Annotated in this window: 85 protein-coding genes, 1 tRNA gene and 2 riboswitches (1 of these 88 cut by a window edge); of the genes, 53 read left to right on the forward strand and 33 right to left on the reverse strand. The window is 61.8% G+C overall.

Going from position 1 to position 115,343, the window contains the following annotated elements; translation table 11 throughout:
• Positions 1-2: 2 nt before the first annotated feature.
• Positions 3-440 (forward strand): nucleoside deaminase, encoded by a 438-nt coding sequence (locus KP003_RS05580; RefSeq protein WP_216791004.1) that lies wholly within the window; start codon positions 3-5, stop codon positions 438-440.
• A 94-nt stretch (positions 441-534) separates the two neighbouring features.
• On the opposite strand, the gene KP003_RS05585 is transcribed toward KP003_RS05580, so the two are convergent.
• Positions 535-3,375 carry a PAS domain S-box protein gene (locus tag KP003_RS05585; RefSeq protein WP_217300462.1) on the reverse strand — a complete coding sequence of 947 codons (2,841 nt, stop codon included), beginning with the start codon at positions 3,373-3,375 and terminating at the stop codon, positions 535-537.
• Between the two features lie 562 nt (positions 3,376-3,937).
• Here KP003_RS05585 and KP003_RS05590 point away from each other — a divergent pair.
• The 7 genes from KP003_RS05590 (at position 3,938) to KP003_RS05620 (ending at position 11,755) form a co-directional block, all read left to right on the forward strand.
• Positions 3,938-5,527, forward strand: a complete 1,590-nt coding sequence (locus KP003_RS05590; RefSeq protein WP_216791008.1) for a carboxypeptidase regulatory-like domain-containing protein — start codon at positions 3,938-3,940, stop codon at positions 5,525-5,527.
• Positions 5,528-5,661: 134 nt separating this feature from the next.
• On the forward strand, positions 5,662-6,882 hold the full coding sequence (locus KP003_RS05595) for a tetratricopeptide repeat protein (protein ID WP_216791010.1): 1,221 nt from the start codon (positions 5,662-5,664) through the stop codon (positions 6,880-6,882).
• 325 nt (positions 6,883-7,207) lie between these two features.
• Positions 7,208-8,584: a sigma-54 interaction domain-containing protein gene (locus KP003_RS05600; protein ID WP_216500742.1), complete on the forward strand. Its 1,377-nt coding sequence runs from the start codon at positions 7,208-7,210 to the stop codon at positions 8,582-8,584.
• 182 nt (positions 8,585-8,766) lie between these two features.
• Positions 8,767-10,218, forward strand: a complete 1,452-nt coding sequence (locus tag KP003_RS05605) for an ammonia-forming cytochrome c nitrite reductase subunit c552 (RefSeq protein WP_217300463.1) — start codon at positions 8,767-8,769, stop codon at positions 10,216-10,218.
• Between the two features lie 71 nt (positions 10,219-10,289).
• Positions 10,290-10,856 carry an HPP family protein gene (locus KP003_RS05610; protein WP_216500744.1) on the forward strand — a complete coding sequence of 189 codons (567 nt, stop codon included), beginning with the start codon at positions 10,290-10,292 and terminating at the stop codon, positions 10,854-10,856.
• Between the two features lie 108 nt (positions 10,857-10,964).
• On the forward strand, positions 10,965-11,351 hold the full coding sequence (locus KP003_RS05615; RefSeq protein ID WP_217300464.1) for a DUF6982 domain-containing protein: 387 nt from the start codon (positions 10,965-10,967) through the stop codon (positions 11,349-11,351).
• Positions 11,352-11,356: 5 nt separating this feature from the next.
• Complete coding sequence (locus KP003_RS05620; protein ID WP_217300465.1) at positions 11,357-11,755, forward strand: HIT family protein; 399 nt, start codon at positions 11,357-11,359, stop codon at positions 11,753-11,755.
• Here KP003_RS05620 and KP003_RS05625 read toward each other — a convergent pair.
• Entirely contained in the window at positions 11,752-13,980 is a 2,229-nt protein-coding gene (locus tag KP003_RS05625; RefSeq protein ID WP_217300466.1) for a thioredoxin domain-containing protein, read from the reverse strand. The genes KP003_RS05620 and KP003_RS05625 overlap by 4 nt on opposite strands.
• 202 nt (positions 13,981-14,182) lie before the next feature.
• Here KP003_RS05625 and KP003_RS05630 point away from each other — a divergent pair, with 202 nt between their 5' ends.
• Both KP003_RS05630 and KP003_RS05635 read left to right on the forward strand, forming a co-directional pair.
• On the forward strand, positions 14,183-14,686 hold the full coding sequence (locus KP003_RS05630) for a MarR family winged helix-turn-helix transcriptional regulator (protein ID WP_217300467.1): 504 nt from the start codon (positions 14,183-14,185) through the stop codon (positions 14,684-14,686).
• Positions 14,687-14,701: 15 nt separating this feature from the next.
• Complete coding sequence (locus KP003_RS05635; RefSeq protein ID WP_217300468.1) at positions 14,702-15,970, forward strand: MFS transporter; 1,269 nt, start codon at positions 14,702-14,704, stop codon at positions 15,968-15,970.
• A 24-nt stretch (positions 15,971-15,994) separates the two neighbouring features.
• Here the strand turns inward: KP003_RS05635 and KP003_RS05640 are convergent, their stop codons facing one another.
• Positions 15,995-16,552 (reverse strand): ferritin, encoded by a 558-nt coding sequence (locus KP003_RS05640; RefSeq protein WP_217300469.1) that lies wholly within the window; start codon positions 16,550-16,552, stop codon positions 15,995-15,997.
• 245 nt (positions 16,553-16,797) lie between these two features.
• Here KP003_RS05640 and ylqF point away from each other — a divergent pair, with 245 nt between their 5' ends.
• The 4 genes from ylqF to KP003_RS05660 all read left to right on the forward strand — a co-directional run bounded on the left by ylqF (position 16,798) and on the right by KP003_RS05660 (position 22,685).
• Complete coding sequence (ylqF, locus tag KP003_RS05645; RefSeq protein WP_217300470.1) at positions 16,798-17,712, forward strand: ribosome biogenesis GTPase YlqF; 915 nt, start codon at positions 16,798-16,800, stop codon at positions 17,710-17,712.
• Between the two features lie 4 nt (positions 17,713-17,716).
• Positions 17,717-19,525 (forward strand): transporter substrate-binding domain-containing protein, encoded by a 1,809-nt coding sequence (locus KP003_RS05650; protein ID WP_239027618.1) that lies wholly within the window; start codon positions 17,717-17,719, stop codon positions 19,523-19,525.
• Positions 19,522-20,937, forward strand: a complete 1,416-nt coding sequence (locus KP003_RS05655; RefSeq protein WP_216791020.1) for a sigma-54-dependent transcriptional regulator — start codon at positions 19,522-19,524, stop codon at positions 20,935-20,937. The genes KP003_RS05650 and KP003_RS05655 overlap by 4 nt, the downstream gene beginning before the upstream one ends.
• A gap of 416 nt (positions 20,938-21,353) precedes the next feature.
• The gene (locus KP003_RS05660) at positions 21,354-22,685 is read left to right on the forward strand and encodes an anaerobic C4-dicarboxylate transporter (RefSeq protein WP_216791022.1); all 1,332 of its coding nucleotides are present in this window, start codon (positions 21,354-21,356) and stop codon (positions 22,683-22,685) included.
• A 258-nt stretch (positions 22,686-22,943) separates the two neighbouring features.
• Here KP003_RS05660 and KP003_RS05665 read toward each other — a convergent pair whose 3' ends face one another.
• A complete protein-coding gene (locus tag KP003_RS05665; RefSeq protein WP_216791024.1) occupies positions 22,944-23,816 on the reverse strand; it encodes a bifunctional 5,10-methylenetetrahydrofolate dehydrogenase/5,10-methenyltetrahydrofolate cyclohydrolase in 873 nt (290 codons plus the stop codon).
• Positions 23,817-24,199: 383 nt separating this feature from the next.
• Here KP003_RS05665 and KP003_RS05670 point away from each other — a divergent pair, with 383 nt between their 5' ends.
• The 7 genes from KP003_RS05670 to KP003_RS05700 all read left to right on the forward strand — a co-directional run bounded on the left by KP003_RS05670 (position 24,200) and on the right by KP003_RS05700 (position 30,949).
• Positions 24,200-24,745, forward strand: a complete 546-nt coding sequence (locus tag KP003_RS05670) for a helix-turn-helix domain-containing protein (protein WP_183348805.1) — start codon at positions 24,200-24,202, stop codon at positions 24,743-24,745.
• 20 nt (positions 24,746-24,765) lie between these two features.
• The gene (locus tag KP003_RS05675; protein WP_216791026.1) at positions 24,766-25,962 is read left to right on the forward strand and encodes a saccharopine dehydrogenase family protein; all 1,197 of its coding nucleotides are present in this window, start codon (positions 24,766-24,768) and stop codon (positions 25,960-25,962) included.
• A 24-nt stretch (positions 25,963-25,986) separates the two neighbouring features.
• Positions 25,987-27,117, forward strand: a complete 1,131-nt coding sequence (gene nspC / locus KP003_RS05680; RefSeq protein WP_236027090.1) for a carboxynorspermidine decarboxylase — start codon at positions 25,987-25,989, stop codon at positions 27,115-27,117.
• A gap of 42 nt (positions 27,118-27,159) precedes the next feature.
• Positions 27,160-29,067: a biosynthetic arginine decarboxylase gene (speA, locus tag KP003_RS05685; RefSeq protein WP_216500637.1), complete on the forward strand. Its 1,908-nt coding sequence runs from the start codon at positions 27,160-27,162 to the stop codon at positions 29,065-29,067.
• A gap of 236 nt (positions 29,068-29,303) precedes the next feature.
• Entirely contained in the window at positions 29,304-29,498 is a 195-nt protein-coding gene (locus tag KP003_RS05690; protein ID WP_216500638.1) for a GSU3473 family protein, read from the forward strand.
• Between the two features lie 242 nt (positions 29,499-29,740).
• Positions 29,741-30,349 carry a YceI family protein gene (locus KP003_RS05695; protein ID WP_216500639.1) on the forward strand — a complete coding sequence of 203 codons (609 nt, stop codon included), beginning with the start codon at positions 29,741-29,743 and terminating at the stop codon, positions 30,347-30,349.
• A 372-nt stretch (positions 30,350-30,721) separates the two neighbouring features.
• The gene (locus tag KP003_RS05700; RefSeq protein WP_216500640.1) at positions 30,722-30,949 is read left to right on the forward strand and encodes a hypothetical protein; all 228 of its coding nucleotides are present in this window, start codon (positions 30,722-30,724) and stop codon (positions 30,947-30,949) included.
• An 80-nt stretch (positions 30,950-31,029) separates the two neighbouring features.
• Here the strand turns inward: KP003_RS05700 and ldhH are convergent, their stop codons facing one another.
• The gene (gene ldhH, locus KP003_RS05705) at positions 31,030-33,165 is read right to left on the reverse strand and encodes an L-lactate dehydrogenase (quinone) large subunit LdhH (protein WP_216791027.1); all 2,136 of its coding nucleotides are present in this window, start codon (positions 33,163-33,165) and stop codon (positions 31,030-31,032) included.
• Positions 33,162-33,713 carry a LutC/YkgG family protein gene (locus tag KP003_RS05710; protein ID WP_216500642.1) on the reverse strand — a complete coding sequence of 184 codons (552 nt, stop codon included), beginning with the start codon at positions 33,711-33,713 and terminating at the stop codon, positions 33,162-33,164. The genes ldhH and KP003_RS05710 overlap by 4 nt, the downstream gene beginning before the upstream one ends.
• Before the next feature lie 443 nt (positions 33,714-34,156).
• Between KP003_RS05710 and KP003_RS05715 the strand changes: the two genes are divergently transcribed.
• The 15 genes from KP003_RS05715 (at position 34,157) to KP003_RS05785 (ending at position 51,794) form a co-directional block, all read left to right on the forward strand.
• The gene (locus KP003_RS05715) at positions 34,157-36,106 is read left to right on the forward strand and encodes an L-lactate permease (protein WP_216500643.1); all 1,950 of its coding nucleotides are present in this window, start codon (positions 34,157-34,159) and stop codon (positions 36,104-36,106) included.
• 146 nt (positions 36,107-36,252) lie between these two features.
• Complete coding sequence (locus KP003_RS05720; RefSeq protein ID WP_216791028.1) at positions 36,253-36,618, forward strand: CidA/LrgA family protein; 366 nt, start codon at positions 36,253-36,255, stop codon at positions 36,616-36,618.
• Positions 36,615-37,304 carry an LrgB family protein gene (locus KP003_RS05725; RefSeq protein ID WP_216791030.1) on the forward strand — a complete coding sequence of 230 codons (690 nt, stop codon included), beginning with the start codon at positions 36,615-36,617 and terminating at the stop codon, positions 37,302-37,304. The genes KP003_RS05720 and KP003_RS05725 overlap by 4 nt, the downstream gene beginning before the upstream one ends.
• Positions 37,305-37,356: 52 nt before the next feature.
• Entirely contained in the window at positions 37,357-38,730 is a 1,374-nt protein-coding gene (locus tag KP003_RS05730; RefSeq protein ID WP_216791031.1) for an FAD-binding oxidoreductase, read from the forward strand.
• Between the two features lie 102 nt (positions 38,731-38,832).
• The gene (locus KP003_RS05735; protein WP_216791033.1) at positions 38,833-40,074 is read left to right on the forward strand and encodes a (Fe-S)-binding protein; all 1,242 of its coding nucleotides are present in this window, start codon (positions 38,833-38,835) and stop codon (positions 40,072-40,074) included.
• Positions 40,075-40,193: 119 nt separating this feature from the next.
• Positions 40,194-40,916, forward strand: coding sequence for a FadR/GntR family transcriptional regulator (locus tag KP003_RS05740; RefSeq protein ID WP_216500648.1), 723 nt, complete (start codon positions 40,194-40,196; stop codon positions 40,914-40,916).
• A gap of 208 nt (positions 40,917-41,124) precedes the next feature.
• Entirely contained in the window at positions 41,125-42,909 is a 1,785-nt protein-coding gene (gene aspS, locus KP003_RS05745; RefSeq protein ID WP_216791035.1) for an aspartate--tRNA ligase, read from the forward strand.
• Between the two features lie 12 nt (positions 42,910-42,921).
• A complete protein-coding gene (locus KP003_RS05750) occupies positions 42,922-43,611 on the forward strand; it encodes a LysM peptidoglycan-binding domain-containing protein (protein WP_216791036.1) in 690 nt (229 codons plus the stop codon).
• A 522-nt stretch (positions 43,612-44,133) separates the two neighbouring features.
• Positions 44,134-46,362, forward strand: coding sequence for an NADP-dependent isocitrate dehydrogenase (locus KP003_RS05755; protein ID WP_216500651.1), 2,229 nt, complete (start codon positions 44,134-44,136; stop codon positions 46,360-46,362).
• A 65-nt stretch (positions 46,363-46,427) separates the two neighbouring features.
• Positions 46,428-47,381 (forward strand): malate dehydrogenase, encoded by a 954-nt coding sequence (gene mdh, locus KP003_RS05760; protein WP_216500652.1) that lies wholly within the window; start codon positions 46,428-46,430, stop codon positions 47,379-47,381.
• 175 nt (positions 47,382-47,556) lie between these two features.
• Positions 47,557-47,748: a 4Fe-4S binding protein gene (locus tag KP003_RS05765; RefSeq protein WP_129126504.1), complete on the forward strand. Its 192-nt coding sequence runs from the start codon at positions 47,557-47,559 to the stop codon at positions 47,746-47,748.
• 21 nt (positions 47,749-47,769) lie between these two features.
• Positions 47,770-48,903, forward strand: coding sequence for a 2-oxoacid:acceptor oxidoreductase subunit alpha (locus tag KP003_RS05770; protein ID WP_216500653.1), 1,134 nt, complete (start codon positions 47,770-47,772; stop codon positions 48,901-48,903).
• A gap of 1 nt (position 48,904) precedes the next feature.
• Positions 48,905-49,717, forward strand: coding sequence for a 2-oxoacid:ferredoxin oxidoreductase subunit beta (locus KP003_RS05775; protein ID WP_216500654.1), 813 nt, complete (start codon positions 48,905-48,907; stop codon positions 49,715-49,717).
• A gap of 19 nt (positions 49,718-49,736) precedes the next feature.
• Complete coding sequence (locus KP003_RS05780) at positions 49,737-50,285, forward strand: 2-oxoacid:acceptor oxidoreductase family protein (protein ID WP_216500655.1); 549 nt, start codon at positions 49,737-49,739, stop codon at positions 50,283-50,285.
• 285 nt (positions 50,286-50,570) lie between these two features.
• Positions 50,571-51,794, forward strand: a complete 1,224-nt coding sequence (locus tag KP003_RS05785) for an HD-GYP domain-containing protein (protein WP_217300471.1) — start codon at positions 50,571-50,573, stop codon at positions 51,792-51,794.
• Positions 51,795-51,913: 119 nt separating this feature from the next.
• On the opposite strand, the gene KP003_RS05790 is transcribed toward KP003_RS05785, so the two are convergent.
• On the reverse strand, positions 51,914-53,110 hold the full coding sequence (locus KP003_RS05790; RefSeq protein WP_239027657.1) for an HD domain-containing protein: 1,197 nt from the start codon (positions 53,108-53,110) through the stop codon (positions 51,914-51,916).
• 197 nt (positions 53,111-53,307) lie between these two features.
• A complete protein-coding gene (rlmD, locus tag KP003_RS05795; protein ID WP_217300473.1) occupies positions 53,308-54,645 on the reverse strand; it encodes a 23S rRNA (uracil(1939)-C(5))-methyltransferase RlmD in 1,338 nt (445 codons plus the stop codon).
• A gap of 513 nt (positions 54,646-55,158) precedes the next feature.
• Between rlmD and KP003_RS05800 the strand changes: the two genes are divergently transcribed.
• Complete coding sequence (locus KP003_RS05800) at positions 55,159-55,683, forward strand: YbhB/YbcL family Raf kinase inhibitor-like protein (protein WP_217300474.1); 525 nt, start codon at positions 55,159-55,161, stop codon at positions 55,681-55,683.
• A gap of 4 nt (positions 55,684-55,687) precedes the next feature.
• Here the strand turns inward: KP003_RS05800 and KP003_RS05805 are convergent, their stop codons facing one another.
• The gene (locus tag KP003_RS05805) at positions 55,688-57,499 is read right to left on the reverse strand and encodes an amidohydrolase (protein WP_217300475.1); all 1,812 of its coding nucleotides are present in this window, start codon (positions 57,497-57,499) and stop codon (positions 55,688-55,690) included.
• A 265-nt stretch (positions 57,500-57,764) separates the two neighbouring features.
• A complete protein-coding gene (locus tag KP003_RS05810) occupies positions 57,765-58,418 on the reverse strand; it encodes a hydrolase (protein WP_216500661.1) in 654 nt (217 codons plus the stop codon).
• A gap of 158 nt (positions 58,419-58,576) precedes the next feature.
• Between KP003_RS05810 and ispG the strand changes: the two genes are divergently transcribed.
• The 5 genes from ispG (at position 58,577) to KP003_RS05835 (ending at position 63,314) form a co-directional block, all read left to right on the forward strand.
• Positions 58,577-59,623 carry a flavodoxin-dependent (E)-4-hydroxy-3-methylbut-2-enyl-diphosphate synthase gene (gene ispG / locus KP003_RS05815; protein WP_217300476.1) on the forward strand — a complete coding sequence of 349 codons (1,047 nt, stop codon included), beginning with the start codon at positions 58,577-58,579 and terminating at the stop codon, positions 59,621-59,623.
• Positions 59,624-59,782: 159 nt separating this feature from the next.
• Positions 59,783-61,504 (forward strand): proline--tRNA ligase, encoded by a 1,722-nt coding sequence (locus KP003_RS05820; RefSeq protein ID WP_216500663.1) that lies wholly within the window; start codon positions 59,783-59,785, stop codon positions 61,502-61,504.
• A 23-nt stretch (positions 61,505-61,527) separates the two neighbouring features.
• Positions 61,528-62,250, forward strand: coding sequence for an orotidine-5'-phosphate decarboxylase (gene pyrF, locus KP003_RS05825; protein ID WP_216500664.1), 723 nt, complete (start codon positions 61,528-61,530; stop codon positions 62,248-62,250).
• Positions 62,251-62,391: 141 nt separating this feature from the next.
• Complete coding sequence (gene rlmB / locus KP003_RS05830) at positions 62,392-63,138, forward strand: 23S rRNA (guanosine(2251)-2'-O)-methyltransferase RlmB (protein ID WP_216791054.1); 747 nt, start codon at positions 62,392-62,394, stop codon at positions 63,136-63,138.
• Between the two features lie 99 nt (positions 63,139-63,237).
• A tRNA-Met gene (locus KP003_RS05835) sits at positions 63,238-63,314 on the forward strand.
• A 69-nt stretch (positions 63,315-63,383) separates the two neighbouring features.
• Here the strand turns inward: KP003_RS05835 and KP003_RS05840 are convergent.
• Complete coding sequence (locus KP003_RS05840) at positions 63,384-63,890, reverse strand: response regulator (protein WP_216791056.1); 507 nt, start codon at positions 63,888-63,890, stop codon at positions 63,384-63,386.
• Positions 63,891-64,161: 271 nt separating this feature from the next.
• On the opposite strand from KP003_RS05840, the gene KP003_RS05845 reads away from it, so the two are divergent.
• Positions 64,162-64,647: a TMEM175 family protein gene (locus tag KP003_RS05845; RefSeq protein WP_216791058.1), complete on the forward strand. Its 486-nt coding sequence runs from the start codon at positions 64,162-64,164 to the stop codon at positions 64,645-64,647.
• A 15-nt stretch (positions 64,648-64,662) separates the two neighbouring features.
• On the opposite strand, the gene KP003_RS05850 is transcribed toward KP003_RS05845, so the two are convergent.
• The 11 genes from KP003_RS05850 to KP003_RS05900 all read right to left on the reverse strand — a co-directional run bounded on the left by KP003_RS05850 (position 64,663) and on the right by KP003_RS05900 (position 84,026).
• Positions 64,663-66,168, reverse strand: coding sequence for a B12-binding domain-containing radical SAM protein (locus KP003_RS05850; RefSeq protein WP_217300477.1), 1,506 nt, complete (start codon positions 66,166-66,168; stop codon positions 64,663-64,665).
• 442 nt (positions 66,169-66,610) lie between these two features.
• Positions 66,611-69,154, reverse strand: coding sequence for a magnesium-translocating P-type ATPase (mgtA, locus tag KP003_RS05855; protein WP_216791061.1), 2,544 nt, complete (start codon positions 69,152-69,154; stop codon positions 66,611-66,613).
• Between the two features lie 231 nt (positions 69,155-69,385).
• Positions 69,386-70,675, reverse strand: coding sequence for a dicarboxylate/amino acid:cation symporter (locus KP003_RS05860; protein ID WP_216498592.1), 1,290 nt, complete (start codon positions 70,673-70,675; stop codon positions 69,386-69,388).
• Between the two features lie 377 nt (positions 70,676-71,052).
• Positions 71,053-72,474, reverse strand: coding sequence for a sigma-54-dependent transcriptional regulator (locus tag KP003_RS05865; protein WP_217300478.1), 1,422 nt, complete (start codon positions 72,472-72,474; stop codon positions 71,053-71,055).
• Positions 72,475-72,476: 2 nt separating this feature from the next.
• A complete protein-coding gene (locus KP003_RS05870) occupies positions 72,477-74,165 on the reverse strand; it encodes a transporter substrate-binding domain-containing protein (protein WP_216791065.1) in 1,689 nt (562 codons plus the stop codon).
• A gap of 161 nt (positions 74,166-74,326) precedes the next feature.
• Positions 74,327-74,752 (reverse strand): fasciclin domain-containing protein, encoded by a 426-nt coding sequence (locus tag KP003_RS05875; protein ID WP_216498595.1) that lies wholly within the window; start codon positions 74,750-74,752, stop codon positions 74,327-74,329.
• Positions 74,753-75,072: 320 nt separating this feature from the next.
• On the reverse strand, positions 75,073-77,265 hold the full coding sequence (gene katG, locus KP003_RS05880) for a catalase/peroxidase HPI (RefSeq protein ID WP_217300479.1): 2,193 nt from the start codon (positions 77,263-77,265) through the stop codon (positions 75,073-75,075).
• Between the two features lie 200 nt (positions 77,266-77,465).
• Complete coding sequence (locus tag KP003_RS05885; protein WP_217300480.1) at positions 77,466-79,448, reverse strand: alpha-amylase family glycosyl hydrolase; 1,983 nt, start codon at positions 79,446-79,448, stop codon at positions 77,466-77,468.
• A gap of 57 nt (positions 79,449-79,505) precedes the next feature.
• Positions 79,506-81,986: a DUF8189 domain-containing protein gene (locus KP003_RS05890; protein ID WP_217300481.1), complete on the reverse strand. Its 2,481-nt coding sequence runs from the start codon at positions 81,984-81,986 to the stop codon at positions 79,506-79,508.
• A 373-nt stretch (positions 81,987-82,359) separates the two neighbouring features.
• Positions 82,360-82,731 carry a pyridoxamine 5'-phosphate oxidase family protein gene (locus KP003_RS05895; RefSeq protein WP_216498599.1) on the reverse strand — a complete coding sequence of 124 codons (372 nt, stop codon included), beginning with the start codon at positions 82,729-82,731 and terminating at the stop codon, positions 82,360-82,362.
• A 458-nt stretch (positions 82,732-83,189) separates the two neighbouring features.
• The gene (locus KP003_RS05900; protein ID WP_216498600.1) at positions 83,190-84,026 is read right to left on the reverse strand and encodes a CheR family methyltransferase; all 837 of its coding nucleotides are present in this window, start codon (positions 84,024-84,026) and stop codon (positions 83,190-83,192) included.
• Positions 84,027-84,516: 490 nt separating this feature from the next.
• Positions 84,517-84,596, forward strand: a riboswitch (cyclic di-GMP riboswitch).
• A 247-nt stretch (positions 84,597-84,843) separates the two neighbouring features.
• A riboswitch (cyclic di-GMP riboswitch) is annotated at positions 84,844-84,921 on the forward strand.
• A 159-nt stretch (positions 84,922-85,080) separates the two neighbouring features.
• On the opposite strand from KP003_RS05900, the gene KP003_RS05905 reads away from it, so the two are divergent.
• Complete coding sequence (locus KP003_RS05905) at positions 85,081-88,503, forward strand: LamG-like jellyroll fold domain-containing protein (protein ID WP_217300482.1); 3,423 nt, start codon at positions 85,081-85,083, stop codon at positions 88,501-88,503.
• Between the two features lie 288 nt (positions 88,504-88,791).
• Here the strand turns inward: KP003_RS05905 and KP003_RS05910 are convergent, their stop codons facing one another.
• Entirely contained in the window at positions 88,792-90,273 is a 1,482-nt protein-coding gene (locus tag KP003_RS05910; RefSeq protein ID WP_216791077.1) for a glutamate synthase subunit beta, read from the reverse strand.
• Between the two features lie 150 nt (positions 90,274-90,423).
• Positions 90,424-95,004, reverse strand: a complete 4,581-nt coding sequence (gltB, locus tag KP003_RS05915; protein WP_216498603.1) for a glutamate synthase large subunit — start codon at positions 95,002-95,004, stop codon at positions 90,424-90,426.
• A gap of 560 nt (positions 95,005-95,564) precedes the next feature.
• On the opposite strand from gltB, the gene KP003_RS05920 reads away from it, so the two are divergent.
• Together KP003_RS05920 and KP003_RS05925 are read left to right on the forward strand one after the other, a co-directional pair.
• Positions 95,565-96,743, forward strand: coding sequence for a methyl-accepting chemotaxis protein (locus KP003_RS05920; protein WP_216498604.1), 1,179 nt, complete (start codon positions 95,565-95,567; stop codon positions 96,741-96,743).
• A gap of 161 nt (positions 96,744-96,904) precedes the next feature.
• Positions 96,905-97,162: a hypothetical protein gene (locus tag KP003_RS05925; protein ID WP_216791079.1), complete on the forward strand. Its 258-nt coding sequence runs from the start codon at positions 96,905-96,907 to the stop codon at positions 97,160-97,162.
• 88 nt (positions 97,163-97,250) lie between these two features.
• On the opposite strand, the gene KP003_RS05930 is transcribed toward KP003_RS05925, so the two are convergent.
• A complete protein-coding gene (locus KP003_RS05930) occupies positions 97,251-97,466 on the reverse strand; it encodes a CsbD family protein (protein ID WP_216498606.1) in 216 nt (71 codons plus the stop codon).
• A 475-nt stretch (positions 97,467-97,941) separates the two neighbouring features.
• Between KP003_RS05930 and KP003_RS05935 the strand changes: the two genes are divergently transcribed.
• A complete protein-coding gene (locus tag KP003_RS05935; RefSeq protein WP_216791080.1) occupies positions 97,942-100,548 on the forward strand; it encodes a hybrid sensor histidine kinase/response regulator in 2,607 nt (868 codons plus the stop codon).
• A 152-nt stretch (positions 100,549-100,700) separates the two neighbouring features.
• Positions 100,701-103,181: a putative bifunctional diguanylate cyclase/phosphodiesterase gene (locus tag KP003_RS05940; protein ID WP_216791082.1), complete on the forward strand. Its 2,481-nt coding sequence runs from the start codon at positions 100,701-100,703 to the stop codon at positions 103,179-103,181.
• 127 nt (positions 103,182-103,308) lie between these two features.
• Here KP003_RS05940 and KP003_RS05945 read toward each other — a convergent pair whose 3' ends face one another.
• Together KP003_RS05945 and KP003_RS05950 are read right to left on the reverse strand one after the other, a co-directional pair.
• Positions 103,309-104,568 (reverse strand): diaminopimelate decarboxylase, encoded by a 1,260-nt coding sequence (locus tag KP003_RS05945; RefSeq protein WP_216498610.1) that lies wholly within the window; start codon positions 104,566-104,568, stop codon positions 103,309-103,311.
• Positions 104,569-104,614: 46 nt separating this feature from the next.
• The gene (locus KP003_RS05950; RefSeq protein WP_216498611.1) at positions 104,615-105,085 is read right to left on the reverse strand and encodes an Lrp/AsnC family transcriptional regulator; all 471 of its coding nucleotides are present in this window, start codon (positions 105,083-105,085) and stop codon (positions 104,615-104,617) included.
• A gap of 183 nt (positions 105,086-105,268) precedes the next feature.
• On the opposite strand from KP003_RS05950, the gene KP003_RS05955 reads away from it, so the two are divergent.
• Positions 105,269-105,730 carry a cupin domain-containing protein gene (locus KP003_RS05955; RefSeq protein WP_216791084.1) on the forward strand — a complete coding sequence of 154 codons (462 nt, stop codon included), beginning with the start codon at positions 105,269-105,271 and terminating at the stop codon, positions 105,728-105,730.
• A 76-nt stretch (positions 105,731-105,806) separates the two neighbouring features.
• Here the strand turns inward: KP003_RS05955 and KP003_RS05960 are convergent, their stop codons facing one another.
• Entirely contained in the window at positions 105,807-106,721 is a 915-nt protein-coding gene (locus KP003_RS05960; RefSeq protein ID WP_216791085.1) for a lysophospholipid acyltransferase family protein, read from the reverse strand.
• A 47-nt stretch (positions 106,722-106,768) separates the two neighbouring features.
• Positions 106,769-106,921: a hypothetical protein gene (locus tag KP003_RS05965; protein ID WP_216498614.1), complete on the reverse strand. Its 153-nt coding sequence runs from the start codon at positions 106,919-106,921 to the stop codon at positions 106,769-106,771.
• Positions 106,922-107,277: 356 nt separating this feature from the next.
• Between KP003_RS05965 and KP003_RS05970 the strand changes: the two genes are divergently transcribed.
• Both KP003_RS05970 and KP003_RS05975 read left to right on the forward strand, forming a co-directional pair.
• A complete protein-coding gene (locus tag KP003_RS05970) occupies positions 107,278-107,478 on the forward strand; it encodes a cold-shock protein (RefSeq protein ID WP_199397015.1) in 201 nt (66 codons plus the stop codon).
• 309 nt (positions 107,479-107,787) lie between these two features.
• The gene (locus tag KP003_RS05975) at positions 107,788-108,105 is read left to right on the forward strand and encodes a DUF3553 domain-containing protein (protein ID WP_216498615.1); all 318 of its coding nucleotides are present in this window, start codon (positions 107,788-107,790) and stop codon (positions 108,103-108,105) included.
• 117 nt (positions 108,106-108,222) lie between these two features.
• On the opposite strand, the gene metE is transcribed toward KP003_RS05975, so the two are convergent.
• Positions 108,223-110,529, reverse strand: a complete 2,307-nt coding sequence (gene metE / locus KP003_RS05980) for a 5-methyltetrahydropteroyltriglutamate--homocysteine S-methyltransferase (protein ID WP_216791087.1) — start codon at positions 110,527-110,529, stop codon at positions 108,223-108,225.
• A 290-nt stretch (positions 110,530-110,819) separates the two neighbouring features.
• On the opposite strand from metE, the gene KP003_RS05985 reads away from it, so the two are divergent.
• Positions 110,820-112,214, forward strand: a complete 1,395-nt coding sequence (locus KP003_RS05985) for a tetrathionate reductase family octaheme c-type cytochrome (RefSeq protein ID WP_216498617.1) — start codon at positions 110,820-110,822, stop codon at positions 112,212-112,214.
• 87 nt (positions 112,215-112,301) lie between these two features.
• On the opposite strand, the gene KP003_RS05990 is transcribed toward KP003_RS05985, so the two are convergent.
• Positions 112,302-112,760: a YkgJ family cysteine cluster protein gene (locus KP003_RS05990; protein WP_236026850.1), complete on the reverse strand. Its 459-nt coding sequence runs from the start codon at positions 112,758-112,760 to the stop codon at positions 112,302-112,304.
• A 462-nt stretch (positions 112,761-113,222) separates the two neighbouring features.
• Here KP003_RS05990 and KP003_RS05995 point away from each other — a divergent pair, with 462 nt between their 5' ends.
• Complete coding sequence (locus KP003_RS05995) at positions 113,223-114,677, forward strand: SPOR domain-containing protein (protein ID WP_217300483.1); 1,455 nt, start codon at positions 113,223-113,225, stop codon at positions 114,675-114,677.
• Between the two features lie 168 nt (positions 114,678-114,845).
• On the opposite strand, the gene KP003_RS06000 is transcribed toward KP003_RS05995, so the two are convergent.
• Both KP003_RS06000 and KP003_RS06005 read right to left on the reverse strand, forming a co-directional pair.
• Entirely contained in the window at positions 114,846-115,226 is a 381-nt protein-coding gene (locus tag KP003_RS06000) for an SseB family protein (RefSeq protein ID WP_239027619.1), read from the reverse strand.
• Between the two features lie 103 nt (positions 115,227-115,329).
• A protein-coding gene (locus KP003_RS06005) for a DnaJ family domain-containing protein (protein WP_216498621.1) crosses the window boundary here: on the reverse strand, positions 115,330-115,343 show its 3' end. The gene runs 355 nt beyond the window's last position; the window shows 14 of its 369 coding nt (coding positions 356-369); its start codon lies beyond the right edge, outside the window; it ends in the stop codon at positions 115,330-115,332.

The raw sequence follows: 115,343 nt of genomic DNA on the forward strand, positions 1-115,343 counted from the left end.
TTATGGACAGATTCATGCTGGCAGCAATTGAGGAAGCCAGGCAGGGGCTGGGCGAAGGGGGCATTCCAATCGGTTCGGTATTGGTGCATGACGGTAAAATTCTGGGAAGAGGCCACAACCGGCGGGTGCAAAAAGGGAGCGCGATCTTACACGGCGAGATGGATGCCCTGGAAAACGCCGGACGACTGCCGGCCAGCGTCTACCGGGAGTCGGTGCTGTACACGACCCTGTCGCCATGCCCCATGTGCAGTGGCGCAATCCTGCTGTACGGCATCCCTCGAGTCGTCATCGGTGAAAATCAAACGTTCATGGGCGAGGAGAACCTGCTACACTCCCGCGGCGTGCAAATAGAAGTGCTGCAGAGTGAGGAATGTATCGATCTGATGCGCAGGTTTATCGCAGAAAAACCACAGCTTTGGAATGAGGACATCGGGGTGTGAGAACAAGTGGTCCCGCTGTTTTTTATTGAGCCTTCGTGGCGGTCCTGTACCTGAATGATTCGGGTGATTCGGAAATCGACCAACATGCGGGGCGCTAGCGATTTAGCAGCGAGATCAGTATCTGTCCGAGGTCGTTAATCCTGTAGGGCTTTGCCACTGCCGCGCTGAAACCGTAGGCCTGGTAATCCGCCATGATGGGGTCGTTGGAATATCCGCTTGATACGATCAGGTTGGCAGCGGCATCGACGGCAAGAATCTGCTGTGCAGCGTCCTTTCCTCCCATGCCGCCGGGTATGGTCAGATCCATGATAACCGCGGTGAAAGCAGATCCCGATTGCAGGGCCTGTTTGTACAAGGTTATGGCCTCCGCGCCGTCACTGCAGGTCGTCACCTGGTAACCCAACTCAGAAAGCATCCTTTCTGCGAATGCCCGGATCATCGCCTCGTCATCCATGACCAGAATCGACCCGCCGTTATGCTGCTCGGCACGACTCTTCGCAGCGGTCTCGGCGTTGTGGGACGAGTAGGTCTCTCCGATGGATGGCAGGTGGATGGTGAAGGTGGTTCCCTGGGCGACCACGGATTCGACCCCGATGTGTCCGCCATGCCTGGCTATGATGGAGTAGGCGGAAGCCAGTCCCAACCCGTTGCCGGCCGATTTCGTGGTGAAGTACGGGTCGAAGACCTTTGCCATCACATCTTCCGGCATGCCGCACCCCTGATCGGTGATGGACAGCCGGACGTAGCTTCCGGGAGGAAGCGAAAGGGTGTTAGATCCGGCAATGGTCTCGTTTTGGGCGCTGATTGTCAGCGTACCGCCCCCGGGCATGGCCTGCGAGGCGTTGATGAGAATGTTGTGCAAGACCTGGCTCAGTTGACCTTCATCCGCGTCTATCGCATGGGTCGTATCCGGGATATCGATGAACCCCTTGACGTTTGATCCACTCAGTACGAGTTCGACCGATTCGTTGACGATGTGTTGCAGTGAAATAATCTTCCTGATCGGTTCGCCGCCGCGGGCAAAGGTCAGCAACTGATGGGCGAGTTCGGTGGCCCTCAGCGACGCTTTTTCCGCCTCCTCCAGAGGCTTGCACGCTTTATGGGAGGGGTCCAGAAACATCTGCGCAAAGGAAATGTTACCCATGACGCCGGTCAGGATGTTGTTGAAGTCGTGGGCGATCCCGCCGGCAAGCAGGCCGAGCGACTCCAGCTTCTCGATCTTTAGCTGCTCCTGCTGGTGCTTCTTGTGTTCCGTCACGTCGCGAAAGGACCAGAAACGGCCAACAATCTCGTCGCCTATCTCCAGGGGCTGGCTGTAACGGTCGAAAAAACGCCCATCGGCTAGCGCGAGCAAGTCCTGGCTGGAAGCGTCCGGGTGCTCGTAGAGTTCCATGACTTTGGCCAGGAACCGGTCCGGCTGGGACATCTGGGCAGTAATGTGGGCGAGCACGGGGTCTTTGACGCCGGTAACCAGCAGTTCTTCCGGCACCTTCCAAAGTTCGGCGAACTTCTTGTTCCAACGCGCGATCTCGCCATTTCGGTTCACGACCAGGATACCCTCGGCGGTAGATTCGAGGGAGGCGTCGGTTAAGGAGATGGCGTAGGAGAGGAGATCCTCCGCCTTCTTGCGCTCGGTCAAATCGACATCGAGGCAGAAAAATTCCGGGGGGCGCCCCACGGGGCTCAGCAGGGCGTGGCTGGAAAGAACCGGCACCAGAGAGCCGTCCTTGCGCTTGAGGAGTAACTCGCCGGGCGGGATCGGCTTGCAGCTTTCGTACATCTGGCTGATTGCTTCTCTGACGCCATCCTTCATTTCAGCCGGAATTATGAGATCCAGGAGGTTCGCGCCCAACGCCTCCCGGGCACTGTAGCCATAGAGGATCTCCGAAGCCCGGTTCCAGAAGAGCACCGTACCGTCAAGCGCGTACCCCTGGACTGCCACATTGGGTATGTTCTCCATCAGCGAGCGGAAACGCTCCTCGCTCTCGATCAGCGCCTTTTCCGCCTGTTTTCGTTCGGTTATGTCCAGTGCGACACCCGTGGTCCCTACTGTCCGCCCCACCTCATCAAAAAGAGGGGTCTTACAGGTGAAGTGCCACCTGGTACCGTCGGTGGTTGGTATCAGCTCTTCAAGATGTTTTTTCACCCCCGAAACACACACGTCGCGGTCATCGGAGAGGAACTTCTGGGCCATTTCCCGGGGGAACAACTCCAGGTCGGTCTTGCCGATGCATTCTTCGACCGGTCGACCGCATGCCCGGGCGTACGGCTCGTTGATCATCTCCAGGCGGCTTTCAGTATCCTTGAGCCACGCCATCATCGGCAGGTTGTCCAAAATGGCGCGCTGTCGCAACAGCAGTCTCTCGTTGGCTATTTGAGACTGCTTGTGCTCCTCGATTTCCCTGGCCAGGTCTTCATTGGCCTGTTTCAGCTTGGTGTTCGCCTCGGAAAGCTGGCCGGTCCGCTCCGCGACGACTGCTTCCAGGTGCCGGTTGCGGTCCTCCAGGTCTTTGAGCGGATAGATCTCCCCCTCGTCGGCTACGCCAAAAGAGACCGAAATGCTGCTGTGGCAGATTTTCCATCCCGTGCATTCTTTGCGGAAAATAAGCACCAGGCGGGCTATTTTTTTGGAAAGGATATGTTCTTCGATGGGTAAGTGGATAACGAAGGTGCTGCTGGTAACGGCAATGGTCTCGGCCAACAGCTGGATGGAGAGGTCTTTCAGGTCGATGTTGATTGGATCTTTGACCTGGGCGAAATCCTGGCGGGTGACCGCGATCCAGGCATCCCTATCCTTGACAAGATAATCGCCGCTGCCGGTAATACCGGAGAAATCATCACTGAAATAGGTGGTGAGCAGGTCGTCGCGGGTCGAATACATCCGGATGTAATGGTCAAACAACCCGCGAATTTCCTGGTAATCGGATGTATCCATAAGCACGTGACCTATTTAAGTGAGTTGCTGTCATGGGATGCTTAGTCGGAATTGTGTCTGCAGCATTTTAGCACCTGCCCGTCCGTATGCAAATTCTCTTAGACGATTGGTTCAACACGGCTCCTACTGTTTCTGTTTTTCCCAGTAACTTTCGCAATAGCCGTGGCTTACTTCCATCTCCTCAGCTTGAAGTCCCTCCCCAATCAGGAAAGCATTTTCAGTCGCATCTGTTCCAGTCCCGCTCCGGAGCCCCGGTCAGCTCTTCGACTGTTTCGGAGAACAGGTTGTGATCTGTGACCATCGTGGGCAGCCTCCTTAGGCAGCGCGGCATGGTACCAGGTTGTCTTAGTGGGGGAATGCTTGCCGCAGAGCCTGCCGTTACGGTGGGAGATCCTTCCTGATTTTGCAGCTGAGTCCGGCACCGGGGAAGCCGCAATAGGAAATATTACATTGATCGAAATTAACTGTACGTGTTAATGTGCCGGACGGAAAGCATCTTCGAATGAAGTATCCAGGATACTGGAACTTCCAAAATGATCATGTGGCACCATCTGGAGGTTAGGTGAAGTTTCTTGTTTATTTGCTCTGCTTTCTCTGCCTTTCGGGGTGCGGTGGTTCAACCAGCAGCAAGAGTGTCGAAAACAGCTCTCCTTCAGTGTCAGGCAAAGTTAGTACTTCAGGCGGTACTGCTGTGGCCGGTGCCGTCGTCATGCTGACTGGTTCATCATCCTCAACGACCACCACCGATTCAAACGGCATATACAGGTTCACCGCCGTAAATAACGGCACCTACCAGGTGACAGCAGCAAAGACGGGTTACTTCTTTACTCCGTCCGTTCATTCGGTAACGGTCGGCACTGCTGATGTCATCGAGAGGAACTTTACCGCAGCGGACAGCAACACCGGGCCGGCAACCCTTGGTTCATGGACATGGGTGTCCGGAGACAGCACCGTAAATCGAGTCGGAACCTATGGCGCCAAAGGTGTCGCAAGCCCGCTCAATTGCCCCGGGGCAAGAGGTGGGGCCATGTCGTGGAGCGACAAAAGCGGCAACCTCTGGCTCTTTGGTGGCTACGGCATCGATTCCACCGGGACGACGGGGCACCTGAATGACCTGTGGAAGTTCGACGGCGCTAACTGGACCTGGGTCGCGGGCGGGAACCTGTCAAACCGTTCCGGCGCCTACGGGACAAAAGGTGTGCCGGCAGGGTCCAACGAGCCTGGAGCAAGGGACTGCGGTTCCACCTGGACCGATGCCGGCGGCAACCTCTGGCTTTTCGGGGGCATCGGCAAGGACGCGAACGGAGTGCAAGGCTACCTGGGGGACCTTTGGAAATTCGACGGCACAGCCTGGACGTGGGTCTCCGGTGACACGACGGCTGACGGCGGCGCGGTGTACGGCCTCAAGGGATTCCCATCCGCCACCAACAAACCTGGCGCGAGGGAGGCTGCCGTGGCTTGGGTCGATCGCCTCGGTCGTCTCTGGCTCTTCGGAGGTTCGGGCAAAGATGCCGCCGGAGTCCTGGGGCATTTGAACGAATTGTGGTGTTTCGACGGCGCTGCCTGGACCTGGGTTTCCGGAACGACCATAGCCAACGATCTGTCTGACTACGGAACGCTGGGCCTTGCATCGCCGTCCAACGCTCCGTGGGGCAGGGACATCACCAAAACCTGGGTCGATCCGCAGGGTGACGCCTGGTTTTTCGGGGGGTGTACCAATCACGGACTCCTGAGCGATCTCTGGAAATTCGACGGCGGCAACTGGACCTGGGTGTCCGGCAGCAATGTCTTCAACTCGGTCGGCATATATGGCAATGCTGCCACCGCGAGACCCGGGGCGAGATCCGGCTCCATTTTCTGGATGGACAGCAACGGTTGCCTCTGGCTCTACGGAGGCTTCGGTGTGGACGGCGGTTACAACGGGGAGATGAACGACCTCTGGAAGTTCGACGGTGTCGGCTGGAAACTCATTGCCGGCAATGGTACTTCAAACCAGTCCCCCGTGTATGGCACAAAAGGAAGTCCCTCGGCAGCTAACACTCCGGCCAGGATCTTCGGCTCGGCGTCATGGGTCGTCAACGGCACGGTTTGGGCCTTCGGCGGTTACGTCCCCGGTGGCATGACCAACGTGCTGTGGAAGTACGCGCCCTAGTCATTTCGTCGCACGTGCGGCGCGAGCGGGTGACAGAAACAGTCTCGAATAACTTCAGAATCCTATTACAATTGCGGCGCGAGAATTCTCCCGGGCGGACGCCGCGAAACGGGCGCGCCAAAAGGATCACGATCATGGGCATATTCGGCAAGATGTTCGGTAAAGACTCTGCGCAGGGCAGGGGGACTGCACCGGTCAAGGAGATCAACTTCATTACGGCGCTGTCGATGCACGTGCGCGGCGAGCTGGAGCCGGCGCTCTCCGCCTACGCCGGCATGGCGGAAAGGGACCCGAACGACTTCCTGGCCCTGTTTTTCGCCGCCGCCATCAAGGCCGAGACCGGCAAGCTGGAGGAGGCGGTGCAGGGACTGCGGGAAATGAGCGGCCGGATCTCGGAGTCTGGTGACAGCATCTCCCGGGTCGTCGTGTCCGAACTGGCAAACCTGCTCGCGGACGACTCCGCGACGGTGAAACGCCCTGCGGTCACCGAGCTGGTGGCCGCCTTCGGGGACCTGCTCAAGAAGGAAGGACAGATCCGCGAGGGCGCGGTTTGCTTTGAGGTAGCGGCCGGACTTGCCCCCGACAACGCTCACGTGTTGCACAAGCTGGGGGACACCCTGCACGACCTGCGCATTTACGACTATGCCGAGTCCGTGCTGCTGGGGGCGCTCAAACACGCACCGTATCACTTCGGCGCCCTCTACACCTACGCAGTGCTCTTGCAGGACCTCGGGCGCAACGACGAGGCCATCGCTCAGTACGAAAAGGCGGTCAAGCTGGTCCCTACCCACGTCGGGTGCCAGAACAACTACGGAGCGGCGCTTTTGCGTGCCAACCGGCTGGACGAAGCTCTGCAGCACTGCAGCACGGCCCTGGAGCTGGACCCCAAGGCGCCGCTGGTAAAGATCAACCTGGGCTACATTTACCTGCTCAAGAAGGACTTCACCGCCGCCCGCAAGAGTTTCAGCGGCGCCATCGAACTGAACGATCAGCTCGCGCCGGCCTATTTCGGACTGGCTTCGGCGGAACAGGCCCTGGAGAGCAACCCGGAGACGATTCGCGAGCTCTACCAGAAGGCGATCGAGGCGAATCCTGCGATAGCCGAGGTCCATCACGCCCTGGCAAACCTACTGGCAAGCAAGAACGACCCGCAGGCGCTCGCCCACTACGCCAACGCCCTGCAACTCAACAGCTCGCTGCCCAACCTGCGCCGTGACTACGGCTACGCCTGTCTTCAACAAGGGAAGCGGGATGAGGCGCTGGAGCAGTTGAAGTTGGCGGTAATGCTGAACCCGGAAGATACCATCGCGTGCGATCTGCTTGCCCAGGCGCAGGGGGCGCAAAGCGAAGCCTAGCTCACCGGGGCGAGAATCCGGCTTTTTATGTGATGATATTTGAAGGAGGTGCGTGATGTACCAATGGAGCACAACCAGAAACTGCGCCTCGCTGATAGTCAAGATGTCTGACCGGGACACGGTCATCAAAGAGCGTACCCCCGCCATAAGCAAGTAATCGACCCAATGGGGGACCTTCCCGGGTCCCTCGTTCCCCTCTCTCTCGGCTCCGCAGCGCCGCTGTACAAAAAATCCTTCCTCAGCTTTGAACTTTTTGATCTCAGTCAAGGCGCTCCGTCCATAAACGCCTAACATCGACGTTACCAATCGGTAACAAGGGGGCGTGATGACGACAACTGAGAGTGAACCCGGCAATGCGGTCTACCGTGCCATTCTTACCAGTATGGGCGAGGGGATCATCTTCGCCGACCACACCAACAAGATCGTCTGTGTCAATGCCGCCGCTGAACAGATCCGCGGCATCGACGCCGCCAACTACCTGGGGCGCGACCTCCTGGCGATCCACTCGCCTCCGGCCCGGCCCCGCATCGGCGCCATCCTCGAAAGCCTGAAAGGCGGCACCCTCGCCTTCCACACGCGTCCTCTCGAGGTCAAGGGACGCATCTTCGAGAACAGCTACTACCCCATCAAGGACGCCCTGGACCGCTTCGTCGGCACCCTCATGGTGAGCAGGGACATCACCGAGCGGGAACACCTAAAGGAAGAGAACTCGGTGTTGCGCGACCAGCTGTTAAGCGAATCCTCCTTCGGCGGCATGATCGGCCGCAGCCCCGCCATGCAACCGGTCTTCCAGATGATCCGCTCCACGGCCCCGCTCGACTCCACTATCCTGATCACCGGAGAAAGCGGCACCGGGAAGGAACTGGTAGCGCGCGAGCTGCACGGCAAGAGCCGGCGCAGCGGCTCCCCCCTCATCAAGATCAACTGCGCCGCCCTCCCGGAAAACCTGCTCGAGTCCGAGCTTTTCGGTTTCGAAAAGGGGGCCTTTACCGGTGCCTTCAAGGAGCGCAAAGGGAAATTCGAACAGGCCCACCGCGGCACCCTGTTCCTGGACGAGATCGGTGAACTTCCACTTTCCGCGCAGGCGAAGCTGTTGCGCGTCTTGCAGGAGAAGACGGTGGAGCGCATCGGCGGGAACCGGGAGATCCAGGTCGACGTGCGCATCGTGGCCGCCACCAACCGCGACCTGCGCCACGACGTCGCGGCGGGGCAGTTCCGGGAGGATCTGTTCTACCGCTTGAACGTGATCCCGATCGAGCTTCCTCCTTTGCGGGAGCGTCTTGAGGACATCCTGCCCCTGGTCACCGTTTTCCTCTCCCGCTTCGCCACTGACATGGGGCGCCCGGAGCTGAGGCTTTCCCGGGAGGCGAAGGAGGCGCTTTTGAGCCACCGCTACCCCGGCAACGTCAGGGAACTCAAGAACGCCATGGAGCGCGCCACCGCGCTTTGCAGCGGCGACACCCTCACCATCGACGACCTTCCTGCCGAGTTCCGACAGGGCAGCTTTGCAGCGCAAGCGGAGGAGTCAGAGCCGCCGCACCGTCCTGCGCAGGGCTCACTCCTTTCCACCAAGCTTGACGACAAGGAGGAGGAGCTGATCCGGCAGGCGCTGGCTGTTTCCGGCAACCGGCGCGCCGAGGCCGCACGCCTTTTGGGGATCTCCCGCAAGACACTCTGGAAGAAGATGAAACGTTACCGGTAGGTAACGTCGCGTTACCCAAGCACCACCCTTTCTCCTCCCGCATCATCCTCAAAAGAACGGGATTCTCATGATTTGCGGTTGACCGTCGCCGTGGCACGCTCCCTGCTGAAGGTTGTGTCAGATCGTCACCCGTGCCGGCGGCTGCTGCGCAAGGCGGGAAATCAGACTGGAGGAGAATGTTGATGAAGATGCTGCGAGGATGTGTCGCCATGGCAGTGGCGGGGTTGGCGCTGGTGGGATCCGGCTGCTCCCCGAAGAAGATCGAGCTGAGCGAGGTGCGCCCGGCCATTGCGGACGGGACGGTTGACCCGGCCGAGTGGGGTAAGCTCTACCCCAAGCAGTACCAGCTCTGGAAGCAGACCTCGGAGCCGACGCCGGCCGGGAAGAGCCGGTACAAGAGGGGGTGGGACGTCGGGGAGGCGAACCCCGACAAGATCGACGAGTACCCCTTCCTCGGGCTCCTCTACAACGGCTGGGCTTTCGGGACCGAATACAAGGAGCCCCGCGGCCACTTCTACATGGTGCAGGACCAGCTCGATGTCGATCCGGGGCGTTACAAGGCCGGCGGCTCCTGCCTGACCTGCAAGACCCCCTACGCTCCGACCCTGCAAAGGCAGCTCGGCAGGGATTACTTCGCCAAACCCTACCAGGAAATTCGCGGCAAGATCCCCAAAGCGGATCAGACCCTCGGCGTCGCCTGCATCGACTGTCACGACAACCGCGATCTCTCGCTCAAGATCTCGCGCGGCTTCACCCTGGGCAAGGGGCTGGAAAAGCTGGGCGTCGACCAGTCCAAGCTGACCCGGCAGGATCTGAGGACCCTCGCCTGCGCCCAGTGTCACGTCACCTACAGCATCCCCAAGGATGCCGACATGAAATCCACCGACGTCTTCTTCCCCTGGGACGGGAGCAAGTGGGGCGGCATCACCATCGAGAACATCATCAAGAAGCTGCGCAGCAACAAGCCGAGCGGTGAGTGGACCCAGAGCGTCACCGGCTTCAAGCTCGCCTTCATCAGGCACCCGGAATTCGAGCTCTTCTCCAACAACAGCGTGCACTGGCAGGCCGGCGTCACCTGTGCGGATTGCCACATGCCGGCCACCGACGTCGCCGGGCAGAAGGTGTCAGACCACCGCATCATGAGCCCGCTCAAGAACGACCTGAAGGCGTGCAAGCAGTGTCATGACGACTCCCCCGAGCAGATGCGCGCGAAGATCTTCGCCATCCAGGACCGCGTCATGTCGCAGTTCATCCGCTCCGGCTACGCCACCGCCACGGATGCCAAGCTCTTCGAGATGGCCCACAAGGCACGGGCCTTCGGGAAAGAACTCGACCAGGGGCTCTACGCAAAGGCCAAGGACCATTACGAGGAGGCTTTCTACCGCGTGGTCTTCATCGGGGCAGAAAACTCGGTCGGCTTCCACAACCCGGACGAGGCGCAGCGGGTCCTGGGCGATGCCCTGAACCACGCCGCCGCTGCGGAACGGCTGCTGCGCGAGATGCTGACCAAGGCTGGGGTGGACGTGCCTGCCAAGGTCGACCTGGAGTTGGCGAAATACCTCAACAACCGCGGCGTGAAGAAACTGATGTTCAAGCCTGAGGACGAGATAAAGGACCCGCTGGCGGGCAAATAGCATTGCGATTCGGGGGGGCGGCGCCTGGGTGTGCCGCCCCCTTTTCCATTCGAACCGGAGGACATAATCTGATGAAACGACGCCTTTCCGTAGTGATGCGGAGAAAGGTTGCCATACGCAAGAGGCTGGCGCGGGTGTCGCGGAGGTGCCGTGCCCCTCTGCGCGGTACCCGCGCACCCATGACCCTCTACTACGCGGCCTGGAGCTTTCTGAGCGCGACGGCCGGGCTCCTTGCCATCAGCGAGGTGACCATCCTGCTGGGCCACCCTCTGCTGATCGGTTCTCTCGGTGCTTCTGCTGTGCTCCTGTTCGGGGCTACGGAGTCTCCCCTGGCGCAGCCGCGCAACCTGGTGGGGGGGCACCTCGTGTCCGCCCTGGTTGCGGTGGTCGTGGTCGCGCTCTTCGGCTCGACGCCGCTATCCATGGCGTTTGCCGTCGCCACCTCCATCTTCCTCATGAATCTGACCCACACCACGCATCCACCGGGGGGGGCGACCGCCCTGATCGGCGTGCAGGGGGGGGCGGGGCTTGGGTTCGTGCTGCTCCCGGTTCTGACCGGGACGCTCATTCTTCTCACGGTCGCCTGCTTCACCAACAACGTCGTCTATCACCGCTCGTATCCGCGCCATTGGCTGTGATGCAAGCAAAACCACTTCAAATTATTCGTCGTTTATGGTAGTAGGGGAATGCTTTTGTGTTTGACGGGAAACCGGCACCTGTATCTATTACCAAGTGAGAGGTTGCGCGTGATAGCTAAGATTGTGGTTCGTTATGCCGACGGCAAGGTCGTTAAGGGTACCACCGAGGACCTCGCCGCCAACAAGGGGCTGTTTCACCTGACCGAGGCGGACACGGGGAAGCGCTACGAGGTGAACGTCGAGCTTTTGAAGGCGATCTTCTTCGTGAAGAACTTCCAGGGAAATTCGGAGTACCAGGAACGGCTGGACGTGGAGAGGGTGGGGCTGGGTAAGAAAATCAAGGTTTCCTTCAAAGACGGCGAGACCCTGGTCGGCTACACCCAGGGGTTTTCGCCGGCGCGCGCGACCTTCATCGTTTTCCCCTGCGATCCTGAAAGCAACAACGAAAAGGTCTTCGTGGTAACTGCCGCGGCGGGCAAGGTGGAATTCGTATAGACGCCATGAGCACCGAAGCCACCTGCCCCTTCTGCCGGCCCGATCCTGGCAAGGTCCTGCTGGAAAACGAGCTTGCCTTCGCCTTCTACGACGGCTTCCCCGTCACCTTGGGGCACACCCTCGTGGTCCCCAAGCGGCACGTCGCCTCCTTCTTCGACATCAGCTCCGAGGAACAGGCTGCGCTCTTAGACCTGGTGGGGAAGGTCCGGGAACTGCTCCTGGAGCAGCACGCCCCCGACGCTTTCAACATAGGCATCAACGATGGGGTGGCGGCTGGGCAGACCGTGCTGCACCTGCACATCCACCTGATCCCCCGCTATGCCGGCGACACCGAGGACCCCCGCGGCGGGGTACGCTGGATCATGCCGGTCAAGGCACCCTACTGGAAAAGGGATGAGCGTTAGCCCGTCCCGGTGAGCTGCCGGTAGAACTCCTCCGGGTCGCTGGTCGGGCGGCGGCAGCTCCTGTTCTCGCACAGGTATGCCATCGCTCGGTCAGCTTCCGCATGCTTCCCTTCCAAAAGCGGGATTAACCTCGCCGCCTGTTCCAGTTCCTCTCCCTCGCACACCACCACCAGTACCCGGTTCGGGACGAACACCCGACGCAACCCCTCAAGGAACGGTTCGGCCGCCTCCGGCCTGCCGGCCGGCGCCACGATCACCACCTCTTTGGGGATCTGCTGCTGGTAATCGACGGCAAGGAGCATCTCGGAGAGTGCGATAGGGGACCTGGCGAGCTGCGCCGCGAAGGCGGAGAGGGCGCGCTCGGCCTGTTCCAACAGGCACCGGTCGCCGGTGAGGCTGTTCAGACGCAGCAGGTTCATCACCATCACCGAGTTTCCCGATGGGAGGACGCCGTCGTAGGCGGGCTTTTCCCGCGAGATCAGCTGCTCGTGGTACGGTCCGGTCATGAAGAAGCCGCCCAGTTCGCGGTCCTCGAACTGTTCCAGGGCAGCCGCGCAGAGTTCGGCCGACCGCTCCAGCCAGCGCACCTTGCCGCTCGCCTCGAAAAGGTCGATGAGTCCCGCGATCATGAAGGCGTAGTCGTCCAGGAATCCCTCCCCCCTGGCCACCCCCTCCTGGTAGCTGTGGCGCAGCCTCCCCTCTTGAATCATGTTCTGCAGCATGAACGCCGCCGCCTCGGCCGCGACCTGGACCAGGTCGGGGTTGGCCAGGATGAGCCCGGCACGGGCGAAAGCCGAGATGGCGAGGCCGTTCCAGGATGCCAGGATCTTCTCGTCCCGCAATGGCAGCGGCCTCTTGGCGCGGGCCCGGTACAGGAGCTCGCGGCAGTCGGACAGCATGAGCTCGAGCTCCTGCTCGGAGCGCTTCAACTCGGACGCCAGTTCAGCCACGCTTCGGTCGCGGTGTAGGATGCTGCGCCCCTCGAAGTTCCCTCCTCGCGTCACGCCGTAGCAGGCCGCGACCAGTTTCCCCCGTTCCTCTCCCAGCGCTTCGGTCAGCTCCTCCGGGGTCCAGGTGAAGAAGACCCCTTCCTCTCGGTGACCCTCAGGGCTCAGGCTGTCCGCGTCGGTCGCGCTGTAGAAGCCCCCCCCCGGCGCCTGCATGTCGCGTTGCAGGTACCGCAGGATCTCACGCGCCACTTTGGCAAACTCCGCGCGCCCGGTGGCCTGGAACCCCTCCAGGTAGCTCATCGTGAGCAGGGCGTTGTCGTAGAGCATCTTCTCGAAGTGAGGTACCAGCCAAGCGGTGTCGGTCGCGTACCGGTGGAAGCCGCCCCCGGCCTGGTCGTAGATCCCACCGGCCGCCATGCGCTGCAGGGTGAGCTCTGCCATGGAGAGCAGCTGGCGGTCGCCGCCACGCAGGTGCTGGCGCAGCAGAAGGCGCAGCGGCAGGGAACTGGGGAACTTGGGTGCGCCGACCAGCCCGCCGTTTCTGTCGTCGAACCTGTCCCGGTACAGCCTCACCGCCTGGTCCAGGGAGACCTCCTGCCAGGAATCCTCTCCCACGGTCGGCGCCAGCATGGTGCGGATCGCCTCGGTGAGTTGCACCCCCGCGCGGCTGACCCGCTCCGGCGCGGCGAGGAAGCTTTCCCTGATCCGCTGCAGCAGGGACATGAAACCGAGACCGCCCGGGTAGTCGCTGGGAGGGAAATAGGTGCCGCCGTAGAAGGGCTTTCGATCCGGGGCGACGAACACGTTGAGCGGCCATCCCCCCTGCATCCCCATGGCGTGCACCGCGGTCATGTAGACCGTGTCCACGTCCGGCCGCTCCTCGCGGTCCACCTTGATGGCGATGAAGTTGCGGTTCAGGAACTCGGCGATGGTCTCGTCCTCGAAGGACTGCTCCTCCATGACATGGCACCAGTGACAGGTGGCATAACCGATACTGACCAGGACCGGCCGGTTCAGCCGTCGCGCCAGTTCGAAGGCCTCGTCCCCCCAGGGGAACCAGTTCACCGGGTTGTGGGCGTGCTGCAACAGGTACGGGCTCGTCTCGAGGAAGAGCCGGTTGGTGTACCTGGCCCATCCCCCCGGGAGCATGTGCCGGGTGCGCGGCCGGTACGAGAAACCCCGGCCCTGGCGGAGTTTTTCCATCTCTTCGAGCGGAGGGGAGGGGACCCCCTCGGTTCCCGGGAGCGGCTGGTAGTGATCGGTGAGGTCGGACATGATCGTTCTCCGTCTTGGGCGGCTGGCGGCGCCGCCATGGCGCTGCTGAAGCTCTCGTGAAGGCGTTGGGGCTGAGGCGCGAAAGGTTTAACTTTACCATCTTTTGTTCCGGCGGCGACGCCTCCCGCATCGACGTGCGAAGAAAGCTTGACTGCATACCCCTCGATGTTATATGCGTGTATATGCACGCATTGGAGGCGTCATGGATGCAATGAAAGAGGAAGCTTTGAGAAGAGTGAAAAAGAGTCCGACCGATCAGCCGAGCGTCTGCAGTTGCGTCAACCTGCGTCGCGCCTCGCGCGCCATTACGAGGGTGTACGACGACGCGTTGCAGCCGGCCGGGCTCAAGGTGACCCAGTACTCGGTGCTGGCGAACCTGTCCCGGGCCGGAGCGGTCAGCGTCAGTACCCTGGCCAGGATGCTCAGGCTGGACCGGACCACGCTGGTGCGCAACCTGAAGGCCCTGGAGCGGGCGGGCCTGGTCGAGGAGGCTCCCTCGTCCGACCCGCGGGAGCGGGGGGTGAGCCTGAGCGAGGCGGGGCGGGGAGCGGTGACGCAGGCGCGGCCGCGCTGGCAGCAGGCACAGCAATTGATCGAGGAGCGGCTGGGCGCCGACGGCGTGCGGCAGCTCGGGGCGTTGGCGCTGGCCCTGGAAGAGCTGATGGGGCAGGACGCTTCGGTTGAGGAGTCAGCCGAGTCCGAATAGGGGAGGGGAGAACGGATGGCAACGTCGAGAAAATTCCACTACGCCTGGCTCATCATGGCCGTGACCTTCCTGACCCTGCTCACGACGGCCGGAATCAGGTCCACCCCCGGGATACTTATCGTCCCGCTGGAGCACGAGTTCGGCTGGTCCCGCGCCACCATCTCGCTGGCGGTCTCGGTAAACCTCCTCCTGTACGGCCTGATGGGGCCCTTCGCCGCGGCCTTCTTCGACAAGATCGGCGTGCGCCGGACCATGGCGATCGCGCTTTTCCTGCTGGCCGTCGGGGTAAGCTCCACCACCTTGATGACCCGCCCCTGGCACATGGTGCTGATCTGGGGCGTGGTGGTAGGGTGCGGGGCCGGCATGACCGCCTACAGCCTGAGTGCCACCGTGGTGAGCAGGTGGTTCAACAAGTCCCAGGGGACCGTCATGGGAGTGCTGACGGCGAGCGCCGCCACCGGGCAACTGCTCTTCCTGCCGCTGCTGGCCCAACTGTCGCACCACCACGGCTGGCGCAGCGCGGCGTTCGCCACCGCCGGGGCCGCCCTCGTGGTATTTCCGCTGGTCATCTTCATCATGCGCAACCACCCGCACGAGGTGGGAACCTCGCGCTACGGCTCCGCTGGGGACGAGCCGGCTCCGCCCGCTTCGGGGGAAAATCCCTTCCGCGTCGCCCTGTCGGGGCTGCAGCGCGGCGTCCGCAGCACCGACTTCTGGCTCCTGGCCGGCAGCTTCTTCATCTGCGGCGCCAGCACCAACGGCCTGATCGGCACCCACCTGGTCCCCGCCTGCGTGGACCACGGCATCCCCGAGGTGAGGGCGGCGGGGCTGCTCGCCTTCATGGGTATCCTCGACCTCTTCGGCACCACCCTGTCGGGATGGCTCTCGGACCGCTACAACAGCCGCTACCTCCTCTGCTGGTACTACGGCCTGCGCGGGCTGTCGCTTCTGGGGCTCCCCTTCGCGCTCTCGGGGCCGCAGTGGAGCCTCTCCGCCTTCGCCATCTTCTACGGGCTGGACTGGATCGCCACCGTCCCCCCCACCGTGCGCCTCACCGCCGATGCGTTTGGCAGGGAGAACGTCGGGGTGATGTTCGGCTGGATCTTCGCCAGCCACCAGGTGGGAGCCGCGCTGGCCGCGACCTTCGCGGGCACGGTGCGCACCTACCTCGGGGACTACATGATCGCCTTCCTGCTCTCGGGGATGATCTGCCTATTGGCGGCGGGACTGGTGCTGAGGATCAACAAGGGGAGGCTGCCCGGGATGGCGCCCGAGGCAGCCTGAGGTCGGCTGGGATAGTCTCGAGCATCAGCCGATGCGGGACTGTCTGCCGCAGTCCTGCATGGCGAAGAAAAGCTGCGAATGGGGGTTGGGGGGACGGTGGGGGAGTTCGCCCCGCTGGTGGCTGCGCCGCGGCGGACGGGATGAGGCAGGAACCTCGCTGCGACCCCCTCCCTTGAGGTATTCGGCGGTGATCAGCTTGAACTCCCTGCGGGCGGCAGCCAGTGCGGCCTCGAAGAACCTGCATAGTGAAGGCTCCTTGAAAGAGCGGCAAAAGGTCGCGTAAAGGTCGATGCTGAAACGTTTGTCGAGCAGCGCCTGGTGCAGGTGGCTGAAGGGCGCGGTCGTCCTTTCCCCGCTAGAGGCGGCGCGCGCCAGGGCTCCCCACGCATCGGAGTCCGCCGTCTCTGGCTGGGACAATTGTTGTAGTAGGGCATCGATGTACCGCGATCGTTCCTGCGCCAGACGCTCGAAGAAACTCCTGTGCACCACTTCTCCAGCCATGGCTCCCCTTCGATACAGCATCTCGCTGTTTCTCTCCCTGCTCACCGTAAACCTGATCGCCTCCGCCAGTAGCTCTTTCATCGCTCGTTCTCCTGCTGCGGCTGTTTCCGCCGCCGGCAAACCTGCTCCTTTCCAAAGATATGAATTTTTTAACATTGGCAATGCTAGCCTCGCTGGCAACCTGAGTCAATCGGGTTAATATTAATAGCCGAGGCCAACGATACACATGAGAAGGCAAGGCGGCGGAAGCGGTGTGGCATTTTAAGCGGCAACTGTGCTATGGTGTCGCCTCGTGACGTGATTTCAGTACTGCCAAGGAAATATAGATGACGATTAGATGGTACCCCGGCCACATGAGCAAGGCGCTCGAACAGATCTCGGAGCTGGTCCGCAAGATCGACCTGATCATCGAGGTGCTCGATGCGCGCCTCCCGTATTCCAGCTCGAACCACCTGCTGGAGCAGGTACGCCGGAACAAGCCCTGCATCAAGGTGCTGAACAAGAACGATCTTGCCGACCCGGCCGTAACCCGCGCCTGGGTGCAGCATTTTCAGAAGAGCGCGGGCGTGCGCGCCCTGCCGCTGGTCGCGAAGAACATTCCCGAGACAAAGAGCCTGGTGAAGCTTTGCAAGCAGCTGGTGCCGCAACGCGGCAACCCGGGCTACCCGATCCGCACCATGGTGGTGGGGATCCCCAACGTGGGCAAGTCGACGCTGATCAACACCCTGGCTGGGAGAAGTATCGCCAAGGTGGGAGACCGCCCCGCGGTGACCATGCGCCCGCAGCAGATCCCGCTCAACAACGGGATCCTCATCTTCGACACCCCGGGGCTTCTGTGGCCCGCCATGGATGACCAGGGTGGCGCGTACCGGCTGGCGACCAGCGGCGCCATCGGTGCCAACGCCCTCGACTACACCAACGTCGGGGTTTTCGCCGCCGCCTACATGATGCGCCGTTACCCGGAGCTCCTGAAGGAGCGCTACAAGCTGGCCGAACTCCCGGATACCCCCCACGAGGTGGTCGAGGCGGTGGGGCGCTGCCTTGGCTGCATCATGAGCGGCGGCGTGGTCGACGTGCATCGCGCGGCCGAGACCTTCCTGCGCGAGCTGCGTGCCGGGAAGGCGGGGCGGATCAGCTTCGAGGAGCCCGGAACCCCGGATGACGTCGAGGCGGAACTGCTCCGTTTCGCGGGCATCGAGGTCAGGGAGCAGCACCAACAGGCACCGACCGTGCCGGAATGAGACCATGGAAGAACGTCCGCTTCGGACCAGCCGCATACGCGCGAAACTAACGCAACTTTTCCCCGCAGGTTGGCGGGAGAGGGGCTCCCTTCTCCTCGCCCTTTTCACCTTCTGTTTTCTCGCCGCTCCTTCTGCACTCCTGGCAGCCGGTGATGTTGCTGCCGCCCAGACCCGCACCGTCGTGGTCGGCGGCGACCGGGACTACCCCCCCTACGAGTTCATCGACCGCTCCGGCCAGCCCGCCGGCTACAACGTCGACCTGACCCGCGCCATAGCCGAGGTCATGGGGATGAAGGTGGAGTTCCGCCTGGGAAGCTGGGCGGAGATGCGCGACGCGCTCCAGTCCGGGCGCGTCGACGTGCTGCAGGGGATGTCCTACTCAGCGGAGCGCTCGGACGAGGTCGACTTCTCCGTGCCGCACGCCGTGGTGAACCACGCCATCTTCGGCCGGAAAGACAACCCCTCGGTCAACTCCCTTGAGGAGCTCAAGGGGAAGAGTGTCGCCGTGCATCGCGGCGGCATCATGCACGACTACCTGATCAGGCAGGGGCTGGGGGAGAAGCTCACCCTGACCGACACCCCCGCCGATGCCCTGCGCCTGGTTGCCTCCGGTAAGATCGAGTACGCGGTGGTGGCCATCGTTCCGGGCATGTACATGATCCGAGAACTGAAGCTCACCAACCTGGTTCCGGTGGTGCGCAACGTGGCAACCCACCGCTACTGTTACGCGGTCGACAAGGGAAACGCCGAGCTGTTGTCGCGCTTCAACGAGGGGCTCGCCATCCTCAAGAAGACCGGCCAGTACGAGGTGATCCACAACAAATGGCTGGGGGTGGTGGACACCGCTCCCATCGACTGGTGGACCATTGTGAAGTACGCGGCGGTGGTCGTGGTGCCGCTCGTGTTTCTTTTGGGAGGCTTTGCCCTCTGGTCGCGCACGCTGCATCGTCAGGTGGCCCTGCGCACGGCGGACCTGACCCGGGAGATAGCGGAGCGTCGCCAGGTCGAGGAGGAGCTCCGGCTGAACCAGCAGCAACTGGTGCAGGCGGACAAGATGGCCGCCCTGGGGGTACTCGTTTCCGGCGTGGCGCACGAGATCAACAACCCGACCGGGATCATCCTCCTGGAGGCACCGATCCTGAAACGCTTCCACACCGACGCCACCAAGATACTGGAGCGCTACTTCGAAGAAAACGGCGACTTTACCTGCGGCGGGCTCCCTTACTCCCGCATGCGCCAGGAGGTGCCCAAGTCGCTGGCGAAGATCCAGGACGCCGGCAAGCGCATCAAGAGGATCGTGGACGACCTGAAGGATTTCGCGCGGCAGGACACCACCAGCGGCAACGACGTCATCGACCTCAACACCGCGGCCCAGGCGGCGGTCAGGCTGGTGGAGCCGACCATCCGCAAGGCGACCCGCAACTTCAGCGTCGGCTATCGCAAGGGGCTGCCGCGGGTGCGCGGCAACCGGCAGCGCATCGAGCAGGTGCTGGTCAACCTGATCCTGAACGCGTGCCAGGCGCTCCCCGACCAGGAGCACGGCATCGAGCTCATTACCTGGCACGATGCCTTCCGCGACAACGTGGTGGTGAGACTGCGCGACGAGGGGACCGGCATTGCACCGGAGCACCTCTCCCGCCTGACCGACCCCTTTTTCACCACCAAGCAGGACCAGGGCGGGACCGGGCTCGGGCTGTCGGTGTCGGCAGGCATCGTCAAGGAGCACGGCGGCACCCTGGAGTTTCAATCCGACGGCAGTGGCACAACGGTCACCCTGACCCTGCCCGCCTATCACAAGGAGGTTGACGCGTGACCGAGACTCTCTATCCCGATTTCGGCGTTCTATTAGTCGATGACGAACCCGACTGGCTCGGTTCCCTGACCCTCACCCTGGAGACCGCCGGGGGGGTCAACAACATCACCACCTGCAGCGACAGCCGCCAGGTCCTCTCCATACTGGAGGAAAAACGGATCGGGCTGGTCATGCTCGATCTCACCATGCCGCATCTCTCGGGTGAGGAGGTGCTGGCCCAGATCGCCGAGCGCTACCCGGACATCGCCGTCATCATCCTGAGCGGCCTGAACCAGCTGGAGACTGCGGTGCGCTGCATGCGCCTTGGCGCCTTCGACTACTGCGTCAAGACCGACGAGGAGGAACGCATCGTCGGGAGCGTCTCACGGGCGATACGGATGGTGGAGATGCGCAGCGAGTTCCAGGAGGTTTCCAGCCGCCTGATCTCGCGCGAGCTGTCGCACCCCGAGGCCTTTTCCGCCATCGTCACCGGGGACCGTGGCATGCTGGACGTCTTCGCGTATATCGAGGCGGTCGCCAAGAGTCCCCAACCGCTTCTGATCACCGGGGAGAGCGGGGTAGGGAAGGAGCTGATCGCCCAGGCCGTGCACCGGCTGAGCGGCTGCCGCGGCAAGCTGGTCACGGTCAACGTGGCGGGGCTGGACGACACCGTTTTCGCCGACACCCTGTTCGGGCACGTGCGCGGCGCCTACACCGGCGCCGACCAGGCTCGGCGGGGCATGGTGGAGGAGGCCAGCGACGGGACCCTCTTTCTGGACGAAATCGGGGATCTCAGCATCCCTTCGCAGGTGAAACTCCTTCGTCTGCTGCAGGAACGCGAATATTATCCGCTGGGATGCGACCTGCCCAAGCGCCTCAAGGCGCGCATCATCGTGGCCACGCACCAGAACCTTGCGGCGAAGGAAGGAGAAGGGAAGTTCCGCCGCGACCTGTACTACCGCCTGCGCACGCACCGGGTGCAGATCCCCGCGCTCAGGGAGCGGCGCGGCGACATCCCGCTCCTTTTGGACCACTTTCTATGCGAGGCCGCCGAGGCCCTTGGCAAGAAGAAGCCGACGCCTCCCAAGGGGCTGGCGCAGTTTCTCTCCACCTACAGCTTCCCGGGGAACGTCAGGGAACTGAAGGCGATGGTCTTCGACGCGGTCAGCGTGCACCGCGACCGGATGCTCTCCATGGACAGCTTCGTGAAGGCCGTCGAGTCGGCCCAGGCTGAGGCGGGTCCTTCCATCGCCGCTCCCCCGCGACAGAATCCTTTCAGCGACTTCGAAGAACTCCCCACCTTCAGCGATGCCGCCGCTTTCCTGGTCCAGGAGGCGCTGGCCCGCGCCAACGGCAACCAGACCCTCGCCGCCAGGCTGCTGGGGATATCCCAGCCCGCCCTCAGCAAGCGGTTGAAGATGATGCACTCTTAGCGCTTTCCACCCTCCCGCCCTCCCCCCTCCGGGGGGAGGGGCTGTGTCCGTTAACCAGCTGCGGCGGAACACTTTTTTGTGTTCCAATCGCAAGCTCCTGCCTCTGCATGACCTCCAGACGGACCGCTCTCATGAACAGCGATAACCTGCGGTTATAATGATAACTCAGCGTTATATCAGGAGTTATCTAGCTGAAATCACGTGTATTTAAAGGGCGATGATCCTGGCGCCATAGCCTCAGGTTATGGCCTTTCATTCGGCGCCTCTGCGCTTGTGTGGTTATTTGTCATGTAAAAACAGCTAGTTAATAAAAAATGCGATCCTGGCATCAAGTCTGCTCTACCACGGTTAGATAACGAACGCGAGGCCAATGAGGGCCTCGCCCAAGCTAACCAAAAGCAGCATAGGAGGTTGTCATGGCAGCGATGTTCTGGATCCAATTCATACTCGTACTCGGCGCGGTGCTGATAGGCATCCGCAAAGGCGGCGTAGCCCTCGGGCTCATCGGCGGCCTTGGCGTGTCGGTGCTGGTGCTCGGTTTCCGCAGTGCCCCTTCCGAGCCCCCCATCGCCGTCATGCTTATCATCCTTGCCGTGGTGACCGCTTCGGCGACACTCCAGGTGGCGGGCGGCCTCGACTACCTGGTGCAGTTGACCGAGAAGCTGCTGCGCGCCCATCCCAAGTACGTCACCATCCTGGCCCCGCTTTCGACCTTCTTCCTGACGGTCTGTTGCGGCACCGGCCACGCCGTCTACGCCCTCTTGCCGGTCATCTCGGACGTCGCCATCAAGACGAAGATCCGCCCTGAGCGCCCCATGGCCATATCCAGCGTCGCCTCCCAGATGGGGATCACGGCAAGTCCGGTGGCGGCTGCGGTCACCTTCTTCCTCGGCTTCGCCTCCAAGGCCGGGCACCCCGTGACGCTGATCGACATCATCTCGGTCACCATGCCCGCCGGCATCATCGGCGTGCTGGCCGCCGCAGCCTGGAGCTTCAACCGTGGCCTCGACCTCGACAAGGACACCGAATTCCAGGCCCGTCTGCAGGATCCCGAATTCCGTAAGGGGCTCGATGCCGATGTGACCACGCTGGACAAGAAGATCTCCACCGTCGCCAAGTTTTCCGTCGCGCTCTTCTTCGCCGGTGTCGGCACCATCATACTGATGGCCAGCTTCCCCTGGCTCCTTCCGCTGGCCGCCGACAAGAAGCCGGTCCCGATGACCACCGTGGTTCAGTTCGTCATGCTCGCCTACGGCGCTTTCATCCTCTTCGCCGCCAAGGTAAAGGCGAAGGACATCGCCCATTCCAGCGTCTTCATCGCCGGCATGATCGCGGTAGTCTCCATCTTCGGCATCGCGTGGATGAGCGATACTTTCATCAGCGCCAACAAGAAGTACCTGGTCGACAACATCGGCATCATGGTCAAGATGGCACCCTGGACCTTCGCCATAGCAACCTTTTGCATCTCCGCCTTCGTGAAGAGTCAGGCCGCGACCCTTGCCATCACGCTTCCCCTGGGCCTTGCCCTCGGCCTCCCCATCCCGCTGCTGCTGGGGCTGATGCCGGCCAGCTACGCCTACTTCTTCTTCGCCTTCTACCCGAGCGACCTGGCCGCCATTAACATGGACCGCACCGGCACCACCAGGATCGGCAAGTACCTCCTGAACCACAGCTTCATGATCCCGGGGCTGATCGGCGTGGGGGTCTCCACCGTGGTCGCCTACACCATCTCGCAGTTCATTCTCTAGAAGCCATTTAACAGGGATAACAGGGATAACAGGGATAACAGCAAGATAAGAAGAACCTGAATGGTAACGAAAAGGGTCCCGGCGGAAATGCCGGGACCCTTTTTTTTGATTGACGGCTCTCAAATTCCCTCTCCCCCCGGGAGAGGGACGGGGTGAGGGCATCGCCACGAAGCGACATTGCAGCCGCAAGTGACTCCCTCACCCGGCCTTTGGCCACCCTCTCCCGGAAGGAGAGGGAAGGGGGGACGTGGGGGAGGGTTAAGCCAGCTCGAAGTTGTTCTGGTAGGCGGCCAGCGTGTTGATCATCAGCGCGGCCACGGTCATGCGGCCGACGCCGCCCGGAACCGGGGTGATCCACTCGCACTTGGGGGCGACCGCGTCGAAAGCCACGTCGCCGACGATCTTGCCGCTTTCCAGGCGGTTGATGCCGACGTCGATCAGGGTGACGCCGTCCCTCACCATGTCAGGGGTTATGAACCCGGGGATCCCGACGGCGACGATGACGATGTCGGCTCGGCGGGTTTCCTCGAGCAGCAGCTCGCGCGGCGTTTCGATGTGGGTGAGCGTAACCGTGGCGTTTCCGATGTCGAAGTCGTTGGAGAGCATGATGGAGATGGGCTTGCCGACGATGTTGGAACGCCCGATGACGACGCAGTGCCTCCCTGCTACCGGCACCTGGTAGAACTGCAGCAGCTTGCAGATGCCGTAGGCGGTCGCCGGACGGAACGCCTTCTGCCCCAGGGCCATCCGCCCGAAGTTGGTGGGGTGGAAACCGTCGATGTCCTTCTCCGGCGAGATCGCGTTGATGACACGCTGGGCGTTGATCTGCTTGGGGAGCGGCAGCTGCACGATGACGCCGTCGGTAGAATTGTCCTCATTGATCTCTGCGATCAAGGCGAGAAGCTCCTTCTCCGAGACCGTTTCGGGGAGGCGGATCAGGTTGCTGTCGAAGCCCGAAAGCGAGCATGTGGTGATCTTCGATTTTACGTAGGACTCGCTGGGGGCATGGTTGCCGACGAGGATCACGGTCATGTGCGGTTTCCTGAGACCCGCATCTACGTGGCGCGCAACCTGCTTGGCGATCCCTGCAATCAGGCTGTCGGCGCATTTCTTGCCATCTAATAGGTTCATGCTGGTTCCTCTGTCTGAAGTTTGCCTCGGCGCAGGAGAGAGGAGGGTGTGCCGATCAACGAGTAGTAGCATAAAAAAAGTCACGGCTCAACAGCTAGTTAGCGTGAACCGGTATACGCTAAGGTGGCTTCGGTGGCTGGGGCGGGAGATCATGTCCGGGCTTTTCAGCGCAGGCTGTCGAGCTGTCAGTATACGGCTTAATCTGCCCCCGCTATGCCGTAAACCGGCGCCATTTCAGGCGCTTGCCTGATTTGTAAAATTAATGAACTTTAAATGTTAAACAGGAAGTATACCATTACTAAACTTTTTGTTGACAAAATCCGGGCAACGCAATACATTGCCAAAATACAAAAGGTTTACTGTTACTAAACCGGGGAGGACACTTGAAAATCGGTGAGAGGTTGAAGAGGCTCAGGATGGCCAATTCGCTGACTCAGGAAGAGCTGGCCAGCCGCGCCGATCTGACCAAGGGCTTCATTTCGCAGCTGGAGAACGATGCGACGTCACCGTCCATCGCGACGCTGAAGGACATCGTCGACGTCCTCGGCATCAGCATGCAGGAGTTCTTCAGCGAGGAAGTCGACCAGGACATCGTCTTCGGTAAAGATGCCCGGGTGCAGGCGACGGACGACGGCGACAACGTCAAGGTGGAACTCCTGGTGCCGGGCGCGCAGAACCGTGAGATGGACCCGGTGCTGGTGACGCTCGATCCCGGCGGCGAGATGGACGAACAGCCCATCCACGAGGGCGAGGAGTTCGGTTTCGTCATCTCCGGGAAGGTGCAGTTACGGTTGGATGACAAGCTGTACACGGTGGACAAGGGGGAATGCTTCTACTTCTCCTCGGACCGCAAACATGCAGTCAAGAATGTAGGAAAGAGCGCGGCGAAGCTGCTCTGGGTTGTGACACCCCCAACGTTTTACTATTGATAAGAAGGAGAGCTAGTCAAATGAGCAAAGTATTGATTATCGGGGCAGGCGGCGTAGGCGGGGTTGTTACCCATAAGTGTGCCCAGGCAACCGGCGTGATCACCGCCATTACCCTCGCTTCCCGCACCGAATCCAAGTGCCGCGCCATCGCGGACCAGATAGAGTTCCCGATCGGTACCGCCCAGGTGGACGCCGACAACGTGCCGGAGCTGATCGAGCTGATCAAGCGCGAGCAGCCCAAGCTCGTCATCAACGTGGCGCTGCCGTACCAGGACCTGACCATCATGGACGCCTGCCTGGCCACCGGCGTGGACTACCTGGATACCGCCAACTACGAGCCGCTGGACACCGCAAAGTTCGAATACAGCTGGCAGTGGGCCTACCAGGACCGCTTCAAGGAGAAGGGGCTCATGGCCCTGCTCGGCTCCGGCTTCGACCCGGGCGTCACCAACGTCTACACCGCCCTCGCGGCCAAGAAGTACCTGGACGAGGTGCACGAGATCGACATCATCGACGCCAACGCGGGCAACCACGGCCAGCCCTTCGCCACCAACTTCAACCCGGAGATCAACATCCGCGAGGTGACCGCTGCCTGCCGTCACTGGGAGAACGGCGACTGGGTCGAGACCTCGCCGCTGGCAACCAAGCGCGTCTTCGACTTCCCGGACGGTATCGGCCCGATGAACATCTACCGCATGTACCACGAGGAGATGGAGTCGCTGGTGAAGCATATCCCGACCATCAAGAAGGCGCAGTTCTGGATGACTTTCTCGGATAACTACTTGAAGCACCTCGAAGTGCTGCAGAACGTAGGCATGACCCGCATCGACGAAGTGGAGTTCAACGGCCAGAAGATCGTTCCGCTGCAGTTCCTGAAGGCGGTACTGCCTGATCCCGGCAGCCTCGGTCCGCTCACCAAGGGGCGCACCTGCATCGGCGTCATCGCCCGCGGCATCAAGGACGGCAAGCGCAAGCAGGTCTACATCTACAACATCTGCGACCACGAGGCGTGCTACCGCGAGGTGAAGAGCCAGGCCATCAGCTACACCACCGGCGTGCCCGCGGTCGTGGGCGCCGTCATGATGCTTACCGGCAAGTGGCGCGGCGAAGGCGTGTTCAACATGGAGCAGTTCGATCCGGAGCCGTTCATCGAGAAACTGGGCCCCATGGGCCTCCCCACCGTGGTAGTCGACGGTGGCGACTGGGCGGAACTGTAAGTGACCAGACTGCACGTGCAAGAGATGACGCGGCTCGCCCCGTCCCCGGCCTTCGTGGTCGACCTGGGGCGGCTGCGCCACAATTTGGCCATACTTGACGAGGTGCAAAAGCGCAGCGGCGCCAAGATCCTTTTGGCACTGAAGGCGTTCTCCATGTGGAGCGTCTTCCCGATCATCGCGCAGACGCTGCACGGGATCTGCGCCAGCTCCCCCTGGGAGGCGCGCCTTGGTCGCGAGGAATTCGGCGGCGAGGTGCACAGCTTCTCCGCGGCCTTCAAGGAAAACGACGTGGCGGAGCTCCTCACCACCTCGAACCACCTGGTGTTTAACTCCTTCAACCAGTTGGAGCGCTTCCGCCCCATGTGGGAGAAGTACGCCGGCCGCGTCTCCATCGGCCTCCGGGTGAATCCGGGGCACTCCGAGGGGCACACGCCGATCTACGACCCCGCGGCCCCCAAGTCGCGCCTGGGCATCCTGCGCTCCGAGTTCGAGGGCAAATCGCTCGCCGGCGTGGAGGGACTGCACTTCCACACCCTGTGCGAGCAGCTTTTCGAGCCCCTGGAGCGGACCTCCAAGGTGTTCGAGGAGACGTTCGGAGAGTTCCTGCCCCAGATGAAATGGCTGAACCTTGGGGGAGGGCACCACATCACCCGCGAGGGGTACGACATCGACGCCCTGGTCGAGCTGGTGCGCTACTACCGGGAGAAGTACGACCTCGAGGTCTACCTGGAGCCGGGCGAGGCGATCGCCATCGGCACCGGCATCCTGGTCTCCGAGGTGCTCGACGTGGTGCACAACGAGGCGGACATCGCCATCCTGGACGTCTCGGCCACCTGCCACATGCCCGACATCCTGGAGATGCCCTACCGTCCCGAGATCCAGGACGGTTTCCTCCCGGGGGAGAAGGGGCACGACTACCGGCTGGGCGGCCCCTCCTGCCTTGCGGGCGACGTCATCGGCGACTGGTCCTTCGACCATGAGCTGGTGCCGGGGGAGAAACTGGCGTTTCTGGACATGTCGCACTACACCATGGTCAAGACGACCACCTTCAACGGCATCCAGTTGCCGCACATCTGTACCTACGAACCCGAGACCGGTGAACTGCGCGTCGTGCGCAGCTTCGGCTATGAAGATTTCAAGAACCGTTTGTCGTGATGACTGTCAACATCCCACTTTGCTGAACATGGTGAACTGAAAATGGCTAAATGGACCATCAACGATTCCTCCAAGATCTACAACATCGATAACTGGGGCGCCGAACTCTTCTCGGTCAACAAGAAGGGTAACGTCTGCGTGCACCCGACCCCCAATTCAAAATACTCGATAGATCTCAAGGTGCTGGTCGACGACCTGATCAAGAGAAAGATCAAGCCGCCGATCCTTCTGCGTTTCATGAACATCCTGGAGGGGCGTATCGCCTCGATCAGCCGCGTCTTCAAGAACGCGATTCACGACAACAACTACCCGGCCAAGTACCAGACCTTCTACCCGATCAAGGTGAACCAGCAGCGCCAGGTGGTCGAGGCTATCGCCAACTTCGGCAAGAAGTACAACATCGGCCTCGAGGTCGGCTCCAAGCCCGAGCTGGTGGCGGCCATCTCCATGGTGACCGGCAGCAACCTCCCCATCATCTGCAACGGCTACAAGGACACCGAGTTCATCGAAACCGTGCTCTTCGCAACCCGCGTCGGCTACGACATCACCATCGTGGTGGAGAAGCTCTTCGAACTTGAGAAGATCGTCGAGGTGGCCAAGCGCACCGGGATTACCCCGAAACTCGGCATCCGCGTGAAGCTCTCCTCCAAGGGGATCGGCAAGTGGTCCACCTCCGGGGGCGAGGACGCCAAGTTCGGCCTGCGCATCTCGGAGATCATCGCCGCCATCGACATGCTCCGCGAAAACGGCATGCTGAACACGGTGAAGCTGCTGCACTTCCACGTGGGGAGCCAGATCACCAAGATCGATAAGATCAAGAACGCCCTGATCGAGGGGACCAGGATCTATGCCGAGATGAGGAAGCTCGGCGTCGACCTCGAGTTCCTGGACATCGGCGGCGGCCTCGGCGTCGACTACGACGGCTCCAAGTCGAGTTACTTCTCCAGCGTCAACTACTCGCTCGAGGAGTACGCCAACGACGTCATCTACCAGGTGAAGAACATCTGCGACGACGCCGGCGTCCCGTGCCCGAACATCATCTCCGAGTCCGGCCGCGCCACGGTCGCGCATTACTCGGTACTGATCACCGACGTCTTGAACAACAACACCCAGACGCTCATGCCGGACTTCGAGTTCATCCTCACCGAGACGGAGAAGCTCTCCCCGACGGTCAAGAAGCTCGTGGACATCTACAAGAGCATCGACAAGCACTCCCTGCGCGAGGACTACCACGACACCATCCAGCTGATCCAGGAGTCGGTGAGCCTCTTCAACCTGGGCTACCTGAACATGGCCGAGCGCGCCAACGCGGAGTGGATCTACTCGAAGATCATCAGGAAGATCAACTCCATCGTGGATAAGATGAAGCCGATCCCGGACGAGCTGCAGAACTTCCAGCTGAGCCTCCGGCAGACCTACTTCGCCAACTTCTCGCTGTTCCAGTCAATCCCGGACTCCTGGGCCATCGACCAGCTCTTCCCTATCGTCCCGATCCAGCGCCTGGACGAGAAGCCGGACGTGCTGGCCTCCATCGCCGACATCACCTGCGACTCCGACGGCGAGATCACCAGCTTCGTGGGGGAGAACGGCAGGACCAAGGCGCTGCCGCTGCACAAGATCAAGGGGGACGAGCAGTACTACATCGGCTTCTTCCTGATCGGCGCCTACCAGGAGATCCTGGGCGACATGCACAACCTCTTCGGCGACACCAACGCGGTGCACATAACCTTCAACAAGAAGACCAACTACAAGATCGATACGGTGATCACCGGCGATGCCACCTGGGAGAGCCTGAAGTACGTGCAGTACGACGCCCAGGAGATACTGAAGCGCGTCAGGAACAACCTGGAGAAGGATGTCTCGCTGCAGAAGGTGTCCATCGAGGAGAGCAGCCACTTCCTGGAGCTGCTGGACAAGACGCTGCAGTCCTACACCTACCTCGGCGAGTAACCTCACTCTTTTTTAAAGTTCTTTTTTTTGCTGTCGATACAGTACAGGGGAAAGCCAAGCGGTTTTCCCCTGTTGCTGTTTCAGCAATGCCGTTTGTCTTGTACGTTGGTTTCGAAAAGCGGCTTATAATTTGGACTTTCTCAGTAGCCTGTGTTAAACTTTGCTGCCGATAGGGTCAGGTAGCGCCTCGTTTCAAAGAAACATCGCGGCATCCATCTCGAGGTGTGGAGGACGTAATGCTTATTCAGGTGAGCTACGACGACAACAAGTATGACTACGTCAAAGACTTCATGCTGGACAAACTGATCCAGTCCGGCACGATCTCCAGTTTCAGGCGCAGGTCGGGCTGGGTCCGTGTCGGTGTCGATCCGGTTCGCACCCCGCGTCGCGAGCCGTACAACGGTGTCGAGAGAAGGGGCGCCAACGCCTGATCCGACCCTGGCCTCCTGCTCCGGCGGGAGGTTTACCGCCGCCTGACCACACCATCTTCACCGGTTCCCCTCACCGCATCCTTCCGAACCCCCTCCTACTCCTGACGCGGCTGCCGCCGTCTTCCGAGCACGCAAAGCGCCATTCTTATTGTCGACAAACAGGACCCTAATGGTATCATTGTCGTGTTGCGTGACATCACAGCGTCGTCTGGCTTCGCCAAGCGACACAGAGGAGGGTAACGATGATCAGATTAACAGCGGCCCGGGTCGCCGGTTTGTTCACGGCAGCGTTTTTGTTTGCAGCACCTGTGCTCGCCTCGGCTGCCACCTGGAACATAGACCCCGATCACAGCAGCATAGGTTTCAAGGTCCGGCACCTGATGGTCTCCAACGTCAAGGGAGTATTCGGGAAGGTTTCGGGTGTGGTCAACATCGATGACCGCGACCTCACCAGGTCCTCGGTCACGGCGACCATCGATACGACATCCATCGATACCGGTGTCGCCAAGCGAGATGCCCATCTCAAAAGTCCGGACTTTCTGGATGTGGCCAAGTATCCAACCATGACCTTCGTCTCCACGGGGCTGACCAGGGGGAGCGGCGGCAGCTTCAAAGTCCTGGGCAACCTCACCCTGCACGGGGTGACCAGGCCGGTGGTACTCGACGTGGAGGGGCTTTCACCCGAGGTCAAGGACCCGATGGGGACCATCCGGCGCGGCGCCGCGGCCAGCACTGCCATCAACAGGAAGGATTTCGGTCTGACCTGGAACAAGATGCTGGAAGCGGGCGGTGTCGCGGTCGGCGACGAGGTAACGATCAGCATCGAGGTCGAGATGACCAAGGCCAGATGATCACCGAGTGTCTTTGAGCTGGAACAGGGGGGGCGTTCTCCAGGTGGAGGACGCCCTCTTCGTTTGAAAGGTTGAACAGCTCCCCGGCGGCCGCATGTGGCGGTTATACACCCCCTGAAGAAGCGATAATTCCTGTATTATCAGATTGTTGTCTTTGAGGGGGAAGGCGCGGGGCTGGAAACGGGGTGCCGGGGTGTATGAAAAAAACATACTATCGTGACGGCCCTTCGTTGCGACCTGTATGGTCCATCTTTAAAAACAGCTTTTATTTCAGGTTGTTGCGCGGTAATTGGGGTGCTGGTCGATATCTGGCACGCTTGATGCTCTTCATGAGTCCAGCAGGCTAACGACCGATCCTAAAAGGAGGATGTCATGAAAGCGAGAGCACCTATTACCTCGATCATCGCAACAGTCGCATCGGCAACATCGGCTTTTGCAGCCAACGGTGCGCAGGCGGACGAGCCTGGCATCCTTGTCTGGGCTTTCATGGGCTTTGCCGCCGTCATCGTGGCGGGACAGATGGTTCCCGCGGCCATGCTGGTCATCGGCGCGGTGAAGGCGCTGTTGAGCAAACCGGAGGCTGCCAAGTTGAAGGCGTAACAAGGATGGTGTAGTCCGCTGTAACGAGAAAAGCCGCTCTTTCGAGCGGCTTTTCCATTTTCACCTGTGTGCGCCGAACGTTACCCCTTGAGCCGGTCGGCGAGCAGTTCGGCCGTGTGCTTCACCCGTACCGGGGCGCCGTCCTGGTCAAACCCGCCGCTGATCTGCAGCACGCAGCCGGGGCAGTCCATCGCCACGAGGGAGGCGCCGGTATCCTTGATGTTCTTCAGTTTTCTCTTCAGGATGGGAGCCGAGATCTCGGGGAGCTTCATGGAGTAGGATCCCCCCATGCCGCAGCACATGTCACACTCGAACATCTCCTCCAGCTCATACCCCGCCTGCTGCAGCAGTTCGCGCGGCTGTTCCGACACCTTCAGCGTCCTCTTCAGGTGGCAGGAGTCGTGGTAGGTGATCTTGCCCAACTGTTCCCCTTCCTGGAAGCTCAGGCGACCCTCGTCCACCAGGCGCTTCACCAGCGTCGAGAGGTCGACGGTCTTCTCCGCCAGTTTCCTCGCCTTGTCCAGCCACTCGGTCCGCCCGACCGCCTCGAGCGTCTTGGCGAATTCGTGGGCGAGCGCAACGGTACAGGTTGGGCAGGCGGACACCACGTACTGTGCGTCCTGTTGCAAGAGTGCCTCGATGTTGTCGGCTGCGTTCTGGGCGGCCACCTCGTAGGCGCCGCTGTAGAGGGCAGGCGCACCGCAGCAGGTCTGCTCCTCGGGGAAGGCCACCTCGATCCCCGCCTTGTTGAGCAGCTTCACGAGGGCGACCCCTGTTTCGGGGTAGGCGAAGTCGATCAGGCACCCGGCGTAGAAGACCGCCTTTTCCTTCCCCTTGGGCTGCTCGATCCCCGCGTAGATGTCGCGGAAAGGCTTATCGGCTATGGCCGGGAGGCTGCGCCCGTCGGTGAGATCAGAAAGAAAGAGCGGCAGGTGGCGGATGAACTTCCCTGAGGTGAACGGCTTGCCGGCGACCGAGGCGGCGCGGAGCATGCCGTGGAAGAGCTTCCTGTTGTTCACCACGCTGAAGATGGCCTTCTGCACCAGCGGCTGCCCCTTTTCCAGCACCAGACGGCGCCGGATCTCCATGATCATCTCGGGGATGTCCAGCTTGCCGGGGCAGACCTGGGTGCAGTTGCCGCACTGGATGCACAGACCCTGGATATCCTCGGACTTCTTCAGCTCGTCGAACCAGGCGGTGAGGATGGTGCCGATGCCGCCGGTGTAGACCTTCCCGAAGACGTGCCCCCCCACCAGGCGGAAGATGGGACAGACGTTCAGGCAGGAGCCGCAGCGGATGCACTGCAGGGCCTGCTTGAACTTCGGGTCCTTGGCCATCTCGCTGCGCTGGTTGTCCATCAGGATGATGTGCAGCTCCTTCATGGAGCCGTCGTCGTTGGGGGTAGGGCCCGTGATGATGGAGACGTAGCTGGTGAGGAGCTGCGCGGTGGCGCTCCTGGGGAGCGCGTCCAGGATGGGGACCACGGTCTCGAACTTCTCCACCAGTTTCTCGACGCCGATCAGTGCCACGTGGACGCGGGGGAGGGTGGTCACGAGGCGCGCGTTACCCTCATTGGTCACCAGCACGATGCTGCCGGTTTCGGCGACGGCGATGTTGGCCCCGGAGATCCCCATGTCGGCGGCCAGGAACTTGGGGCGCAGCTCGTTTCTGGCCACCTTCACCAGGCGCGGGATGTCGGTGTCGAGGCGCTCGTTCACTTCCTTGCTGAAGATGTCGGCGACCTCCTCCTTGGTCATGTGGATGGCGGGCATCACCATGTGGGACGGGGTCTGGCCGGCGAGCTGGATGATCCATTCCCCGAGGTCGGTCTCCGCAACCGAGATCCCTTCCTTCAGCAGGGCCTGGTTCAGGTGGATCTCCTCGGTGGCCATCGACTTCGACTTCACCACGTTGTTCACGCCGTTGTCGCGCGCCACCTTGAGGATGTACTGTTTCACCTCTTCGGGGTCGCGGGTGCGGAACACCTTGGCCCCGAGGGCCTCGGCATTCTTTCGGAAGGTCTCCGCCACCTCGTCCAGATGGCAGGCCGCGGCGGACTTCGCCTCGGCGATGCGGCCGCGCAGCTCCTCGAAGTCGATCCCCTCGTAGGCCTTGGTGCGGTTCACCTTGTAGGCTTCGGAGAACTTGCCGAGCGCGCCGGTAAGGTTGGCGTCGTTCAGCGCCCGGTTGATGGATGCCTTGAATTCCTGTTTCATTTCTTCTCCCCTCCCAGCTCGTCAACGAACAGTACGATCAGCCGCTCCGGCCCGTGCACGCCGATGGTCAGTACGCGCTCGATGTCGGCGGTGCGGCTGGGGCCGGTGATGAAGGCAATGTAGCGGCTGTTCTTGGGGGTGATCCGGGTGAAGAGGGCGCCCTTGTCGGCCACGATGTTGCCTGAAGGTACGAGCGCGATGTGGATCGCGGTAAGTGCCGAGGCGAGGCGCTGGTCCGGCGCAGCCTGGTCCTGCACCAGGGAGCCGGTGTCGGCCACCGCGAAGGACATGTCGCTGATGCCGACCTTGGCCTGTGCCGCGCGCTCCCTGGTCACCTCAAAGCCGAGCCCCGGAACCCCGGCGAGAGGCCCCTGGCCTACCGCATCCAGAAACGGCCCCTTGGCCCAGACCGCGTAGCTGCCGGGACGTTCGCAGACCCCTTCCTGCTTCAAGAAGGAGAGGACGAATTCTACAGCGTCACTGCAGGTGGCGACGCGATGCACTTCCGCCCCGACCCCGACTGCCCTGGCCTTGAATTGCTCGTACATGCTGTTCTTCCTCCATCGTTTGGGTCTTTACCGCTGCGCACATTGCGGCCCGTTTTGCATCGGCCGTTTTTGACGAGGGTAAAGCTGTTTTAAATTCCCCGGAACCTGCTGCTCATTCCTCTCATACGTTCGTTCGGCGAGTGGCAGGCAGGGTATATGATAAAAGAGATATTACCATATGGCCAAATAATCCTAGTCGAAAAACTCGCATGAGTAAAGCTATTTATATAGCGTATGCAAAATAACTTGACACCGTTTTGAAAAGGTGGTTAATTGGCCTTACCAAAATGTATAACTTGGTTTGATTGCCCAGTTCTCCGATGTGCCAGCAGTGGGCGTCAGTTAAGTGCAGGTTCGGTCCGAGCCTTTCATTCAATTCATTGTAGATAGTCATTTCTTTTGCCGCCCATACCAGCATCACGAACCAAAGGAGAACTACAGTCATGCCATGGATTCAGAGCTACACCCCCGTTGCGGGAAGCCTCGCGATGTCCGCGCTGGTTGCCGCCATCCCCCTCGTCGTCATCTTCGTCTGTCTGGCCGTGTTCAAGATGAAGGCCCACAAGGCAGGTCCCCTGGCCGTCGCCTCCGCCCTCGCGATCGCCATCTTCGTATGGCAGATGCCGGCGAAACTGGCCGGACTCGCCACCCTGCACGGCGCCGCATTCGGTCTCTTCCCCGTCTTCTACATCGTGGTCACCACCATCCTCCTCTACAACATCACGGTCAAGGGTGGGCAGTTCGAGATCATCCGCGCCTCGCTGGCGGGACTGACCGGTGACCGCCGCCTGCAGGCACTATTGATCGCATTCTGTTTCGGTGCCTTCATCGAGGGGGCCGCGGGCTTCGGCACCCCGGTCGCGATCGCGGGCGCTACCCTGGTCGGCCTCGGTTTTCGTCCCTTCTACGCGGCAGGCGTCTGTCTGATCGCCAACACCGCTCCGGTGGCCTTCGGCGCGATCGGCATCCCCGTCGTAGCCCTCGCCGGTGTCATGGGGTACGACGACGCCGGGCTCATGAAGCTCTCCACCATGGTGGGGCGCCAGCTCCCCTTCATCTCCATCTTCATCCCGTTCTACGTCATCATGATCATGGCAGGCTGGAAAAAGACCATCGAGGTGCTGCCGGCGATCGTCGTCTGCGGCGTCACCTTCGCCCTGGCCCAGTGGGGCACCGCGAGCTACCTCGGTCCTTACCTCCCCGATGTGACCGCTTCGCTGCTCACCCTGGCCGCCCTGGTCACACTGCTCAAGTTCTGGCAGCCGGCGACGGTCTGGACTTTCGACCACGAGCCGGAGTTCAGCGGCAAGGAGAGCCACGACTACACCGGAGCCGAAGTGTTCCGTGCCTGGGCTCCCTACCTCGTTCTCACCATCATGGTCCTCGTTTGGGGCATTCCTTCCGTGAAGACCTCTCTCGACAAGAGCAAGCTCGTGATTCCCGTCGCCGGCTTGGATAACGCCATCGTGAAGAAAGTTTCCAAGCCCGAAGACGGCGCCAAGAAGGTCGCCGCGGTCAAGGCCGAAGCGGCCAAACAGGCCGCGCTTCTCTCCCCGGCGGATCCCAAGCAGGGGACCCTGGCCGCCGGCCTCACCGAACTGCAGGCGCTCGAGGATAAGGTGCTGGTTGTCGAGCAGAGCCTCCCGGCCGGCAAGCCGGTGGTCACCGCCGAGCGGCTGGCCGCCTACGACGCGGTAGACAAGAAGCAGAAGGATCTGCAAAAGATCCAGAAGGAACTGGTGGAAGCGAAGGCCGTGGACAAGGCGCAGTTCAAGGCGCTGGACAAGGCCCTCACCGACCAGCTCCCGGCCAAGGTGCCCGCCAAGTTCACCTTCAACTTCATGTCCGCAGCCGGCACCGCCATCCTGATCGCGGCCATCATCTCCGCTCTCATCTGCGGCGTGGGCGTCGGCCAGTTCTTCCAGGTGCTGGGTAAGACCCTGTACGACATGCGCTGGCCCGCGGTCACCGTCGCCTCCGTGGTCGGTCTCGCCTTCGTCATGAACGCATCGGGCATGACCACCAGCATGGGGATATCCTTCACCAAGGCGGGCGCCATGTTCCCGTTCCTCTCCCCGTTCCTGGGCATGCTGGGCGTTTTCCTGACCGGTTCCGACACCTCCAGTAACGTCCTCTTCGGCGGCCTGCAGAAGGTGACCGCGGAGCAGCTCGGCATGAACCCGCTCCTGACCGGTGCCGCCAACACAAGCGGCGGCGTCATGGGCAAGATGATCTCCCCGCAATCCATCGCCGTAGCTTGCGCCGCCACCGGCCTCGTCGGCGAGGAAGGGAACCTGTTCCGCTTCACCTTAAAGCACGCCCTGTTCCTCACCACCATGATGGGCATCATCGTGGCGCTGCAGGCCTACGTCTTCCCCTGGATGATCCCCTGACAGACGGCAGCAATCCCCGGGAGGGTGCACCTCCCGGGGATATTCCTGCGCACAGGGGGGCGGCTGGAACCGGTCCTTGCACGTGCAACTCCCCGCTTCCGATTCCCGGCGCCGGGACCACCTGAAAACCGCGAAGGGCCCATGGCATGGCGACAAACCTCATCAAGATAACCTGGCAGACCGTACTCCTTTGGCTGGTGTTTCGCCTGGGGGGGTACCTGGTTGGCGTCCTGCATCTCTCCCTCCCCGGCAACGTGGCCGGGATGCTGCTTATGTTCGCCCTGCTGGCGAGCGGCCTGGTAAAACCCGCCTTGATCGAGGCGGCGAGCGGTTTTCTTCTTAAGCACTTCGCCTTCTTCTTCATCCCGATCTCGGTGGGGCTCATGTCCTTCGGTCCCCTGGTGCGCCAAAGCGGTCTGGCGCTGCTGGCCATCCTGCTGGTGAGCGCGCTGGCAGGCGCCGCGGTGACAGGGGTGTCGGTGCAAATGCTGCAACGCAGGAGGGAGCCGTGAACCTGCCCCTCTTCACCCTTTTCGTGCTGCTCACCCTGGGGACCTACCTGGCCACCCGCTGGCTCTTCCTCACCTACCGGAACCCGCTGTTGAACCCGGTCTTTCTGAGCACGGTGGCCATCATCGCGCTGCTGCAGGCGACCGGACTCACGCTGGAGGATTACCGACCCGCGAAGGACGCCATGACCTTCCTGCTGGGGCCGGCCACGGTGGCGCTGGCGCTGCCGCTCTACCACAACCGCCAGGTGCTGAAGAAGTACGCGCTTCCGGTCCTCTCCGGTGTCGCCGCCGGCTCCCTTACCACCATGGCGGCGGCGCTCGTTGGCGGACGGTTGCTGCACCTCGATGACGGCGTGCTCCTCTCGCTGGGACCCAAGTCGGTAACGGTGCCGATCGCGGTGGAAATCTCCCGCCTCACCGGAGGCGACGCGAGTCTCACCGCCGCCTTCGTGGTGGCCACCGGGATGATCGGTTCCATCGCGGGGCCCCTCCTGCTCACCCTGTGCCGGGTGCAGAGCCCGGTTGCGCGCGGGCTTGCCCTGGGGACCGTGTCGCACGGGCAGGGGACCGCGGTGGCGCTGCTGGAAAACGAGACCGCCGGCGCCATGGGCGGGGTCGCCATGGCCATCGCGGCGGTGTTCACCGCGCTGGTGGCCCCTTACTATCTGCCTCTTTTCCTGCGCTAGCGGCGACAGCGGCTAACGGTTCAACCTCACATGAAAGAAAGGAAGAAACGCCATGGAACATAGCTTCATAAAGGCCCTCAGCGAGATAGTGGGGGCGCAGTACACCCTTTCGGATCCGGAATCCCTCGCCTGCTACGGCTACGACTCGACCCCCGAGCTGCAGAGCCGCCCCGGGGTGGTCGTGCTTCCGGGTACTTCCGAGGAGATAGCCAAGGTGATGGCACTTTGTGACGGCGCCGGCGTGCGTGTCACCCCGCGTGGCTCAGGGACGAACCTCTCGGGCGGGTCCATCTCCTTCGACTCCGGCGTCGTGCTGCAGACCAGCAGGATGAACCGGATCCTCGAGATCGACGAGGAAAACCTCACCGCCACCGTCGAGACCGGCGTGATCACCTCCACCCTGCACCGTGAGGTTGAGGCGAAGGGGCTCTTCTATCCTCCCGACCCCGGCAGCATGAACATCTCCACCATGGGGGGGAACGTCGCCGAGAACTCCGGGGGGTTGAGGGGGCTCAAGTACGGGGTCACCGACGACTACGTCATGGGGCTGAAGACCATCCTCGCCGACGGCGAGGTGCTGAAGACCGGCGGCAAGGTGGTCAAGGACGTGGCGGGGTACAACCTGAACCAGCTCCTCGTCTCCTCGGAAGGGACCCTCGGCGTCTTCTCCGAGATCACCGTGAAGCTGATCCCGAAGCCGCAGACCAAGAAGACCATGCTGGTGCATTTCCCGCAACTCGAGCAGGCAGCGCTCACCGTCTCGCACATCACCGCGGCGCGCATCATCCCGGCCACCCTGGAGTTCCTGGACCGCACCACCATCAAGTGCGTCGAGGAGTACGCCCACGTCGGGCTCCCCCTTGACGTGGACGCCGTGCTCCTCATCGAGGTGGACGGGCACCCCGCCCAGGTCGAGGAGGATGCCGCCGGCATCCGCGACATCTGCGAGCGGCACCACTGCTCCTTCTTCCAGACCGCGGCCACCCCCGAGGAGGCGCTGAAGCTCGCCACCGCGCGCCGCGTCGCGCTCTCCGCCCTGGCCCGGGTCCGTCCCACCACCATCCTTGAGGACGCCACCGTGCCGAGGAGCTGCATCGCCCCCATGGTGAAGCTGATCCAGGACACGGCGAAGAAGTACGACCTCCTGATCGGCACCTTCGGTCATGCCGGCGACGGCAACCTGCACCCCACCTGTCTCACCGACGAGAGAAACCCCGACGAGATCGCCCGCGCCCACAGGGCCTTCGGGGAGATCTTCGAGGCGACCATCGCCATGGGGGGGACCATCACCGGCGAGCACGGCGTGGGCGTGGCCAAGAAGAAGTATCTCCCCAAGCTGGTCGGAGAATCCGGTCTCAAGGTGATGCGCGGCATCAAGGGGGCCTTCGACCCCCGGGGCATCCTCAATCCGGGGAAAATATTTTAAACAGGTTGAGGTTAAGGTTGAGGTTGAGCAAAGACCTTCGGGCCTACCGCCTTCGGCATTGCCTCTCCTTGACCTCAACCTCAACCTTAACCCGAGGTTCTCATGGATTACGTCAAACTGATCAACTGCATGCGCTGCGGCATGTGTCTGCCGCACTGCCCGACCTACAAGGAGTCCTTCCTGGAAACCGCCTCGCCGCGCGGCCGTGTGGCGCTGGTGCGCAAGTTCCAGGAGGGGGAACTGGTGGAGAGCGAGAAATTCCTGGAATACGTCTCCCTCTGCCTGGACTGCCAGGCCTGCGCCTCCGCCTGCCCCTGCGGCGTCAACGCGGGGGAGCTGGTGGCCGAGTTCCGCTGCGAGAGAAAGCAGGAAACGGGACTCTCCGTCATGGAGGATATGGTCCTGAGAAAGCTGGTGCCGCACCCGGACCGCCTGGAGGCGGCGACGGCGCCGCTTAGGGTTTACCAGCGCACCGGGCTGCAGAAGGTGGTCCGTTCGCTGGGGCTTTTGAAGGTGTTCCCTGCGGCGCTGGGGAGGATGGAGGGGCTGCTGCCGAAGCTCCCCGATGCCCCGCTGCGCCAGACCATCAGCGAGGTCACCCCGGCCGTCGGCGAGCAGAAGGGGACGGTGGGCTTTTTTCTCGGGTGCGTCATGAGCCTCATCTTCAGCGAGGCGAGCCTCGCCACCGTCGAACTCCTCACCTCCCTGGGGTACAAGGTCGTCACGCCGAAGGAGCAGAAGTGCTGCGGCGCCCCCAACATGCTCGGGCACGACCTGGTCGGGCTCCAGGAGGCGGCGCGCTTCAACACCGACCTGTTCCAGTCCCACGAGCTCGACTTCGTGGTGACCGACTGCGGCGGCTGCGGCGCCGAACTGAAGAAGTACGGCCACCACCTGGACGGCGAAGCTGCCGCCACCGCCTTCAGCACCAAGGTGCGTGACATCTCCGAGATTCTGGCCACCGAGGCCGGGGCGCTGAAAGAGAAGCTGAAGCCCCTGCCGCTCAAGGTGACCTACCACGACCCGTGCCACATCGCCCACTGCCAGGGGATCCGCAGCCAGCCCCGCGCCCTGATCAACCTGATCCCCGGCATCGACTTCCGAGAGCTCCCCGAGGCGGATGCCTGCTGCGGGTCGGCCGGCACCTACAACATCGAGAAGCCGGAGATGTCGGACCGGGTGCTGTCGCGCAAGGTGCAGAACATCCAGAAGACCGGAGCCGACTACCTAATCACCAGCAACCCCGGCTGCCTTTTGCAGTTGAAAAAGGCGCTCGCCGAGGCCACCCCGCCGGTCAAGGTGATCCACCTGACCGAGCTGTTGCAGATGAGCCTCAACGGTTGAAAGGGAGGGGCACGGCCGGCCGGGAAAAGGTCGGCATGTGCGCCAAAATGACGCTGTCGGCTCGGCCAGAGCCTAAAAATTTTGTTGCCTTAGCCACTCTAATGTAGTATCGGTGCCTCATGAAATTTACGCCGATTAAACCCAAAAAGGTGTCGACGCAGATCGCGGAGCAGATCCGCAGCTCGATTTTGGCGGGCGAATTCAACCCGGGCGAAAAGCTCCCTCCAGAGCGCGAGTTGGCCGAGCTGTTCGGCGTTTCCCGCCCCTCGGTGCGCGAAGCGCTCAACATCCTCACCTCGTCCGGACTCGTTGAGACCTACCAGGGGGGAGGGACGCTGGTCCGCTCCCTGGTCGAGAACTCGGCCGCCATGCCGCTCACCGAGTTGATCCGCATCGACGGCGACCGGGCCCTCGACGTCATCGAGGTCCGCAAGGGGATGGAGTCCTGGACCGCGTGGTACGCGGCCACCCGCGCGCTACCCGAGGATATCCGGCGTATCGAGGCGGTGATCGAGGGGATGAGGAAGAACCTCGAGGATTTGAAGCACTCCGAGGACTTCGACGCCCACTTCCACATGCTGGTGGCCCGCGCCACCCACAACGTGGTCTGGTCGCACATGATGCAGAGCATCTTCGAGGCGATGCAGGAGTTCCAGCGCGACGTCTGGCGCGCGGTCTATCTCACCGAGGAGGACCAGCAGCTGCTCTTCAACCACCACCTGAAGGTCTACGAGATGATCCGCGACCGCAACCCCGACGGCGCCCGCGACGCCATGCTGGAGCACCTGGACTTCGCGCAGAAGCGCTGCTCCGCCTATGTTTCCATGCGCGGCTCCGAGTAGAATAGGCAGCCAAAGTCACCCAAAGGCCCGGTAGATCACTCTGCCGGGCCTTTTCTGCCTCCGGGGGACGCCTCGCCCGGCCTGTGTCGCGGACTGGTTCCCTCCCGTCCTGCCGCGGAAGGGGGGAGCTTTTTGGTTGAAGCAAAATTTGTTTTTCGGTATAGTTACGCGATTTATTTCCCTGCAGATAAAACCAAGGAGGGTTTACATGATAGATTTTCTGGGCGATTGGAAGAGAACCAGTTATTGCGGCGAGTTGAGGGCCGAGCACATCGGTCAGGATGTGGTCCTGATGGGGTGGGTCTCCAAGCGGCGCGACCATGGCGGGCTCATCTTCGTTGACCTGCGCGACAGGGACGGCATCGCCCAGGTGGTTTTCGACCCGGAGAGAAACGCCGACGCGCACGCAAAGGCCGAGAGCGCTAGAAACGAGTTCGTCCTTGCCATCAAGGGGACCGTCGCGGCCCGCCCGGAAGGGACCGTGAACCCGAAGATGAAGACCGGTGAGATCGAGGTGCTGGTCAAGGAGTGCAAGCTCCTGAACCCCTCGAAGGCGCTCCCCTTCACCTTGGACGGCTTCGTCGACGTCAGCGAGAACATCCGCCTGAAGTACCGCTACCTCGACCTCAGGACCGGCCAGTTGCAGCAGAACCTGATCCTGCGCTCCAAGGTGGCCCAGCTCACCCGCTCCTACCTGACCGACAACGGCTTCCTCGAGCTGGAGACCCCATTCCTCACCAAATCCACCCCCGAAGGGGCCCGCGACTTCCTGGTCCCCTCGCGCATCAACAAGGGCGAGTTCTACGCCCTGCCGCAGTCCCCGCAGCTCTTCAAGCAGATCCTCATGGTGTCCGGCTTCGACCGCTACTTCCAGATCGTGCGCTGCTTCCGCGACGAGGACCTGCGCGCCGACCGCCAGCCCGAGTTCACCCAGATCGACTGCGAGATGTCCTTCATCGACCGCGAGGACATCATCACGGTGATGGAAGGGCTCATGGCCCGCATCTTTACCGAGGCGCGCGGCGTGAAGGTCGAGCTCCCCATCCAGAGGATGACCTACCAGGAGGCGATTCGCCGCTTCGGCGTTGACAACCCCGACCTGCGCTTTGGCCTGGAACTGGTCGAGCTCTCCGACATCGTCAAGGAATCCGGCTTCAAGGTCTTCGCCGACGTGGTGAAAGGCGGCGGCATCGTCAAGGGTATCAACGTGAAGGGCGCCGGCGCCATGAGCCGCAAGGAGATCGACGATCTCACAGAGTTCGCCAAGATCTACGGCGCCAAGGGTCTCGCCTACGTGAAGATGACCGCGGAAGGGTGGCAGTCCCCGATCGCCAAGTTCTTCACCGCCGAAGAGATCGCCACCATGGACAAGGCGTTCGACGCCAAGGAAGGGGACCTGCTCCTGTTCGTGGCCGACAAGCCGAAGGTCGTCAACGACTCCCTCGGCAAGCTCAGGAACCACCTGGCCGCCAAGATGGGGCTCACCGACCCCAACGAGTACCGCTTCGTCTGGATCACCGACTTCCCGCTGCTCGAGTGGGACGAGGAGGAGAAACGCTGGGCCGCGGTGCACCATCCGTTCACCGCGCCGATGGACGAGGACCTGCAGTACGTGGAGAGCGACCCCGGCCGCTGCCGCGCCAAGGCCTACGACCTGGTCCTGAACGGCAACGAGATCGGCGGCGGCTCCATCAGGATCCACCAGGAGGAGGTGCAGTCCCTGATGTTCAAGATGTTGGGGCTCTCCGAGGAGAACGCGCGCAGCAAGTTCGGCTTCCTGCTGGACGCCCTGGAGTACGGCACCCCGCCGCACGGCGGCATCGCCTTCGGCCTGGACCGCCTGATGATGCTGATCACCGGCTCCGACTCGATCCGCGACGTCATCGCCTTCCCCAAAACCCAGAAGGGGGCCTGCCTCATGTCAGAGGCTCCCTCCGGCGTCGACACCCTGCAGCTGCGCGACCTGGGCATCCGTCTCGCCGCGAAGCAGTAAGGCGTCACCTCATTGAGGCTTTTCGCCCGTTTCATAATCCTGCTGCTCACTCTCTCAGCGGCGGCCTGCGCAACGCAGCCGCCGCGTTTTCGCGATGAAGCCGCCGCCAAGCTGGACCAGCTGAAACTCGAAGGCGGGGAGCGGCTGCGCCCGGCCGAGTACGCGAGCGTGCTGCAGGCGTTCCTCAAGGGGGACGCCTACCTCATGGAGAGCGAGCAGGAGGAAGCAGACCGCTACTTCCAGATGACGATTCTGAAGGGGGATCTCCTGGCGCAGGAGGTGGCCGCCGAAAAGGCCCGCCGGCTCGCCGAGGCGGCGCGCCTGGCCGAGGAGCGCAGACGGGCCGAGCTGGCGCGGCTGGCCCGCCTGGAGGAGGAGCGCCTGGCCAAGGCGCTGGCCGCCGAGAAGGCGCAGCGCGAAGCCGCCGAGGCGGAGCGGCGCAAGGTCCGGCCGGTTGTGAAGGAGCCCGTCCAGGTCGCTTCATGGACCGTACGCAGGGGCGAGTCCCTGCCGCTGATCGCCTCGCGTCCCGAGGTCTACGGGGATCGCAACCTCTGGCCCCTGATCTACCGCGCCAACCGGGACCAGATCCGCGACCCCAAGCACATCTGGCCGGGCCAGGTGCTGCGCGTTCCCAGGAACGTCGGGCGCGACGACTTCGCCGAGGCCCGGCGCTACGCCCAGGAACACCCTCTGCACTGAGCCGCGCCATTTCGTTAGACAGTATTTTTGAACGCTATTTTGTCGAAACTGCGCCGTCTCCTTCTTTCAGCGGGAAGGAGAGGGCGGGGCGCCTTTCGGCAAAAGGCGCCGCCGTCTTCGCCGCGGTGGCATCCCCCTTTTCCTTTTTACCAATGGTTTTACGCCACTGCGCGTTTTAGCTCGCTTTTTCCCCGTCCCGTCCCCGCGCCTCCCCCGGCGGACCCCCTTTCTGCACCGCCGCGCGCCCTTTTAAATCCTCTCCAACTTCAACCAGATTTTCCCTTGACAGTGAAAAACGTTTTGTATACTGTATACAAAATTTGAAATCCAAGAATATCCTGCTAACATCCCATAATCCTTTATATATTTCGAGAGTCGCCGCGAAGACCCCTCCCGGGGGATGGGCGGCAGGTTGTTGACGGGCTCCCGCAGGCTAATAAAACACCATGTCGGGCGATGGCAGCGTGGCTTTGCCCACCATTTTGTATTTTGTGCACTTCGCATAAAAACCAAGGAGAGATCATGACAACACAGACTAAGATCGTTTGGACCAAGATCGACGAGGCCCCCGCACTGGCAACCTACTCCCTGCTCCCCATCGTCAACGCCTTCACCAAGGCCGCCGGCGTCGAGGTCGAAACCAGGGACATCTCCCTGGCCGGCAGGATCATCGCCAACTTCCCCGAGAACCTGACCCCCGAGCAGAGGATCGCCGACGAGCTGGCCTACCTGGGCGAACTGACCCAGAAGCTGGAAGCCAACATCATCAAGCTCCCCAACGTCTCCGCCTCCATCCCGCAGCTCAAGGCCGCCATCGCCGAACTGCAGAGCCAGGGGTACAACATCCCGAACTACCCGGAAGAGCCCAAGACCGACGAGGAGAAGGCGCTGGCCGCCCGTTTCGCCAAGGTGCTCGGCTCCGCCGTCAACCCGGTGCTGAGGGAAGGTAACTCCGACCGCCGCGTCGCCAAGGCCGTCAAGGAATACGCCAAGAAGCACCCGCACAAGATGGGCGCCTGGTCCTCCGACTCCAAGAGCCACGTCTCCAACATGAGCGCTGGCGACTTCTATCACAGCGAGAAGTCGGTGACCCTGAAAGAGGCCACCACCGCCAAGATCGAGTTCGTCGACAATCTCGGCAATGTGACCGTGCTCAAGGAGAAGCTCCCGCTGCAGGCTGGTGAGGTGCTGGACGGCTCCTTCATGAACGTGCGTGCCCTCAGGAAATTCATCCAGGAGCAGATCGACGACGCCAAGGCCAAAGGGATCCTCTTCTCCGTGCACCTGAAGGCCACCATGATGAAGATCTCCGACCCGGTCATCTTCGGGCACTTCGTCACGGTCTACTTCAAGGACCTCTTTGAGAAGCACGAGGCGACCTTCAAGGAAATCGGCGTCAACGCCGACTTGGGCCTTGGTGATCTCTACAAGAAACTCGAGAAACTCCCGGCCGCCAAGAAGGCCGAGATCGAGGCTGATATCCAGGCCACCTACGCCAAGCAGCCGCCGCTGGCCATGGTCGATTCCGACAAAGGGATCACCAACCTGCACGCCTCCAACGACATCATCATCGACGCCTCCATGCCGGTCGTCATCCGTGATTCCGGCAAGATGTGGGGCCCGGACGGCAAGCTCGCCGACGTGAAGTGCACCATCCCGGACACCAGCTACTCCGAGTGGTACCAGGAATGCATCGATTTCTGCAAGAAAAACGGCCAGTTCGACCCGACCACCATGGGCGCTACCTCCAACGTCGGCCTCATGGCTCAGAAGGCCGAGGAGTACGGCTCCCACGACAAGACCTTCGTCGCGCCGCTCAACGGCACCATGCGTGTAGTCGACGCCGCCGGCGAAGTGCTGATCCAGCACCAGGTCGAGCAGGGCGACATCTGGCGCGGCTGCCAGGCGAAGGATCTCCCGATCCGCGACTGGGTCAAGCTTGCCGTCAGCCGCGCCCGCGCGACCGGCGCCCCGGCCGTCTTCTGGCTCGACAAGAACCGCGCCCACGACGCGCAGATGATCGAGAAGGTGAACACCTACCTCAAAGACCACGACACCACCGGGCTTGAGCTGCACATCATGTCCCCGGTCGAGGCGATGAAGTTCACCCTCCCCAGGGCCAAGGCCGGCAAGGACACCATCACCGTGACCGGCAACGCCCTCAGGGACTACCTGACCGACCTGTTCCCGATCCTCGAGCTCGGGACCTCCGCGAAGATGCTCTCCATCGTTCCGCTTCTGGCGGGCGGCGGCCTCTTCGAAACCGGTGCGGGCGGTTCCGCTCCGAAGCACGTGCAGCAGTTCCAGCAGGAAGGTTACCTGCGCTGGGATTCCCTGGGCGAGTTCCTGGCACTGGCCGTCTCCCTCGAGCACCTGGCCGCCACCTTCAAGAACGAGAAGGCAGCACTCCTCGCCGAGACCCTCGACGTCGCCAACACCAAGTTCCTGGATCAGAACAAGAACCCGGCGCGTAAGGTAGGCCAGATCGACAACCGCGGCAGCCACTTCTACCTCGCCATGTACTGGGCAGAGGCCATCGCCGCCCAGACCAAGGACGCCGACCTCGCCGCCAAGTTCGCCAAGGTCGCCAAGGCACTGCAGGAAAACGAAGAGAAGATCAACGCGGAACTCATCGGCGCACAGGGCAAGCCGGTCGACATGGGCGGCTACTACCACCCGGACGACAAGAAGACCGAAGCGGCTATGCGTCCGAGCGCAACCCTGAACGCAATCATTGACTCGATCGTCTAAGAAGCGTAAACAGTAGTTTTCCGTGTACGACAGACATCACATTTAATTAACGGAGGAACAAAGACATGGCACGTAAGAAAATCGCACTTATCGGTGGTGGTCAGATTGGCGGCGTACTTGCTCAGCTTGCAGCTCTGCGCGAACTGGGTGACGTGGTGATGTTCGACATCGTGGAAGGCCTGCCGCAGGGCAAAATGCTGGACATCGCCGAGGTAGGTTCGGTTGACGGCTTCGACTGCTGCCTGAAAGGGACCAACAGCTACGAGGACATCCAGGGCGCCGACGTGGTCATCGTTACCGCAGGTCTGCCGCGCAAACCGGGCATGAGCCGTGACGACCTGATCGAGGTCAACTCCAAGATCATGACCTCCGTTGCCGAGGGGATCAAGGCCCACGCGCCGAACTCCTTCGTCATCGTCATCTCCAACCCGCTCGACGCAATGGTCACCCTGTGCCAGAAGATCACCGGCTTCCCCTACAACCGCGTCATCGGCCAGGCCGGCGTCCTCGACTCCGCACGCTTCAAGACCTTCATCGCCTGGGAACTGGGCGTTTCCGTGAAGGACGTGAACGCGATGACCCTGGGCGGCCACGGCGACGACATGGTGCCGCTGGTGCGCTACGCCTCCGTGAACGGCATCCCGGTCATGGAACTGCTCGAGAAGAAGTACAAGGACAAGGCTAAGGCCAAGGAAGTCATGGACGCCATGGTCAAGAGGACCCGCGGTGCGGGCGGCGAGGTTGTCGCCCTCTTGAAAACCGGTTCTGCTTTCTACTCCCCGGCTTCCTCCGCCATCTGCATGGCAGAGTCCATCCTCAAGGACCAGAAGCGCGTTCTCCCGACCTGCGCATACCTGAACGGCGAGTTCGGCGTGAAAGGCTTCTACGTCGGCGTTCCCTGCGTCCTTGGCGAGAACGGCGTCGAGGCGATCCTCGAGTTCGAACTGGATGCCGAAGAGCAGGCCATGATGGACAAGTCGGTTGCCGCCGTTAAGGAACTCGTTGGTTCCATGAAGTAAGAGGCAGCTTACGTGGTACTACCAGGGGGTAGGGAGGTTTCCCCTCTCTACCCCCTTTTTACGAAAGCATGCTGTTTGGGCCAAAATCCGAGCACTTGCATTTTGTAAACACTATGTGTTATATACCCACAATTTGCACAGCCTGCGAAGGCAATTTGTCAAAGGAGCTACGTTGATGGAGAAAACACCGGCGAACATCGAGATCATCGAGAAGTACTGCAAGGGGTGCCACATCTGTGTGGAATTCTGCCCCACCAAGGTCTTGGAAATGAAGGGTTTTGTGGCAAGCGTCAAGAACCTTGAGGCATGCATCAAGTGCATGCAGTGCGAGCTTAGATGCCCTGACTTTGCAATCAAAGTATCGTAAACAATTTTAGGAGGTAAGAAAGTGGCTAAAAAAGTTGCATTCCTTCAGGGGAACGAAGCTGCCGCACAGGGGGCACTCTACGCCGGGTGCACGTTCTTCGGCGGTTATCCGATTACACCTTCCACCGAGGTGGCAGAGGTTATGTCTGTCGAGCTTCCGAAGATCGGCGGCAAATTCATCCAGATGGAAGACGAGATCGGTGCCATGGCTTCCGTCATCGGCGCTTCCTTGACCGGCGCTAAAGTACTGACCGCGACCTCGGGCCCGGGCCTCTCCCTCAAGCAGGAGCTGATCGGCTACGCCTGCATCGCCGAGACCCCGTGCGTCATCGTTAACGTCATGAGGGGCGGCCCCTCCACCGGTATGCCCACCGGTCCTTCCCAGTCCGACGTCATGTGCGCCAAATGGGGTACCCACGGTGACCACCCGGCCATCTGCCTGACCCCGGCCTCCGTGCAGGAGCTCTTCGAAGAAACCGTACGCGCCTTCAACCTGGCCGAGAAATACCGCACCCCGGTTATGGTCATGCCGGACGAGATCGTAGCCCACATGCGTGAGCGCATCGTGTTCCCCGATCCGGGCGAGCTGGAAGTCATCAACAGGACCGCTCCGAGCGTCCCGCCGGCAGAGTACAAGCCGTACGACACCAGCTTCGGCGACGTGCCGCCGCTGGCAGCTTTCGGCAGCGGCTACCGCTTCCACGTGACCGGCCTCAACAAGGGGCAGGACGGCTTCCCGACCACCAAGGCCGCCTGGGTTCAGGCCGAGGAAGAGCGCCAGGTGCGCAAGGTCGACGCCAACATCGACGACATCGTCCAGTTTGAAGAGTACGAACTTGCCGACGCCGAAGTCGCCATCGTTGCCTACGGCTCCACCTCCCGCTCCGCCCGTTTCGCAGTGAACGAGGCCAGGAAGCAGGGGATCAAGGCCGGCCTGTTCAGGATCAAGACCTTCTGGCCGTTCCCGGAGAAGCAGATCGCCGCTCTCGCCGGCAAGGTGAAGGCGTTCATCACTCCGGAGATGAACCTCGGCATGTGCACCGGTGAAGTGAAGCGCTGCGCAGAAGGCAAAGCAGCGGTCCACGGCATCTTCCGCGTTGACGGCGAGCCGATCAACCCGGGGCAGATCCTCGAAAAGATCAAGGAGGTTAAGTAACATGTCTTTTGATTACGATAAGTACATCCGTCCCGGCAAGCTGCCGCACATCTGGTGCCCGGGCTGCGGTCACGGCATTGTCATGAAGGGCCTGATCCGCGCGATCGACACCCTTGGTCTTCAGAAGGACAACACCGCCATCGTTTCCGGCATCGGCTGCGCATCGCGTCTCCCGGGCTACATGGATTTTTGCACCCTGCACACCGCGCATGGCCGCGCCGCCGCTTTCGCAACCGGCGTCAAGATGGCCAAGCCGGAGATGAACGTCATCCTGGTGGGCGGCGACGGCGACGGTACCGCGATCGGCGGCAACCACTTCATCCACGCCTGCCGTCGTAACATCGACATGACCTACATCATCATGAACAACAACATCTACGGCATGACCGGCGGCCAGTTCTCCCCCTGCACCCCGACTGGCGCCAAGGCGTCCACCACCGTGTACGGCAACCCGGACCCGGCGTTCGACGTCGCCAAGCTCGCCATCGGCGCAGGCGCCACCTTCGTCGCTCGCGGCACCGCGTACCACGCGACCCAGATCGACAAGCTGATCGCGGAAGCCATCCAGCACAAGGGCTTCTCCGTCGTCGAGATCCTGGACGACTGCCCGACCACCTACGGTCGCCGCAACAAGTTCAAGTCGGTCATCGAGATGATGAACCGCCTGAAGGACATCGCCGTTCCGGTCAAGGCCGCCGAGAAGATGACTGCCGAGCAGCTCGAAGGCAAGATCCTCACCGGCGTTCTGTACAAGGAAGAGCGTCCGAACTACACCGACGAATACGCGAAGGTCATTGAGCGCGCCAAGAAATAACAAAGGAGGAGAACCTCAGATGTCTCAGAGATATGAAATCAGATTTTCCGGGGCTGGTGGGCAGGGTCTCATCCTCGCCGGCGTAATCATGGCAGAAGCCGCTTCCATCTACGACGGCAAGCAGGCAGTTCAGTCCCAGAGCTACGGCCCCGAGGCAAGGGGTGGTGCATCCAAGTCGGAGGTCATCGTTTCCGACACCATGATCGACTACCCGAAAGCCACCGTGGTCGACGCGCTGCTCGCACTGACCCAGGAAGCGGCCGACAAGTACTCCCACGACCTGAAGGAAGGGGGCGTTCTGCTGATCGACTCCGACCTGGTGAAGAACATCCCCAAAGGGAACTTCAACACCGTTGCATTCCCGATCATCAACACCGCCAAGAACGAAGTCGGCCGTGAGATCGTGGCCAACATCGTGGCGCTGGGCGCCATGGTGGCACTGACCGGTGTGGTCACCAAGGAAGGCGCCGAGAAGGCAGTTCTGGCCCGCGTGCCGGAGGCTTTCATGGAGCTGAACAAGAAGGCGTTCCAGATGGGCTACGAGAAGGCCATGGCAGCACGCGCCTAATCGTCCTGACTTCCAGTCACACAGGAAAGGCCCGGCCTCACAGCCGGGCCTTTTTTTATTCAAAAAACAAACACCAAATGCCTTAACGCAAAGGCGCGGAGCGCAAAGTCGCAAAGCTAAGATAGAAGCCTGATACTCTTTGGTCTGCGTCTATTTTTACCGTCCAACTCTTAGGGCCTTTGCTGGGTGGCGACTTTGGGTTAAGTTTATTAAGCCGTTGAAGTTTCCTTGCCATCAGCTATAAACATGAGACTACTCATAACCGCGGCCAAAAAGGAAGAATGCATGCCCCAGGAACTGTGTCACCTTGCCCTCAGACAGACTCTGGATCTCATCGGACTGACCGACGAGGCGCTGAAGGACCTGACCCGCCGCAAGTTCAACAGTGACGAACTGTACCACGAAGTGCTCGGGAAACTGCTTGGCGGCAACGGCCGTCGCGGCCCCCACGGCATACTTATAGCCAACGAAGGACCGGGGGCGGTCTGCTGCAACGGCCGTGTCTTCCACTTGCAGCACGGCGAACTGCTGGAGCGCTCCGACCAGATCACCATCGAACCCGGCTCCACCTACGCGAGCAGCCTGCTCATGGTCGAAGGGGGGAGCGAGGCGGTGGCGCTCAACTGGTCCGACAGCTGCGCCAGCATCGAGGAGTTCCAGACCTTCTTCCACCCCCAGGTGGTGGCGGCCATGGGAGAGCCCATCCTGAATTTTGTGAGCTGCCGCATCAGTGGCGATGTCCGCGGCGTGATCGAAGCTTTCAACTACGCGGGGCATGTGACGGAGTACGACGCCGACGTGCTCAGAAGCGCCGCCGTGATGATCGGTTCGCTGCTCACCGTCTCCAACGGCATGCGCGAGACCGAACATGCCTTCCACTACACCATCCACGCGCTGGCACGGGCCTGTGAGGCCGCCGAGCCGGATACCGGGCGCCACATCGTGCGGGTCAACCGCTATGCCGGGGCGCTCGCGGCCAACATGGGGTTCAATACCGAGTTCGTGGACGACATCTCCTTGTCTGCGCAGATGCACGACGTGGGGAAGATCCGCATCCCGACCGAGATCCTGCTGAAAGAGGGGAGGCTGACCCCGAGAGAAATGAAGCTGGTGCGCCAGCATCCCGCATACGGCTCCGAGATCATAGGGGACTCCCCCAGGCTTAGGATCGCCAGGGAAATCGCCATCTCGCACCACGAGAACTGGGACGGCACCGGCTATCCCAAGCGGCTCAAGGGAGAGAGGATCCCGATCTCCGGTCGCATCGTGAAGGTGGCCGACGTCTACGATGCGCTGCGCTCCCGGCGCAGTTACAAGGGGGCCATGACCCACGAGGAAACCCTGGACGTGTTCAGAAACGGTGACAACCGGATCAACCCCGCCGCCCATTTCGATCCCGCAGTTTTGGCAGCCTTCTTCAGGATAGAGCACATGTTCGAGATGATCTATGACAGCTCTGTGCTCAAGCTGGGCCTCGACCGCGCCGTTGACCCGGCGAAAATAAAATAAGGATTTGCGGCAAGGAGCCGCGGGGGGGGGGACAGCGAGAATGTAGCGTTCCGCAACCTTCTCTTGATGGGGAGATGCCTGGAATGAGGAGGCTTGGAGGAGGGGGGGAGGGGAAGGTTTTATGCTCCGGTGCCTCTGAGCAACCGCTCCACCCGGTGCTGCATGATGATCTGCTGCAGCTTCTCGGGCGGTACCTCCTTGTTGTTCAGCAGGTCTGGGTCTATTCCCAGCTGCGCCGCGTTCAACTTCGCCACTTCCAGCGCGTCCTCCCATCCCGGCATGGATGCATGAAAGTCCGCCGCCACCTGCAACGGCAGGAAATCCTGGATCCCTCCTTTGATGGCATCGAGCGCCAGCCTGATCTTGGTTGAATACCGCAGTTCCTCCCACCGGTTGGCGTTGTTGTGCAGCCTGTTGGTTGCCTGCAGCGCGCGTTGCAGCGCGACCGGCAGGCGCAGCCTCTTGCAGAAGGCTGGGACCTGCTCCGCCCCCAAAGCGTCGTGCCCGTGGTGCTTGGGATGGAGATCCTGCGGCGTGTAGAGCTTCCCCAGGTCGTGGAAGAGGGCGCAGAAACGGCCGGTCGGGTCCGGCGTAAGTTGCGCCATCCGTTCCAGTACCTGCAGGGAATGCGTGAACAGGTCCCCCTCCGGGTGGTGCTGCGGCGGGCCGGCAGGAATATCCGCCATCCGGAAGATCTCGGGGAGGAAGTTGGCGCCGATGCCGAACTCCAGCATGCGGCGGAAGAAGCGGGCGGGATCCTCCTTCCCAATCGCCTTCAGCATCTCCTGGGAGAAACGCTCCACCGGAATCCGCTGCAGGTCCTTTGTCCAGTCCCGGCTTTTCAAAATCGTTTCAGCCTCAGCATCGAGCCGCCACCCCTCGCACTCGAAGCGGAAGGCACGCAGGATGCGCAGGGGGTCATCGGTGAGGCTGGTGGGACTGCAGCAGTGCAGAACGCGCCGTTCAAGGTCCGGCTTCCCGCCCAGGGGATCGTTGAGCCGGCCGTCCAGGGACATCGCCATGGCGTTCACGGTGAAGTCGCGGCGGGAGAGGTCGTCGGGGAGGGCGTCCAGCGAGGGAAGCCAGGTCACCTCGATTTTGCCGAAGGGTTCTTTGAACCGGAAGTAGATGTTGGGGGTGCTTTTCGACTCCACCAGGCGAAAGCCCAGGGTGGTGAGTTCCGGGACGGGAACCGCCGCAGCAAGGTCCACGTCCTGGCAATCGATTCCGAGCAAGACGTCCCGCACCATCCCACCGACCAGGCAGATCGAAGAGTGCAGGCGTTCAGGGAAAAACCTTTTCAGTTGCGAGATCATCTGGTCCAAGAAAGCCTCGGTTCCCTCCCTCTCCCCCCGGGAGAGGGGCGGGGTGAGGGCGTTGCCACGAAGGAGGGACTTGGCAGCGCCAGCGCCCTCACCCGGCCTTCGGCCACCCTCTCCCAGGGGGAGAGGGGATGATGGATTTTGTTTGCGCCTTTGCGGCTTTGCGTTAGCGTGAGGCTTTGTCTCCGCCTTTACGCCTTTTCCAGCAGCGCCACATCCTCGACATGCACCGTCTGCGGGAACATGTCCACCGGCTGCACCTCCAGGGTCTTGTACCCGAGCCGGGACAGGATATCCAGGTCGCGCGCCAGGGTCTCAGGCGAGCAGGAGACGTAGATGATCCTCTGCGGCTTGATGGCGGCGACGCTCTTCAGCACCTTCTCGTCGCAACCCTTCCTGGGCGGGTTCAGCACGATCAGGTCGGCGCCCCCTTCCTGTCCGATCTCGTCGATGAGATGCACCGCGTCGCCTGCCTCGAAGCTGCAGTTGTCGGCGCGGTTCATGGCCGCGTTGGCCGTGGCGTCCGCGACCGCCGCATCCACGACTTCGATGCCCACGACTTCGCGTGCCTTGTCCGCGAGGAACAGCGAGATGCCGCCGATGCCGCAGTAGAGGTCGATCACCCGCTCCTTGCCGGTCAGGCGGGCGAACTCGCGCACCTTCTCGTAGATGATGCGGGCCGCGCCGCTGTTCACCTGGAAGAAGGAGTGCGGCGACAGGTTGAAACTCTTGTCCCCGATGTAGGCCTTCAGCGTCTGCGCCTTGGTAATGGAGCGGTCCTTGTGGCCGAAGATCACGTTGCCGGTCGAGGTGTTGATATTCTGCGCCACCACGGCGACTTCAGGCACCGCCTGCTGGATGAACTTGGCCAGGTGGTGCATCTCGTTGTATCCCTCGTCGGTGGTGACGAAGACTACCATGACCTTGTTGCTCTGCTCGGCGACGCGCACCACCAGGTACCGCAGTAGCCCCATCTCGCTCTTGGGGTTGTAGATCTGCACCTTACCTTTCTTGATCCCCGCCTTGGCAGCCTTGACCACCTTGTTGATCAGCGGATGGTGCAGGTTGCAGTCGGCGATCTCCAGCACGTCGTGGCTGTTGCGTCGGTAAATGCCGATCACCGGATCGTTGTTCTTTCCCGCAACTACCAGCTTGGCGGTGTTGCGGTAGCCGAGCTCACTGGGGGAGGCGATGGTATCGTGGATCACAGCGTCGGAAAGCGACGGGAACTTCCGGATCTGCCTGGTGACCAGTCCCTTCTTCCAGGTAAGCTGGGCCGGGTAGCGCATCTGCATCAGGCCGCAGCCGTCGCAGGCCCTGCCCATTTTGCAGGCGGGGGAGGGGTTGCGGTCCGGAGAGGCTTTGATGGTCTTGATGATGTTGGCGAAGGATTCCCTGCGCCCTACGTAGGTGATCTTCGCCACCAGCGCTTCACCGGGGAGACCGCCTGCCACCAGAACTCGCGTCCCTTCGTGGTTGGCGACGCCGAACCCTTCGTCGTTGGTGGAGGTGATGTGGAGCTCCAGCACCTGACCGCTTCTCAGGGCGGGCTTCCGCTCCTCGCGCTCAGGGCGTGCCCCCTTGTCGACCCGGGCCGGCTTGGCGGCCGCTTTGCTTTCAGGAGCCCGGGGAGCTTTGAAATATTCAGGATCGCGCTGGTCGCGCGGCTTTGCAGGGGCTGGGCGTGTTTTTTTGCCGGTAAAGGATGCCGCAGCGGGACCTGCAGGCTTTGTCTTGGAGGGATGGGCTCCGGCCGTAGTTGCGGTGTTTCCAGGGGTGGAGTTGCGAGCTGCAAGGGATTGCCCAGGCTTTCCAGCTCCTGAGGGATGCTTTACTCTATCTCTTTTGGGTGCGTCGCTTTTATTTTTCATCCCTCTTGTTTAAAGGGAAACGGCATTCCTGTCAACCGCCGAATTGTCACAGGAAATTCATTGCAGGCTGACTTTAAGCCGCTAGACTGGACCCTGTAATCCCTTACGGCAGGTATTGGGAATACAGGGTACGAGGATGGACTGCCAAGCAAAGATAGATTGGAGGCGACCATGGGTGGGGTGAAGACGATTTTCCTTTGGTTAATTTTGCTGACAGCCTTCGTTGCGGTATCGGTGCAGGCCGAGGAGGTGCGGCTTAAACTGAGCAGCCCCGCTTTCAAACATGCCGGCAAGATCCCATCTCTTTACAGTTGCGACGGCTCCGATACCAGCCCGCCGCTTGCCATCGCCGGTGTCCCCAAAGAAGCCAAGTCGCTCGCCTTGGTCATGGACGATCCCGATGCGCCTGCCGGCACCTGGGTGCACTGGGTGCTCTGGAACATCGAGCCGACGACCAGGGAGATCGTGCAGGGGAGGGTGCCGCACGGCGCGGAGCAGGGGGTGAACAGCTGGCGGCGCAAAAGCTACGGCGGCCCCTGTCCCCCCTCAGGCCAGCACCGCTATTATTTCCGCCTCTATGCACTCTCCGAGCGCCTTGACCTCCCCTCCAACAGCACGAGGCTGGAACTCGACCGCGCCATGCGCGGCAAGATCCTGGCGCAGGCCGAGTTGCTCGGGGTGTTTGCGCACCGCTGATGCCCTAGTAGGCGAAACAATCGCAGCCGAGATCCCAGAAGCGCCGCTGTCGCGGCAGCCAGATGCGCGTGTGGCGGTGCGCCGGTTCAGCCTGTTTCTGCGCCGGAAGGGACGCCGTCGCCCCCTCGCGGTGATAGCCGCCGTAACGCCCCACCGGCGACCAGTCCGGGCTCACCGGTAGTGGCGGCACCAGGTTGCCGAACTCCTCGCCGCCGTACACAACCTTCCCCCCGACCACGGTCAGCACCGCCTCTATTCCTTTGATCTCCTTCTCCGGGACCTCGAAGTAGTCCGCAGAAAGGACCGCGAGGTCCGCCAAGGCCCCCGGGGCCAGGGTCCCTTTTTTTTCTTCCTCGCCGGAAAACCAGCTGCTCCCCTCGGTGTACAGCCTGAGCGCCTCCGTGCGGCTTAAACGGTTTGCCTCGGGATAGAGCAGGGTTCCGCCGATGGTGCGTCCGCTCACCAGCCAGTACAGCGACAGCCACGGGTTGTAGCTTGCCACCCGCGTCGCGTCAGTGCCGGCGCCCACCGGGATGTCCAGCGCCATCATGCTGCGCACCGGCGGGGTGTGCGAGGTATCCCCCTCTCCGTAGCGGTCGAGGAAATATTCGCCTTGGAAGGCCATCCGGTTCTGAATGGCGATGCCTCCTCCCAGCCCTTTGACCCGCTCCAGGTTCCCTGCCGTGATGGTCTCGGCGTGGTCGAAGAACCAGCGCAGCCCGTTGAAGGGGATCTCCCTGTTCACCGCCTCGAACACGTCCAGAAAGCGCGTGATCGACTCGTTGTAGGTCGCGTGCAGCCGGAAAGGCCAGCGCCTTTCAGCCAGAAGACGCACCACCGCGGCAAGCTCCTCCTCCATCGTGGGAGACAAGTCCGGGCGCGGCTCCAGGAAATCCTCGAAGTCCGCGGCCGAGAACACCAGCATCTCGCCGGCGCCGTTCATGCGGAAGAAGTCGTCCCCCTGTCCCGGCTCGGTCATCGTTACCCACTGTGAGAAGTCCCCCAGCTCACCCTTGGGATGCTGTGTGAACAGGTTGTAGGCGATGCGCAACGGTAGTTCGCCGCCCTTGGCCAGTTCACCGATGACACGGTAGTCGTCGGGGTAGTTCTGGAAGCCGCCGCCGGCATCGATGGCGCTGGTGAGCCCCAGCCGGTTCAGTTCCCTCAGGAAGTGGCGCGTCGAGTTCACCTGGTCCTCGAAATTAAGCTTGGGGCCCTTGGCGAGGCTCGCGTAGAGCAGCATGGCGTTCGGCTTCGCGATCAGGAGCCCGGTCGGGTTGCCGTTTCTGTCCCGGTCGATCATCCCCCCCGGAGGGTCGGGCGTATCCTTGCCGTACCCCAACGCGTGCAGCGCCGCCCGGTTCACCAGGGCGCGGTCGTACAGGTGCAGGACGAAGACCGGTGTGTCCGGCGCCGCGAGGTTCAGCTCCTCAAGGGTCGGCATGCGCCGCTCGGCGAACTGGAATTCGGTCCAGCCGCCGATTACCCGCACCCACTGCGGCGGCGGGGTGTGCCTTGCCTGCTCCTTGAGCATCTCCAAGGCCAGCGCCAGCGACGGGACCCCGTCCCAGCGCAGTTCCATGTTGAAGTTCAGTCCCCCCCGGATCACGTGTATGTGCGAGTCGTTCAGCCCCGGGATCACCCGACGCCCCTTGGCGTCGATCAACTGAGTGTGGTCGTCCCCCGTGGCGACCAGTTCTTCGCCGCCCAGGGCCTTCACCTTGCCGTCGCTCATCGCAATGGCCGAAGCCTCAGGGATGTGCGGGTCCAGCGTGCTGAGCCTGCCGTTATATATAATCAGGTCTGGTCCCTTCATGTCTTGCCTCCTCAAAGAGAAGCAGGCAGTGACCGAGCCCCTGCCTGCCGGAAGTACAGCCCTTTTACCTTCTTCCACTGGTGCACGCTTCCTGCCCCCATGCGGCACCACCGTCTCTGTTTCGTCAATATGCTCAGTCCACTCTCCATCTCCCTCTGGGAGAGGGGCGGGGGGAGGGGTGCCACGAAGCGACAGAAGCGGAGCATGCACCTCCCTCACCCGGCCTTCGGCCACCCTCTCCCGAAGGGCGAGGGGACAAGGGGGGCTACTTCGGCAAAACGGTGCGGCTGGCCGGCGCGCCGTGCACCATGGTATAGGCGTACTCGACCCCCTGCCCGTAGGCCCCGCAATGTTCCTTCACCACTGCGATCACCTCGTCATAGGTTTCCTTGCGAGCCCACGTCCTCTGGTACTCGAGCAGTACCTGCAGCGAGGTCATCGGCACCGCTCCGGCCTGCTCGATGCGCCGCATGGCCGCGTTGTGTGCCGTTACGCTGGTGCCTCCCGAAGCGTCCTCCACCGCGTAGACCTCGTAGCCCGCCTTCATGGCATCGAGGGTTGGGAAGGCGAGGCAGACCTCGGTCCAAAGGGCCGCCATGATCAGCTTGTTGCGCCCGGTCGCCTGCACCGCTTCCACGAACTTCGGGTCGTCCCACGAGTTCATGGAGTTCCGCTCGATGATGTCGTTGTCCGGGAAGATGTCCAGGAGTTGGGGCCACATGTTGCCGGAGAAGCTCTTGGTCTCGACGGTGGTGAGGATGGTGGGGATGCGGAAGATTCTGGCGGCTTTGGCCAGCAGCATTACGTTGTTGAAAAGGGTTTGCCTGTCTATGCTTGAGACTCCGAAAGTCATCTGAGGCTGGAAATCGATGAAGATGACCGTGCTGTTGGTTGGATTCAGCAGATCCAATTTGCTCATGACAGCTACCTCCTGTGTCTATTGTCTGCAATAGGGACAGTATAGTCCTCTAGCTAATTAGTGGCGCAGGAATTTATCGGCGGCCGCTGCCGTCCGCGGTGACGACGAGGGGTGATCCTCCTTGCTTTTCCCCATAGATTTAGCTAGTATGTCCCGCTATGAAAAAACTCACCCGGCAGATAAAGATAGGGAACGTGCCGATCGGTGGTGGCGCTCCCTGTTCCGTGCAGTCCATGTGTTCCACCGACACGAGAAACGTCGCCGCGACCCTCGACCAGATCGGTCGACTTGCCGAGGCAGGCTGCGAGATCGTGCGTTGCGCGGTACCCGACATGGATGCCGCCCAGGCCCTGGCCGCCATCAAGGCGGGCAGTCCCATGCCGCTCATCGCCGACATCCATTTCGACTACAAGCTCGCCCTCAAGGCGCTGGAATCCGGCGTGGACGGGCTGCGTCTCAACCCCGGCAACATCGGCGAGCGCTGGAAGGTTGCCGAGGTGGTCAAGGCTGCCGCCGAGCGGCAGATCCCGATCCGGATCGGTGTGAACGGCGGCTCTCTGGAGAAGGAGCTCCTGGTCAAGTACGGGCATCCGACCCCGGAGGCGATGGTCGAGTCGGCCCTGGGGCACGTGCGGATCCTGGAAGAGCTCAACTACCGCGAGATCAAGATATCCATAAAGGTCTCCGACGTATTGCGGACGCTGGAAGCTTACCAGCTCCTCTCCGAGGCGGTCGACTACCCGCTGCACATCGGCGTCACCGAGGCCGGTACCATCTTCTCCGGTACCATCAAGTCTTCCGTTGGCCTGGGCATCCTGCTGCACCAGGGGATCGGCGATACCATGCGCGTATCGCTCACCGGCGACCCGGTGCACGAGGTGCGCGTCGCCTATGACATCTTGAAGTCGCTGGGGCTCAGGCAGCGCGGCATCAACTTCGTCTCCTGCCCGACTTGCGGCAGGTGCCAGATTGATCTCATCCCCGTTGCCGAGGAGGTCGAGCGCCGCCTGGCGCACCTGGACCGGAACATCACGGTTGCGGTCATGGGGTGCTCCGTGAACGGACCCGGCGAGGCGCGCGAAGCCGACTTCGGCATCGCCGGCGGCAGGGGGGAGGGGCTTCTCTTCAAGCACGGCGAGATCCTGCGCAAAGTCCCCCAGGATCAGCTCGCGGATGCGCTCATTGAGGAAGTGCTGAAACCTTAAAACCATTGGCCGGGAAAAAATCTCAGGAACTCTGAGAGAGTCAAAAGAAGCTTGAGGTAAAACCCCTTCCGTCTTTTGCTTTTCTCCGAACTTCTCAGATTTTCTCCCTGGCTGACGGTTCTGCTTTTTGCTTTTTAAATTCACTCAGAGGTAAACCTAATGCGTTATTCCCAGTATTTCATCCCCACCGTCAAGGAAACCCCCTCTGACGCGGAGGTCATCTCCCACAAGCTTATGCTTCGCGCCGGCATGATCAGGAAACTTGCCGCCGGCATCTACAACTACCTGCCGCTGGGGCTGCGCTCCATCCGCAAGGTGGAGCAGATCGTCCGCGAGGAGATGAACAGGGCAGGGGCCATCGAGCTCCTGATGCCCGCCGTGCAGCCGGCCGAACTCTGGAAGGAATCGGGGCGCTGGGAGTTCTACGGCAAGGAGCTTTTGCGCTTCAAGGACAGAAAGGACGCCGAGTTCTGCATGGGGCCGACCCATGAGGAGGTCATCACCGACCTGATCCGCAAGGAGATCCGCAGCTACCGTCAGATGCCGATCAACCTGTACCAGATCCAGGGCAAGTTCCGCGACGAGATCCGCCCGCGCTTCGGCCTCATGCGCGGCCGCGAATTCATCATGAAGGACGCCTACTCCTTCGACGTGAACGAGGCCGGTGCCGACGTCTCCTACGAGAAGATGTACAAGGCCTACCGCCGCATCTTCGAGCGCTGCGGCCTGAAATTCCGCGCCGTCGAGGCCGATACCGGCAGCATCGGGGGGAACTACTCCCACGAGTTCATGGTGCTGGCCGACTCCGGCGAGGATGCCATCGTCTCCTGCTCCTGCTGCGAGTACGCGGCCAACATGGAGAAGGCGGAAACCAGAAGGAGCGAGGCGGTGGAACACGCCGACCCGCGCCCGATGGAACACGTCGCCACCCCCGGCCAGAAGAGCATTGAAGACGTCTCCGCGTTCCTGGGCGTGAACAGCACCCAGGTGGTGAAGACCCTGGTGCTGGTCGCCGACGGCGAGCCGGTCGTGGCACTTGTGCGCGGCGACTACGATCTCAACGAGATCAAGCTGAAGAACCACCTGGGTGCCGCCGAGCTCGAGATGGCCGAGGACGACGTGGTTCTCAAGGTGACCGGCGCACCCACCGGCTACGCGGGCCCCGTCGGCTTGGCCGGCAAGGTGAAGGTCGTCGCCGACCTCTCGCTGCAGGGGATGCACAACTTCGTCACCGGCGCCAACGCCGCCGATACCCATCTGAAGAACGTCAACATCGGGCGCGACTTCAACGTCGACGGGTACGTCGACATCAGGAACGTGGTCATAGGCGATCCCTGCCCGCGCTGCGACAGCGGCAAGCTGGAGATCTGGCGCGGCATCGAAGTGGGCCACGTCTTCAAGCTGGGGACCAAGTACTCCAAGGCGCTGAACGCGAGCTTCCTCGACGCCAACGGCAAAGAGCAGATCATCTTCATGGGATGCTACGGCATCGGCATCGGGCGTACCGTGGCCGCCTGCATCGAGCAGAACCACGACGAGAACGGCATCATCTTCCCGATCCCCATCGCGCCGTTCCACTGCATCGTATCCGCGCTTTCCGCAAAAGATGACGAAGTGAAGGCCGCCTCCGAGCAGATCTACAACGAGCTTCTGGAAGCGGGCGTGGAAGTGCTGCTCGACGACCGCGACGAGCGTCCGGGCTTCAAGTTCAAGGACGCCGACCTGATCGGCATACCGCTGAGGATCGTGGTCGGCGCCAAGACCCTGGCAGAAGGCAAAGTTGAGCTGAAGGAGAGAAGGGGTGGCGAGGTGGAGATCCTGCCCATCGCCGAAGCCGTAGCCAAGGTGAAAGCCGCCGTCAAAGAGGCACTGCAGGCATAAACCCTGATTTTAAGGATTTGACTATGACTAGAGAAGAAGCAATCAAGAAGATCATTTTCGCCATGGACGTGAAGGAATTCAGCGACGTCCAGTACTGGGCCGAGCTCCTTTCCCAGCATGTCGGCATGTTCAAGGTCGGCAAGCAGCTCTACACCGCCTGCGGCCCCGCCGCGGTGCGCATGATCCAGAAGTGCGGCGGCGAGGTGTTCCTCGACCTGAAATATCACGACATCCCGAACACCGTCGCCATGGCCGCCCTCGAGGCCGCCAACCTCGGCGTCCAGCTCTGCGACCTGCACGCCATGGGTGGCTACGAGATGATGAACAAGACCATGGAGACACTGGACAAGAACTTCAGCGGCTGCGCCGCGCGTCCCAAGGTCCTCGCAATCACCGTGCTCACCTCCTCCAACGAAGAGACCCTGCGTGGCATCGGCATCGACCTCCCGGTCCCCGAGATGGTGGTGAAGCTCGCCAAGCTCGCCAAGAGCGCCGGCGTCGACGGTGTAGTCGCCTCCCCGCAGGAAGTGGGCCTGATCAGGGAAGCCTGCGGCAAGGACTTCCTGGTGGTCACCCCAGGCGTCCGTCCGAGCTTCGCCTCCGCCGACGACCAGAAACGCATCATGACCCCGGCCGAAGCCGTCAAGGCAGGCTCCGACTACCTGGTCATCGGTCGTCCCATCGCCGCGGCCCAGAGCCCCGCCGAAGCCGCCCAGAAGATCGTCGACGAAATAGTCGCCGGCTAACCACCGACGGGCGAGGTTCACCTGTAGGGGCGAATAATCATTCGCCCCCCTTACGCATTGCGCTGATACATTGCATCATCGAGGGAGCTTCCCGTGAGCAGAAAACTCACGTCCGGAAGCTCCACCTTTTTGAGGACACATATGTCAAAAGAAGAAATCATCTACGGGCTGAATCCGGTAATGGAAGCTCTCAGGGGCTCGCGGAAGATATTCGAGCTCTTCGTCGCCGGCACCAGCGCCGACAAACGCCTGGAGAAGCTCTTAAAGCTGGCCGCCGAGAAGAAGGTCCCTGTGCGGCAGCGCGAGAAGGGCGACCTGAGCCGCCTGTGCGGCACCGAGCACCACCAGGGCGTCGCCCTGAAGGTCGAGCCCTTCCCCTACGCCGATCTCGACGACGTGCTGGAAGGACTGCACGGGACGCGCGATGGCCTGATCCTGGTTCTCGACAGCGTGCAGGACCCGCACAACCTGGGCGCCCTGATTCGGAGCGCCGCCTGCGCAGGCGCCAACGCCGTAGTCATCCCCAAGGACCGCGCCGCAGGCGTCACCGCCGTAGTCGAGAAGTCATCCGCCGGCGCGACCGAGACAGTCGCCGTGGCACAGGTGACCAACATCTCGCAGGCGCTTGAGAGTCTGAAGAAAGCCGGTTTCTGGATCTACGGAGCCGACGGCTCCGCGAAGCACACCCTCTACCAGCAAGACTTCACCGGTCCGGTGGCCCTCGTCATAGGTGGGGAGGGGGAGGGGATCCGCCCGCTGGTGAGGAAGGGGTGTGACGAAGTGGTCAGCATCCCGCTGCAGGGAGGAGTGAACTCGTTGAATGCCTCCGTAGCCGGAGGGATTTTTCTCTTTGAAGTCGTGCGTCAAAGGCTTTGCGGCAAGAAATAAGCAAACAGGAATGAATCTCCTTCATCCCTGTTGATTTTGTCCAAATGTTTACATTGACTTGGTTCGGCCGGTGTAGTATAAAGGTCGAGTTGTTCATGACGCGGGGTGGAGCAGTCTGGTAGCTCGTCGGGCTCATAACCCGAAGGTCACAGGTTCAAATCCTGTCCCCGCAACCAAACAAACTCAGCCAGTTGGCCTAAAAGCTAGCTGGCTTTTTTGTTGTGCCGATGCAGGTCCCCCCTCCACTATCGTTTAGCGAACCTTTCACCCAATTTCCCTTGGCAGGTTGTCTGCAACCGCCGGCCGGCCTCATCCACCTCAGGCACTTCACAAATCAGCCAAAATGCTGCGATTACCTTCAGCAGTTCAACCAACTGGCCGGGATCCTGCGGTTTGACGATATAGGCGCTGGCTCCCAGCGTATAAGCCTTCTTGACGTCATCCAAGTCATTTGACGATGAAAGTACGATGGTGGGAATGATGGCAGATTCTGGGGTACCCTGCAGGAATTCGAGAATCGAAAAACCGTCACCGGGAAACATTTTCAAGTCAGTGAGAAGGAATGAGGGATACTGATAATTTGAACGGTCAGCAAACACTCCTTCTCCTCTGAGGTATGCAATGGCTTCTTCTCCACATGTCACTAATCGCAGTTCTGCTTTTACGAGGCTGGTCTTAAAAGCTCGTTCCATGAGCACCCGATCGTTTGGGTCATCATCCGCCACAAGAATTGTGTACTTTGTGCGCGTCATGGGATGGATTTGTCCTCACTCATCAGTCCGCAGGCTCCATCTATTGTCTGTTGGTCCCATTGTAACACGTTCCCAGGCAGTTATAATGTTCAACTGTCGTGACAACAGAGTGTTACGTCTCCGTTAAAAGCTGAAAACTGAGTGCGTCGGTACCAGACAACAAGGTGTGACGTTCAGAGTTTTTGGCACGCGGGAAATCCTGTGCCGGCTTGGATGGAAGCTTTGGGTGAGTGCTTCGGTGGCAACGTCTTGGCTTACAGCAGAGGAGACCATGACCGAAAGTGTTGCAGGAAATGAAACCGGGCGCATTGAGGCGTTCAGCGACGGAGTTTTCGCCATCGCCATAACCCTGCTTGTCCTGACCATCAAGGTGCCCACTCCTTCCGACCTTGGTGCCGGTCATAGCCTGGGTTCCGCTTTGCTGGCGCTGTGGCCCCATTACCTTGCCTTCGTGACGAGCTTTGTCACGGTCCTTGCCAAGTGGGTGAACCACCACCGGATTTTCACTTTCGTCCGGACAAGCGATCACACTTTCCTGTACTTGAACGGTCTGGTGCTGATGCTTGTGACTTTCCTGCCGTTTCCGACCGCCTTGGTGGCGGAATACCTGCTTCGCCCCGAAGCGAAAGTGGCCATCGGCAGATCGAAGGAAAACCGGAATGCCCAGGCTCCGTCACGGGCGGTCGCGAAGACGTTCCGTCTGGCTCGAACTGCGCAGCCCATGCCTCCCCTCGTTCTCCCGAGACCCTCCCCTTGATCACACCCGGCACTTTCACCGGTCGCTGCGCGGCGGGGAGCAGATCTGGTCGGAAACGGTACGGAAATGAAAACCGTAGATGGTCAGCGTTATGGTCAACGGGAGTAGTCGCGGTTTCGTGAGGAGCGTCCAGGAAAAAACCTTCCAATAATGCAGCCGCTCCTTGCCCAGAATCCCCAGAAAAAATATGGATCTGATAAATGCCCTGATGTCACGCCACTGCAGCGTGGAAAACGGGGATGGTCCCGAAAGCCGGTACTCTTTCAGGAAGGTCATCAGGCGCTCATAGAAATAATCCGGGGAATAAATGGTCCTCACGAGTCGCTGGTAGCCTTCTATCAGCACCTGTGGGCTCATCTTCGGGGCAAAAGTGAGGGTGGTATCGGTGTTGTTGCCATTGGCAGTGCTGATGATCCTTCCTTCGCTGGCGAGCCGGCTATGCAACTTGGTACCCCGCAGGACCATCAGTATTCCCACCATGGCCGTAACGATGCCGCTTTCCTGGATGAAGCGGATCTGCTTGTCGAAGATGGCCGGCGAGTCGCTGTCGAAACCCACGATGAAGCCTCCCTGCACCTGAAGCCCCGCCCGTTGGATATAGCGCACCGAGGCAAGGAGATCTCGGTCGTGGTTTTGCAGTTTGCCCGTTTCCCTCAGGGAATCAGGTTCCGGGGTTTCGATGCCGATGAAGACCTCCTGGAACCCGGCGGCGACCATCAACTCGAGGAGGCGCGGGTCGTCCGCAAGGTTGATGGATGCCTCGGTATAGAAGAAGAACGGGTGTCCGTGCTCCTCCATCCAGGAGATCATCGCCGGGAGGACCTCGTTTTTCAGCTTCCGTTTATCGCCGATGAAGTTGTCGTCGACGAAAAAAACCCCACCGCGCCATCCCCTGGAGTGGAGCGCCTCGAGTTCGGCTATAACCTGTTCGGTGGTTTTGGTTCTCGGGTTGTGGCCGAACATTGCGGTGATGTCGCAAAACTCGCAGTCGAAGGGACATCCCCTTGAATATTGTATGTTCATGGAGGCGTACTTGCGCATGTCGATCAGCGCCCATCGCGGGATCGGCGTACACGAAAGGTCGGGGCGCTCGTCGGGGAGGTAAAGCCGCTGCGGCGTCTTTTGGTCGAGATCCAACAGAAAACGCGGTAACGTGACCTCGGCCTCGCCGAGCACCAGGTGGTCCACTTCCGGGAACTCGTCATGGCATGTCGAGAAAAGCGGGCCTCCGGCAACGGTCTTGATCCGCAGAGCGCCGCATCGGCTCAGAACTTCACGTGCGGACTCCCTCTGGACCGTCATGGCACTGAGGAACACGTAATCGGCCCACTGCAGGTCATCATCGGAAAGCCCCTCGACGTTGAGATCGATCAGCCTCATTTCCCAGCTGTCTGGGATGAGCGCCGCAACGGTAAGAAGGCCCAGGGGAGGAAACGCGGCCTTTTTCCCGATAAACGGCATTGCATAGCTGAAACTCCAGTAGGTATCCGGGTACTTCGGGTAGACGAACAGGACCTTCATTTTTCCCTCCCAGAGCGATACGAGCAGCCATCAGGAAGATGAACAGGTAGGGGATGATGGTGGAAATGAGGACGTTGCGGCGTTGAATCCTGACCCGTTGGTAAAAGGCACCGACATGGCGATTTCAAGATGGAAGGCCGGGAAACTGAAAAAACAGCATGAAGCAGCGTGCCGCTTTTCACCGGGGGCGGTAATCAAAAGGCCCCGGCATCCTGCCTGCGGTGTCGATAGCGCATTTTCTTTATATCATGAATCGAATAAAATGCACGACGGAGAGCCAACGGCCGGCCTGCGGCCTCATGGCCTGCAAACGAGGTTCAGTTCGTGCCGGTGAAGGGGCGAAAATGAACACAAAGCCTCGATTGACAGCAAATGAGGTTTTTTGGGGGGGAGGGGAGCGCCTGTAACGTGGAGCGCGGACCTTCCCGCTCGACGCGCTTCACTATGTGACAAAGCGCTGGAAGAACCACCGTTTCATGCCCTCCACCGCCAGCAGATAGGCGAGCAAAATGGCGGCAAGTATCAGAAAAAAGTATCCCGGCACAGCCACAAAACCAAGACTCACGCCGGCAGGGGTGAACGGCAGCGCACCCGCCAGCGCCACCACAATGAGCGAACAGGCGATCAGCCAGGGACTGGGGCGGCTTTTGAAAGGGTTCTTCCGGGTACGGATGATGAAGATGACCAGCACCTGGGTGGCCATTGACTCGATGAACCATCCGGTATGAAACAGCGCCTCGCCGGCATGGAAAACCGTCAGCATGATGTAGAAAGTGAGGAAATCGAAGACCGAACTGACCGGTCCGATCACCAGCATGAAGTTTCGGATGAAGTTCATGTCCCAGTGCCGGGGATGGCTTAGGTAATCGTCATCCACCCGGTCAAGCGGAATAGGGAGTTCCGATACGTCGTAGAGGAGATTGTTGAGGAGGATCTGAACCGGCAGCATGGGAAGAAAGGGAAGAAAGATCGAGGCCCCTGCCATGCTGAACATGTTGCCGAAATTGGAGCTGGTGCCCATCATTATGTATTTCATGATGTTGCCGAAGGTGCGGCGTCCTTCGAGGACCCCGGCATGGAGCACTTCCAGGTCCTGCTCCAGAAGGATCATGTCCGCCGCCGCTTTGGCCACGTCAACGGCACTGTCCACGGAAATGCCCACGTCCGCCGAATGAAGGGACGGGGCGTCATTGATACCGTCGCCGAGATACCCCACCACGTGGCCCCGCCGTTTCAGGGCCAGGATGACCCGGTTTTTCTGCGCAGGGGGCACGCGGCAGAACAGGTTCGCCTGCTCAACCCGCGCGGCGAGTGCCATGTCATCCATCTGCTGGATTTCCGAGCCGGTCAGTACCCCGGTCACCGGAAGGCCGAGCTGCGCGAAGATATGCTGGGTCACCAGTTCGTTGTCCCCGGTGATGATCTTGACCGCGACCCGATCGGCGGCAAGTCCGGCCAGGGCCGCCTTGGCGCTCACTTTGGGTGGATCGAGGAAGGCGGCAAAGCCTGCAAAGACCAGATCCGCTTCATCGCCCACCACGGCATGGGGGTGGGCGGGGCCGACCTGCCGAGTGGCGATTCCCAATACCCGGAACCCCTCGTTGCTGAGCGCCTCGAATTGCGCGTTGATACTCTGACGCGCCGCGGCGTCCAGCGGACGCTGATCCGCTTCCGTTTCCCCCTCGTAGTGCTCCGACAGCCGCAGGATGTCTTCGGGAGCCCCTTTGACCACCAGCATCCTGGTCGTGGAGTTGTCCAAGAGCACGGAAATCCGGCGCCGCTCGAAGTCGAACGGCACTTCATCTATCTTCTGCCAGCCGCTCGCGTCGATCTCGGTGTGCTCGAGAATGGCGTCGTCCAGGGGACTCTTCAATCCCGTTTCGAAGTAACTGTTGTAATAGGCCAATTCCAGGACCCGTCGACTCTCCTTGCCCAGGGGGCTCTGGTGACGTTCCAGATGGATGCGGGCCTCGGTCAGGGTGCCGGTCTTGTCGGTGCAGAATACATCCATGCTGCCCAGGTTGTGGATCGAGGCCAGCCTTTTAACGATTACCTTTTGGGCCGCCATGCGCAGGGCCCCCCGCGACAGGGTCACGGAGACAACCATGGGGAGAAGCTCGGGGGTCAGTCCCACGGCAAGGGCCACTGCAAAAAGGAACGATTCGAGCCAGGGGCGGTGAAAGAAGGCGTTGACCAGCAGCACGAACAATACGAGCAGCACCGTCATGCGCATGATGAGAAGTCCGAAACGGCGGGTCCCCTGTTCAAAGGCGGTTGGGGGGGGCTTGGCAAGCAGGGTGTCGGCGATGGCGCCGAGTTCGGTGTCCTGACCGGTGCGGCACATAAGCACCCTGGCCGTGCCGCTTATCACGGACGTTCCCAAGAGCACCGTGTTCCCTGCGACGAGAACATCGGTTTCTTCAGGTAACTCACTCGGTGCCTTTTCTACGGGGAAAGCTTCCCCGGTCAGCAGGGCCTGGTTTACGAAAAAGTCCTTTGCCTCCAGCACGCGTCCGTCGCAGGGAATCAGGTCGCCGGCGGCGAGAAGTGCAACATCCCCCGGCACCATCCCCGCAATCGGTATCTCCGATGGCTTGCCATCCCGCAGCACCTGTGCACGTACTGCCACAGACTGGCGCAGGCGTTCCGCTGCCTGTCCGGCCCGGTATTCCTGGACGAAATCGAGGGTGACGCTGATGAGGACGATGGTGCCGATGATGAAGAAGCTGGTGGCGTCACCGGTGAATGCGGACAATGCGCTGGCTGTCAGAAGGATTATGACAAGGGGGTTGCGGAACTTCACGAGAAACTGCAGGATCAGAGACCTTTTGCGCTCCCCATGGATAAGGTTGGGGCCGAACTGGACCAGGCGACGGGCCGCCTCGGTACTGTCCAGTCCATCAGGGGGCGCGGCCAACTGCTCCAAGAGAGCGGCGATAGGACGTTGCCAGAAACTGGGGTCAGTTTTGACCACGGTTGCAGACATGATGGCTACCCCCTTTCGACCTACGAAGGACGTACACCAAACTGTACCCCAATTCGGTAATTTTTTTGAGATTCAGTGTCGATCTCCAAAGAGCCAGGATGCCAATGAAGAAGGCTTTGCATAAAAAAGGCGCCAGGTTCTCACCTGGCGCCTGTAACAGTAGAGGTCGGGCGCCGAACTCCTCCTACACTCAGAACCTCCTACACTCAGAACCATCTGTTAACTGCGTTGCTAATCCTGCACCGGGAGCGCGGCGAGGACCATCTCTTCGTCCTCCTCCGTCTCCGGTTCCGCCCCGAGATCTCCTTCCCACTTCGCAACGACGGCGGTGGCGATACTGTTGCCGATCACGTTGGTCGCGGTACGCCCCATGTCGAGGAACTGGTCGATGCCCATGATGAGCAGCAGGCCCGCCTCCGGCAGGTTGAACATGGGAAGCGTCGCCGCAACCACCACCAGCGAGGCGCGCGCAACGCCGGCCATCCCCTTGCTGGTCAGCATCATCACGAGCAGGAGGGCGATCTGCTTGGAGATGGAAAGCTCGATGTTGTAGACCTGGGCGATGAAGATGACGGCAAAGGCCTGGTACATCATGGAGCCGTCCAGGTTGAAGGAGTAGCCGAGCGGCAGCACGAAGCCGGAGACCTTTTCCTTAACCCCGAAGCGCTCCAGGGATTCCAGGGTCTGCGGATACGCGGCCTCGCTGCTCGCGGTGGAGAAGGCGATCAGCATCGGCTCGCGGATCATCTTGAGCAGGGTCCAGGTGGAGTTACGCAGGAACAGGTAGCCGGCCCCGATCAGCACGGCCCAAAGGACAACCAGCCCGATGTAGAAGCTCCCGATGAACTTGCCGTAGGTGGTCAGCACGCCGAGCCCCTGGACGGTGATGCAGGAAGCCATGGCGGCGAAGACCCCGAGCGGAGCGAGGCGCATGACGTAGTCGGTCACCTTGAGCATGATGTGCACCAGTTCCTTCACGAAGGCGACCACGGTCTTGGTGGTGTCGTCCTTGAAGGAGGCGATGGCGAACCCGAAGAAAACGGAGAAGATCAGGATCTGCAGGATCGAGTTCTTCGCCATGGCATCGAGGAAGCTGGTCGGGAAGATGTTGGTGACGAAATCCTTGAAATTGAGGGCGGCGACGTTGAGGTTGGTGGCAGCGCCGGTTGCCGGGGCGGGGAGGGAGGTGCCGACGCCTGGCTGGAACAGGTTGACGAACACCATGCCCAGCACCAGGGAGATCACCGAGGCACAGAGGAACCAGGCCATGGCGCGCATCCCGATGCGACCGATCGCTTTGGAGTCGCCGTTGCCGGCGATGCCGGAGACGATGGTGCCAAAGACCAGCGGCGCGATGATCATCTTGATCAGGCGCAGAAAGACCGCCGATATGATGTCGAAATACCCTGCGATGGTTTTGGCCGCCTTGGCGTCAGGCGCTGAAACGTTGCAGAAGTAGCCGACGACGATTCCGAGAATCATCGCCACCAGGATGTAGAGGGTCAGTTTGTTCTTTTTCATGCCGCGTTCTCCTTCAAGTTGAATTGCATCGTGGTCCCCAATTTCACAGCTTCCCATAAAATAGTTTTCTACATCCTGCAGTACTTCGCAGATAGCAAGACAACTGCCAACATCGCGCTGAAACGGTAAGTTGCGGTAATTGCGCTACCTTTGAAGAGTGAAAGGGTGGCGGGGGAGGGGTAGGGGGGTATAACCTGCAGGCGGAAAAGCGGGCTCGTGAGGCAAATACTCGTGTGATTAACCTTGGTTGGGGCGTTTTTCGGGGAGGTTATAGAAGGGGGGCAGGTTATAGGGGTTTGCCAGGAGGGAAGGGACGCGGAGCCCCTCCCGGCCGCGGAGGCGGCGCGCGAGGGTAAAACTGCGTTGGGTGATGGTGATTACGGTGAAGAATCCCCAGTCTTTTTGAGGCGTTTACTCAGCGCGGGTTGGGAAACACCGATCAGCCGGCAGGCGATGGACTGGTTTCCCTCGGCCCGGCGCATTGCCTCGGCGACCAGGAGATCGCTTACCTCGTGCAGGGCGGGGAGCGGTTCGGTTGGGACGAAAACGCTGCGCTGCCCCTGCTCGTTGAGCCGCACCGGCCGGTTCAGGTCCATGCCGAGGACCCGTTTGAAGGTTTCAAGGGAAAGCATGTGCGCCTCGTGGCGGCTCATGGCGTCGTAGACCAGCGCCCGCAGCTCCCTGACGTTGCCCGGAAAGGAGTAGTTGGTCAGCAAAACCGGCAGCTCCTTCGGGACGGTCGGCTTCTTCTTCTTGAGTTCCCGGGCCGCCTCCTCGAGGAAGTGGTCGAAGAGGAGCGGGATGTCGTCCGGGCGCTCCCGCAGCGCCGGGATGTGGATGTGGTGACCGCACAGGCGGTAGTAGAAATCCTTGCGGAACTCGCCTGCCGCCTGCTTGGCGGCCAGGTCGTGATGGGTCGCCACGACCACCCGCGCGTTCATCCGTTTCGGCACGTCGCTGCCGAGAGAGAAATACTCCCCCTCCTGCAAAAGGCGCAGCAGTTTCACCTGCGACGTGATGGCCAGGTCCCCGATCTCGTCCAGGAACAGCGTCCCGTCCGCCGCACGCTCGATCATGCCGCTGCGGGGGAGTTCGGCCCCGGTGAAGGCGCCCCTGGTGTGGCCAAAGAGCGTGTCGCTGAAGATCTGGTCGTCCAGCCCCGCCACGTTGACCGAGACGAGCTGGCCGGGGCGCCGGCTCACCCTGTGGACCGCCCGCGCCACCAGCTCTTTGCCGACCCCGCTTTCACCGGTGATCAGGATCGGCTGGCTGCTGCCGGCCACCGCCTCGATGTAGCGGAAGATGGAGAGCATGGCCCGGTCCGCCGTGAGGATGTCGGAGAAGGCCTCGGCGTGCTCCAGCCGGTCGCTGAGGATGCGCGATTTCATCTCGCGGTTTTCCCGCTGCAGGTCGATCATCCGGACGGCGCGGTGGATCCCCTGGATCAGCCGCTCCTCCTCCACGGTCTTCACGAAGAAGTCGAAGGCCCCCTTCTGCATGCACTCAACGGCGACCGAAACCTGGTTCAGCCCGCTCAGCACGATGACCGGGACCTCCGGGTGCTCTTCGATGATGGCGGGGAGGAGATCCTGTCCGGAGAGGTGCGGCATGTTCAAGTCCAATAGGACCAGGCCGATGGGGCGGGACCGGAGCAACTCCAGGACCTTCCTGCTATCGGAACAGCGCACCACGTTGTTTATGCCTCCCGACATGGCGAGGGTCATGCTGATGCTGCGCAGCCACGCCTCTTCGTCGTCCACCAGGAGGATCTCGAATGCCGGGGTCAGTGAGTCGATCATGGTCATGCTCCTTGAAGGGCGGGCAGTGCCACCCGCACCGTGGTTCCCTCGCCCGGCTGCGACTCGAAAACCATGGTTCCCTCGTGTTCCTTTATGATGGACGCCGATACCGAGAGGCCGAGCCCGGTCCCCCCCGCCTCGCGCTTGGTGGTGAAGAACGGGTCCGCGATGCGCGGCAGATCCTCGCTGGAGATGCCGACCCCCTCGTCCCGGACCAGCAGGAGTACCTCGTTGCGCTCGGCATCGTAGCCGGTGGTGAGATAGATCCCCTTTCCCGGATCGGGGAGCGCCTGGCAGGCGTTGAGGATCAGGTTTACCACCACCTGCTCGATCCGCTGCGCGTTGCCTCGGACCGCCGGGAGCCCTTCGGCAAGCTCGGTGACGACGTTGCCGGTGGTCTTGCGGATGGAGTTTTCCACGAGCCTCAGTGATGCCCGGACCACGTCGTTCAAGAGCACCGACTGGTCCATCTGCGAGGTGTCCTTGCGGGCGAAGTCCTTGAGGTCCTCGACGATCCGCTTGATCCGTGTGGCCCCGTCGAGCATCTCGTCGATGAGCAACGGGATGTCCTCGCGAAACTGGGAGTAGCGCATCCCGCCGATCAGGAAGTCCCCTTCCTTTTGGAACCTCTCTTCCAGGTGCTCTTCGGCCGAACGGAAGATCTTCTTCAATACCGGCAGGTTGTAGAGCAAAAGCCCGGTCGGGTTGTTGATCTCGTGGGCAATGCCCGAGACCAGGATGCCGAGAGATGCCATCTTGTCCGCCTGGATCAGCTGCTGTTGCTGCAACTGCATCTCCTGCGTGCGGAGTGCGACTTCCTTGGTGAGCCTGCGGTTGATGTAGCCGATGGCGCTGAGCAGCAGCAACAGCGGCAGCGCCGTGATGGCGGCGTAGGTGACGATCCTGCGCCAGGAGACGGTAGGCGGTTCCAGTGCGCCGAGCCACTTGTCGTGGATCTTCTGGTAGCGCCCGGTGTTTTTCAGGATGGCGAGCCCTTCGCTGAACTGGGACAGGATCTGGTCGTTGCCCTTTTTGACGGCATAGCAATACGGTTGACCGGCGAACAGTTTGCCTACCGGCACGATGTTGGAGAGGCCGAACTCGCGGCTCAGGTAGAGTCCGGGGAGGTTGCCGACCAGGGCGTAGTCGTGCTTGCCGGCGGCGAGCTGGCGCAGCGCGTCGATGTGGGTGTCGACGGGGAAGATGGCGGCTCCCACGTTCTTTTCCAGGAGGTAGTCGTGCATCATGCCGCCGTTTTGCACGAAGACCTCTTTCCCCTTGAGGTCGCTCAGGTTCTGCACCGTCCTGGCGCCGCGGCGGGCGAAGACCGACTGGTTGATGATCGAGTGCGGCGGTGAGAAGTCGTAGTCCCTGGCCCGTACCTCCGCCTGGACCATCCCCTGGACGATGTCCACATCGCCCCTCTGCAGTGCCTTCCGGATCTCCTCCCAGCGACCGAGGCGGATCTCCACCGTCATTCCCATCACCTCCGCGATGGCGCGGGTCAGGTCGACGTTGAAGCCGGCCGGGTGACCGTCCTTGTCGAGGAATTCGTAAGGGGGATAGTTGTGGTCGCCGCCGACGACGATGGTTCCCGCCGCTGCAGCCCAACCGGAGCAGGGCGTGAGCATGCACAGAACCAGCAGCAGAACCGGCAGGAAACGGCGGGTGTATGGGAGGGCGTAAGTCATGCAGTGCCGTACGAAATCAAAGGGAATGTGGAGTAAAGGCTATCTGAGACACCTCTGCGCTCCCGCCTGAACATGAATTGACAGACCTGTGGGCGCACCTGAGCGTACTACCATCGCACAAGCGTTAGCAAGAGGAAATCAACGAGGACGAAAACCAAGTGTCAGCAGCAGCCGCCGCAGTACCAGCCGGAAAACTCGGGCAGGAAGACGTTGTCGATGACCTGGATCAAACCGTTGCCGCAGGTTATGTCGGTCCGCACATACTGAGCGTTGTCGATCACAAGGCGCCCCCCTTGGGTACGGACACTGAGCGATTTGCCACTTTCTGTTAAAAGGTGATCGTTCTCAGCGATCTGCGCGGAGTTGTGCGCCCCCTTGACGACGTGATAGGCGAGGAGTGAGGCCAGTTTATCCTTGTCGGCCGCGATGACTTCCACCTTCACGCGCGTGAATGCCTCGTCATCGGGAGCGAACAGGGTAAAGGCTCCAGCGCCGTGCAGCCTCTCAGTCAGCCCGGCGCTCTCCAGCAGCGAGAGCAGGGTCTGAAAGGAACCGTCCGTCTTCAGTGTGTCGATGATGTCTTTCATGTCCTCCCTCCTTCACAACCGGCCCATGTGATCATGGTCCGGTGGGTAGCACTTTTACATAAGGTCGCTGTGCTGTCGGGACTGCCTTAATTATAGAAGGGGCGCAGGATGGATGGGAAGAACAAACATTGTGTCGTATGAGAGGGAAAACGGCCCCCTCGAAATGCCCCTGCCTCAGTCATAGACCTTGCCCTGGAAGGGATGACTCCTTGCAGGCTAAAAAAGGAAACGGTTCAGGGGATTCCTGAACCGTTTCGCTTAGAGCGCAATTTTTCATAACCACCGGCTCGGGTGAACACGAGGGTGCCGTCGCCGGCGCATCAAGGTTTGGCGAGATCGAAGCGGTCGAGGTTCATGACCTTGTCCCAGGCGGCAACGAAGTCGCTCACGAACTTCTCCTGGGAATCACGGCAGCCGTACACCTCGGCCAGAGCCCGAAGCTGGGAGTTAGAACCGAAGACGAGATCGACACGGGTGCCGGTCCACTTCAGTTCACCGGTTCTGCGATCCCGCCCTTCGAAGACGTCGCCTGCCTCCGATGCACTCTTCCAGGTCGTACCCATGTCGAGCAGGTTCACGAAAAAATCGTTGGTAAGCGCGCCCGGCCGGTTGGTGAATACGCCGTGTCTGGTCTGTGCGAAGTTCGCTTCCAGGACGCGAAGGCCACCGATCAGCACCGTCATCTCGGGAGCGGTGAGCGTCAGCAACTGGGCCCGGTCGATCAGCAGCTCCTCCGGGGTCACCGAGTATCGGGCTTTGAGGTAATTTCTGAACCCGTCGGCTGCGGGTTCGAGGGCCGCGAACGAAGAGACGTCGGTCTGCTCCTGGGAGGCATCGGTGCGCCCCGGTGTGAAGGGTACCTTCAGATCGTGCCCGGCGTTGCGGGCTGCCTGCTCGACGGCCGCGCACCCGCCCAGGACGATCAGGTCGGCAAGGGAAACCTTCTTGGCGCCCTGTGTGTCGTTGAACTGTTTCCGGATCTCCTCGAGGGTCTTAAGCACCGCCGACAGCCGGGGCGGCTCGTTGACTTCCCAGTCCTTCTGCGGGGCGAGGCGGATGCGCGCTCCGTTAGCCCCGCCGCGCTTGTCGGAACCGCGGAAAGTCGCTGCCGACGCCCATGCGGTGGAGACCAGTTCCGGGATGGACAGACCGGAGGCGAAGATCCGCTTCCTGAGCTGCGCGATGTCCCGCTCGTCGACCAGCTCATGATCGATTGCGGGGACGGGGTCTTGCCAGATCAGTGCCTCGGACGGCACCTCGGGGCCGAGGTAGCGGGAGCGGGGCCCCATGTCGCGATGGGTCAACTTGAACCACGCCCTGGCGAAGGCGTCAGCGAATTCTTCCGGGCTGTGCAGGTAGCGCCGCGCAATCGGCTCGTAGATTGGGTCGAAGCGAAGGGAGAGGTCGGCTGTGGTCATCATCGGGCGGTGTTTTTTCGACGGGTCGTGGGCGTCGACGACCATGTCTTCTTCGGCAACGTCCTTGGCGACCCACTGGTTTGCGCCCGCCGGGCTCTTGACCAACTCCCATTCGTACTTGAAAAGCACCTTCAGGTACCCCATGTCCCAATGCGTCGGCTGCGGCTTCCATGCCCCCTCCAGTCCGCTGCCGATGGTGTCTCCCCCCTTGCCGCTGCGGAAGCTGCTCTTCCAGCCAAGCCCCTGCTCCTCGATGCCGGCGGCCTCGGGTGCCGGTCCGACATGCACCGGATTCCCGGCTCCGTGGCACTTGCCGAAGGTGTGTCCGCCCGCGATGAGAGCGACCGTCTCTTCGTCGTTCATGGCCATGCGCTTGAAGGTCTCGCGGACATCGCGCCCTGAGAGGACCGGATCCGGGTTGCCGTTCGGCCCTTCCGGGTTGACGTAGATGAGCCCCATCTGCACGGCGGCGAGCGGATTTTCCAGGTCCCGCTCACCGGAATAACGTTTGTCTCCGAGCCACTCGGTCTCTGCGCCCCAGTAGGTCTCGTCGGGCTCCCATACGTCCTCGCGCCCTCCGGCGAAGCCGAAGGTCCTGAACCCCATCGACTCCAGCGCGCAGTTGCCGGCGAGAATCATGAGGTCGGCCCAGGAGATCATCCTGCCGTATTTCTGCTTGATAGGCCAAAGGAGCCGGCGCGCCTTGTCGAGGTTCACGTTGTCCGGCCAGCTGTTCAAGGGGGCGAAGCGTTGGTTCCCCGATCCTGCGCCGCCGCGGCCATCCCCCGTGCGGTAGGTCCCGGCGCTGTGCCAAGCCATCCGGATGAAGAGCGGCCCGTAGTGACCGTAGTCGGCCGGCCACCACTCCTGCGAGTCGGTCATCAGTGCGTAGAGGTCCCGTTTCAGTGCCTCCAGGTCGAGCTGCTTGAAGGCCTCAGCGTAGTTGAAACTCCCGTCCATGGGGTTGGACTGGGGCGAATGCTGGTGCAGGAGTCTCAGGTTCAACTGGTTCGGCCACCAGTCCCGGTTGGTGCGACCGCCGACCGCCGGGGAGCTGGTTGCGCCCGTTACCGGGCATTTGTTTTCCGCCTCCATGGTTTCCCCCTCCTTCTTAGTGTGACAAAACCGTTAACTTGGCCTGCAGCTGTAAATAATACCGTCACAGGGGCCTTGTGTCTAAGGGGTGACCCGTTTGGATAGCGGAAGTGGTGTTTGAGAATCCGGATCCCGGCTTGAAAAAAGGGGCTCGCAGAATCTGCGAGCCCCAAGAATTGCTCTGGCGGCAAAAGCCGGTGTTACTGGGAGAGAATCAGCGCGCTGTAAGGACCGATCCCGATGCTCCCCTGGAAAGACAAGCCGTCGCGGCTTGCCGGGTGCGCCTCGGTGGCAAAACTTGCGTGATTCCCGAAGCCCTGGTCGTAATCCCGGGAGTCGCTGTTGAACCGAACCTGCCACAACCCGCCTCTTGGGAACCCCAAGGTGTAACTGTCGTAGGACCGGTTGGCGAAGTTGAGGATGACGACCACGTCGTCCCCCCCGCCCCCCGCATCCCAACGGTGAAAGGCGACCAGCTTGTCGGCGTCGTTGACATGGAAGACGTTGAGGTGTTGCCCCCGCAGCCCTCTCGTGTTGTCGTGCCAGTTCCTCCGCAGCCGGATCAGGTCCTGGTAGAGCCGGAAGGTTCCGCTGAATTTCCCTTCGGGGGCGCACCGCTCCGGCAGGTCCGGGCAATCGCTGCAGGAGATGGCCTTCTCGCAGGGACCTCCGGTCGCGGAGAGGCATTTGAGCCGGCTGTTCAGGCAGCTTCGGCACTCTTTGTCGATCTCGCAGAAGCGGTTCCAATCGACGCCGCTGACCGCGCGGTCGTCTCCGAACTTCCGCCACTCCAAAAGCTCCTGCCCCTGGAGAAACATCTGCATCCCGGGTGCGGTCATCATGAGGGCGGTTCCGAGGCCGATCCGCTTGCGCACCAGCCAGCTTTCGTCGACCCGCCCGAAGTCGATGCAGTCGGTGAGCCGCAGATGCGCTGCCTGGTCGTGGGTCTCGATGGCGACGACGCGCTGGTACCGGTCGGTGCCGTAGCGCCCCTCGATTATCCTGCGGACCTCGTGCATGTTCCGGTCGCCGTCCCAGGTCTTTGCGAGCTGGTCGCGGCTTACACCGATGAATGCAGCGTCCCACTGGGCACCGAAACCGGCACCGCCGCTGCCGGTATCCTTGACGATCCATTCGTTCCCCTGAAGGTCCTCCGCGATGGTCAGCAGGTTGCGTCTGGGGTGCTCGGCCCGAACGCAGTTGTTCATCTCCTGCAGCATACGCCAGCCGTCGGGCAGGTCGTTGGCCGGATCGTTGTTGTTGCCCTTGGCGTTGCGTATGTTCACCACGGAGTCGAAGCGCACCCCGTCGATCCGGTACTCCAAAAGCCACATCATCAGGTTGTCGCGCAGGTAGTCGCGGACCTGGGGCCTGCCGTAATCGGGGCGTGAGCCCCAGGGGGTGACGGCGCGCGGATCGTTGTAGAAGTAGACGCCGCCACCTTCCTGGAGCGGACCGCCTCCTACGGAGAACGGTTGCTGCCACGGGGTGATCTGCCACAACGACTTCGGTCCTGCGGGGTTGAGATGGTTGTACACCACGTCGATGAGCACCGCGATACCCCGGGCGTGCGCGGCGTCGACGAACTGCTTCAGGGCGCGCGGACCGCCGTAGTCCGCCTCGACGGCGTAAAGCCCCGCAGGGTTGTAACCCCACGATCTTTCGGTGGCAAACTCCGTGGTCGGCAGCAGTTGGATCGCGTTGACCCCGAGCTTCTGCAGATACCAAAGGTCGTCCAGCACCCCCTTCAGCAGCTCCGAGCTTTCCACGGTCTTGTCGGGGTAGGTGCCGGTGTGCATCTGGTAGATCACCAGCTCGTTCCAGGGCGCCATCCGGAAGTCGTTGACCTTCCACTCATACTCCCCCAGGTGGACGATGGAGTTGTCCGCGGCGCCGACCATGGCCTGCGCCCTCGGATCGCTCTTGTCCCTTCCGTCCACACGATAGACGTACTGCTGTCCCTCCTTCACGCCGGCAACCGTCACCGACCAGCAGTCGTTCCACTCGTTGAGCATCGGGTAGATGCGCTCGTTGCGGTCGTCGTCGTAAAGGACGAGCTTCACGTCCCCGGCAAAAGGAAGCCACGCCCGGAACCTCACCCCGTCCTCGACGCGAAAGACACCGAGTTGCTGCATCCGGTAGTCCGACGCGTATCGTTCCGTCCCTTCAGTAGTCAAGGTCATGTCTCCTCCGTAAATGGCGGCGCCGGGCAGTTGTCTGCGCCGGCGCCGGTCGTCTGCTTACAGCGGCTGTTCACCGCACCAGCCGTTATTGGGGGGCGTCTGCCAGTTGTGGTAGATACGTGTGTTGGTCCCCACGTAGAATATCTCCAGCCTGCCGTCGGCGTTGCGCCCTACGGTGAGTTGCTTCGCCATCCCCAGCATCGGGTTCTCTCCGCTCCAGCCGTTGTTGGGCCTCGTCTGCCAGTTGTGGTAAATGCGGTTGTTGGTCCCGATGTAGAAGAGCTCCAGCCGCCCGTCTGCGTTCTTTTCCAGCGTGAGTTGCTTCGCCAGGCCGCCCAGGGCCGCCTCCCCGCTCCAGCCGCTGTTGGGCGCGGTCTGCCAGTTGTGGTAGATCCGGTCGTTGGTGCCGACGTAGAAGATCTCGAGGCGCCCGTCCGCGTTGCGGCCGACCGATATCTGCTTCGCCAGTCCCCCAAGGGACGCTTCGCCGCTCCACCCGCCGTTGGGGACGATCTGCCAGTTGTGGTAGATACGGTCGTTGGTGCCGACGTAGAAAATCTCGAGGCGCCCGTCGGCGTTGCGGCCGACGGTGATCTGCTTGGCGGCACCTCCCATCGGGCATTCGCCGCTCCAGCCGTTGTTGGGCCTGGTCTGCCAGTTGTGGTAGATCTGGTCGTTGGTGCCGATGTAAAAGATCTCCAGCCGCCCGTCCGCGTTGTTGGCGACGGCGATCTGCTTTGCCGCTCCGCCCAGCGGCTGGTCGACGATCCAATCGCCGTTGGGGGCCACCTGCCAGCTGTGATAGATCTTGCTGTTGGTCCCGACGTAGAAGATCTCACACCTGCCGTCCTGATTGCGTCCCGCCACCACCTGCCGGGCCATGCCCCCCAGGGCGACCCCTCCGTGCCAGCCGCCGTTTTGGACCACCTGCCAGTTGTGGTACAGCGCGCTGTTGGTCCCGATGGAGAAGACTTCGAGGCGGCCGTCGGCGTTGTTGACCTGGCAGAGCTGGGTGGCGAAGGGCGCTGCGGTATCGGCCTGCGTAAAGGTCATGACCGGCGCGGGAGGGGAGATCTGCACGATGTTGAGGCCGGAAGGGGAACCATCCCACCACTTCGAGCTCGGCGCGGTCGCCGCGGTGAACTGGGCCGCGGCAGGCGCCGCAAAGAGGTCGTTGCCGTCTCCGTAGTTGGCGCGCCGCTCCAGGTGGAACTGGTTGTCCGCCTGCTCGAGGGCGCACTCGTAGTGCTGGGAGGGGCTCATCTGTTCCCAGTTGTTGCTGCCGAGCTCGTCCACATGCCATATCGCCAGCCCCGCATCGGGAAGCCCCACGTTGCGTCCGGATTGCTGCAGGTTTTCCAGGAGGAAGTACTCGGTCGGCCGGTTGGGGACCCCGTAGAGGAAGAACCGGTTCTGCCCAGCGGGCGCCGTGGCGGTCATCCCGTCGGTGATCCTGGTCACCTGGGTCGCCCAACCCGCCTTGTACTTGAGGTAAGCGCAGACGCTCACCGGGTTCTTCGGATCCGGGCCACCGTAGGCCATCAGGCAGTACTGGCCGTTGCCGTTGGACTCATAGCCGTAGTCGTAGAGATCGGGAAAATCGCAGAGCATGTGGCCGTTTTCGTGGCAGAAGGTCTCGAGGGAAAGCTCGTCGCCCATGTTGGTGATCTGGTAGTCCGAGAAGGTCTTGCCGCTCCCGGCCTGGTATCCGCCCATCGCCGATGAATGCGGCCACAAGCCTTTGGCCCACTGGTTGACCAAGCCGCCGGCGTAGAAGACGTTGAGGGCGTAGACGTATCCGTCCTCGTCGCTGCTAAGACGGCTGAAATCGAACTGCTTCGCCTTCAGGTCGTCGAGCGCCTCCCGGATCAGCTCCTGCGCCCTCACGCCGCACGGCACCGCCGGATCGGTGTAGTAGGCCCGAGGATGCTTCGCGGTGTAGTAGGGTGGGACGATGTTGGTGTATTGGAGGCGGCCGGCGGAGTTGTCGAGGTAGTAGTCGTAGACAGAGCCGTTGTTGCCGTAGTTGCTGTACCCCCGCTTGTTGCAGAAGTCGGCGACCTCCTGCTGCGGGATGGTGTCCGGGACGTCGGGGAACCTGACCAGGAGGCAGAGACCGGTGTAGGCGCCGGTACGGGCTTCGGAGGGGGGAGCGGTCAACGGACCTGCCAGCTTCAACGCCTGTTGCAGTCCGGTCCTCCTGTTTTCCCTGCGGATCTCCCAGCGCCGCCTGGTCCCGAGCGCCTGCTGCCCGGCCAGCGCCAGACCGCGGATGGCGTGCGGAGTCGGGCGGAGGCCAGGCTGGAGTCCGAGGCTTTTCGGATCCGCACTCCCTACCCGGACCCCGGACGGGATCAGGGACGCCTGATCCTGGGCCAGCATGGCATAGTCATAGTAACCGGTCTCTGGATTTGGCACCACGGTGTAGCCGTCACTTTCGAATACGGCGAAGTTCTGGTCTCCCCATCCCTGGACTTCGATGCGGGTTCCGTCGGGGTTGCTGAGGGTGAATGGCTTGTGGGCGAATGGTATGCTCATAGCTTCTCCTTTGCATGATTGGGATCAAAGTCTGACGAGCCGATACGCCTTTATCACCTCCTTTTTTCGCGCTGTTTCCACAGCACCTTCTTTTTCAGAAACAAAAAAAGCCCTCCGCGGCGGCAGAATGCGGCGACCGCGCAGGCCCAACATGGCTGTGGAGGCAAGAGATGTACTTGATGGAGCCGGCGGAGTGGTTTGTTCCGCCGCCCCGGGGCAGGTCAGGAACACGGTGGGAGCGCCCTGGCTTTCGGGTAAATTATATTAGTTTAATATTTAATGCTGTCAAGGCCCGGGAGAACCTCACCAGCGCAGGCATCCGCAGTTGGACAAAAAAAAGCGGCTGCAGGTGGCTGCAGCCGCGGCAGGAGTTCTACCAGGTCTGGGTTATCGAGTCGGGGGTGACGGCCAGGGTGGCGCGCAGCCAGCCGAACTTCGATTTTAGCTGATCGAAATCGGGTCCGGACGTTATGAATGCGGCCTCCCCCTTGATCAGAAAACCCGCGCCCGGGCCGTGCAGCCCCTGCACCTTGCTGCTCCCCACGGTGATCAGCACTTCCGGGTTGAAGGCGACGTTGGCCTCGGTCCGGTGCATGTAGCCTGCGGGAATGAGGACGCGCCCCTCGTCGGAGATGCGGATATAGCTGTTCCAGGTGTTGACCAGGTGCGGTCCGTTCTCCCCCAAGGTTGCGATTGCGACCACGCCATCCTGTTTCAGAATTTCGAGCAGTTTTTCGGAAATCATTTCTACCTCCTGTTGGTGATCTTGCGCAGCCACACGGCGTGACTGCAAGAGTTTATGTCCATCCTGGGCCAGAACCAGAAAGCCCCTCTCTACCGGCAGCTCCAGGACCAGGTCAGGGAGCAGGTGCTCTCGGGAAAGTTCGGGGATCGGGCTCCCCGCCGACGCCTGCGTTAGGCTAGATGAAAATTGCCCCCAGGAGTAGGGTCAGAACAGAATAAATTTGTGGGGTCAGAAGGCCTGCCCGGCAGGTGCGGGTGTAACCCTGCCGGGCAGAGGGGAGAAGAGGATGGGGGCGGGGAGAAGGGGAGGGAAATTGCTGGTGGCGACGGCCCCGGCAATGCCCTTCAAAGCTCGGGAGGCCAGCCGGTTTGGCCGCGGCGAGCACGAGACGAATGACGGCAGGTGCTGCGCGAACATCGCCGCCACTGCGCGCAGCGCCTTTGGGGTGGAAGCCGGGATTACCCCTGAGGGGCGCCGCCAAGGAAGTGCGGTTTGAGAGAGAATACCTTTTCGCCCCTATGCTCGAAGCGCTGATCTCCGCCGAGGCCCGGTTCAGTCTCGCCCATGAAGAGGAGCCCGCCCGGTTTCAGCATCCCCGCCATCCGCCCGACCAGCCCCTGCTGTGTCGCGGGATCGAAGTGGTCAAAGACCTCCTTGCAGAAGATGGCATCGTATTTCCCTTTCAGCACCCATTCTTGCGCTGCGAGGTTACAGGGGAGAAAGGAGACCATGCGCCGGATCTCGGGCACCACCTGGTAGGCCTCTTCGCGGCAGGCGAGCCGGACAAGGTACTTCTCTTTGTACTGCTGGGGAAGGTGCCGCAACCGGTCTGCAGGATATACCCCGTCCTCGGCGACGGCCAGCGCCGAGAGGTCGATGTCGGTGGCGAGAATCTTCATGGATCGTACGTCCCCCCCCAGCGCGTCATGGGCGGTCATCGCCATCGAGTATGCCTCCTCCCCCGTGCCCGCGGCACAAGACCAAAGCAGCGCCCCGGGGGTCCGTAGGACCTGCAGGTACTCCTTCAGCATCGCGAAATGCGCAGCATCTCGGAAAAAACAGCAGGGGGATGAGCCAAGGGCGCTGGTGAAGGCGCCCCACTCGTTCTTGCTGTCGACCACCAGCCGGTCCAGGTACTGCGAAAAGTTCTGCGCAGAGGTGCCCTGCACCCGTTGCGACATGCGGTTGTACACCAGGTCCTTGGTGTGGTGCCCCAACGTGATCCCGGTGGAGGAGCGGTACATGTGGCGTATGCGGTGAAAATCGCTGCTGGTGTAATTGGCCTGTGCAGTCATGGCTTCTCCCTCCGTGCTTGTTGTTCCCGTGTCGTCCGATATGGACCGGCGCGTGCCAGTGTCGTTTTTGGGTATCTCGTAAACACGATCCGTTCCCATCAGGCCTCCGGAAGGGGAAAAAATGTCCCGCCGGGGCAGCTTTCGTATAAGTTGCCGAAGTCGCATGCCTTTAATGGGCGAGTGCCGTAGCTGTCCAGCGTGAAGCCGGTAGCCAGACGGTTTAATGAGGCGCGTAGAGTTGTGGCATGCCACAGTCGTCGGTCCCCAGTATTGTGGCACGCCACACTCGCGAAAGTCGTGAGGAGGTAACGCGGAGGCCGTGGTCATAAAAGGGGCCCGGCGCGCTTTTACCTTAGGCTGAGAGTGTCTCTGCCTGCCTCGCACAGGCATAAAAAGTTGCGAACAGGATGAGAAGTGACTTCTGTCATAAAAAAACATTTGCCATTTGGCGATTACTGTGATACATCTCTGCATACAACTTAAAAAACGTTCTCCGAACGGGCAAAACCAGAGTAATCTGGTGACGCAAAGCCACGGGTCCTTATCACAGAGGATAGCCGGGTTGCCGAAGAGATGGATATGCATCCTGGCACCCGGAACGTATTGGCAAAAGGAGCACTCTCATCTTCGGAACTGAGAGTGCTCCTTTTTTTTTGCGCTCTTTCTTCAGGTGATTGCGGAGCCTTCGCAAGGCAGGGTGACCTGAAACAAACGCTCGCAAAGGGCGGTCGCGTCAGTTGTTCGTTCTCGTAAAAATTAAGTCGCGATTCAATCCCCCAGGCAACAGTGCGTCGCAGGGGGTGAGCGAATCGGGAAGTCGCCGAAAGGGTAAAGCACGGGTAACCGTGTGGCACAGAGCCACCATCCAGCGCAGCTGGTTAGAGGGGCCGTCGAAGTGACTCTGTAGCGGGAGTTTATCTTCGTCATGCCAGCCTGCCCTTTCCGGGGCGGGCTGTTTCTTTTTTTGGCCGATTTCTCCTCCCTTACACGAAAAAGGCGGGGAGGGGGCTTCAAATGTCATGCAATGAAATAAAGCCTACGGGAGGAGTCAACTATGAGCACGGTTCGTAGTCTGATGACAGGCAGTTCGGTACTGCTGGCGCTTTGCAGCGCGCCGGCACTGGCGGCGATTGACGCGACACCACCAACCACGACGATCAACGTCGCCGGCGTGAGGGGAGGAGGCGGGGGGTACGCATCCGCGGTGACCGTGACCCTGACGGCCGCGGATGACGCGGGCGGCGCCGGGGTGGCGAGGACCGACTACAGCCTTGACGGCGTCACCTGGCAGCCGTACTCCGCACCCTTCGTGCTGGACACCGACGGAGACAGCTACCTCTCTGTCAGGTCGACCGACCTGGCGGGCAACGTCGAGGCACCGGCCAAGTCGCAGCTGGTGCGGATCAACAAGGCGGCGCTGGTCGGCTGGTGGAAGCTGGACGCGAACTGGAACGGCTCGTCCATCTACGGGAACAACGGCTACCCCATGAACGCGCCTACCTTCAGCACCGACGTCAAGGTCGGCACCGGGGCCGGGAGCTTCAACGGCTCGAGTAGTTACGTCTCGGTTATCGACAGCCCCAGCCTGAAGTTGACCTCCGGCATGACGCTGGCCGCCTGGATCAAACCGTCCGACGTCACCCAGTACCGGCAGATAATCAGCAAGTTCAGTTACGGTGGCTATGCCTACCAGATCGGCCTGGCTCCCACCGGTAACATCCGCACCGACATCAGCAAGGACGGCACAAGCTACGATCGCCTGGTTACTACCAACGCGCCGATCACCCCCAATACCTGGCAGCATGTCGCGGCGACCTTCGACAACGGCGTTCTGAAACTCTACGTGAACGGGGTCGAGGTCGCCGGCAAAACCTCTACGGTCCCCAAACTGTTCCTGGGATCTGCCAACCTCAACCTGGGCCGCAACTCCGACTGCATCCAGTACTTCAACGGCCTCATCGATGACGCCCTGGTCTACAGCAGCGCCCTTTCCGCCGGTGACATTCAGGGCCTTTACCTTGCCGCTGCGGTGGGGCTTCCCACCGTTTCTCCCCTGCCGTCCGCGACCTCCGCGGCAACCGTAACACTGAGCGGCACCAAGCCCGCCAATACCGCCGTCGTGGTCAACGGCGCCACCCTGGTTCCCCTGGACGCCGGCACCACCTGGAAGACGACCTACACCCTGGCGCAGGGGATCAACTCGGTATCCGTTACCGCGCTGGACGGACAGAATCTGAGCAGCGCGCCGGTCACGCAGAGGGTGGTCCTGGACAGCTCGGCGCCGGCGGTGACGGCGACCGCACCGGCAGCCAACGCCCTCCTCCAGACCGCGCCCGGCGCGGTCAGCTTCACCCTCTCGGACGCCTTTTCCTCGCTCGATTTTGCCGCAACCTTGAGCGGCGCCGCGCTGACCAACGCCTCCGGCACCAAGATCGCAGGGACCTGGAGCAGCTCAGGTGCCGGCAGCGGCGGTACCGTGAAGTTCACCCCGGCGTCCACCCTCCCCGAGGGGACCTACAGCTGCGTCATCAACCCGACCGACAGTTTCGCCAATGCCTCCTCCTACCGGCTCGCCTTCACCATCGACAGCACTCCCCCCGCTGCGCCTGTAATCGATCCGGTGCCGGCGCCGACCAACGCCGCCAGCAAGATCATCACCGGTACCAGGAGCGCAGACAGCTCGGCAGTCACGGTTAGCTGCGCCGGGGCCGGCATCGGCCCGGTCTCCTACCCGAGCGCGACCACGTGGGGCGTCGAGGTCACCGGCCTCAAGGAGGGGAGCAACGTCATCACGGCCAGCGCGGTCGACGCGGCCGGCAACCAGAGCGCCCCCAGCGCAACGACGGTCATCGTGGACCGCACCTCCCCCACGGTCAGCTCGACCACGAGCGGCGGCGCCTACGCCTCCTCCCAGACCGCTGCCCTGAGCGCCAGCGAGCCTGCGGTGATCTACTACACGCTCGACGGCTCGGTGCCGACCACAAGCGACAGCGTCTATGTCGCGCCCATCTCCATCACGACCTCGGCAACCCTCAGGTACTTCGCCAGGGACCTGGCAGGAAACGTGAGCGACGTCAAGACCGATAACTTCGTCATCGACACCGCGGCTCCGACCCTGGCCCTGTCCACCCTGAGCGACGGCAGCTACACCAACAATGACATCCTCAACATCGCCGGCACGGTGACGGACCAGACGGTCGTTCAGGAGTTCAGCATCAACGGCAACCCCGTCCCGCTCAACGCGGACGGGAGCTTCACCTACGCGCTGGCGCTCAAACCCGGGGCCAACACGGTGACCGTGGCGGCCATCGACCAGGTCGGCAACCGTAGCGGCGAAACGCGCACGGTGACCCTGGACCAGACGGCGCCCGCCCTGGCGATCGGCAGCCCGGCCGACAACAGCATGACCGGTTCCGCGTTGCTCACCGTCGGCGGGAGCGTGGACGAGACCTCGAGGGTGGTGGTCAGGCTCGGCGACAACGTTCAGGCTGCCGCCCAGACCGGCGCCGCCTTCAGCGCCTACCTCTCCCTGATCCCCGGCTACAACACCATCGAGGTGACGGCCACGGACCTGGCCGGCAACCAGAGCACGCTGAAGCGGACCGTGCTCTATGACAACCAGAAGCCGTCCCTGTCGATCAACGCGCCCAACCAGGACCTGCGCATCAACCAGAGCAATCTCACCATCAAGGGGTCGGTGGCCGACTCTCTGACCGCTGTCGGTGTCATCATCAAGAAGGACAGCGAAACCTTCACCCCCCCCGTGGTCAACGGCAGCTACGAGCAGACGGTCTCCCTGGACCAGGAAAAGACCTATGACATAGTGGTCACCGCGACCAACGAGGTGGGCACCTCGACGACCGTGCAGCGTAACGTCATCTATGACATCACCCCCCCGGTACTGGGCATCGATCCCCCGGTCAGCCCGACCAGCCAGACCGGCCTCACCATCACCGGGATCAGGGAAGCCGGGACGGCGGTGACCGTTGTCTGCGCCACGGCGACGGTAGGGGAGATCGTCTACCCGACCGACACCACCTGGCAGGCGGATCTTTCCGGACTCGCCGAGGGGGGCAACCTCATCAGTGCCGCCTCGACCGATGCGGCCGGCAACGCTGTCACCGCGACGGCGACCGTCGTCCGTGCCACCAAGCCGCCCCAGATCACCCTCACCGCGACACCCAGCGTCCTGTGGCCTCCCCAGCACAAGATGGTGCCGGTGAAGATCAGCGGCGGCGTGACCGGCAGCGGAGCCCCGGTCAAGTCGGTCTCGGTATCGGTGAGCGACGAGTACGGCAAGATCGCCTACAAGAACCTGAAGCTCGGCGGCACCATCATGCTGGAGTCCTGGAGAAACGCCAACGACGCGGACGGGAGGAAATACACCATCACCGTAGCGGTAACCGACGCGGCGGGGGTAACGACCACCAAGACAACGACGGTGACGGTCCCCCACGATAAAGGGAAGGGGAAGTGAACACTTCGCCCCGCTAAGGCACCCCGCCCGCCCGAGGCGGAGCAGGCTGTGAAGAGCAGCATGAAAAAAGGCACCCGGTTTTCCGGGTGCCTTTTTCGTTGCAGCGGGGGCGGCGAGCCAGAAGTAAGTTGCGGTGATTCTAACTAATCCCCCCTGTCCCCCTTTCGCAAAGGAGGGACGTTGGGGCTCGTGCAGCATTTCGGTGCGAACAAAAAAAGAGGCATGCGGGGACATAAAAAAAGGCACCCGGTTTTCCGGGTGCCTTTTAGCATTGATACGGTGATGCGACTACGGGAGTTCGGTCTCTCCCATCAGGAAGCGGTCGCATTCGCGGGCCGCGCCGCGCCCCTCGTTGAAGGCCCACACGACGAGGCTCTGGCCGCGACGGCAGTCGCCGGCGGCGAAGACGCCCGGTATGTTGGTGGCGTAGCGGTTGAACTCCGCCTTGATGTTGCTGCGGGGGTCGCGCTCGAGCCCGAGCGCCTCGGGAAGCTCCTGCTCGGGGCCGAGAAAGCCCATGGCCAGGAGCACGAGGCCCGCGGGGCGGACCTGCTCGGTTCCCGGAACCGGGACCGGTATGAACTGCCCCTTCTCGTTTTGCTTCCACTCCACCTGGACCGTGTGCACGGCTGTCACGTTCCCCTGTGCATCACCCTCGAACTTGGTCGCGGTGGTGACGAAGACGCGCGGGTCGGCGCCGAACTTGGCTGCCGCTTCCTCCTGGCCGTAATCGACCTTGTGGACCTTCGGCCACTCCGGCCACGGGTTGTCGTCGGAACGGGTGTCGGGGAAGCGGGGCATGATCTCGAGCTGGGTGACAGAGTTGCAGCCGTGGCGCAGCGAGGTGCCGACGCAGTCGGTGCCGGTGTCGCCGCCGCCGATGATGATCACGTCCTTGCCTTCGGCGGAGATGAACTCGGCCCCTTCGTTCAGGACCGCCTTGGTGTTGGCGGTCAGGAAGTCCATGGCGAAGTGGATCCCTTTTAAGGAGCGCCCGTCGATGGGGAGGTCGCGGGGGAGGGTGGCGCCGGTGGCAAGCACCACGGCGTCGAATTCGCCGCGCAGCTTCTCCACCGGGTAGTCGGCGCCGCCGATGGCGGTGTTGCAGACGAAGTTGATCCCTTCCTGCTCCATCATCTTGACACGGCGCAGCACCACCTCGCGCTTGTCGAGCTTCATATTGGGGATGCCGTACATCAAAAGCCCGCCGGGGAGGTCGGCCCGCTCGAACACGGTGACCTGGTGCCCGGCCTTGTTGAGCTGGGCGGCGGCAGAGAGGCCGGCCGGGCCGGAACCGACCACGGCGACCTTCTTGCCCGTCCTCACCTGCGGCGGGTTCGGGGTGATCCACCCCTCCGCCCAGGCGCGGTCGATGATGCTCACCTCGATGTTCTTGATGGTGACCGCGGGGTCGATGGAGCCCAGGGTGCAGGACCCCTCGCACGGGGCGGGGCAGACCCGGCCGGTGAACTCGGGGAAGTTGTTGGTCCGAAGCAGCCGGGCCAGGGCCTGCTTCCACAGGCCGCGGTACACCAGATCGTTCCATTCGGGGATCAGGTTGTTGATGGGGCAGCCGCAGGCCATGCCGCTCACCAGCATGCCGGTGTGGCAGAACGGGATGCCGCAGTCCATGCAGCGGGCACCCTGGGTGCGCAGATGATCTTCCGGCAGGTGCAGGTGGAACTCGTTCCAGTCCTTTAGCCTCTCAAGCGGCTCGCGGTCGGCCGGGAGCTCGCGTTTGTATTCCATGAATCCGGTAGGTTTTCCCATAGCTCTATCCTTAAAATCAGGTTGAGGTCGAGGTTAAGGTCGAGAGGTTCTGCCAGCCTTAATCCCTTCCTGCTTTTTCAATCGGGCTCGAGGCCGGGCAGGGCCGAGGGTGAGTTTTAGCTCAACCTCAACCTTGACCTCGACCTGCTTTTAGTGTGCGGCCTGGTGCGCGTTCTCTTCGAAGGCGGCAGCCAGCGCGTCATCGCCGGTGAGGCCGGAGGCCTGGGCGCGCTCGAGTGCCTGGAGTACCCGCTTGTAGTCCATCGGCATCACCTTGACGAACTTGTGGGCGTGGGTCTTCCAGTCGTGCAGGATGCGCGTGGCGCGTGCGCTGCCGGTCCGCTTGGCATGCTGCAGGATCATTTCCCGGAGGGTTTCCAGGTCCTTCTCGTCAAGCTGCTCAAGCGCCACCATCTCGGTGTTGCAGCGCTCCTTGAAGTCCCCTGCGCTGTCCAGGACGTAGGCGATGCCGCCGCTCATGCCGGCGGCGAAGTTGCGGCCGGTTTCACCAAGGACCACGACGGTGCCTCCGGTCATGTACTCGCAGCCGTGGTCACCCACCCCTTCCACGACGGCGTCGACGCCGGAGTTGCGCACGCAGAAGCGCTCGCCGGCGATGCCGCTTATGTAGGCGGTACCGCTGGTGGCGCCGTAGAGGGCGACGTTGCCGGCGATGATGTTCTCCTCGGCCTTGAACGGGGAGCCGTCGGGGGGGTAAACAACGATGGTGCCGCCGCTTAGGCCCTTGCCGAGGTAGTCGTTCACGTCACCGGTGAGCTCAAGGGTCATCCCCTTGGGTACGAAGGCGCCGAAGCTCTGCCCCGCGGAGCCGCGGAACTTGAGCCTGATGGTGTCGTCGGGGAGGCCGGCGGCGCCGTGGGCGCGGGTGACCTCGTTGCCGACGATGGTGCCGACGACGCGGTCGATGTTGGTGATCGGGAGTTCCGCGCTCACCTTCTCGCCCTTCTCGATGGCGGGCTTGCAGATCTCCAGGAGCCTGGTCATGTCGAGCGACTTGTCCAGGCCGTGGTCCTGCGATTCGGTGCAGTAGCGGCTTCCCTTGATGCCGGTCTGCGGCTGGTACAGGACGTTGCTGAAGTCAAGCCCCTGGGCCTTCCAGTGGGCGACGGCGCGTTTGGGCTCCAGGCGGTTGGCGCGGCCGACCATCTCGTTGAAGGTGCGGAAGCCGAGTTCCGCCATGATCTCCCGAACCTCCTGCGCGATGAAGCGCATGTAGTTGACCACGTACTCGGGCTTGCCGGAGAAGTTTTTCCTGAGTTCCGGATCCTGGGTCGCGACGCCGGCTGGGCAGGTGTTGCTGTGGCAGACGCGCATCATGACGCAGCCCAGGGTGACCAGCGGCGCGGTGGCGAAGCCGAACTCCTCGGCGCCTAGAAGGGCGGCGATGGCGACGTCGCGGCCGGTTTTCAGCTGGCCGTCCACCTCGACGATGATCCTGCTCCTCAGGTTGTTGAGCATCAGGGTCTGGTGGGTCTCGGCGAGACCGAGCTCCCAGGGGAGACCCGCGTGCTTGATCGAGGAGAGCGGGGAGGCGCCGGTGCCGCCGTCGTAGCCGGAGATGAGCACCACGTCGGCATGGGCCTTGGCCACGCCGGCCGCGATGGTGCCGACCCCGACCTCGGAGACCAGCTTGACGCTGATCCTCGCGCGGCGGTTGGCGTTCTTCAGGTCATGGATCAGCTCCGCGAGGTCCTCGATGGAGTAGATGTCGTGGTGGGGCGGCGGCGACACGAGGCCGACGCCCGGGGTGGTGTGGCGGGTCTTGGCGACCCAGGGGTACACCTTGGACCCCGGCAGCTCGCCACCTTCGCCCGGCTTCGCGCCCTGCGCCATCTTGATCTGCAGCTCGTTGGCGTTGGTGAGGTAGTTGCTGGTGACGCCGAAACGCCCGGAGGCGACCTGCTTGATCGCGCTGTTCTTGGAGTCGCCAAGCTCGTTGGTCCAGGTGAAACGTTCCGGATCCTCGCCCCCCTCGCCGGTGTTGGAGCGGCCGCCGATGCGGTTCATGGCGATGGCGAGCGCCTCGTGCGCCTCCTGGCTGATGGAGCCGTACGACATGGCCCCGGTCTTGAAGCGCTTCATGATCTCTTCGACCGACTCGACCTCGTCGATGGGGACCGGGATGCGGATGTCGGTGTTGAAGTCGAGCAGGCCGCGCAGCGTGTAGATACGCTCGTTCTGCTCGTCGATCAGCTTGGAGAAGACCTTGAACTCCTTGTAGTCGTTGGTCCTGGTCGCCTTCTGCAGCGACTGGATGGTGAGCGGGTTGAACAGGTGCTCCTCACCCTCCTTGCGCCACTGGTACTGCCCCCCCGGGTCCAGGGTCGGATCCGCCGGGACCCGCTGCGGGTAGGCCTTTCTGTGGCGGATCAGCAGTTCCTGGGCGATGCCGTCGAGGTCGATGCCGCCGATCCTGGACGGTGTCCAGGTGAAGTACTTCTCGATCAGCGACTGGTGCAGGCCGACCGCCTCGCAGATCTGGGCGCCGCGGTAGCTCTGGATGGTGGAGATCCCCATCTTCGCCATGGTCTTGACGATCCCCTTGATGGAGGCCTTGACGAAGTTCTTGACCCCTTTTTTGTAGTCGAGCCCGGGGAGCATCCCCTGCTGGATCATGTCCTCGATGGACTCGAAGGCGAGGTAGGGGTTGATGGCGGTGACGCCGTACCCCAGGAGCACCGCGAAGTGGTGCACCTCGCGCGGTTCACCCGACTCGAGGATCAGGGAGGCGTGGGTCCTAGTGGCGGTGCGGATCAGGTGGTGGTGCAGGCCGGCCACGGCCAAAAGGGCCGGCAGGGCAGCGTACTCTTCGTTCACGCCGCGGTCGGAGAGGATGAGGACGGTGGTCCCCATCTCAATGTGACGGATGGCGCTGCTGAACAGGCTGTCGAGCGCCTTCTCCATCCCCTCGGCGCCGTCGGCCGCCTTGAACAGCAGCGACAGGGTCGCGCTCTTGAAACCGGGACGGTCGAGTTCACGCAGCTTCTCGAGCTCCTCGTTGGTGAGGAGCGGGTGCTCCAGCCGGATGACGCGCGCGCCGGTCGAGGAGGGTTTCAGGAGGTTCGTTTCCGAGCCGATCCTGACCGCGGTCGCGGTGATGATCTCCTCACGGATCGGGTCGATGGGCGGGTTGGTCACCTGGGCGAAGAGCTGCTTGAAATAGCTGTAAAGAAGCTGCGGCTTCTCCGAGAGGACCGCGAGCGGGGTATCGGTCCCCATGGAGCCAAGCGGCTGGATGCCGTCGGTGGCCATGGGCCCTATGATGGTCTCCTGGTCCTCGAAGGTGTAACCGAAGGCCTTCTGCCGCTGCACCAGGGGGGATTCCTCGACTGCCTGACCCTTCGCCTTGGGAAGGTCAACCAGGGGGAGGTGGTTCACCTTGACCCAGTCAGCGTAAGGCTTGGCTGTTGCCAGCCCGTTCTTGATCTCCTCGTCCGGGATGATGCGCCCCTGCTCGGTGTCGACCAGGAACATCTTGCCCGGCTGGAGGCGGCCCTTCTTGATGACCTTCTCGGGCGGCACCTGCAGGACGCCTGCCTCGGAGGCCATGATGACCAGGTCGTCGTCGGTGAGGTAGTAGCGGCACGGACGCAGGCCGTTTCTATCGAGGACAGCGCCGATGATGCGGCCGTCGGTGAAGGTGAGGGCGGCGGGTCCGTCCCACGGCTCCATCAGGCAGGAGTGGTACTCGTAGAATGCACGCTTCTCCTTGCTCATGGTCTCGTGGTTTTCCCACGGCTCCGGCACCATCATCATCACGGCGTGCGGCAGGGAACGGCCGGTCATGAGCAAAAGCTCGAGACAGTTGTCGAACATGGCCGAATCGGAGCCGTTGGTGTTGATGACCGGCAAGAGCTTCTTGATGTCGTCGCCGAACAGCTCGCTGTTGAACATGGACTGGCGGGCATGCATCCAGTTCACGTTGCCGCGCAGGGTGTTGATCTCGCCGTTGTGCGCCAGGTAGTGGTACGGATGCGCGCGGTCCCAGCTCGGGAAGGTGTTGGTGGAGAAGCGGGAGTGGACCACTGCGATGGCAGACTCGACCGCGGGGTCGCGCAGCTCGGGATAGTACTGGTCCAGCTGGGCCGGCATCAGCATCCCCTTGTAGACGATGGTGCGGGTCGAGATGCTGGCCACGTACCAGTACGGATCGACCTCCTGGTCGCGGATCTCGTGGATCGCCCTCTGGTTCACCAGGTAGAGCTTCCGGTTGAACGAGTCCTCGTCCGGGCAGGAGGCGCCACGCTTGAAGAAGATCTGGCGGACCAGCGGCTCGCCCGCCTTCGCCGTGTCTCCAAGCGAGGAGTTGTCGGTCGGCACCTCGCGCCATCCGATCACCTCGACCCCTTCCTCGGCGATGATGCGCTGGAAGATGTGCTTCGCTGCGCTGCGCTCGGTGGGTTCCGGGGAGGTGAAGAGCATGGCCACGCCGTAGTCGCCGGGGGCAGGGAGCTCGAAGCCGGCCTCGGGGCAGACCTTGCGGAAGAAGGCGTCGGGGAGCTGGATCAGGATGCCGGCGCCGTCGCCGGTGTTGTGTTCGCTGCCGACGGCCCCGCGGTGGTCCAGGTTCTCCAGGACGGTGATCGCCTGCTGGACGATCTCGTGGGACTTCTTCCCCTTGATGTTGGTGACGAAGCCGACGCCGCAGGCGTCGTGCTCGAACTGGGGATCGTACATCCCCTGCTTCTTTGGTAATCCGATTGTTTTCATGATGCAACCTTTGCGGGGGTAGTGTTCGGACGAATGAGTCAACGGTTATCAGCAGTTACCGTGCCATGTGAAACGTATACGGCTGTCGGGGGCGATTGGCTCGCAAATACAGGAGGTTCCGGGGTGTGTATGTTCTAATACTCACGCGGCGCGGCGCCTTTTTGTCATACACGTGATTACAACTGTTACTCAGTTGTGTACTCATGGGTGGACGCCGGGAGAAATGTGTAGTCAGCCAGGAATGGATAGCAGTACCAGATCGCTTGCATCGGCAGAACTCCTTTCATGCCTTGTGTGGTCGGTGTTCTGGGTAGAGTGATTCGACGCTGTTACTTGTATCGGCGTGAAGCGGGAAAGGATTTAAGAGAAAACGGTGACCGCTGTCCCACGCGGAAGGCTGAGTCGGCCTTCAGTAAAGAGTCGGATGAGGCTTTTCTTAAGAAAAAAGAGGGATAAACGCCTAAAGCATCGGGCTTATGGTTCCGAAGAGGTGCCTAGTACAAGCAGGCGGCATCGAGGCCGCTTTGCTGTGAATGGAAACGAACCGCTGGGGACAGCTCATGAACTTTCTGCTCGATCTCTACCTCCATCTCCGGATCCGCACCCGGATCATCCTGCTTTGCATCTGTTACAGCTTCTGCATCGTCTTCGCCGTTGTGGCGGGAAGATCGTTCTCCCTGGCCCTCTCGGTGGTCTCGACCGCGGTGTTCCTGGTCCTTGGTGCCTTCTTCAGCGCGCTGCTGTTCTGGTCGGTCAACGATGCCCTGCAGCGGATCATCGCCTTTTTGAAGACGATGATAGACGGAGACCTGACCAGACCCATCTCCGCCAAGCGCAACAACGAGATCAGCACCATCATCCGTTCGATCGACGCGCTTCAGACCACCATGCGCGACATCATCCGCCAGATCCAGCAGAACTCGGAGCAGATGGCCCTCACCTCGCACCAACTGCAGGAGAACGCGGAGCGGATCTCGGCCGGTACCGACGACGCCGCTGCGCAGACCAACGCCGTGGCGGTTGCCAGCGAAGAGATGGCCGCCACTTCCGGAGACATCGCCCGCAACTGCGTGAGCGCCGCCGACAACTCCAGACGCGCCAGCCAGACCGCCGGTTCCGGCGCGGAGGTGGTGCGCCAGACCACGTTGGGCATGGAGCGGATCGCGAGCAGGGTGCAGGGGGCAGCCAGGACGGTCGAGGACCTGGGCGCGCGCTCCGACCAGATCGACCAGATCATCCGCACCATCCAGGATATCGCCGACCAGACCAACCTCCTGGCCCTGAACGCCGCCATCGAGGCGGCCCGGGCCGGGGAACAGGGGAGGGGGTTCGCCGTGGTCGCCGACGAGGTGCGGGCCCTGGCCGAGCGGACCACCAGCGCCACCCGGGAGATCGGCGAGATGATCAAGGCGATCCAGGGGGGGACGCGGGGTGCAATTGCGGCCATAGAGGAAGGGGTGGCCGAGGTGGGGAAGGGTGCCGAGTTTTCGGCTCGCTCCGGGCAAGCCCTGGAGGAGATACTCGCCCAGGTGAGCGAGGTGAACAGCCAGATCAGCCAGATCACCGCCGCCGCCCAGCAGCAGACCTCCACCACCGACGAGATCACCCGCAGCATCCAGAAGATAACCGACGTGGTGCATCAGACCGCGCGAGGGGTGAACGATGCCGCCGCCGCTGCCTCCACGCTGGCCCTGCAGTCGGAGGAACTGGAGCGCCTGGTGCGTCAATTCAAGCTTTAGCTTTAGCAGGGTGCCGGCGGGCGGGGGTTGCTTCCGTCCCGTGAGTGTGCTATAGCTGCGGACCGGGCTGCGACGCAAACAGCAGCCGCCTCTGTCCCCGCAACCATTGTGAGGGGTTACCCGTCAGGTAACCCCTTTTTATATCTGCTCACGGATGCCTCATGTCGAAAAACGGTAAATTGAAGAAAGCGAAGAAAGTGGAAAAGCGTCGCCTGCAGATGCAGGAAGCCCTGGAGTGTCTTCCTCTGAAGGAGGCGGCGCAGAGCGACCCGGTACCGAGCAGGCCGCTGAAGGATCCCGAGGAGTTACAGCCGCTGCCGGCAGCGAGGAAGCAGCCGAAGCAGTGCACCTTCCCCCCCTGCGGGCGCTATCTCGACCCGGCCTGCAAGGTCTGCCCTTACTGCGGTACCCCGCTTTAGCGGTGTGCCCGCTGCAAGGCAACCCTCAAATGAAAAAGGGACGGCGTTAACGCCGTCCCCTTCCGGTCATGCCTGTCGGTCGCGCGGGTTAGTATTTGCCGCGACGGCCCCTCTCCGCATCGAGTTCGTCTTCGATGCTCTTTTCAGCCTTGCCTGCGTGTTTTTGCACCTTGCCTGCTATCTTTTCCGCTTTCCCTTCGGCTTCCAATGAGACGTTCCCGAATATCTTGCCGGTAGTTTCCTTTACTTTGCCCTTTGTTTCGTGCAGCACGCCTTTTGATGTATCCCTTGTACTGGATCTCATGGCCTACCTCCCGGCTTGCGCCGCTGTCTTGCTCCTCCTTTCGGTTGCATATCAGTTGCTACGATTTGATTTTATCATGTATCCATCGTCTAAATACAGGTGATTATCACCACGGCTGCTCCAAACAATTATGACCGCTTTGCGTAGTATTGTCGTCCGGGGGGGGCTTCGCGCGCAGGAACTTGTTTGCCTACATTTTGGGGATGATGACGTGAGAGCGGTGCACCAAAAGACAAGGGATGGACCTGCCCTGGGTCCCCCCCTCGCGTGAGGCGATCCTTCGTTGCCATCTGTGTTGATTTTCGATTCATCAACAGTTATTGCTCCATTCTGACTTGGTTTCTTCAAAAGATCCCGCTTTTAGGTTTTTGACATTGGATCTGCTTTCACTTAGTCTTCTGCATATAGTGATGCGCAAGTCGTTAAGAGAGACGTCGCTGTCTCATACTGCGACGATTCCCTAAACGGAGCGATAATGAACTGGTTAAAATCCCTGCCGATTCATCTTCTAATAGCGTTCATGCTGACCATCATGGCGCTCCCCTCGGTCGGCCTCATCATCTACTCCGGAATGGAGGGGCGCGCCGACGACCTGCGGATCGCTACCCGCGCCACGACCTACCTCCTTGACAACGTCGCCTCCGAGCTCAACAGCAAGGTCGAAGCATCCCGCCAGTTGATGGAGATGCTGTCGCTGATGCCGCAAGTCCGCCAAAAGGACGCGGCCGCCGTGAATCGGGTGCTGGCGGAACTGCGGCAGAGATGTCCAAGCTATGCCAACATCATGATGGTCGACCGTAGCGGCCTCACCTGGGCCACAGCCCTGCCGACCGCAAAACCGATTTCCCTCGCGGACCGCAAAGCCTTCAAGGACGCCAGGAGTAGCGGTCGCTTCTCCCCCGGCGAGTACACGGTCGGCAAGGCAAGCAACAAGCCGATCCTCAATTTCGCCTACCCCCTCAAGGACGACAGTGGCGCCTTCGACGGCGCCATCCTTTTCGGTATCGACCTGACCTACATCGGCACGCTGCTCAAGCCGAGCAAGCTCCCGCCGGGAACCTCTTTCGGCATTTTCGACCACAAAGGGATCTTTATCTACCGTACCGTGGGCGCCGAAAAGTTCGTCGGGACCCCCGACCGCAGCAACCAGTTCGAGAAGATGAAAAACGGTCCGGAGACGGGGGTCATCAGGCTGACCTCCAGCGACGGGATCCAGCGCCTGTCCGCCTACCGCAAGATTCGCATCTCTCCGGAACTCCCTCCCTACGCCTACGTGCGGGGGGGCACGCCGATGGACATCCTCCTGCACGAAGCCAACCACCAGCTGGCACTGAACCTGGCCGTCATGTTCCTAGTCCTGGTCCTCGTGTTCGCCCTCAACATCTGGCTCAGCAAGCGGCTCATCGTGAACCGGATAAGTTCCCTGGAGAGCGCCTCGCGCAGCCTCGCTTCCGGGGACCTGCGAGTGCGGGTGGGCGAGGAGGTCCGGGGCGGCGAGCTGGGAAGCCTCGGCGGTTCCTTCGATGAGATGGCCGATGCCCTCAGCTTCGAATTGTCGCAGCGGATGAAAAACGAGGACGTGCTGCGGGAAAAGTCGGACCTGCTCGAACTCGCCCACGACGCCATCATCCTGCTGGAGCTCGACGGTACCATCCTTTACTGGAACCAGGGGGCGGCGACGACATACGGGTACGACTCCGCCCAGGCCATGGGACAGGTCATTCACACCCTCTTGCAGACGGTCTTTCCGAAACCCCAGGAGGAGATCGTGCAGGACCTGCTGCGTGTGGGGCGCTGGGAGGGGAAACTTTCGCACACGACCTCCGGGGGGGAGAGCATCGTCGTCAGCAGCAGGTGGGCGCTGCAACGGGACAAACAGGGGCGTCCCTGGCGCATCATGGAAATAAACAGCGACATCACCGAGCGGGAAAAGTCGCAGCAGGAACTGCTCAAGATGCAGAAGCTGGAATCGTTGGGGGTGCTGGCGGGAGGGATAGCCCACGACTTCAACAACATCCTCACCGGCATCATGGGGAACATCACCCTGGCGCAGATGACCCTGGACGACGCCGCCCAGGTGCACAAACTGCTGAAGCAGGCGGAAAAGGCATGTCAGAGGGCCTCCGAGCTCTCCAACCAGCTGCTCACCTTCGCCAAGGGGGGAAAGCCGATCAAGAAAAACGTGGCGGTGAGGCACCTCGTCGAGGAGACGGTGTCCCTGGTGCTGCGCGGCTCCAACGTCCTGAGCGTGCTGAACCTCCCCACGGACCTCTACCTGCTGGAGGTGGACGAAGGGCAGGTGCACCAGGCCTTCAGCAACATCGTCATCAACGCCCTGCAGTCCATGCCCCAGGGGGGCACCTTCACGGTGACCGCGGCCAACGTCATCCTGGAGGAGGGTAACAGCATGGCCCTGTCGGCGGGGAGGTACGTCAAATTCTCCTTCAGCGACACCGGGTGCGGGATTTCCCCCGAGGACCAGAAGAGGATATTCGACCCGTACTTCTCGACCAAGGCGGGGGGCAAAGGACTCGGACTCTCCTCGGCGCACTCCGTCATCGTCCGGCACGGCGGCTACATCACCGTTCACTCCCGGCCCGGAGTGGGGACGGCATTCGAGGTGTTTCTGCCGGCCGCGAAGGGAGAGGGGCATGAGGTCGTGCCGGAACCGCCTCCCGCCGCGACGGTCGTGGCCGCCATCCCGCAGCGGAACATCCTGGTTATGGACGACGAGGAGATGATCCGCGATCTGATCTGCGCGATACTCGAGAGTCTTGGCTGCATGGTGAAAAGCTGCGCGAACGGAAGCGAGGCAATAGCCCTCTATGCCGCCGCCAGGGAATCCGCCACCCCGTTTGACGCGGTGATCATGGACCTCACCATACCCGGCGGGATGGGGGGAGAGGAGGCCGCGCGGCATATCCTGGAAATGGACCCGCTCGCTTCGCTCATAGTTTCCAGCGGATACTCCAACGACCCCGTCATGTCCGACTACGCCCAGTTCGGGTTCAAGGCCACCATGGCGAAGCCGTACCGGGCTTCGGAGGTGGCCGAGGTGCTCGACAGGGTGCTCGCCCACTAGTAGCCGCTCCCACCCCCCCGGGGGCTCCCGTTCCCCGCGTCACGTCCTCCCTTTCGATCAAGCCACCCTCCGCACTTCCTCGCTCAGGTTTTGACAGGCGATGCCGATAGGTGTGACTGAAGAGATCCAGTCTTCGTACCTGAGGGAGTCGCATGCAACTTTGGCTTAAACTGCTGCTGAGTTATCTTGTCATCATCTGTGCCACGATTTTGATCTCCATCGGGGGGATATCGGGCGCCCAGAAGGTGAGGGACAGCTTCTACAAGGTGAACAAGGAGGTCATCCCGCACCTGCTCGCCCTCAAAGACCTGCGCTACGCGGGACTGCGCATCGTCTCCTCATCGATGGAGTACGCCTTCCTCACCTCGGTACACCCTGCCGGCGGGGAGGGGAAAAAGGAGCTGGAGGCCAAGGAGGAAGAGGTGAGGCTTCTCGCCCAAGGGCGCACCAGCTTTCTCTCCAGCCTGGATCTTTGCACAAGGGTCCTGGTGCATGGGGAGGAAAGGATGCCCGCGGCGCTGGAGCTGGCAGGGCAGTCGCTGCTGAAGGGGTCGCAGGAGTATATCGCCGTGGTCGACGCCGGGGGGGGGACGGCGCGGTTGATCGAGGCCAAGGAACGGTTCGAAAACGCGGAAAAGACGTTCCTGGAGGCCGTGAACGTGGCGCACGACCGGGAGATGGCCGACCTGCACCGGCACGTCGCCGGCACGCTGCAAAGCGTCTCCAGTGCCATCGTCTCATCGGTGGTCCTCTCCATCGTGGCGCTGACCGCGGCCCTGCTCTTGAGCGTGGCGATTTCCCTGAAGGTGTCACGCCGCATCCGTACCCTCAAGGAGGCTGCCGCAGCGGTGGCGGCCGGCAAGCGCGACGTGGCCGTTCCGGTAACTGAACGGGACGAGATCGCGGCGGTTTCGGCCTCCTTCAACACCATGGTGCAGCGTTTGCGGGCCTTCGAGGAGGAGCTCGATTCCGCCAACAGGTACCTGGACAGCATCATCGCCACCATGCCCGAGGCGCTCACCGTGGTCTCCTGCGAGGGGGCGATTCTGGACGTGAACAGGGCGACGGAAGAGGTTTTCGGCTTCGCCAAGAAGGATCTGGTCGGGAGGGATTTCTCCGGGCTGTTCGTGGATTTCGACCAGGGGAACGATTTCATCGCGGCGGTGCTGCGCCAGGAAGGGCTGGTCGAACGGGAGGCGAGCCTTTTGACCCAGGACGGCCGGGCGATACACGTGACCCTGTCGGCAACCATGCTGGAGCTCAAGGGGAAAAGGGACCGGTTCCTCTGCCTGAGCCACGACATCACCCTGCGCAAACAGGCCGAGCAGGAGGTCCACAACCTGGCCTACTTCGACCAGCTGACCGGTCTCGCCAACAGGACCCTCTTCTACGATCGCTGTTCCCAGGCGCTCGCCCGCGCCAAGCGTTACGGCGAGATGTTCGCCATCCTTTTCTTCGACCTGGACCATTTCAAGGACGTGAACGACACCATGGGGCACCACGCGGGCGACCAGCTGCTGCAACTGGTGGTGCTGCGCTTCAAGAGCATCCTGAGGGCGAGCGACACCTTCGCCCGGCTGGGGGGGGATGAATTCGCCCTGCTCTGCTGCCATGTGCCGGAGCCCGATGGGGCTGCGAAGCTCGCACAGAAGCTGATCGAGCTGGGCAAGCAGCCTTTCGAGGTGGATAACCGGCAGATCTATTCCGGTGCGAGCATCGGCATCGTGCTCTTCCCCGAGGACGGCGGCGACATCCCGACCCTGCTGAAGAACGGCGACCTGGCCATGTACGCCGCCAAGAGCGCCGGGGGGAACCGGTACCAGTTCTTCTCGGAAGGACTGAACCAGAAGGCGCAGGAGCGGGCGGCCATCGAGGCAGCGTTGCGCGAGGCTCTGAAAAATGACCGGCTCACGCTGCATTACCAGCCGCAGCTCGATCTTCGGGATGGGAAGGTGGTCGGCATGGAGGCGCTGGCACGCTGGCAGGACGAAACCCTGGGCGCGGTGGCGCCGAACCGCTTCATCCCCATAGCAGAGCAGACCGGGCTGATCCACGAACTGGGCGCCTGGGTGCTGCGCAAGGCCTGCGCCCAGTGCAAACAGTGGCACCAGGATGGGTACCTCGTCAGCGTCAGCGTCAACGTCTCCATAAAGCAGATGATGCAGGAGGGGTTTTCCGAGATGGTGGTGGGGACGCTCCTCGAGGCGGGGCTTGAGCCCCGGTACCTGGACCTGGAACTGACCGAGAGCATGCTGATGGAGAAGGCGGCCGAATCGGTGGCCCTGTTGCGCATGTTCAAGTCGCTTGGGGTGCAGATCTCCATAGACGACTTCGGGACCGGCTACTCTTCGCTTAGCTACCTGAAGAACTTCTCCGTGGACCGGATCAAGATCGACCAGTCCTTCGTCAGGGACGTCACCGTCCGGGACGACGCGGTGGGGATCATCAAGGCGATCGTCGCCATCGGGCACAGCATGGGGCTCAAGGTGATAGCCGAAGGGGTGGAAAGCCAGGGGGAGGAAGAGAAGCTGCTGTCCTGCCGGTGCGACCAGGTGCAGGGGTACCTGCACGCGCGGCCGATGCCGGCCGCCGAGGCCGAGGCCTTCCTGGAGCGGGCGCAAACCTCCGGATGAGCCGAGGCGGCGCGGTAAACTTGCCAGCCATGCGGAAAGAAAAAAAAGGCACCCTGCAAAGAGCGGGGTGCCTTTTAGTTTTGTGGAAGGGGAGGAGTGAGACGTCCACCCGTTCGCCACGGAACCGCTACGGTTTCAGCACGCAGGGCTCGAAGTTGTAGGTGGCGAAGTAGTCCTCGACGGTCTCGGCGCGGCGGATCAGCTCGACCCGGCCGTCGGCGCGCAGCATGAGCTCCTTGGGGCGCAGCCGCCCGTTGTACTGAAAGCCCATGGCGTGTCCGTGGGCGCCGGAGTCGTGGATCACCACGAGGTCGCCGTCCTCGATCGGGGGAAGCTCGCGCTGGATGGCGAACTTGTCGTTGTTCTCGCACAGCGAGCCGACCACGTCGTACACTTCGCTGCGCTCAACGCCCTCCTTACCCACGACGTCGATGTGGTGGTAGGAGCCGTACAGCGCGGGGCGCATCAGCGAGGACATGCAGGCGTCCAGGCCGATGTACTTTCTGTAGGTGTCCTTGCTGTTGATGGCGGTGGCCACCAGGGCGCCGTGCGGGCCGGTCATGAACCGGCCGCTCTCCATGAACATGGCCGGCGCATGGCCGTGGCGGGCGCGGAAGTCTTCGAAGAGCGAGGTGATCTCCCTGGACATGGTGGGGAGGTCGAGCGCCTTCTGCTCCGGACGGTAGGGGATACCGAAGCCGCCGCCGATGTTTACGAACTCGAAGGTGATGCCGAGCGCCGCCTCGACCTCCTGGGCGACCTCGAGCACCATGCGGGCGGTCTCCACGATGTAGGTGTAGTCAAGCTCGTTGGAGGCGACCATGGTGTGCAGGCCGAAGCGCTTGGCGCCGCGCGCCTGGGCTTTGCGGTACGCCTCGACCACCTGCTCGTGGGAGACGCCGTACTTCGCCTCTTCCGGGTTGCCGATGATGACGTTGCCGGTGCGGCGCGGGCCGGGGTTGTAGCGGAAGCAGATCAGCTCCGGGAAGACCGGCACCTTGTCGATCAGCGAGATGTCGTCCAGGTTCAGGATGCAGCCGCCGTCCTTGGCGGCGAACTCGAACTCCTCGGGGCTGGTGTTGTTGGAGGTGAACATGATGTCTTCCGGCTTCGCGCCCAGCTCGCGGGCCTGGATCAGTTCGGGGATGGAGCTGCAGTCGAAGCCGAAGCCCATCTCCTTCATGAGCTTCAGGATCTCCCGGTTGGGGAGCGCCTTGACCGCGAAGAACTCGCGGAAGCCGGGGATGCCGGAGAAGGCCTTGATGAGGCTGGCGCCGGTCTCGCGGATGCCCGCCTCGTCGTAGATGTGAAACGGGGTCTGGAAATGCTGTTGGATGGCGGGGATCCGTGGGAACAGACGTTCTTTGAAAGAAGCGGACATCGGCATGACTTTGGTTCTCCTTCTATGGTGGTAGCTGCGTACTGGTTCGTGGTTAAGAGTGACGGCCGTTGCCGTTGTGTTCCGTGAGGTCGACCCTCCTGGTTTCCTTCACCGTTTCCAGGACCACCTGGGTGCGCATGGATCTCACCCCGGGCAGGGGGCGGATCTGCTGCAGGATCCTGGCGAGGGTGGTGTGGTCGGCGGTTCTCAGCTTGACCAGGAAGCCGTCCGGGCCGACCACCTGGTGCACCTCCTGCACCGAGGGGATGGCGGCCAGCGCCGTCGCGGTCTGCGCGTCGGTTCCGTCCGTCTCGACCTGGACGAAGGCGGAGAGCCCCTGGTGGAAGCAGGCGGGGTTCAGCCTCACCTCGTACCCTTCGATGATCCCCCGCTCCTCGAGCTTGCGGATCCGCTCCAGGACTGCCGAAGGGGCCATGCCGACCTGCCTGGCCACCTCCGCGTTGGGGATTCTCGCCTTCTCCTGAAGAATCTCCAGTATGTGGATGTCTATTTCGTCGAACATTCTTGTTTACACCTTCCGCTGCGAATTTTATTCATAATGTAATACGTTGTAAAGAATTTTTTTCGGGAGCGTTCGGGTGCCGGACCCTTCGGGAGAATTGTCTGGCACTGGCATGGGGGGGACCGTACAATAGGAGACAGGTAGGTAAATACGGCTGATTCTCCAGCTGTCGAGGAGGCAGATATGAAAAGGACGATGATGTTCCTGGTGATGATCTTCTTCTCCCTGGCCGCCGTCGGAGTGGCGGCAGAGAAGAAGGGTGGCGTAGCGGCGGTGCGGCAGGTGATCACGGTGCCCGCCGACATTCAGTGGCAGGCCGGTCCGCCGGCGATACCCGGCGCGCAGATGGCCGTGTTGGAAGGGGATATGGCCAAGGGCGGTTTTTTCGTGGCGCGGCTCAAGCTCCCGGCCGGGGCGAAGATCGCGCCTCACTACCATGACAACGTGGAACGGGTGACGGTGATATCAGGGACAGTGAAGCTTGCCATGGGGGTGACCCAGGATAACCCCACCGTGCTTCCGGCCGGGAGCTACTTCGCGCTCCCGCCCAAGAAGGTGCATAACGGCTGGGTGGACGAGGAAACCGTCCTGCAGATAGCAACGCGCGGCCCCTGGAGCCTGCATGTCGTGAAGGGCGGGAAGTAGGGCGCAGCAGACAAGACGTGAAGCAGAAAAGCAAAGGGACCAGCCGGCGGCTGATCCCTTTTTGTTGCTCATATTTTCAGGCGCTCGCCTCTCCGGCCCGTTTCCAGCGCCGGTGCATCCAATACCACTGGGTGGGATGGGCCGCCACGAAGTTCTCCACGTAGCGTGACAGCGCCTGGGTCTCCTTCTGGATACCGTGGTCGCTCATGTCCCCGCTGAAATGGTGCTCGGGGTAAAAGGTGATGACGTGGCGTTCTCCCTCGCGGTGGATGAACACGGGGAGAAGCGGCGCACCGCTTTTACGGGCGATGAGAACAGGCGCCTTGGTCGCCCAGGCTTTGCGCCCCATCATGGTCACCAGTACTCCATCTTCCGGCCCGGCGGCCTGGTCTGCCAGGATGCCGACCAGTTCGCCCGATCTCAGCGCCGAGAGTATCCCTCTGAATGCCCCCTTCTTGTAGATCACGCGGCTTCGATAGCTCATGCGCATCCGCTCCACCATCTGGTTGAAGAACGGGTTGTTCTGGCGCCTGGCCACCACGACTCCGTCACCGAACAGACGGCTGAAGGCGAGCGCCATGAGCTCCCAGTTGCCGCAGTGCCCGCTGAAACAGATGATCCCCTTCCCCTTCGCGCGGGCCGTCTCGTAGTGCTCCAGGCCGCGCAGCTCGATCCCGGCGATGAGGTGGTCGCCGCGGCCGTGGTAAAGCTGGCAGATTTCGATGAGGGACTTGCCGAGGTTGGCGTAGTTCTCGGAAGCGATCGACGTCGCTTGGCTGCCGGGGGGGCGCCAGAGCGGGTGTTCGTTCAGGTAGGGGAGGGCGTGCTTCAGGTTGTCCATGACGATGGCGCGGCGCCGCGGGAGAAGGCTCCAAAGGACGTATCCCACCATGCCCCCCAGGCGTTGCAATGCTGCGGCGGGGATAAGGGCCCCTGCCAGGGTGAGGCTGTAGAAAAGCGCAGCCTGCAACCTCCAGAATGTTTGTTGCATTAAATACCTATGTACTTTCTCGCTGTGACCCTGCTCTCCCGAACCCGCTACAGAGCGGCATCGGCAATCTCTTCCGGCAGGACGCCGGCCTCGTCTTCGGGGTCACTTTTCTCTTGTTTGCGCAGCGCTTTTTCCTGCTGCTTCTTTTTCCGGTCCAGTTCTTTCTGCCGCTTTTGAAATTTGAAATTGGTATTTGCCATTGGGCCTCCCTATAAAAACGTCTGCGCAACGACATGAAGCGTGTCTTTTTTCGCCTTTTGGTTGCTTAAAAAGACGAAACCATACTGGATTACCACCATTTAAATAGCAACAATATTATGTATTTTGTGGGATTTATAATATTTGTAGGGGGTAAACCACCGAATACGCTCGCTATATTTATATTTAGTTGCACTGCTCACGTCTGATTCAAGGCTCCCGAAAATAGCAAAATTCCCGTCTTGTAAGCAAAGATCACGTATTTAAATAGCTTGCTTTGTGAATACAAACCTGTTACGGTGCCAGAGGATTCGGAATCATCCGGACATATTCGCAACACACTTGGAGAAAGAATCACATGGCAAACGGTACTGTAAAATGGTTTAACGACAGCAAGGGGTTTGGTTTTCTGGAGCAGGAGAACGGTGAGGATGTATTCTGCCACTTCTCCGCTATCAGCGGCGACGGGTTCAAATCCCTGGCTGAAGGCGATAGCGTGACCTTCGACGTGGTCAAGGGCCCCAAAGGGCTCCAGGCTGCCAACGTCAAAAGGGTTTAGTAAACACACCCCCGGCGGGGCGACTGGTTCTGCCTGATCCGCCCCGTACGGCTCCTTTCACGGACGTGGCCCCTTGGTTCAATCTTGGGGCCACATCCTTGTCTGCCCTTCCTGCCGATCTCGGCCACCCGCGCCACCGCCATAGCCACGTACAGCGCAATCCGGCCGCTTCTTCTGCCTCGGCGTCACACCTCCTCGGCCCACGTGCCCGTACACGGCTATCCAGACACTGTCCCGCAGCCAACCTCGTATCCGGGTGTCAACCCGGAGTGCTATCTTTTTTATGCCGTCAACAGTAAGGGGAGAGGTATGTCCATCAAACGTGGGGACGTAGTAAGCCACTGTGGAGCGAGCCAGTGGGGGGTCGGCAAGGTCGTCGAGGTCTTCCCGACACGGGTGACCATCCACTTCAACGATGGGGTGGTCAGAAAGATCGTCAGCTCGCACCTTGGAAACCTGCAGCCGGCAGAGCCGGGTTCGTTCCAGCCGGTACGCGCTGAGGAGCAGAAGGCACCGCAAAAGGCTGCTTTGCCCAGGGTCAAGAAGAGCACGGCTTTGCCCAAGGAGAAGAAGATCGCCTCATTGCCCAAAGAAAAAAAGAGCACGCGCAAAGGCGCGTTAAGCTGAATTTCGATTGCGGTCCCGCTGTGGCGGGTGCCGCGGGTGCGGAAAGGAACGAGGGATGAGCCGATGCGGCTGATCCCTCGTTTGCGTTGGTACTCTGCTGTTTGGTGACGCTTCCCGTTAGCCGGGGGTGAGCCGCAGGCGGATCTGCCGCGCCGCCTGCACCATGTTGGCGAGCGACGCCTCGATCTCGGGCCATCCGCGGGTCTTCAGGCCGCAGTCGGGGTTCACCCAGAGCCGCTCCGCCGGCAGGACTTCCGCCGCCAGACCCAGAAGCGTCGTCATCTCCTCGACGGTGGGAACGCGCGGCGAGTGGATGTCGTAGATGCCCGGGCCGACGTCGTTGGGATAGCCGTACTGCCGGAAGTGGGACAGCAGCTCCATCCGGGAGCGCGAGGACTCGATGGATAGGACGTCGGCGTCCATGGCGACGATGGAGGGGAGTATGTCGCCGAATTCCGAGTAGCACATATGGGTGTGGATCTGGGTCTCGTCGCTCACCCCGGCGGTGGAGAGACTGAAGGCCGCCACCGCCCATTCCAGGTACTCGGGCCAGTCGCGCCGGCGCAGCGGCAGCCCCTCCCGTATGGCGGGCTCGTCCATCTGGATCATGGAGATCCCCGCCTGCTCCAGGTCGGCCACCTCGTCCCGCAAGGCAAGCGCGATCTCCCTGCAGGTCTCGGAGCGGGGCTGGTCGTTGCGGACGAATGACCACTGCAGGATGGTGACCGGTCCGGTGAGCATCCCCTTCACCGGGCGCTTGCTGAGCGACTGCGCGAAACTGCTCCATTCCACCGTCATGGGACGGGGGCGGGCCACGTTGCCGTAGAGGACCGGCGGCTTGACGCAGCGCGACCCGTAGCTCTGCACCCAGCCGTTCTGGGTGAAGGCGAAGCCGTCCAGTTGCTCCCCGAAGTACTCGACCATGTCGGTGCGCTCGAATTCGCCGTGCACCAGCACGTCCAGCCCGAGCTTCTCCTGTTTCTCGATGCAGCGCCTGATCTCTGCGCGCAGGAAATCCTGATACCCTTCGCTGTCGAGCGCTCCGCTGCGCCACTTGGAGCGCGCCTCGCGCACCTCCCTCGACTGGGGGAAGGAGCCGATGGTGGTGGTCGGAAGCAGTGGCAGGTCGAAGCGACGCTTCTGCCTGGCGCTCCTCTCCGCGAAGGGGGTGCCGCGCCTGGTCATGGCTTCAGTCACCTGTTCCGCCCGATGCCGGACCGCCGGGTTGTCGGCGGCTGCGGCAGCCCGACGGCGGGCAAGCGCGGCGCCGGCCTGTACGAAGGCTGCATCCTGCGGTTCTTCCTGTTCGGCGGCATCGGCCAGCAGGCGCACCTCGGCCACCTTCTGTGCCGCAAACGCCATCCAACTCTTCAGCTCCGCGTCGAGCCTGGTCTCCGCGTCGAGGTCGACGGGCACGTGCAGCAGCGAGCAGGAGCTGGCGACCATGACCCTTTCGCTCCCAAGGGCGTCGACGGCCCGTCGGACGGTGCGGTGGGCCTGCTCCAGGTCCGCGCGCCAGACGTTGCGTCCGTCGACAACCCCGAGCGACAGCTTCATCCCGGCCGGCAGCGCCGCAAGCACGCCGTCGAGCTCTTCCGGGGCGCGCACCAGGTCGAGATGCAGCGCCTCGCATCCCGAATCGGTGACCAGCCCAAGGTTTTCGCCGATGGAGCCGAAATAGGTGGCCACCAGCAGACCGGGACGTTTGGCTCCCCCGGCCAGTCGCGTCAGGGCGGTACGGTACGCCTGCTGGCTGGCAGGGTCCAGGTCGAAGCAGAGGCAGGGCTCGTCGAGTTGGACCCAGGTCACGCCGTGGCCGGCGAGAAGCGCCAGCAGTTCCTCGTAGGCCGGGAGCAGGCGCGGCAACAGCTCCAGGGTGTCCAGGCCGGCGGCGACGTCGTCGGCGTACTTGGACAGCTTCAGGAAGGTTACCGGGCCCGGGAGCACCGGACGAGGCGTTATGCCGAGGGCCTGTGCCTCGGCGAGTTCCGCAGAGATCTTGGTGGGATTCAGGACGAAGCTCTGGTCCGCGTCCAGTTCTGGGACGATGTAGTGGTAATTGGTGTCGAACCACTTGGTCATTTCCAGCGGGGAGAGGTCTATGTCGGCACCGCGGTCCTGGACTCCACGGGCCAGCGCGAAGTAGCGGTTCAAGGGATCTGCTATCTTTTGGAACCGGTCCGGTATGGCTCCGACGGTAACGGCCATGTCCAGCATGTGGTCATAGAGGGAGAAGTCGTTGCAGGGAACCTGGTCCAGCCCCGCCTCCTTCATGATGGACCAGTGCCGGGTACGGATCTCCTGCGCGGTCGCCAGAAGCGACTCCGCCGGAGTCGCGCCGCTCCAGTAAGCCTCGAGTGCCTTCTTCAACTCTCTCGCGATACCGATTCGTGGGTGGCCTAATACAGTGGCAAGAACTGGCATAGTACCTCTCCTCCGCATGCTGTGGACCGAATGGACGACAAGTTGACAATTGTAGCAGCTTCGTTGCGATGTGCAGCTCACCTGTACCGCTTGGCAGCGGCTCTCCGGGGGCAGGAGCCGGCCCAGTCCGGGTGCCGTAACTGCTGAAAGCAATTTGTCATTGACTAGACCAACCATCAAATATAATGTGTTCGCCCGTAAAAAAGGGGTAGAGCCATCACGGCTGATCCTGCCGACCCTGCTCTTGCCCGGAACATCTGCCCAAACATCCAGATCGCGAGGTCTCTTACATGAGGAAATACCTGCTGTTATTTCTCGCTTTGGCCTGTGCTTCCACCTCGGATGCCGCCCTGCAGGGCACCCACCGTTTTTTCACCGGACCGTTGCAGAACGGGCCGGAGGTGACCAAGGCGTGTACCGGGTGCCATGAGAAGCTGACCAACCAGATCACCCATACCGTGCACTGGAACTGGAGTAAAAATCAGACCCTGAACGGCAAGACCGTTGACTACGGCAAGAAAAACGCGCTGGGTAACTCCTTCTGCCTCGCCGTCCCCTCCAATCTCCCCGGCTGCACCAGTTGTCATGCCGGCTACGGCTGGCAGGACGGTACCTTCGACTTCACCAAGACTGAGAACATCGATTGCCTGGTATGCCACGACACGAGCGGCACCTATAAGAAGTTCGCCCTCGGGGCCGGGCATCCGGTGTACCCCGGCGAGCACAAGGAATATCCTGCCGGCAAGGTATGGGAACCGGTGGATCTGGTCCTCTCGGCGCGGTCCATCTCGCGGCCGAGCCGCGCCGCCTGCGGCAATTGCCATTTCTATAGCGGCGGCGGGGAAAACTACAAGCACGGCGACCTCGATGCCAACCTGGATAACCCGACCCCGGAGTTTGACGTGCACATGGGAGCGAAAGGGCTCACCTGCGAATCCTGCCACCAGGCGGCGAACCACGACGTCAAGGGGGAGGCGATCTCCGTCTCCCCCGGTTCCGGCCCGCGCGCCATGGGGTGCGCCGACTGCCACAAGGGCGACCTGCACAAGATCGCCATTCTCAACAAGCACATGAAAAGGGTTGCCTGCCAGACCTGCCACATCCCGACCTACGCCAAAGGCAGCCCCACCGTGCTCTCCTGGGACTGGTCCACGGCGGGCAAGGACCAAAAGGCCGGCGGCGACGCCCTCAACATTTACGACAAGGCGAGGGGAGACCTGGTGCTGGGTAAGGACCTGACCCCGACCTTGATGTGGTACAACGGTACCGTGGAGCGGGTCTTCATGGGGGATAAGATCGATCCCACGAAGGTGGTCCGGCTCTCGACGCCGCGCGGGAACCGCAGCGATCCCGACTCGAGGATATTCCCCTTCAAGGTGATGCGGGCCAAGCAGCCCTATGACCTGGAAAACAATATCGTCGCCGTCCCCAACATCATCGGTTCCGCCGAAAGCGACAGCGCCTATTCGGTAAGGTTCGACTGGAACAAGGCCATCGTCGCAGGCATGACCGCAGCCGGTCTGCCCTACAGCGGTAAGTACGGCTGGATCGAGACCACCACGGTCTGGTCGCTGAACCACATGGTGGTGCCCAAGGACAAGGCTTTAAGGTGCCAGAACTGCCATGGTGAGAATGGGCGTATCGACTGGAAGGGGCTCGGGTACGACAAGGATCCCCGAGGCTAGTCGGACTCAGGCGCAGCAGGTCAAGCAGAAGAAGGGATCAGCCGTTAAGGCTGGTCCCTTCTTGTTTGGGGGCTCTCTCTCGGGGAATTATTGCCAAAGCGCCTGCGGTAGCTTGGCGCCGGCAAGGAACCGTTCCGTTAATTCGGGGTGCTCGAGAAAGGCGAGTACTCCGGTGCCGAGCTCGATGCTGCGGTCATCCAGGCCGACCAGGCGCAGTCCCGAGGCGAGGGCGGTGAAGGCCGTGTCGAAGACCGCCTTCCTGAACAGGTCGGCGGGAACCAGGCGGTCCTCGTCGGTCACCACAGGGAAGAAGGCCTCACTGCAACTCTGGCTGTCCAGCGAGGTTATGGCACGGCAGGCGAGAGGGCGCACGGGGTGGACGCTGCAGCCGCCGTGAGCGTCAAGCAGCGGGCAGGACATCCGCTTCAGGATGCGTTCTTCGTCGTCCATCCAACGTGCCCAGGAGCGGTGTGTGGCAAGGCGCTTCTGCAGCTCGGCCAGTTCCGCGCCCGGAAGCTTTTGGCGCAGCCATAGCGCTATGGTCATCGCCTCCGGGAGTAATACGGCAACGTTGAGGACGCAACAGTGCGGGCAGCCGGCAGCGCAGGCGAATGGGCGATCGACACAGAAACCTTCTGCGGCATCGGCGCAGTCGGCTACCGCTCGCGCTACCGTTGCGGCGTCGGGCCCTTTGCCTAAGGCCTCAACTACCCCGGAAGTCATCTCTGACTGAAATTGCTCTTCATGCCATGACTCGATGCTTTTCATATCGCAAGATTGTACTCAAAGATGTGCAACTGTCACGTTGGGATTTTACCAAAACGGTGGTGGGGCGATACCGACAGTCACAGAGTGGTCCTGATAGCCTTCTTCTGTCAGATGTTCCTTAAATTATTCTTTGACATTGACCTTCATGTACACTAATCTTGCCAGAATTTTAAATTGCCCCTAGCTTCTGTCTCAACCATACCTAGACTGTAGACTCTATTGAAACATGTGAGGCTTTGAATGAGTACCATGCGCATGCTGTTAGTGGCAGTCTTACTGGCCTGTCTGATTGTTCCTTCCGCATCTTTCGCCGACTCCGACGAAGCGTCGATGTTTACCCAGGCCAGGAACCACTACAAGGAGAACAGTTACTATTTCGCCTCCACCTGGCTTGAAAGGATCCTGAAGAAATATCCCAGCACTTCCCAACGGGAGGAAGTGCTTTTGATGCTTGCGAAGTGTTATGCGTCGACCTCGAGGGAAGAGAAGGCGGTCCGCACTCTAAAGACGCTGCTGAAGGATTTTCCGAAGGCGTCAGATAAGTTGGAACCCGGCCTGCTCAAGATGGTGCAGGACCAGAGTCAGCAGCCGCCGCAACTGGCAGAGCCTGAACCAGTTCCACCGGCTGCCGAGAAGGCTGCTGCCGAGAAGGCTGCTGCCGAGAAGGCTGCTGCCGAGAAGGCTGCTGCCGAGAAGGCCGCTGCTGAGAAGTCGATGGCTGAAAAATTGTCCGCTGACAGGGTGGCGGCTCAAAGAGTGGCTGCTGAACAGGCCGTTGCTGGGAAAACGGCAGACGGCCAGGTAGGGGGCGCAAAAATCCCAGTTGCCAGACCGACTACCATCGAGGAAGCGGTAGCCGAGAGAACGGCGGCCATAAAGGCTGCAGTTGAAAAAGCCGCGATAGAAAAAGCAGCTACTGAGAAAGCTGCTGCCGAGAACGCTGCTGCTGAGAAGGCTGCTGCCGAGAAGGCTGCTGCCGAGAAGGCTGCTGCCGAGAAAGCTGCTGCTGAGAAAGCTGCTGCCGACAAAGCTGCTGCCGACAAAGCTGCCGTCCAGAAAGCTGCATCTAAGAAGGCTCCTGCCAAGAAAACGGCGGCTGCCAAAAGCAAGAAACTGGCTGACAAGAAACCTGCAGTGGACAAAGCTGCGACGCAAGCTCCTGCGCCTCCTTCACCTGCAGTTTCGACGCCGTCCCAGCCGCAGGTGGCATCGGCAGGCGCTGCTTCCGCCACAGGTGCGTACACCCTCGATTTCGGCACTTTTGTACTGAAGTCCGAGATGTTTGGGATCAAGAAAAAGATTAAAAGTGCCGGGATGAAACCGGTAGTGGCGCCCGGTCCCAAGAAGAAAGAGCAGATGAGCCGAATCCATGCCGGCGAGTACACCGAACACCAAGCCGCCGAGAAGATGATGGAAAAACTGCGCAAGGCTAAGGCCGATAATTTCATGCTTCAGGATAAGAGCGGCAAGTTCAACGTTTATGCGGGGTCATACTTCGATAAGGTCGGTGCGGTAGACGAGCAGCTTCGACTGGCCGGCTTTGGCATCACCACCGAACTCAGGCCGACAGCGGTCGAGGTTTCCACCTTCAGCCTGACGGCTGGCTCTTTCAAAAGCGAGAAGGATGCAGCCCGGAAGGGGGCCGAACTGGAGAAGCTGGGCGTGAAACCGACCGTGGTGCAACGTCCGAAATAAGAACGGGGATGGAAAAGAGTAAGAAAGGGAAAGGGGCAACCGCGTGGCTGCCCCTTTCTTATTGGCAAACGGCAACCAGGGTGGCTGCCCTTTGCTGATCTATCTTCAACGGGCGGAGACCCCGCCCGGGAAGCTCATCAAGCCTGTTGGCCGCCCGCCGCCTCGGCGTTACAGCGCTCGACCGACTCCCTGAGCCAGGCGATCTCTTCCGGGTGGAACTGCTTCGAATAGTCGGTGCCGGCGTTGAGCGCCCAGTTGAGCGGCTCCACAGTCCTGAGTGCAAGCAGGTAACCGGGGGGCCTCCAAGTAGCGGACCGTGGCGTCCCAGGCATGGAGGCGCTCCAGCGTGCTGAAGAGCATCAGGTAGTCTTTGCCGTCAGCCTCGGTGATCAGCGGCATGACGCCGCCCGATTCTTCCTGTTGCTCACTTTCGCTGAGAATGGGCACGAAAAAGGAGGAGTTGAGAAAGAGGTCGTAGAACTCGCACTGCTTCTTGCCGTCGCTCATGTTCTGGCGCAGGTTTACCAGCGCCTCGTCTAGTTTTTCCATCTAGGGTTTCCTTTGGTGTTGTTATAGTGCGGGAACGGGTGGCCACCACTGGCACCATACCGAACGGGGGGGATCATTTCAAGGATAAAGATAAAGCGATGCGTTACCCCTGCAGCT

Origin of the sequence: Geomonas diazotrophica (genome assembly GCF_019063885.1) — a bacterium.
GTDB classification, from domain to species: domain Bacteria; phylum Desulfobacterota; class Desulfuromonadia; order Geobacterales; family Geobacteraceae; genus Geomonas; species Geomonas diazotrophica.

Coding starts and splice junctions, on each gene's coding strand:
- KP003_RS05580 (WP_216791004.1), top strand. CDS start 3: ATGGACAGATTCATGCTGGCAGCAATTGAGGAAGCCAGGCAGGGGCTG.
- KP003_RS05585 (WP_217300462.1), bottom strand. CDS start 3,375: ATGGATACATCCGATTACCAGGAAATTCGCGGGTTGTTTGACCATTAC.
- KP003_RS05595 (WP_216791010.1), top strand. CDS start 5,662: ATGGGCATATTCGGCAAGATGTTCGGTAAAGACTCTGCGCAGGGCAGG.
- KP003_RS05600 (WP_216500742.1), top strand. CDS start 7,208: ATGACGACAACTGAGAGTGAACCCGGCAATGCGGTCTACCGTGCCATT.
- KP003_RS05605 (WP_217300463.1), top strand. CDS start 8,767: ATGAAGATGCTGCGAGGATGTGTCGCCATGGCAGTGGCGGGGTTGGCG.
- KP003_RS05610 (WP_216500744.1), top strand. CDS start 10,290: ATGAAACGACGCCTTTCCGTAGTGATGCGGAGAAAGGTTGCCATACGC.
- KP003_RS05620 (WP_217300465.1), top strand. CDS start 11,357: ATGAGCACCGAAGCCACCTGCCCCTTCTGCCGGCCCGATCCTGGCAAG.
- KP003_RS05625 (WP_217300466.1), bottom strand. CDS start 13,980: ATGTCCGACCTCACCGATCACTACCAGCCGCTCCCGGGAACCGAGGGG.
- KP003_RS05630 (WP_217300467.1), top strand. CDS start 14,183: ATGGATGCAATGAAAGAGGAAGCTTTGAGAAGAGTGAAAAAGAGTCCG.
- KP003_RS05635 (WP_217300468.1), top strand. CDS start 14,702: ATGGCAACGTCGAGAAAATTCCACTACGCCTGGCTCATCATGGCCGTG.
- KP003_RS05640 (WP_217300469.1), bottom strand. CDS start 16,552: ATGAAAGAGCTACTGGCGGAGGCGATCAGGTTTACGGTGAGCAGGGAG.
- ylqF (WP_217300470.1), top strand. CDS start 16,798: ATGACGATTAGATGGTACCCCGGCCACATGAGCAAGGCGCTCGAACAG.
- KP003_RS05650 (WP_239027618.1), top strand. CDS start 17,717: ATGGAAGAACGTCCGCTTCGGACCAGCCGCATACGCGCGAAACTAACG.
- KP003_RS05660 (WP_216791022.1), top strand. CDS start 21,354: ATGGCAGCGATGTTCTGGATCCAATTCATACTCGTACTCGGCGCGGTG.
- KP003_RS05665 (WP_216791024.1), bottom strand. CDS start 23,816: ATGAACCTATTAGATGGCAAGAAATGCGCCGACAGCCTGATTGCAGGG.
- KP003_RS05675 (WP_216791026.1), top strand. CDS start 24,766: ATGAGCAAAGTATTGATTATCGGGGCAGGCGGCGTAGGCGGGGTTGTT.
- nspC (WP_236027090.1), top strand. CDS start 25,987: ATGACGCGGCTCGCCCCGTCCCCGGCCTTCGTGGTCGACCTGGGGCGG.
- speA (WP_216500637.1), top strand. CDS start 27,160: ATGGCTAAATGGACCATCAACGATTCCTCCAAGATCTACAACATCGAT.
- KP003_RS05690 (WP_216500638.1), top strand. CDS start 29,304: ATGCTTATTCAGGTGAGCTACGACGACAACAAGTATGACTACGTCAAA.
- KP003_RS05695 (WP_216500639.1), top strand. CDS start 29,741: ATGATCAGATTAACAGCGGCCCGGGTCGCCGGTTTGTTCACGGCAGCG.
- KP003_RS05700 (WP_216500640.1), top strand. CDS start 30,722: ATGAAAGCGAGAGCACCTATTACCTCGATCATCGCAACAGTCGCATCG.
- ldhH (WP_216791027.1), bottom strand. CDS start 33,165: ATGAAACAGGAATTCAAGGCATCCATCAACCGGGCGCTGAACGACGCC.
- KP003_RS05710 (WP_216500642.1), bottom strand. CDS start 33,713: ATGTACGAGCAATTCAAGGCCAGGGCAGTCGGGGTCGGGGCGGAAGTG.
- KP003_RS05715 (WP_216500643.1), top strand. CDS start 34,157: ATGCCATGGATTCAGAGCTACACCCCCGTTGCGGGAAGCCTCGCGATG.
- KP003_RS05720 (WP_216791028.1), top strand. CDS start 36,253: ATGGCGACAAACCTCATCAAGATAACCTGGCAGACCGTACTCCTTTGG.
- KP003_RS05730 (WP_216791031.1), top strand. CDS start 37,357: ATGGAACATAGCTTCATAAAGGCCCTCAGCGAGATAGTGGGGGCGCAG.
- KP003_RS05735 (WP_216791033.1), top strand. CDS start 38,833: ATGGATTACGTCAAACTGATCAACTGCATGCGCTGCGGCATGTGTCTG.
- KP003_RS05740 (WP_216500648.1), top strand. CDS start 40,194: ATGAAATTTACGCCGATTAAACCCAAAAAGGTGTCGACGCAGATCGCG.
- aspS (WP_216791035.1), top strand. CDS start 41,125: ATGATAGATTTTCTGGGCGATTGGAAGAGAACCAGTTATTGCGGCGAG.
- KP003_RS05755 (WP_216500651.1), top strand. CDS start 44,134: ATGACAACACAGACTAAGATCGTTTGGACCAAGATCGACGAGGCCCCC.
- mdh (WP_216500652.1), top strand. CDS start 46,428: ATGGCACGTAAGAAAATCGCACTTATCGGTGGTGGTCAGATTGGCGGC.
- KP003_RS05765 (WP_129126504.1), top strand. CDS start 47,557: ATGGAGAAAACACCGGCGAACATCGAGATCATCGAGAAGTACTGCAAG.
- KP003_RS05775 (WP_216500654.1), top strand. CDS start 48,905: ATGTCTTTTGATTACGATAAGTACATCCGTCCCGGCAAGCTGCCGCAC.
- KP003_RS05780 (WP_216500655.1), top strand. CDS start 49,737: ATGTCTCAGAGATATGAAATCAGATTTTCCGGGGCTGGTGGGCAGGGT.
- KP003_RS05785 (WP_217300471.1), top strand. CDS start 50,571: ATGCCCCAGGAACTGTGTCACCTTGCCCTCAGACAGACTCTGGATCTC.
- KP003_RS05790 (WP_239027657.1), bottom strand. CDS start 53,110: ATGATCTCGCAACTGAAAAGGTTTTTCCCTGAACGCCTGCACTCTTCG.
- KP003_RS05800 (WP_217300474.1), top strand. CDS start 55,159: ATGGGTGGGGTGAAGACGATTTTCCTTTGGTTAATTTTGCTGACAGCC.
- KP003_RS05805 (WP_217300475.1), bottom strand. CDS start 57,499: ATGAAGGGACCAGACCTGATTATATATAACGGCAGGCTCAGCACGCTG.
- KP003_RS05810 (WP_216500661.1), bottom strand. CDS start 58,418: ATGAGCAAATTGGATCTGCTGAATCCAACCAACAGCACGGTCATCTTC.
- ispG (WP_217300476.1), top strand. CDS start 58,577: ATGAAAAAACTCACCCGGCAGATAAAGATAGGGAACGTGCCGATCGGT.
- KP003_RS05820 (WP_216500663.1), top strand. CDS start 59,783: ATGCGTTATTCCCAGTATTTCATCCCCACCGTCAAGGAAACCCCCTCT.
- pyrF (WP_216500664.1), top strand. CDS start 61,528: ATGACTAGAGAAGAAGCAATCAAGAAGATCATTTTCGCCATGGACGTG.
- rlmB (WP_216791054.1), top strand. CDS start 62,392: ATGTCAAAAGAAGAAATCATCTACGGGCTGAATCCGGTAATGGAAGCT.
- KP003_RS05840 (WP_216791056.1), bottom strand. CDS start 63,890: ATGACGCGCACAAAGTACACAATTCTTGTGGCGGATGATGACCCAAAC.
- KP003_RS05845 (WP_216791058.1), top strand. CDS start 64,162: ATGACCGAAAGTGTTGCAGGAAATGAAACCGGGCGCATTGAGGCGTTC.
- KP003_RS05850 (WP_217300477.1), bottom strand. CDS start 66,168: ATGAAGGTCCTGTTCGTCTACCCGAAGTACCCGGATACCTACTGGAGT.
- mgtA (WP_216791061.1), bottom strand. CDS start 69,154: ATGTCTGCAACCGTGGTCAAAACTGACCCCAGTTTCTGGCAACGTCCT.
- KP003_RS05860 (WP_216498592.1), bottom strand. CDS start 70,675: ATGAAAAAGAACAAACTGACCCTCTACATCCTGGTGGCGATGATTCTC.
- KP003_RS05865 (WP_217300478.1), bottom strand. CDS start 72,474: ATGATCGACTCACTGACCCCGGCATTCGAGATCCTCCTGGTGGACGAC.
- KP003_RS05870 (WP_216791065.1), bottom strand. CDS start 74,165: ATGACTTACGCCCTCCCATACACCCGCCGTTTCCTGCCGGTTCTGCTG.
- KP003_RS05875 (WP_216498595.1), bottom strand. CDS start 74,752: ATGAAAGACATCATCGACACACTGAAGACGGACGGTTCCTTTCAGACC.
- katG (WP_217300479.1), bottom strand. CDS start 77,265: ATGGAGGCGGAAAACAAATGCCCGGTAACGGGCGCAACCAGCTCCCCG.
- KP003_RS05885 (WP_217300480.1), bottom strand. CDS start 79,448: ATGACCTTGACTACTGAAGGGACGGAACGATACGCGTCGGACTACCGG.
- KP003_RS05890 (WP_217300481.1), bottom strand. CDS start 81,986: ATGAGCATACCATTCGCCCACAAGCCATTCACCCTCAGCAACCCCGAC.
- KP003_RS05895 (WP_216498599.1), bottom strand. CDS start 82,731: ATGATTTCCGAAAAACTGCTCGAAATTCTGAAACAGGATGGCGTGGTC.
- KP003_RS05900 (WP_216498600.1), bottom strand. CDS start 84,026: ATGACTGCACAGGCCAATTACACCAGCAGCGATTTTCACCGCATACGC.
- KP003_RS05905 (WP_217300482.1), top strand. CDS start 85,081: ATGAGCACGGTTCGTAGTCTGATGACAGGCAGTTCGGTACTGCTGGCG.
- KP003_RS05910 (WP_216791077.1), bottom strand. CDS start 90,273: ATGGGAAAACCTACCGGATTCATGGAATACAAACGCGAGCTCCCGGCC.
- gltB (WP_216498603.1), bottom strand. CDS start 95,004: ATGAAAACAATCGGATTACCAAAGAAGCAGGGGATGTACGATCCCCAG.
- KP003_RS05920 (WP_216498604.1), top strand. CDS start 95,565: ATGAACTTTCTGCTCGATCTCTACCTCCATCTCCGGATCCGCACCCGG.
- KP003_RS05925 (WP_216791079.1), top strand. CDS start 96,905: ATGTCGAAAAACGGTAAATTGAAGAAAGCGAAGAAAGTGGAAAAGCGT.
- KP003_RS05930 (WP_216498606.1), bottom strand. CDS start 97,466: ATGAGATCCAGTACAAGGGATACATCAAAAGGCGTGCTGCACGAAACA.
- KP003_RS05935 (WP_216791080.1), top strand. CDS start 97,942: ATGAACTGGTTAAAATCCCTGCCGATTCATCTTCTAATAGCGTTCATG.
- KP003_RS05940 (WP_216791082.1), top strand. CDS start 100,701: ATGCAACTTTGGCTTAAACTGCTGCTGAGTTATCTTGTCATCATCTGT.
- KP003_RS05945 (WP_216498610.1), bottom strand. CDS start 104,568: ATGCCGATGTCCGCTTCTTTCAAAGAACGTCTGTTCCCACGGATCCCC.
- KP003_RS05950 (WP_216498611.1), bottom strand. CDS start 105,085: ATGTTCGACGAAATAGACATCCACATACTGGAGATTCTTCAGGAGAAG.
- KP003_RS05955 (WP_216791084.1), top strand. CDS start 105,269: ATGAAAAGGACGATGATGTTCCTGGTGATGATCTTCTTCTCCCTGGCC.
- KP003_RS05960 (WP_216791085.1), bottom strand. CDS start 106,721: ATGCAACAAACATTCTGGAGGTTGCAGGCTGCGCTTTTCTACAGCCTC.
- KP003_RS05965 (WP_216498614.1), bottom strand. CDS start 106,921: ATGGCAAATACCAATTTCAAATTTCAAAAGCGGCAGAAAGAACTGGAC.
- KP003_RS05970 (WP_199397015.1), top strand. CDS start 107,278: ATGGCAAACGGTACTGTAAAATGGTTTAACGACAGCAAGGGGTTTGGT.
- KP003_RS05975 (WP_216498615.1), top strand. CDS start 107,788: ATGTCCATCAAACGTGGGGACGTAGTAAGCCACTGTGGAGCGAGCCAG.
- metE (WP_216791087.1), bottom strand. CDS start 110,529: ATGCCAGTTCTTGCCACTGTATTAGGCCACCCACGAATCGGTATCGCG.
- KP003_RS05985 (WP_216498617.1), top strand. CDS start 110,820: ATGAGGAAATACCTGCTGTTATTTCTCGCTTTGGCCTGTGCTTCCACC.
- KP003_RS05990 (WP_236026850.1), bottom strand. CDS start 112,760: ATGACCATAGCGCTATGGCTGCGCCAAAAGCTTCCGGGCGCGGAACTG.
- KP003_RS05995 (WP_217300483.1), top strand. CDS start 113,223: ATGAGTACCATGCGCATGCTGTTAGTGGCAGTCTTACTGGCCTGTCTG.
- KP003_RS06000 (WP_239027619.1), bottom strand. CDS start 115,226: ATGGAAAAACTAGACGAGGCGCTGGTAAACCTGCGCCAGAACATGAGC.